Source organism: Pyxidicoccus caerfyrddinensis (genome assembly GCF_010894405.1).
GTDB classification, from domain to species: domain Bacteria; phylum Myxococcota; class Myxococcia; order Myxococcales; family Myxococcaceae; genus Myxococcus; species Myxococcus caerfyrddinensis.
Genome location: NZ_JAAIYA010000008.1, coordinates 115,344 through 230,686, shown reverse-complemented (window position 1 = coordinate 230,686; position 115,343 = coordinate 115,344). Strand labels below are relative to the sequence as shown.

Sequence of the window (115,343 nt, the reverse complement as noted above, 5' to 3'; positions counted from 1 at the left end):
GCTTTCGTCACCGGCCTCCTGCGCCTGGAGAGCGAAGGAGAGGCTCTCGCGCCTGGACGGCTCGGTCTGCGGCATCGTGACGGTCGTCTTCCTCGTCACCCGCAGCATTCGTGATGCGAGGAAGGAGCACTTCCGTTTTCTCGGGTACGAGCTGGGACCACGGGTCTACAAGAAGACCGGCCAGAAGTACCTGGGAGTCCGGCCCTCGAAGAAGGCAGTGGAGCACGCCCGAGAGGAGGTGAGCCGAATCCTCTAATGCGGCAGTCGAGGGGGAGCTTCGGTATGGAGGCCTCGCGTTCGAGCCGTCAGCGCGCTGGCTCCGTCTTCCAGGAGCCGATGATATGGTCCAGGGTGGTGGAGTTTTCGTAGGCGGCCGTGCCCACCAGTGTTGCCGTCCGTCAGCACCTGGAAGGGGCCCTGGCCCGTACCATCGGGGAGGGTGACGCGCATGACGGCGCAGTGCGTGCCTTGCATCCTGGGCTGCTCCTGCCGCTGGTGCGAGGTCTCAGGCCCGGAAGGTGCCCTCGCCACCGACTTCTCCAGAGATGGGCTTCTTCGGACGTCGCGCCATGGCTAGTCCCTCCGGCGGGAACCCGCCCCCCCTTCAATGAGAGGCGAGGGTTCCACATCCGCCATCACGGCGGCTAGGCTCTCGGGCTTCAGCGGCGCGTCCCGCCGCCAGGATTCCAGCAACGCGGCGCGTGCCACCCGCTGGAAGAGATCTGAATACGAATAGGGAACGGGCCGCTCGCTCTGCTTTACCAGCCGGTTGATGTCGGCCACCGTGTGTGGGCACCCCGTGAGGAGTTGCTCGAAGATGGCCCGGCGCTCGGCGGCTCCCGGGCGGGAGAACTCGAGTACGAGCGCGGCGCGGCGTCGGACCGCGGGATCCAGCGCGCCGATCCGGTTGGTGATCATCACGACCCCGATCCGATGTTCCTCCCGCTGCAGCAGGTCGAGCTGCTTGATGAGCACGTTGAGGCCCGCCCGATCCTCGTGGTGCGCCTGGAGCTCCGCGCGACTGAGCGCGAGATCGTCAGCCTCGTCAATGACGAGGAGCCCGTAGTCCTTGCGAACCTTCGCCTTCGCCTGGGAGAAGGCGTCGGTAATACGAGCCGAGAGCTCGCCCACCATGCCGGTCCCACGGATGTCGGAGGGCGTCTCGAGCACCACCACCTTCGACCCCAGCTCTTTCGCCACTGGCGTGCCGACCGACGTGGCGAGCGCGGTCTTCCCACAGCCCACCTCACCGCTCAAGATCACGAGCGGCGTTGACCGCCGGGCCGACTCCGCCAGGGGAAGTCCGTCCGAATGGTGGCGCTTCAACCACTGATCGAGCCGCTCCGGCGCGAGCAGGAGCAATAGCTCGTCCCGCAGCTGCTGCTTTTGCATGTCGATGCCGAGGAGACCATCGAAACGCTCCTGCGCTTGCTTCGAGGGATGCACCGATTCCAACAGGTTCAATGGAGCCATTACCAAGCCCCCACGCGATTACGAATGACGCCATACTCATCGCACGAATAGGCGCGGTCCCGCGTCTTCTCCCCCTTCAGGTAGGCTGCGGGAGAGGTCCAGTTCCGTGCCTTGATCTCCGCCTCAATCTCGTCAGGCAGCGGGCGCTTGAACGACACGACAAGTGAGGCCTTGGTGCCATCCGGGAATGCATGAAGCTGCATCCCGCCCGACCGGCCCGCCTCCTGGAGCGAGCCGTCATCGCTCACATCGTAGTGGAACCCGCGGACGGGCTGGTCCGGCGCCTCAAGCTGGAGCTCGAAGCTGGAGATCACCTCGTTGGACAACATCCAGGTGAGATCTTCCCGCCACTTCGCAGCGCTCTCGTGGGACGTGAACCCGCGCGTCGCGAGCCCCGTGATGTCCGCGAAGACGTGCTTCATCACCTCACGGACCCGGGCCTCGGTGGCCGTAGAGCTCCTCGATGCCGCCTGCGTTTGCGTGTACGTCACGAATTCTCCTCGCAGTAATGCTTGAAGGGATTGCCGAACAATTCGACGAGCGACTCTAGGCTCTCGCTGTCGTCGTCCCGGTGGTCCGCCGCGATGGCGCGGTTGATGGCGTCGAAGCCCTCCTCGAGCCAGTCTCCGAGTTCCTCGACCTGGAACGAGTTCCACTGCGAGACGATGTTGTTGTCGGCGTTGACGGGGTCGAGCACCGTCCAGAGCGCGTCCGGTGACGCCGGGGGCTTGGGGCCGAAGTCGGCGAAGGCCACCAACTCCCTCCGTCGCACCGTGCCGGCGAGCAGATCGAACCAGCGCGCGAGGGTGCCCGCGTAGGTCTCCTCGACCGCGCAGCGGTCGTACGCATGCGCGCACAGCAGGTCGAGCAGGATGGACGGGACGTCCTCGATGACGCGGGCATGAGCCTGACGGAACTCGCGCCACCACTTCAGCAAGCGGACGCACTCGTTGAAGCGGACGCGGCCCGGCAACTCGTTGCTCGTGCGGTTGCGCCGGGTAACGAACTCGATGTGCTTCTGCACGGAGGTTCGGCGCCTCTTTCCGTCGCCACGCAACAGGATCTGCGCCTCGTCGTTCCCCGGGACCGCCAGCATTGGGACCAGGTCGTAGCGGAGCTTGCTGGCCGCGAAGTCCAGTTGGATGGAGCTCTTCGTTGGCATTCGCTTCGTCTGCGGATAACAGGTGGCGGCGTATCGGTCGAAGCGTCCGAGGAGTTCGTCGATCCGCACGCCGTCCGCGTCCTTGGGCGAGATGACGAACGGCAGATCCACGTCCTGCCCCTCGACCGACGAGTCACCCACCAGGTGTCTTCGCAAACCGGTCTTCTTGGCGAACGATCCGGAGTTCGGGGTGGATCGCACGGTCAGTCCGTCCTTCTCGGCCTGGTTGCCAATCCGCTCTCGGATTTCACCTGACTGTTTGATGATGAGTTCATCCTTGTCGCCTCCGCGGATCCAATCAACAAAGCTGCTCATCCGGCGGTGCAAGGGGCTGCGCGTGCTCAACTGTGTCATGTAACACCTCTCATGAGGGATGCGTCGACGGTCGCACCGTGTGCACTCACGCGACCTCCATCTGCTTGTCGGTGGGTTTGAAGGCCTGTGCACCTTGCTCGATACAAGCCACCGATAAATGGGCCGGTCGCTCTTCAGGAAGTCGTAGACGTAGCAGGGCGGCAGCGTGGCAGAGGCAGGATTTGCATCTGGATGTCATCCATCCTTTTCGCCTCCGCGCTATTTGAAGATCTTGATGGAGCGCCGGCCCTCGAATGCCGCCTGTAGACTGAGCCGCCACTTGTAGCGGGGCCGCTCCGAGGGAAGGCCGTAGTTGTAGACGAAGCATTCAGGCAACCAGCTCGCAGTGAGCGCGTCCCCCAGGTAGAAGGCCAGGCTCACGGGGACGGCAGCGAAGAGGTGCACGCTCTCCGGACGGCGAGCCGGGTCCTTGTTGGCTGTGATGTGCTTGCCAAGCGTCTCGCGAATCACCTGCACGTAGTCCCTGAGTTGCTCCTCGTGCCGCACGCTGCCCTGCCCTGCCTCAGCGAGCGCGAAGTTCAGGTCCAACATCACGTCCGAGTCAGGAAGCACGTGCCGACAGTCATCCAAGTCGACGAGCGCGGACACCGAAACGCAAATTCGGGCAGCTTTGCCCGCCCCTCGCGTCTGCACTTTCACGTTCAGCGGCGGAGCTGGGGTGTCCGATCCGGGCTCCCACTGGAACCGGCCCGAGACGCATTCGAAGACGCGCACCTGGCGGGTCTTCGCCAGGTATCCCGCTAGCACCGCCAACGGCACGAACGGGAAGCCGTAATAGCCGATATCGGCACCCCGCTCCGCGAAGGTACGCCGGAGTTCGCCATCTCGTGCCGCCAGCCGTCTCACCTCCGCCTCCAGGTTCCTCCAGTCGCGCTGTTCCAGCCCCACTGTCTGGTCGATGGCCACCATGCGAGGCTCCCGACCCGCGAAGAGCGCGGGCGCATCCGCGGGCCCTGGCTGCTCGGTTGCGTGCTTGTAGGCTTCGTGGCGGATGAGGATGAGCGGCCGTTGCGATGGAACCGGCGCGGGCGGCGGCTCGCTGGAGGAGGTGAGCCTGTCCTGGGCCCGTTCACCTGCCTCTTCCGTCTGAGCCGATGAGTTCGACGGTGCAGGCCGGAGCAGCACTCCCGTCGCCCCGGCGCGCATGTACAGGGCAGGGGTGCACCATTCGAATGAGTCAGGCACCTTCGACCGTATGGCCAGTCGGCCTTCGGTGACCGCGTCATCGATCGAGGCTCCCTCCGCGAGGCGGGCGTAGAACTCCTCTGTAAATGCCGTCGCCGCCTGATCGGAAATTGCGAACTGCATGGCGATGACCGCGGCGACTCCCTGGGAGACCAGCGCTCCAGCGACGCTCCCGTGGCCATCGACCGACAGTGCCCCGCGCGCTGACTGGCACGCGTTGAGGACCACCAACTGCGGAGCGAGGAGGCCACTGAAGAGCTCCGCGACGTCCCGCGAGCGCAGCGGCACGGGGCCACCCTTGTCATCCCGCAGGTATACCCACCCGCTCCCGGTGTGCTCATCCACCTTGCCGTGCCCCATGAAGTGAAGCACGTGAGGGTGGAAGACGCGGAGCTTGCGCCGCAACTCCTGGCGGGTGGGCATGTCCAGGGAATCGCATTGGACACCGGAGATGCTGGAGAGGGCATCGGTGATGCTGTCCTGCTCCGCTTGGTACTGGAGACCGCCATACCCGCGAGCTCCTGCGCGGACCAGCAGCACCCGTAGAGGTGAAACGAACGTTGGTGACCGGGGCGGTTGTGTCACATCCAGCCAGCGGACGATCGAGAGACGATGGTCCAACGCCGCGTGGCGAGCCGGGAAGAATTGGGAGATCCGCAAGACATCCCAGGGAAACTCGGCAAGCCACGCGAGTTCGGCGTCATCGGGGTCGAAATGCAGACAGAGGCGCAGACGCTGCTGGTGCTCTTCGGATGAGAAGAGCGCGCCCAGCGAGGCCGTCAGGACGTCGCGCACCCGGCCCGGCGGGAAGATCGCCTCGTACAATTCCTCGCCAAGCCGCGCGAGCTCACAATCGATCGCCACGTCACGTGAGCCCGAATGCAGCAACGCCGCCGGAATCTGGCGATGCAACTCCCGCAGGCGAGACAGGGGCAGGAGCAGCGGCGTGGTCGCGCTGGCGCTGCCGACCGAGGTGGAGTCCACGGCGACGCGGTACGAATCCGCCTCGCTCTGCGTGAAGCGTAGGTGAAGTTCCTTGTAGCTGTTCATGGAGTACGAGTGAGGGGCCGGTTTCAGGACTCAAGTCCTGGCGCAGCTTCTTGCGGGTTTGTTCCCGAAAAGGCTTGCCACGGATCTTGGGCACGAGCGCGACCACGCGCCACCTGAATGATGTTTACGAGGGAGCGTAAACATCTTTCCGGAGATGACTGACGGAAAAGCCCAGCTTTCGTTGCTAGCTTGGAGCTGTCATGAACGAGCTGCATTTCAAGATCATCGCCGAGACGAACGCGCTCGCCGCGAAGTACAGACAGAAGTTCGACGGGGATCTAGAGGGCGAGTTGGGCGCTTGGCTTGAGATCGCGGCACGCCGGGAGGCGCTCGTGTACCAGGTGTATGGCGAAGCGCAGCGCAAGGTGCGCCTGCCCGACCCCAAGAGCGGTGCGGAGCACGCGGCCTGGGATGCGTTGACAGAGATCTGGCAACAGGAGGCGATACACACGGAGTTGACACGTGCGCGCCTCGCTTCCGGGCTGGTGAGCCTCGGGGGCGGGCCGCTTGCGCCCGCAGTGCTTCAGGCCATCGGCACGCTCGAGGGGCGGCTGCTGTGCAGCCTCACTCCGGCGCGGCCGTCCTTGGGCCAGGCCCTCGCTCGGCTCTTCGTCATGGCCGGAGCAGTGCTCGTCCCGGGGACCGTGCCCGAGTTTACGCGGGAGCTCGGCACGATGAATGCGCGCGAGTTCTTCGGGCTTGCTGCGACGTTGGAGCTGACCGCGAGGCAGACCTACCGGCGAATGAGCGACTTGTTGAGTTCGCTTCGGGCGAAACGGGAGGAACCCTCCGTGCAGCTTCAAGGGCTTCAGCGTGAGTTGCATCGCGCGTACCTCGACGAGGACTTCCACGAGAGGGCCTTTCTCCGGATGACCAGCTGGATGGATGCTGCCGGACGGTTCAAGCGCGGGTTGAGCGAGCAGGAGTGCGTCCAGCAGATATGCGATCTGCTGCCACAGGCGCCGGAGCCCATCCGAGGGACCGAGCCTCGCGGGAATTCGACCTATGTGGTGACGGATGGAGGGGTTGGCGCGCTCGCCAAGCGGCACGGCATCGAACTCGTGGTGGTTCCGGAGGAGTAATCCATGTTCAACGCGAGCAGTGAATGGCTGGACAGGATGCGGAGCGTCGGTGACCCTGGCGTGGACGAGCTGATCGCCGAGCACGTCGCGACCCGGGGCCCGGAGTCGCTGGATCGTTTGCTGCGCGAGTTGTTTCGCACCCAGCGGATGTCTGAGGCCGATCCATTGGTGCGCAGCTACCTGATGGCGCTGCCCCGCATCGACGTCGTAGATCAGGACGTGATCGCCAGAGGGCAGCACCTCTTCGGTCTCTATGGACCGGAGGTGCTCATGATCCTGGGCTCCTATTCCCTGCCACTGGCCTACGCCGCGGGCCACGGCGTCCAGGTGGTGTATCGTTCACGCCGGCTGAAGGACGACCCCATCCGCCGTCTCTGCGACACGGCGCAGATGGTCTTGAATGTCATGCAGCCCGGTGAATTGGAGGAGGGAAGGGTGGGGTGGCTCGCGACGCGCAAGGTCCGGCTGATTCATGCGCTCGTGCGACGGCGTGTCCAGTTGGATGCCGCCAACCCCTGGTGCGCGGAGTGGGGGCTACCGATCAATCAGGAGGATCAGGCTGGAACGTTGCTGACCTTCTCCATCGCCACCCTGCACGGGCTCAGGAGAATGGGGGCAAGGGTGACAGCGGCGGAAGCGGACGCGTACATCACGGCGTGGTCCGCGGTGGGGCGCCTCCTCGGGGTGGACCCCTCGCTCCTGCCCTCGGGCGAGGAGGAGGCAACCCTCCTGGCGCTGCGGATAGGCGCGCGCCAGGTCCGCCCCACGCCGGAAGGACGTCAACTGACGGCGCAGTTGCTGAGTTCGGTGCAGACGCTGTTCCCAGTCCCGGGGTATGCCGCGAGCCTGACCCATTTCTTCCTCCAAGATACGGTCTTTGGAAAGAACGTGGGCGCGGCGCTGGAGCTCCCAAAGGCGAACTGGACGAGGTGGTTTGTGACGGTCAGGGCGGCCCAGAAGCGGACGATCCTGCGCTGGCTGGACTGGGTTCCGGGGGCGCGGCGACGTCGCAGTTGGGTGGCCAGACAGTTCGCCCAGCGCATGATTCTCCACAAGCGCCCGGATGCGGATACCCCCTTCGAGGTGCCGAAGACCTTCAGGGGGCGTTGGGGCCTGCACGCGGACCGGTAGCGCCGTTGCGTCAGTCTGCTTTGGCACGAGCCGCGCCACGGCAGACCTCCAGCAACTCCTTCCGGCTGCGCACGCCCAGCTTCACCTTTGCCCGCCCCAAGAGCACGCGCACCGTCGAGGGAGCGATCCCCAATTCGTAGGCGATCAGCTTGTCGTGGTGCCCGAGCTGGGCGTATCCGACGATCTCCTTCTCACGCTTGCTCAATAGCGCCGGGCCGGGCGCGGTGGGCTCGTTCTGGCGGGCGATGATGTAGCGCTCGCCGTTCTGCTCGATCTGGTCAACCAGCGACCAGCGCCCGGCCACGAGCGCCTTCCTGATCGCCAGGGATTTCTCCGGGTCCTTTGCTCGAAGGGGCCCACGCGACTTCTCGAGCATCAGCACCGCATGCCGCAAAAGGTCGCGGGCGTGCTCGCTTCGCGCTTCCCCGGTCGCGTCGTGGAGCTTGCCGCTGGGGTCGAAAATGGCTTCGGGGTCGGTGCGTGCCCGCCCCGGCGGGAGCCCCTTCAGCGCGTGTCGCAAGCGAACGGCGGTGGAGAGGTGCGCGGCGACACGTCCCCATTGCTGCACCTGCGCCGCCGACGCCCGGGTGAGCCGCGCCCGGCCCGCGTGAAATCCACAGCCCCGTCCGGAGGGCTCTGCGGCGGTGATCCAGAAGGAGTCGTACATCCCGAACTTCTGGGCGTACTGCTTCATGTGCGGCTCATCCAAGAATCCCCGCCGCATTCCCATCATCTGGCTGCCGGTGATGCAGGGCCCCATGCGGAAGGGCCGTTGGCGGATTTCGGGATCCATGGTCTGGAAGATGGTCGGGTAGATCGCCGCGAGCTTTTCCGGAATACCCAGGCGGCATCGTTGCACCACCTCCGGCAGTCCATCTCCCGGCCGGTAGAACTCGAAGGCGGCCACTCCGAAGCCGTCGTCGAGATGAGGAAGCACCGCCTCCGCGAGCCCTGCCAACCACGCAGCGTCTTCAAGATCCACGCGGTAGGCGGCCTCCACGATGCTCAGTAGATCAGCTTTGGCCATGCGACTGTCCCTGGGCAGACCTGAATAATACGACATTCGGGCGTCGGCGTGGCTTGACCCAAGTGTCGACCGGCATCGTCCCACACGGCCCTGGTTGCGGTAGGCTATCCGAGATAAGTCCTGTCAGGGGAAGTATCGCTGCTCGCCCGTAGGGGCAAGAAGGCGCGGCGGAGGGCGTCACAAACGTCGGTGTGTCACGCTGACATGCTCCGAGCGCAAGCACGTCCAGCGGGCCCTCCAGCAGGAGAAGCGGGCAGAGATGGCGCTGCGTGCCACCATCGTCTTGCGGAACGTCCAGGGGCAGAGCGCCACGGTATTGCGCGCACCCTGGGGTTGCCGAGCGTACGGAGTACCGCTGCCGGCAGCGTTGGTGGCAGCGGAGGTTGGAGGGGCTGGCCGACGTGTCAGGAGCAGGCTCGCCGCGCGGAGGCGCAGGCACGGCTACGCACGGAGGAGCAGCGCGCGCTGGAGGCCGTGGACCGCGCGCACCTGACGGTGAAGGAGTTCTTCACGCGTGGCGTGTCGGCGGTGTACCGTGTCGCCATCTTCATCGCGCTGCTGGCGCTGCTGGTGACGTTCTTCCTGCCGGAGCAGCCGATGCGGCGGGACCAGTGGGCCGAACCCTCCGGGGCGGAGTCGCTCACCTCGACTTCAGGGCGGCCAGCCTGAACTCCTTCACGAAGTCCTCCTTGCGCCTCAAGCTCTGCGTCGAGAACAAGTCGCTTTGCGTCCTCAGGGCATGAACGAGCTTCTGCCTTGGGACTTCCGTCTCGCGGACCGATTCTCCATGCAGGTTCTCGAGGGTGGACATGAACGTCTTGAGACGCCGCGGCTTCTTGCCGCTTCCCTTCCGGATGAAGCCGTTCCAGAGCGTCTTGGGCGTCGCGTTCAGACTGCCATGGTGGCCCACCTTGTAGACGTCCACATCCGCGAGAAGCTTCTTTATGCGCTTCTGGCAGAGCGCATAACGCCAGTTCTCGATTTGCGCATCCCCCGGGAACAGGAGCTTCTTGTCGCAGGCCTCGAACAGCAGGATGACGCTCGTGTTGTTCAACACCTTGTCGAGAGACCGCACGAGCTCGAGCAGCTGGTATCCCCGCTCGGCGTTCAGGCGCTTGATGAACCACCTCGTCTCGGGTGGCTGCGCTTCATGCGAGAGGACCCTCGCCCCGGGGAACAGCGTCTTCGCGGCTCCCGCCGGGCGCTCTGTGGCGAGCTGCACGAGATGCCAGAACTCATCCGGGTCTTTTGGGCGCTGCCGCGAAATCTCCTGGTTCTGGACAAGCGTCGGCGGCCCCAGGACGTGCACCTTGACGCCGGGCAGCAGCTTCGTGAGCTGCTGGGCCTTGGAGCCGAACTGGACGAACTCGCACGGTAGGGATAGCAGGTTCTTCACCGCCTCGGCGTTCGCGAGGTTGTCTTCTCCCATGAACTGGAGCTGCTTCCTCAAAGCGGGGCTGAAGAACCTGCCTGTCGCGGGCAGTTCGCTCCTTCGCGGCCCGGTACCGGGCCAGTCACGCTCGGTCCTGGAATCACCTTCCCCCGGCCCGCCCACCGCATCCAGCCCGTCATCGGGAGGCTCCGCGCGGAGCGCCTCGCAGACAGCGCGTGCTACCTCCTGCATCCGGAAGAGCGAGCGGACATGTCTCCGTGAGGAGAGGTCGAACCCCTCATGAGCGTCGTCCGGAGCCTCGCGGGCATTTATGGCCGCGTCCGGGTGCTCGGTCCACGGCAGGACGACGAGCCCTGGGGAGAGGTCACGGATGATCTTCCAGCTACGCCCCGCGAAGCCGGAGATGTGGTCACGGTGCCGGTGGGTGGCGACGATGGCGTCGAGCTTCCCGTTGCAGGTCCTCGCGATGTGCTCCGCGATTTCCTTCATCTGGTTGCCCCCCCGGGCGTCGGCCTTGGTGGTGCCAAAGTCGATGAGGACGTGACGGTTGAACCGGCGATACGCGAACCGGAGGAGGAAGCAATCGCCGAACCCCACGCGGTACGACCAGAGCCGGACAGACACGGGCTTGTCCATGTTCACCATTCCTCCTGGGCGACCGTCATGGCATCCAGCCCGCGTAGTCGGTGGATGGAAGCGAACCGGTGGACATCCCGGGTGTCCCGCTGGAAGTGCCCGCGTTCCCAGAGTGACTTCAGTCGCTCCGACTGTTTCTTCTGGACCTCCTCTCGGGGGGCGTCCAGAACCCTGTCACCGATGACGTATTTGACCTGTCCGTACTCGCCGAAGATGACCGTCGCGCCCCCTATGAGCATGACGGGCTGGTCTACTTGCATGCCCACCGGGGCCTCGATTTCATAGGAGCCCAGCTCTCCCGCGGGGAGGGTGACCTGCTGCAGCACCTCCACCACTGTCTCCCGCAGTGGGAAGCCATCCTCGGGGGCCACCCGGATGCAGGGCCGAACGGAGAGGATGCGGGTATAGCCCTCGTCGGCCAGGCCCAGCGCACGTCGGTTCTCCCAGACGAACCGGAAGACCTCGTCAGGGTCTCGCTGCATCGACTCGAACCGGCTCCGCTCGTAGTTGAAGCGCAGCTTCGGGGGCGCCCACCGGCCCTGCGCTCCCCCACGGGTGGTGGGAAGGATGCCGAACTTCTTAAACGAGTCCAGGAGGTGGTGTCGGAAACGATAGGTGTCCGTGGGTCGGATTTCGTAGTCGGCGGTCAGCATGGCGCTCAGGTACGCGCCGAACACCAGATGGACGGGCGGGCAGTAGTCGAGCGCACGGATGACCATCGTGAGCAGATAGTCCGCCGCCCGCGCCCCTTCCTCGGCGGCCCGGACCCTGTCCACGACCTTGGCGCTCGTGTCGAACACCAGCGCTTCCAGTCGTTCCGCCCAGACCTTGATGAAGGCCCGCATGATGGCGGCGACGAGGACTTCTCCTCGTCGGTGCGGCTCTTGGTAGGCCGGCGTCTGCAGCAGCTTCGCGTCCGGCGCGAGCCCCACCGAGTGTCGGAGGGCACTGCGCCCGATGGCGTCCATCTCCCGTCCGAACTCCTTGCCAAGACCGGTGAGGACGGACTTCTGGAGCTCGTCGAACGTGATGTCGCGAGCCGACAGCGGCCTTGCGGTCCCCCCTTCGCCGCCGTCTCCGAACTTCAGGTCCATCAGGGCCTGGACGACCTCGGGAAGGGAAAACACGGACAGCAGTGCCACCACATCCGCGAAGCCTTCGTGAAAGGCGGCCTGGTCCGGGGACGAGGGCTCCATGTACCGGGTGCGCAACCCATCCAGCAAGGCATGCGTGGTTTCGTGGACGACGATGTCGTGTGAAAGGCAGGTGAAGACCGTCCGGCTGCCATCTCTCGATGGGAAATGACCGAACAAGAGGGCCTCGTCCCGGCGCGAGTAGAAGGCGTTGACGTCCGAGAAGGCGTGCGGCGCGACCTTTATTTGATGGCCGGAACTTCTGAACCCCCAGCTGACCCGCCGGCCCAGCGCGAACTCGAAGCGAGCCAGTGTCCGCATGACGAGCGCATACACATTCTGTGCATGAAAGCCTGGGTCATTCAGGATGATGTCGTCTGGAACTTCTCCTCCGGGCTCGTTCGTCCAGTCCTTGGAAGGGTCCTGGTAGTCCAGGGGCGCATAGAGCGTACGCGAGGAGGCATCGTAGTCAATGACATGCACGCGGTAGCCGCGAGGTCCGGGCCCCAGCTCCTCGGCTGGCACATCCACTTCGGCGGTGAGGATTCTGCCCCTCAGTCGGACAGAGGGGTCCTGTGCAACGATTCTCAGCTTCCGCATCCGGCCGACAGGGCGTCCCCGCATCACCCCTCCTCATCGTGAACGACGCCACAGCTTGCCGTTGCTGCTCAAACACAGTCAAGCTCTGGCCAGACAAGGAGGCCCGAGCAGAACATAGGAGGGGTTGGGGCGCTGTTGAGGGGGGCAGGTACAGAGGGGCGAGGAAGGCCGCAGACGGGTGCCACTCAGGCCTCCCCACGCGGAGTGGCCAGGGGAGCACCCGCCGGCACGGGGAGGCTTCGCAGTCCGCGCAGGGGTGTCGGCAACAGCCCGAGCGCGCACATCCCGGTGCCGAGCGCCGCCAGGAGGATGGACTGCCGCAGCCCCAGGGCTTCTCCCAGCACGCCCCAGCAGCGAGCCCACCGGGAGCAGGGCGTTCACGAGAAATCGCAGCGCGGCTCCCACGCGCCCGCGCAGGTGCTCGGGCGTGAGCGCCTGGTACAGCGCCAGGACGTTGGACTGGAACAGGGGATGGGTCAGCCCGATGATCGCCTGCGCCGCCCCAGCAGCGGGAGGGCCGCGGCCTCGTGGAGTCCCGCGGCGGGAATCAGCAGGTCCGCCAGCGCCCCCAGCGCCAGGGCGCCCACCAGCGCGGGGCCCACGCCCATGCGCGCGGTGAGGCGTCCCACCAGCAGCGCCCCACCAGCGCTCCCAGTCCGAACACCGCTCCCATGCTTCCCACTTGGCGCGGCGCCAGGACGAGCTCCCGCGTCACGTAGAGGAAGTACACCCCGAGAATCATCCCGCCGAACAGGTTGAAGAGCCCCGCGCACGTCGCCAGTGGCCCCAGCAGCGGCTGGCTCCAGAGAAAGCCGAGGCCCTCCGCCGTGTCCCGCCACAGGCCGAGCGAGGGCCGCGCCGCGCGGTAGCAATGCATTGCGCACGCCAGAAGGGAGCCCCCTAGGACTCATCTGTCATTCTCGATGGAAAGCGGCCACGTGGAACGGAATGCGCGGCAGGCATCGTCACAGACATGCAGGGGTTGTGGCCTGCTCGGTCTCAGCATTTCAGCTGTCGTACCGCGAGCGCCATGCAAGCTTGAACCACCAGAATCCAGCCACAATCAATACATTCAATGGGCGCCTATCACGGATTCGTCACACGAGAGCAGCGGCTCATCCAAATGACCCCTCTCATCCAAGGGATATCCGCGATCAACCAGCCGAAGATTCGTCTGACCTCGGACGGCGACACGCCGGGCGGAAGGCACCTCCCGGCCCGGCGTGTCCGTGACCTCGTCGCTACCAGTAGACGAATACGGACGAGACGCGGTCGTTCCACGAGTGCCAGTTGAACGGCCAGATGAACGGGTACCAACCCCATTCGCTCAGCCTGCGGACCGCCCAACCACGGCCAACCCAGAGCCAGTGGCCACCATAGTTGGCGTGCTCGCCGAGCAGCGTCCAGCTTCCGCACTGAGTGCCCCACACGGACGAGATGCGGTCATTCCAGTAGCCGCCGACATAGGAATAGCCCCAGCCCGGATACACGGTGAAGCGGTTGCCACCATAGTTGGCGTGCTCGAAGAACACCGTGGGCGAGTTGCACACGACCTGTTGCAGGCTCGTCGGCTGCTCGGAGGGATACTGGTTGGTGGACCTCAGGTACGCCTGAAGCTCCGCCGAGGTGCGGAAGCCCTGCACCACGTTGAGCTGCGCCGACGTCGCATCGAGGACGTAGTGCACGAGGTGGATGTTCTGCGCGCGGATCTGCGCGGGCGTGTACTGCACTCCATTCACGCGGATTGGCAGGTCGGGCAGGAAACTTGGGTCGGGCTGCGTCTCGTCGTCATAAGGCGGATGGTCCACGAACACGTTCGACAGAGGCATCTGGGCGAGCTGTACGTCCGCGATGGGAGTGGACGGCGTCTGGTGCTGAGGCGTGTGCTCGTACGAGCTGATGGGGACCAGGGGCACGCCGACGGCGGCCCACGCATTGGTCACGGACCGTACCGTGGCCGCGTCATAGCCGAGCTGTTGCGCGGCCTGCTCCATGGCCGTCTTGGCCTGCACGAGGTTGGTGCTCGGCGTGAAGAGGTCCGTGTTGGCCTTGTAGAAGATGCGGCCCGCCTTCTCGGGACCGATGGGGTCCACGTAGATGCTCGTCTTCCAGTGCGGGTGCGTGCCGCCCTTGGAGAGCAGGGAGAAGACGAGGTTGACGATGCCGGAGCTGTAGTGCACGTCCACGCCGGAGGAGTAGTCGCCGTAGTAGTCGAGCGAGTCGCCGTCCAGTGCCGGGTCGTCCATGTACCGCAGCGCGTCCCCGGGGATACCCGGCGTCCACACGTCCTCCCCCACCTTGAAGACATCCGCGTCGATGGCCCAGGAGCGTGACCAGCTCTCGCACACGCCCGCGAAGATGTCGGAGATGCCCTCGTTGAGGGCACCGGACTCACCCGAGTAGATGAGGTCCGACTCCCATTCCGTCACGGCGTGCGTCAGCTCGTGGACCGTGACGTCCCCGTCCTTGGCCAGCGCGCTGGCGTTCACGCCATCACCGTCGCCGTACACCATCTGGGTACCGTCCCAGTAGGCGTTCACATAGTTGACCCGGTAGTGCACCGTGCTGATGAGCGTGGCGCCCGCGTTGTTGATGGAGTCGCGGCCGAAGAGCAGCTTGTAGCAGTTGTAGGTGAACCCGAGCTGGTCGTAGTTCTGGTCCACGTGGTCGTCGCCGGTGGAGGCGCTGCCTTCGCTGCGCCGGAGCGTGCCCGGGAGGGTCGTGCCCTTGTTGGCCGAGTACACCCGGCGGTTGAGCGCCGTGTGGATGCGCGGGTGCACGGCGAGCAGCGCGCCGTCCTTCGCATCCACGTAGATGAGGTCATCCGTCCGCATGCCGTCGCGCTCGCCCTTCACGCGGACCTGCCACGCCAGGTGCAACGCCTGGTCGTGCTCGGGGCGCAGGAACACCCGCTCCGCCGGGCCGTCGACGAGGGCCGGCTCCGCGCGCGAGCCGCTCAGCGCAACCTTCGTGGCGGTCCCGGCTGACACCTTCGCGTCCGTGGAGACCGGCGTGTCGTCACCGCGCGCCGAGCCGTTGGCCGCGTACACCTGGCCTTGCGGGTCCACGTGCACCACCAACTGACCGCCGATGACGGGCAGGCCCTGATGGAGTTGATTGAAGCGCAGGTGCCGGTGGCCCTGCGCGTCCACGGACTGCTTGCGGAACACCAGGTCGTTGCCGTCGAGGCGGAACATCGGTGCGAGGTCGGTCAGCACCGCGCGAACGTCCTCACCGGATTCCCGCGCCCGCGCCAGGGACTCCGCGGGCACGCGCCCGAAGTCGCCGCGGACGAAATAGGGCACGTCATCCTGGACGCCGAGCACCTCGACGTCCTTGACGCGTGCCAGCGCCGACTTCGCGCCGACTGCCTTCGCGGGGCCCGTGTCGCGCGGGGCCTCCTCGGAGGGGGAACTGCACGCAGCCAGACTGGTGCCAAGCCAGGCTACACAGAACGTCTTCACGAGCCATGTGCTCACGGAATGACCTCTCTGTGACGGGGAGAGGCAGGTCACACCATGAACGCCAGGGATTGATCAAGAGTTTTTCTGGTTTTACCGTTTAGTCTCGACTGAGCGTTTGATTGCAGGATTGGCGGAACGGTCGTCTGACAATGTGAGGCATCTGCCCATGTCCAGACCACCGGGCGCGAGAGGTTGATGTGGGCGCACCGTGCTCCGGGAGGCCGCGCAGCCCCTCACGCCCCTGCCGGCATGACGCCTGTCGAGCAAAGGCGTCGCGCACGGTGGAGCGCATCAGGAGCGCATCGGGTTCCGGCGCTCCAGCTTGAGCCAGTGGGTGGTATCGCCCACGTTGGGATTGAAGCCCGGGGAGGGGGAGAGGATGACCTCGCCCCGGGCGTTCATCCACTGCTCGGTGTAGCCGGCGGGCAGGTACATGCCTTGCTGGGTGTAGGGATTGGTGTAGGTCTCCACGCCCGCGAGGTACTCGCGATGGCTCTCGGCGATGCGGTCGAAGGAGTGCATGCGCTCCTCGTGCAGTTGCTGGCCGAGTTGCTGGATGTGGGCATTGTATTGCTGGAGGGCCCGGCCGAAGGCGGCGGTGTCCGCCATCTGCTGGGCGAGGCCCTGGCGGAAGAGCTGGCGGACGATGGAGTAGGTGGCGAGCCACTCTGGCGTGAAGTGTGCGTTCTGGAGCACGGCCTCGAGGAGGGCGGCGTTGCGGTCCAGCTCGCCGCGGGGCGCGCGGCAGGTGGTGGCGGACTGCACGTTCCACATCGCCATGCCTCCCGCCATGGGCGCATACGCGAGCGTGAAGGTGACGTCCTCCTCCCACGGCTGTCCTTGCGGGTCGAAGGTGTAGCGCAGGCGCACCGTCTGGGCCTGCCAACCCGGGTCCTTCGCGGTGGCGAGCTGCGCGAGGCGCGGGAAGTCCTGACGCGCGACGGGCGGGCGGCCTCGCAGGTGTGGCAGTGCCTGGGGTGCCCAGAAGCCCTCGACGAAGCGCGCGGGGTCCGACTCGGGCGGAGCGAAGAGGGCGCCCATCCAGTTCTGACCGGGGTACGCGAGGCCCGGGAGCTGGTTCGTGTACGCGAAGTGCATGGTCGGCAGCCACTCGACTGTGAGGCCGGTGCGAGGGTCCGACAGGCGCAGGCGCAGGTTGGCCAGGACGCTGAGCTCGTGCAGCCACGCGATGTGGCCCTGGGCCTGCCACCCCTCGGGGACGAGGAAGTGCAGGGCGGTGCGGCCACCGGCGGCGGGGTCCTCGAGAGTCCGGGGCAGGAGCCGCAGCGCGCTGGGAGGGGGCGGAGCGGAAGGCTGCATCGGCGCGGGGGGATGGAAGGGCAGGGGGTGGGGCGCGGCTCCAGGCGAGGGTGGCGCATGGGGCGGAGCCGGATGGAACGGGAGGGGCTGCGCGCCGGGCGGTACGCCGAGTGCCGCGCGAGTCACCACGACCTGGCCAGGCTGGGCATTCCCGCGTGCGTAGACCAGCTGGAGTTGTGAGCCCACGGGGCCGCGGATGGCATCCACGAGCTGGGTGCCACTCAAGCTGGCGACGGGGAGGCCATTGACGGCGATGAGCCAGTCACCGGGGCGGAGGCCCGCGAGGTCGGCGGGGCCTCCTGGCGCGAGTGAGTCGATGAGGACGCGTCCGTCAGGCGCCTGTTTCAGTCCGAACCCCGCGCCTCCGATGGTTGGCGGCCCCGATTGCCACACGGAGGCGAAGGCGAGCGCCAGTGAAGCGCAGAGCAGTGTCGCGAGCAGCGGATCCATCAAGCCGTTCCCCCAGGGTCCGCGCAGCGTAGCGTGCAGGTCGCTACACGCTCAATGCGGGACAGGGGGAGGCCTTCTCGTCGCCATACGAGCTGAAGTGGGGGCCGCACCTATATTGCGATATTGATTTGCAAAATCAAGTAGTGCGAGTTCACCCACGGGCTGCTATGTGGGGCCGCGCTGTCGAGCAACCTCTCGCGTCCGTTCCGCGAGCACTGGCTGGATGAAACCGTGAGCACATCAGGCAGGCGTCCGTTCCCCCTCTTCGCGATTCTCGGTGTCGTCGCCGTGGTGGCCGTCATCGGCGTGGCCGTGAAGCTTCAGCAGCCCTCCTCGAAGGAGTCCGCGTCGGTGGCGGAGGCCCTCTCGCCCGAGGCCGCCGCGAAGCAGGCGACCGTCACCATCAAGCACGCGCAGGGGACGTCCGTCGTTCCACTCAATCCCCAGCGCGTCATCGTCTTCGACCTGGCGGCCCTGGACATCCTCCAGGCGCTGGGCGTGGAGGTGGTCGGCGTCGCGGGGGACCAGTTCCCGCTGCACCTGGCGCCGTTCGCCGACGCGAAGTACCCGCGCATGGGCACGCTCTTCGAGCCCGACTACGAGGCCCTCCACGCCGCGCGCCCGGACCTCATCATCACCGGCGGCCGCTCCAGCGCGAAGTACGCGAGCCTCGCGCGCATCGCCCCCACGGTGGACGTGCCCATGGGCGGGGTGCACTACATCGACACCGTGGTTGCCAACACGCAGATGCTGGCGCACATCTTCGGCAAGGAAGAGAAGGCTCGCGAGCTCGTGGACGGGCTGCGCCAGTCCCTCGCGAAGCTGAAGGAGACGACGGCCAGCCGCGGCAAGGGCCTGGTGGTCCTCGTCACGGGCGGCCGCATCAGCGCCTATGGCCCGGGCTCCCGCTTCGGCGTCCTCCACGAGGACTTCGGCGTGCCCGTGGCCGCCGAGGGGCTCAACGCGTCGCTGCACGGCGAGGCCATCGGCTCGGAGTTCATCCGGGAGAAGAACCCGGACTGGCTGTTCGTGATTGACCGCGACGCGAGCATGGGCCAGCAGGGCGGGGCGAAGCAGGTGCTCGACAACGAGCTGGTACGCCAGACGACGGCCTGGACGAAGGGGCAGGTCGTCTACCTGGAACCGCTGAACGCCTACCTCATCGGCGGTGGCATCCAGGCGGTGAGCCGCCTGCGAGACCAGGTGGCGGAAGCCTATTCCGCACGGGTCCCCTGACCGGCCCGGGCATCGATGCGCCTCCTCGTCGCCTTCATCGTCATCGTCCTGCTGGCGCTGGGCAGTCTGCTCATCGGCGTCAGCAACGTGTCGTGGCACTCACTCTTCTCTCCGAGCGCTGACGAGCAGGCCCTCCAGGTCCTGGTCATCAGCCGGATTCCCCGGATGCTGGCCGTCATGCTGGTGGGCACCTCCCTGGGCGTGGCGGGGCTCATCCTGCAGATGCTCGTGCGCAACCGCTTCGTGGACCCGGCGACGGCGGGGGCCGCGGAGTCCGCGAGCCTGGGCCTCCTGGCCGCCACCATCCTGGCCCCTCAGCTTCCCGTGCTCGGGAAGATGCTCGTGGCGGCGGTCTTCGCCCTGGCGGGCACAGCCTTGTTCCTGCTCATCCTGCGCCGCATCCCGCTGCGCTCGGTCCTCATCGTCCCCCTGGTGGGCCTGGTGCTGGGCAGCGTCTTCGACTCCATCACGACCTTCTACGCCTACCGGATGGACCTGCTTCAGTCCGTCAACGCCTGGAAGACGGGCGACTTCTCCAACGTCCTGCGAGGGCGCTACGAACTGCTCTGGGTGACGCTGGGGCTGACGTGCTGCGCCTATATCGCGGCGGACCGCTTCACCGTGGCGGGCATGGGGGAGGCCTTCACCACCAACCTGGGCATGAACTACTCGCGCATCATGGCGCTCGGGCTGGTCATCGTCTCCCTGGTCACCGCCATGGTGGTCGTCACCGTGGGAATGGTGCCCTTCCTCGGGCTGCTGGTCCCCAACCTCGTCAGCCTGTTCACGGGCGACAACGCGCGCCGGGCCATTCCGTGGGTGGCGGTCGGTGGCGCGGGCTTCGTGCTGCTGTGTGACATCCTCGGCCGCGTGGTGCGCTTCCCCTACGAAATCCCGGGGGCGACCATCGCCGGCGTTGTCGGCAGTGTGCTCTTCCTCTATTTCCTCTTGCGGAGGGACGCCCGTGTCGGCTGAGCGCGTCGCGGCGGCGCGGCGACCCGAGCGCACGCTGCTCATCCTCGGCTGCGCGACGATTGCCTGCGCCCTGCTGTTCCTGCTGTTCAACGCGAGCGGCCAGTGGGACTTCGTCCTGCCCTTCCGGGGGCGGAAGCTGGCGACGGCGCTGTTGGTGGGCTACGCCATCGCCGTCTCCACGGTGCTGTTCCAGACGGTGTCGGGCAACCGCGTGCTGACGCCCGCCATCCTGGGGTTCGACAACCTCTACGTCTTCATCCAGACGTGCCTGCTCTACTTCCTGGGCTCCGGCACGGCGGCGAGCCTGGATCCCCGGCTGCTGTTCGGCGTCGAAATCCTCATCATGGTGGCCTTCTCGGCCGTCCTGTACTGGGGGCTCTTCAGTGGGGGAGGGCGCAGCCTGCACCTGGTGCTGCTGACGGGCGTGGTGCTGGGCGTGCTCTTCCGCAGCCTCGCGTCCTTCCTCCAGCGCCTCATCGACCCCAACGAGTTCATCTTCCTCCAGGACCGGTTCTTCGCGAGCTTCAACAACCCGGACCAGGAGCTGTTGCTCGTCTCGTTCCTGCTGACACTGGGCGTGTCCATCGTGGGGTTCCGGATGCTCAGGACCTTCGATGTCCTGGTGCTGGGCCGGGAGATGTCCATCAACCTGGGCGTGGACCACCAGCGCACGGCGGCCATCATCCTGGTGCTGGTGGCCATCCTCGTCTCGGTGTCCAGCGCGCTGGTGGGGCCGGTGACCTTCTTCGGTCTCCTGGTCTCCAACCTGGCGCATGCGCTGGTGCGCACGTACCGTCACGCGCTCGTCCTGCCCGCCGCCGCGCTCGTCGCCGGGGTGTGCCTGGTCGCCGGGCAGTTCATCCTGGAGCAGGTCTTCGCTTTCAACACCAACCCCCGAGTCATCATCGAGTTCGTGGGCGGGCTGGTGTTCATCTCGATGCTCATGAGGAAGGCGCCGGTATGATCGAGACGAGGAACGTCACGAAGCGCTACGGCGATACGCTCGTCGTCGACGACGTCACCCTGCGGCTGCCCGTCGGGGGAATCACCTCCATCATCGGGCCGAACGGCGCGGGCAAGTCGACGCTGCTGTCGATGGTCAGCCGGGTGCTGCCGATGTCGTCGGGCACCGTGCTGGTGGATGGGCTGGATGTCCGCACCACGCCGGGGGACGTGCTCGCCCGCAGGCTGGCCATCCTGCGGCAGGACAACCACCTGACGTCGCGGCTCACCGTGCGGGAGCTGGTGACGTTTGGCCGCTACCCGCACTCCAAGGGACGGCCCACGGTGCAGGACCGCGAGCACGTGGAGCGGGCCATCCACCACATGGGCCTGGACGCGCTCGCCGAGCGCTTCCTGGACGAGCTGTCCGGCGGCCAGCGCCAGCGCGCCTTCGTGGCCATGGTGCTCTGCCAGGACACGGATTACGTCCTGCTGGACGAGCCGCTCAATGGCCTGGACCTGAAGCACTCGGTGGCGATGATGAAGCAGCTGCGCACCGCGGTCGACACGCTCAGGAAAAGCATCGTCATGGTGCTGCACGACCTGAACTTCGCGTCCTGCTACTCGGACCACCTCATCGCGATGCGAGATGGCAAGGTCACCTTCCAGGGACGCCCCGAGGACATCATGCGGCCGGAGGTCCTGCGGGCCGTGTATGACCTGGACATCTCCATCCAGCGCATCGACGGCGACTGGATTGCCACGCACTATCGCTGACGTCGCGCGGACGACGGGAGCTGACTCCCGGGCCGTGATGCTACCTCCCGCCGCCGCAGTCGCGGATCGCGGCGTCTCTGTCGAACGACCGCTGCTTCCATGCCTCACGAAAGCAGCCGAGTGTCTCGGGCGTCGCTTTCCGGCACATCGCCACGGCGGTGTCCAACCAGTCGGACCGGATGGACAACGCGCTCCTCACCCCAAGGAAACACTCGGCGGTGTTGGGGGTAGCACGGCTGCACAGGTTCTCGACGTGCCGGCTCCAGTCCGACATGACGACGAGCGAGGGCTTCACGTCCTTCACGCAGCTGACCGTGCTGGGAGAGGGTCTCTTGCACAGGCGTGCCACGTAGTCCGCCCGACCGGACCACGACGAAGAGAACAGTGGAGTGGCCTCGCTGATGCACGCCGCACGCGCAGCTCGATCCGCCCGACTGTCGGGCTTCTCAGCCCGGGCCAACGAAGACAGCAGCGCCACGGAGACAAGCAGGACTCGGAACGATTTCCAGGAAGAAGGAGTCATATGCAGAGACTAACCCCCGCCAGGCTCAAAGGTTAATGCTCAATCCCGCGGGGTGGCTCGAGCCGCGGAGCTCATCCGCAACAGTGATACGGAAGAAGTCGGGGCACGGCTGGACTCACATACAGAAAAATCGGGACGGCCCTTCCTGTTGAAGGTGCAACTGGAGTACGGAAATGCCCGCCGTACCTCCAGGAGGGTGTCCATGAGCGCAAGGAATCACGCCGTGTCCTCTGTCGTCAGGGCCGTCTGGCTGGTGTGCGTGGTGGTGGCGGGGTTCAGCTGTGGGGGAGGGGAGCCGCTCCCGGGCACGGAGGAGGTACGGACGCAGCAGTGGAGACTGGCGGCGCAGGGCACGCTCGCGGTGGAGTCCCACAACCTGGTGTTGAAGCCGGACGGCACGGTGTGGTCCTGGGGCATCAACTATGGAGGAGACCTCGGGGATGGGACGACCACCCACCGGGGGACGCCCGCGCAGGTGCCGGGCCTCACCGGCGTGACGGCGGTGGCGGTGGGCAGCGGCTACTCGCTCGCGCGGCGAGCGGATGGCACCGCGTGGGTGTGGGGCTACAACACCTACGGGCAGCTGGGGGACGGGACCACCACCGGGCGGCTTTCGCCCAAGCAGGTGCCGGGCCTCACGGGCGTGGCGGCCCTGGCGGGGAGCTTCAGTCACTCGCTGGCGCTGAAGTCGGACGGCACCGTCTGGGCCTGGGGGCGCAATGCCGAGGGGCAGCTCGGGGATGGAACGACCACCCAGCGGCTGACGCCCACGCAGGTGCCGGGCCTGTCCCTGGCGACGGCCGTGTCGGGAGGCTATGCCTTCTCGGTGGCGCTGAGGGCGGACGGCACCGTCTGGGCCTGGGGTGACAACACGTACGGGCAACTGGGGAATGGGACGACCACGAGCCGGCTGACGCCCGCGCCGGTGCCGGGCCTCACCGGCGTGGTGGTCTTGAATGCAGGTCACTCCCACGTCATGGCGGTGAAGTCGGATGGCACCGCCTGGGTCTGGGGTGACAACTTGTACGGCGTGCTCGGGCTCGGGGATGCGACGATGAGCCGGCGGCTGACGCCCACGCAGATTCCCGGCCTCACCGGCGTCGCGTTCATGGACTCGGGCGAACATTATTCGGTGGCGTTGAAGACGGACGGCACCGTCTGGGCCTGGGGCAACAACTCCTATGGGCTGATGGGAGATGGGACCGGCGGCATCAAGCTGACGCCTACGCAGGTGCCGGGTCTCACCAACGTGACGGCCCTGGGGGTGGGCCGCTATCACTCGCTGGTGCTGAAGCAGGACGGCACCGCCTGGGCCTGGGGCCGTCACGACACGTTGGAGTACGGGAACCTGGGCGCCGCCGAGGCCGCGTACCCCTCCGCCACCCAGTTCACCGGCGCCCAGCGGGCCGTGGGAGGCCTGTATCACTCGCTGGTGTTGAAGACGGACGGCACCGTCTGGAGCTCCGGGAACAACAGCTCGGGGCAGCTGGGAGATGGAACCGTCACGCGGCAGGTGACGCCCACCCAGGTCCCCGGGCTCACGGGTGTCGCCGACGTGTCGACGGGGTTCTACCACTCGCTGGCGGTGAAGACGGACGGCACCGTCTGGGCCTGGGGCGACAACGCCCAGGGGCAGCTGGGCGATGGGAGCACCACCGCGAGCTTGGTTCCCATCCAGGTGGCGGGGCTCACCGGCGTGAGGGCCGTGGCGGTGGGAAGCGGCTTCTCGCTGGCGTTGAAGACGGACGGCACCCTCTGGGCCTGGGGGCGCAATGCCGAGGGGCAGGTCGGGGATGGAACGGGTCTTCCCCGGGCGACACCCACCCAGGTGTCCGGCCTCACTGGAGTGACGGCCATGGCGACGTCCCCCGGCGCGTACCACGCGCTGGCGCTGAGGTCGGACGGCAGCGTCTGGGCCTGGGGCTCCAACACCTATGGCCAGCTGGGAAATGGGACGACCACCCAGCGGCTGGCGCCGGTCCGGGTGACGAGCCTCACCGGCGCGGTGGCCCTGGCGGCGGGCTCCGACCACTCGCTGGCGGTGAAGACGGGTGGCACCGTGTGGGCCTGGGGCGACAATGCCTATGGCCAGCTGGGGGACGGAACGGTGACCCGGCGGCTGCTGCCCGTCCAGGTGCCAGGCGTCGCCGGGGCGACGGCCCTGGCGGCGGGCCAGCGTTACTCGTTGGCCCTGATATCGGATGCCACCCTCTCGGCCTGGGGCATCAATACCTATGGCCAGCTGGGGGACGCGACGCGGACCACTCGGGTGACAGCGGTCAAGGTGCCGGGCTTCGCCGGCGTGGTGGCCCTGTCCGCGGGCCACTATCACTCGCTGGCGGTGAGGGTGAATGGCACTGTCCACGCCTGGGGCTTGAACCTCTACGGACAGTTTGGAAACGGCAGGTCGGGATTCTCTCCGACGCCGCTCCAGCTCTGGTGAGGCGCGGCCCCCTCGGCGGCGGTCATCTGCCCCACACGAGGTGGAAGAGGGCCTGGCTGGGAGCCAGCGTGGAGTCGAGTGCGGCTTCCAGGCCCAGGAGCGCCTCGTTGGCCAAGGGGTTGGCCTCGTGGAGGAACTCCAGGTCCAGGTCCTCCAGCTCCAACAGCGTCTCCACGGCCTCGGCGAGAGCACCGGGCGAATCGAACGCGCGGACCTCGTGCTCATCGGCTGGAATCAGCGTGTCGATGAGGAAGCGGCGATAGCTCACCAGCGTGTCCTGGACGCTCTTGTCGAGGGGGACGTGCGCGAGACACTGTTCGAGCCATGGGATGTGACTGCGCAGGGTGTCGATGAACACCTCGTCATGTTCACCTGTCCGTCGGCGCGCCCCCGCCCAGAGAATCCAACGGCCGAAGTCGAGCTGCGCCGAGGAGAGGCGAGGCGCGCGAAGGGGCTCCAGGTTGCGCAGGACACGCCCCGCCGTCGTCAACCTGACGAGAGGGCCGTCCATCGTGACGAGCCCCGCGGAGCGCAGGCGCGCGAGCAGCGCGGGCAGAGAGCCCACCTCGGCGAAGTACTCGCCATGGGACTCCTGGAGCCGGCCGCAATCATGCTGCTCGTGGACCGCCTCGAGCGCGAGCTCCAGCTCCGAGTTCTCCACCCAGGGGCCGCGGCGACCTTCCGCGTGAGGACAGCCGAGCACTTCGACGCCTTCCGGAACAATGAGGGTGTTTCGTTCCGCTGGGAGGTTCTGCTGTCCAAGGGACACACGACGGACCGCGGGATGGGGAAAGGCGTCGAACGGAGGACGTGCCCCCAGCAGGTGAAGCTCCTGGAGATGGGGCGTCGCGGCGATGAGTGCGTCTCGCACCGTGTCGCTGACGCGCACGGCGGGGCCGCCAGGCATGAAGGTGAGCTGAACCAGCCAGGGCCTTGGACGGCTCGCGAGTCGTGCCAGCGCCTGCTCATCACCGCGCACCGTGTAGCGCCGGACGAAGGTCCCCAGCGGACCGTCGAGCAAGCCCGGAGGATGGAAGCGGTCATCGCGAAGCGCGTGGATGAAGCCATGCTGGACGAGGTGTCCCGCGCGGGCCGCGAGCGGCTCGCCCAGCCAGGTGGTGAGCAGTTCGTGCCGTCGGTGCCGCCAGCCCCGGTCCTCGGGAGTGGGGTTCAGGTCCAGGGCCATCAGCTCGCCGCGAGGGTCTCCCCGCTGCTGGAGGCGGTCCGCCTGGACGGCCAGCGCGTCCAGGCGCCAGGACGTCACGAGCGAGTGCTCGAGCTCACTCCATTCACTGTCGGATGGCGGTGCCGGAGAGGTGCCACGACGAGTCATGCCGCCACTCTCGCATGGGGACGTCGATTACGGCTGGGCAGGCACCACCTGCGCGTCGCGAACCAGATTTCGAACCACGCCAGATACGCGCGCCGGGACGGGTCGCGCTGGTCGATCTCGTGGGGTCGTATGGGGTGGTAGGCGTTGGCGCCGGGCTGCCAGCCTTTTCGCAGCGCTGGAGTGACACATGCTCCAGCGCCGCCATTTCCAACCACTCACATCAGGGGCAGGGCGGCGCCTGACCGGGGTTGCGCTTGCACCAGTAATCGACGCCGTCGCAGGTCGCGTAGCACAGGGTGAAAGAGTAACAATTGCTCGTCCCCGAACAGGAAACGATGGTTCCGTTGCTGCACCTTGCCGCCGCGCCACAGGTACCGGAGGCATGAACCTCCGCGCTGGGAACCTCTCCTCGGGAGACCTCTTTGCCCCACACGAACTCACCAGTGTTCTCGTCTGTGCGGGTGGCGGCCCGTCGAGGGCCGTCCCTACCACGACCGTGCAGTCACGCGGGTGTTGGCCCTTGTGCTCTTGCTCGACACCAGCACGTAGGCCGTGGAAGGTGCCAGGTCTGACACCTTCCACGGCTCCCCTTATTGCGAAAAGACCTGCTTGAAATGCCAGCCGTTGCCCGCCCTGACGCCTGTGTTGGAGGCCCACCGCACGCTGCCATCGCCTCGCCCGTCATGCCGGAGCCACAGCAGGTCCTCCGCATCGTTGATGGCGTAAATCACGCCGTCGCCGCCTGAAAACACGTGCTTGTAACGCCATTCGTTGCCCACGTCGCTGCCTGAGTTGGAGGCCCATCTGCTGCTGCCATCGCCTCGCCCGTCATGCCGGTACCACAGCAGATCGTCCGTATCGTTGATGGCGTAAATCACGCCGTCGCCGCCTGAAAAGACCTGCTTGAAATTCCAGCCGTTGCCCACCCTGCTGCCTGAGTTGGAGGCCCATCTGAAGCTGCCGTCGCCTCGCCCGTCATGCCGGTACCACAGCAGGTCGCCCGCATCATTGATGGCGTAAATCACGCCGTCGCCGCCTGAAAAGACCTGCTTGAAATTCCAGCCGTTGCCCACCCTGCTGCCTGAGTTGGGAGCCCATCTGAAGCTGCCGTCGCCTCGCCCGTCATGCCGGTACCACAGCAGGTCACCCGCATCGGTGATGGCGTAAATCACGCCGTCGCCGCCTGGAAACACCTGCTTGAAATTCCAGCCGTTGCCCACCCTTCTGCCTGAGTTGGGAGCCCATCTGAAGCTGCCGTCGTCTCGCCCGTCATGCCGGTACCACAGCAGGGCGCCCGCGTCGTTGATGGCATAAATCGCGCCCGGTGCGGTGGTCTGCAGAGGCTGTGCCGAACTCTGGCCGCCTGTTGCAAAGGCGGGAAGAGACAGCGCGCTAGTGATCAGTGCCCCCAAAACAAACAATTGATGAACCTTCATACATGACTCCATGAGGTAGGGGCTGCACCCGAGTGTTCTCAGGTCGGTAGATGGAGTCTGCGCCAGGGAACTTGTGACGCTTCTGGACGTCGTGGCCGGAGGCCCCCAAAGGCGGGCTGGAGCAGAGAGGGAGGGGAGGGTCGCTGCTGGGAGGCAGCCGGGCTGTGCAAGCGGGCGTGGCGCTCAGGGCGCGTCACATTCGCCGGGAGGGTGTTGATGGTCACCAGGAAGCGCGGATTCCTGGTGATGGGTCGCCATGAGCTCCCTGACTTCGAGCCCACTCCCTGCGACGCGTGCGGCCGAAAAGTTGAGGGTTGGGGAGTACGCCGGTGGAGTCCTCGGCCGCGCGCGTCCTGAAAAGTCTGAAGGCCCACCAGCGACACCTGGAGGGCCTTCCTGGAGGCGCGCCCTGGTGTACGTATTGGCGGAATAGAGGCCATGTTGAGGGGGCGGGCTGGAGCGGAGGGGCCGAGGGGGGCAATTTTGCTGTCGCTCTACACGCGCGATGCTCCCGGCCGGTGGACAGGCCGCTTGAGCCCCCTTGGGGTACACGCCTGCCCAGGCCGCGCTCAAGGTGCCACGGAGTTTTGTTTTCAGCTGAGGCCGTCACTGGCACCCTGCAACGCTGGCGCCAGTGGAGGCTCCCGTAGCGCCTTTCCCGCCCCGGGGCGGAAGTCCCCTTCACGCGGCAACCATCGGGACGCCTGGGGGGGAACTCCCGCGCCTCACTCCGTAGGAGGAGCAGGCCCCCCACTCGCGAGGGGGCTCCTGCTCACGAGGCGCCATGATGAGACTTGCCCCGCCATCCCTCCGGCCACTGCTGTCCGCGTGTGTCCTGTCATTGTCCGTCCTCTCCGGCTGTGACAAGGAGCCCGACCCCGCTCCCGACGCCGGCACCTCCGTGCCCACGGAGGACTCCGGCACCGACGCCGGCTCCCTTCCGGACTGGGACGGCACCTACACGGAGCTGGAGGAGAGGGGCGACTGGTTGGACCGGGGCCGCTTCGCGCCGTGCACCTTCGACTCGCAGAGCGCGCCCGCTTCCCTCTCGTGCGAGGACCTGGCCCGCTTCGACGTGTCCCAGTGCGACCCGGACGCGCTCGCCAGCGTGGGGGCCTCTGGCGTCTACCTGGGTGAGCAGCGCGCGGAGACGCGCTTGTCGGACGGCGGCACGCGCATCAGCGCCCTGCCCGTTGGCTTCAAGCTGGAGGCGGACGGCGGCGGCACCTTCAACGCCTCGCCCTTCCGGGTGCGCAACACCGACGGCGGCGCCTTCTTCCTCTCCACGGAGCGCACCTTCCTCAACGTCACCACCCTCACCGCGCTGATGGGCTGCAAGGTGCCCTCGCCGGGCATCGTCACCGGCTGCTACGCCCGCTGCCGTGATGGCCGCTTCTCCCAGACGGGCACCTTCGAGGCGCACCGGATGACGTGGCCAGCGGGCGAGGCGGAGTCCTCGGGCGGCATGCGGCTCGTCTCCGAGGCGCCCGTGCCCCTGGGCGAGTCCGTCGACGTCTACGTGGCCAAGGAGCACGCCTACGTCGTCTCCCTGCCGAAGTTCGGGCGGCTCGGCGGGCTCACCGTCTTCGACGTGAAGGACCGGGCGCACCCCGTCCTCAAGACGACCATCAGCCTGCCCGGCGACAACTCCTGGAACGGCGTCTGGGCGAAGGGCGATGCCCTCTACGTCGCCAGCTCCGCCACGGGCGTCGTCCTCTTCGACATCACCGACCCCGCGTTTCCCCGGTTCGTGCGCAGCCTGCCGGGCGGCGGCGACTTCGGCGCGCATACCGTGCTCGTCGACGGGGACCGGCTCTACGCCATGTCCGGCGGAGAGATGCTGCTCGTCTTCGACGTCTCGCGGCCCCTGGAGCCCGTGCTGCGCCAGAGCATCTTGCCGCCGTCCGACGGCGGCCTCGGCGGCAGCGGCGCGCATGACGCCTTCGCCTACGGCGGGCGCCTCTACGTCAGCAACTCCTATGGCGGCTACGCGGTGCTGGACGTCACCGACCTGGACAACGTGCGCAACCTGGGCGCCTACGTGCACGGCGGCTATGCGCACCACAGCGCGGTGGGCACCTTCGCCGGCCGCACCATCGCCTTCGAGGGCACCGAGTTCAACTCCTCCCACGTCCGCGTGCTGGACGTCTCCAGCCCCGAGCGCATCGTGAAGATGGGCGAGTTCCGCATGCGCCCCGTCACCTCCGTCCACAACATGCTGCTGGTGGGCAAGCGGCTGTACGTCGCCTGGTACCTGGACGGGGTGCGCGTGCTGGACGTCTCCAACCCCACGCGCCCGCGCCAGGTGGCCCACTTCAACACGTTCCAGGAGAGCCACCCCGAAGCCACGGACAACATCTTCCAGGGCACCTACGGCATCCGCGTGCCCGGAGACGGGTACGTGTACACGGCGAACGTCCCCCGGGGCCTCGTCATCCTCAACGAGCCCTGACGCCGCGGCGCGAACAAGAGCGCCGAGGTAGGGGGAGTGGGCCATGGAGTTCATCGGCATCGACGTGCACAGCTCGGAGTGGGGCAGGGGGCGCTTCACGTCGTCCCCGGCACGTCTCACGAAGCGGCGGCCTCGGCCCTGCGCGCTTCGAGCTGGAGCTGGACGGCCCGGACGGTGTGGATGCCGAGCACCGCGGCCACCACGGAGAGCAGCTCCGCTGCGGCGGTGGTGAGCAGGGCCCGGCGAAGACTCCCCGGGTCCGCCTCGGTCGTCAGCAACATCACCACCTCCGAGACGCGGTTGAGGACGAACTGGAGCAGCCAGCTTGCCCACCACGCCCACGGTGGTCGGCAGGAGCGCTCAGTGCTGCCTGCGATGGCACGCGGAGCAGCTCTCCTCCTGGAGCGGGCAGCCCGCGCAGACGAAGCGGCCGCAGCGCAGGCACGTCCCGGTGGACGGCGCACCCGGGTGTTCGGGACACACCGCGTCGGGGGCGGTGGGTGAAGCGGGCTGGGTCTGCATGGGCGCGGACTCCTCTCCCCTCGTCTCCGAGAAGCTGCTCTGGGACGCGATGCTGGCGGCGAATCAACCCGGGTTGCACGAACAGGCAGGAGCCGGGTGGGCGTGACGGACGCTGGTGGGACGAGGACTGACGGGGCCTCGCCCGTCTATGCCGCGTGGGTTTTCGGCGGTAGGAAGCTCGCTTCGTAGTCGGCGAGCAGCGCTGGAAAGGCAATGCATCGCTGCACGTCCGGGTACACGCCGGTGGAGTAGCGGATGGCGGCGTAGCCGAAGATCTCCGTGAACAGCGCCAGCCGTGCCTCGGGTGGTGCTCTCCGGACGTGGTCGTGAAACGAGAGCACCTCTCCTTCCAGCGAGAAGGGCCGGAGGTACAGGACGTGCGGCAAGAGGTCGTGGACGACGCGGAAGATGAGGTTCTCTTCCGGCGTCCAGAGCGGGTGGTCGCAGTGCTCGGTGTTGATCTCGAGCCGCCCGCGCTCGACGTCCGCGAGGATGTCCTCGGGGCTGAAGTAGACCGTCCTCTGCGTGAACTCGATGGTGAGGAGGGAACCCACGGCGGCGTAGACCTCCCGTGAGTGTGCCATCAAGGCCCTCCACGAGAATGCGAAGGGCGCATCCACCTGCTGCGACTCCGCGGCATAGGCCTCCGTGAACCGCGTCGCGAATGCCAAAAGCGGCGCGGGCTGGAACGCGGTGGGTTCCGGGTCCGCATAGCCTGACATCGGGAAACGCTCATCGAACAGCTCTCGCAGGACTTTCGTGATGGCTGTCATTTCAGGTACCCCCCGAATGGCATCCTACAGGCAGGGGAGGCCTGTCTGCTCTCCGTCATGAAGCGCATCCTGGCCGGATGCTGGAGGGCGGGTGGGAGATGTCAGTCCTGGAGGGTGTTGAGGGGCTGGTTTGCCTACCACGAGGTTCAAGGCCACCTGACTCACGGACACGACCCCCCGGGTGTTCGGGACACACCGCGTCGGGGGCGGTGGGCGAGCAATGAATGTCATATCTGGGAATCCTTGGGACCTGGCCAGGGGGACTTCACGAAGGGTGGCACGGAGGGTTGCTGGACGCGGGGAGCATGTGGGCGTCTGCTGGAGGCATGTCCGAACCCACCGCCCTCGTGTCGGCTCCCGGGGCCGTGGTCCGCCCGGTGGATGTCTCCGAGCGGGTGACACTGCTGGACGCGCTGCGCGGCTTCGCGCTGTGCGGCGTCTTCGTCGCCAACACCCTCACCTGGTTCAGCGGTCGCTCCTTTCTGCCGCGCGAGCAGGCCCGGGCGATGGCGGCACCTCCGCTCGAGGCCGCCGTCACGACCCTCTTCACCTTCTTCGTGAACCAGAAGTTCGTCACCCTGTTCTCCTTCCTGTTCGGGTTGGGCTTCTCCATCCAGCTCGCGCGCGCGGCGGCCCGGGGAAGTCCCATCGTCCCGCTGTACTCGCGGCGGCTGCGGGTGCTGCTGGGCATCGGCCTGATGCACCTCTTCGGGGTGTGGGCCGGCGACATCCTCTCCACCTATGCGGTGGTGGGCTTCGTGCTGCTGCTGTTCCGTCAGCGCTCGGACCGGACGGTGGTGGCCTGGGTGCTGATGATGCTGGTGGCGGTGCCGCTGCTGGTCCCCGTCATCCAGCACTTCGGTCCCATCGTGCTGCACGGCGCGCAGGCCGCGGCCGAGGCGGCGAAGGCCCGGGACGCGGACACCGCCCAGCTTCGGGCACGGTTCCTCGTGGGCCTCTCCAGCGACTCTTTCTGGACGACCCAGAAGGAGAACGCGCGCTACTTCCTCAGGGTCTCACTCCCGTCGGCCCACCGCCTGATCTACACGGCGGGCATCCTGGGTCACTTCCTGTTGGGCCTGCTCGCGGGGCGGCATCTGCTGATGCAGGAGGTGGAGCGCAACCGCCGCTGGCACCGCCGGCTGCTCGGCTGGGGGCTGGTGCTGGGCGTGCTGGGCAATGGCGCGGGGGTGGTGGTGCAGCACCTGCGCCTCGCGGGGTTGGTGGACCCGGCGAAGGACGCCTGGATGGTGGTCCTGCCCGCCATCCAGGAGCTGGGCTATCTGGGGCTGGCCGCGGTGTACGTGGCCGCCTTCGCCTTGCTCTTCCATCGCGAGCGGTGGCGCAGGAGCATGCAGGTGCTGGCCCCGGTGGGGCGCATGGCGCTCACCCACTACCTGCTGGAGTCCGTGGTGAGTACCTGGCTCTACAACGGGTGGGGGCTGGGCCTCGTGGGCCAGCTGCCGCCGTCGCGCTCCCTGGCACTCTCGCTGGCCATCTTCGCGCTCCAGGTGGGCTTCAGCCACGTGTGGCTGTCGCGCTTCCGCTTCGGCCCGGCCGAGTGGCTGTGGCGCTCGCTCACCTACGGCGAAGCGCAGCCCATGCGTCTGGCGCCGGAGAGCGCCGCGGATTCGGCGGTGAGCTGACCACCGCGCGCGTGGGGGAGCACAGGGACTTCGAGCCGGGGCCCCTGGGCGAGCGGGCCCGCATCCAACTCGTCACCTCCTGCGAGTCGCTTCGCACCCGCTTCGAGGAGTGCGGCCGGTCTGGCTCTGCAGGCATCAGGTACCATGCCGAGCAGCGGCCGCATTCAGCGGCCCTGGAGCACTCGATGCCTCGAATCCTCAACGGCGTACTGCTTGCCCTCACCCTGAGCGGCTGCGCAGCGGCGCCTCCTCGCCAAGCCGCCCCCGCCCCATCCACAGGAGCCGCACCCATGCGCCTCGGCAACTTTTCCGTCAGCCTGGCCGTCAAGGACATCGCAGCCTCGCGCGCGTTCTACGAGAAGCTCGGCTTCAGTGCCATCGGCGGCGACCCGGCCCAGAACTGGCTCATCATGCAGAACGAGACCAGCACCATCGGCCTCTTCCAAGGCATGTTCGAAAAGAACCTCCTGACCTTCAACCCCGGCTGGGACCGCAACGCCAAACAGCTCGCCGACTTCGACGACGTCCGCGAGCTCCAGCGGACCCTCCAGGCCCGTGGTCTCACGCTCTCCTCCGCCGCCGACGAGTCCTCCACCGGCCCCGCGAGCCTCATGCTCATCGACCCCGATGGCAATCCCATCCTGCTCGATCAGCACGTCCCGAAGCCGGCACGCTGAAAACGCGCCCACGGCCCATTGCAAGAGAGTGTCCCGGATGTGTGCCGCACCCGGGTCTCCTCGACTCATTGAGTAGCAGCAGGGGCCCGGAGCTGTGGCTCCGGGCCGGAGTCAGAAGGCCTCGGTGTCAGTCCAGCAGGTTCGCCAGGCCCGCGTACGTGTTGGGCCCGGGGATGCCGTCAAGCGGCCCCGTGTAGCCGCCCCGGCTCGCCAGGGACTGGAGCACCTTGTATGTGTTCGTCCCAGGGACTCCGTCGACGGGGCCCGTGTACCCGGCGCCGCTCAGGAAGGTCTGCAGGCCCCGCCACGAGTTCACGCCCAGGGCGCCATCTGCGGGGCCCATGTACCCGCCCAGGCGCGCCACCCGCTGGAGCGCCGCGTACGACTGGCTGCCCATGACGCCATCAATGGGGCCCGTATATCCAAACCCTCGCAGCACGGTCTGGACGCCCTTCCAGGAGTTCGTGCCCATCACCCCGTCGATGGGGCCCGTGTAACCACCCTTCGCGGCGAAGCGCTGGAGCGCCGCGTACGAGTTCGTGCCCATGACGCCATCCACGGGCCCCGAGTAGCCATATCCGCCGAGGACCTGCTGGACACCCTTCCACGTGTTCGTGCCGGGGACGCCGTCCACCGCGCCGGTGTACCCGCCCGCGCGGGCAATTCGTTGCAGCGTCACCCCCTGAGCATTCGTGACGGGCGGCACGGGGCCGGAGGACCCGTCCAGATACGCCTGGATGCCGTTGTATGTGTTGGGCCCGGGGATGCCGTCGATGGGGCCCGTGTAGCCACCGTCCTGCGCCAGCAGCTGCAATCCCTTGTAGGTGTTGATGCCCGGCACGCCGTCGGCGGGCCCGTCGTAGTAGCCCAGCGTGCGCAGGACCTTTTGGACTCCAATCCACGTATTGGTCCCCGGGACGCCGTCGATGGGGCCGGTATAGCCGCCGCGGCGCGCCAGGTTCTGCAGGATGGTTCCCTGCTGGACGGTGATGACGGGGTCTCCTCCGCCAGAACTCCCACCGGGAATGGCTGCCGGCGGAGGGGGCGTCGCGCCCGCCGGGGGCTGAGCCAGTCCGGCGAACGCGGACAGCTTCGCGACGTTCAGGTCGAGGGGAATCCCGTTCTGGTTTCCGGACGACGTGTACTGGTGGATCTCCCACGTCGGATAGGCCGTCCCGATGCTCGGGTTGCCCGGCGTGCCCGTGTAATGGGCAATCCAGAGCTTCGAGCCCACCGCCTGCGTTTGCGGCCAGGTGTTGGCCTTGAGCAGACTCGAGTAGGTGTACAGGAACGGCGCCTTCCCCAGGCGCGTCTTGACCGCCTGCATGAAGCTCGCGGTCATGGAGTCGTTCCAGAAGATGCCGTCGTCGATGGCCTCGTTGTCGAGCACCAGCAGGTCGCCCGGTCGATGGTCATACAGGTGGTCCATGAAGTACTGGGCGTCACCGGCAGGGTTGTACGAGCCCGCCATCCAGTAGTGCCCCACGAGGAGCCCGGCCGCGCGAGCCCGGGCGACCTGCTGGGCGTAGTACGGCGCGACGTAGAGGGGAGAGACATTGGAGCCGCCGGCTTTGACAATCGCGAACTGGTAGCCGGCGCTTCGGATGGCATTGAAGTCCAGGTCCCGCTGCGTCGTACCGACGTCAATCCCATACACACCGGTCATCCCCGAAGGGGGAGGCGTCCCGGGGTCCTGGGCCAGCCAGGTGTTGAGGCCCGCGTACGTGTACTGCCCCGGGTAGCCATCCACGGGGCCCGTGTACCCGCCGAGCTGGGCGAGCCGCTGGACTCCCTTCCAGGTGTTCTCCCCCGGAATGCCGTCGATGGGGCCGGAGTAGAAGCCCTTGCCCGCGATGACCGTCTGGACGCCCTTCCACGTGTTGACTCCGGGCACGCCGTCCACCGGGCCCGTGTAGCCCCCGCGCTGGGCCACGCGCTGGAGCGTCTTCCCCTCCTCGATGCTGACCTGGATTCCCCCGGTGCCCCCGCCGGTGCCGGTGCCTCCGCCGGTGCTGGTGCCGAGCACGTTCCGGATGAGCGGCGCGGGGTCGCTGACATTCTCGCCAAACACGCACAGACTCGTGGAGCCTCGGGTCGTGTGGAGGTGGGGCCCGCTCCACGCCGAGCCATGGTCATCTCCATAGCCCGCCACGTAGGCGATGATGTCGCCCTGGTTGACGTAGTCGCCCACCGAGAAGCGCGTCCGGATGACGTGGTCGTACCCGGAGAAGTCACCGGGCGCGGACTCCACCGCGATGGTGTGTCCCACGATGGAGGAGTACTGGACGCGGCGGACGATGCCCGAGCGCAGCGCGGGAATCGCCTGGCCGGCGCTCGCGGGGATGTCGAGCCCCCGGTGGCCCAAGGGGCCGTAGTAGGGGCCCGTGACTCCGAAGCGAGTCCCCCACCGTGACTCCGCGTAGAAGGCCTGCACGTTGGCCGGCGCCAGTGCCTGCGCTTCCTGGGTGACAGGGGCAGGGCTCTCGGAGCCCTCCGTGTCCATGCCTCCGCAGGCGCTCAGCACCACGAGCCCCAACAGCAGCGTCACGGTGTTCGAAGCAAGGCTCTGGACGACGCTCCTTGGACGGAATCTGCTGCTCATGCGGCTCCCCTGGGCTGGAAACATGTTTTCAAGCGCGCCTGGAGAAGACGCCGTGGGCGCTCGTGATGGCTCTCGTCGAGAGTTGGCGAGTCGCCTTATAATCACGAAATCCCGTTTTGTGCCCGGTCCTCCGCCCCAGTGCTTCCTGAAGCACCGGAGCGGGCGCGGCAGGGCCCGAGGAATCCTTTGCCACCCGCGCTGGCCCCTCTGGCGAGGCCGTCGCTTCGCATGTCTGGCGAAGCGACGGCCCCGGCACTGCTTCCACGTCAGTACAGCTCGGCGCTCGCGAGCCCGAGGGGCTCACTTCTCCAGGTCGCCCAGGATGCGGCCCAGCGGCGTGGGCTCGCCGCGCAGCTTCTGGAAGAAGTTGCGGTTGTCCGAGCCCGCGTCGTAGTTGCCCAGGTTGACGTCGTTCTGGTTCCCGGTGGGGCGCATGCCCGAGTAGTCCTGGCGCTGCGGCAGCCCATGCTCCGCGCGAAGCTTGTTCTCGCTGGGCGCCCAGCCCGCGGGCGTGTGCGGCGTGGGGCGCAGCCCCACCGTCTCGAACTCCTCCGTCAGCCGCAGGCGCGTCTCGAGCGTGTTCTTCATGTCCGCCGAGTGCGACGGGAAGCGCTGGAACACGTCCGCGTTGTCGTGCTTGCTGACCGCCAGGGGGCTCACCTGGAGGCCGTTGGAAGCACGCCAGGCGTGGACGGACTCATGGCCCAGGCTGTTGAAGCGCGGCCCCGCATCCAGCTCGTTGTACTTGATGTTGCTGGGCCGGCCCGCGCCGGGCTGGCCGTCTTGGCGGTACGCCGGGCGCAGCGAGGCATAGGTGCCATCGTGGCGGGGCGCGTGGGACATCGGCATGAGCGCGTCGTTGCGGCCCGAGGAGATGTCGGCCACCGTCACCGGCTTGTACGGCGTGCCCGACACGCCCGGGTTCACCGCCTGCGTGCGGCCGTTGAGCTCCGTCATCAGCCGGTGGCCCTCGGGCTTGCTCATCAGCTTGTGCGTGGAGTTGCGCACGTCCGACGTGAAGTCCGCGAAGTCCGCGCCCGACTGGCCGCTGTCACGGCGCGTCCGGATGCCCGGCAGGTCCGGGTGCACCACGCCATGGTCCGCCGGCTTGAGCTGGTTCTTGCCCGCCTGGAGCTCGCCGGGCGACGGCCGCGGGGCCTTGGGCTTCGGGGCGCTGGCCGTGTCCGGCTTCGCGGCCGAGACAGGGCTCTGGGGCCGTGAGGCGGACGGCGTGGAGGGGGAGGACCGGGGAGGGGAGATGGACGGCTTCGAGCGGAGCTTCATGGGGAGCCTCGGGGGTTGGAGGTAGCCGACGCTCCGACACCAGAGCATCTCCCGTGCCGGCCGAACCGCGTCGGGCCTCTCCCGTGACTTCAGGGGGTTCCACGGGCCCTTGGGAGGACTCCCAGCCGGGCGCCTGGTAACTCCACCTACCGGCTGGTAACTGGTGTTACCAGCCCGGCCAGGTCCAGCCGGATGCGCTCTCAGTCCGGATTCACGTTGGACGGACGAAACACCGGGTGTCTCGTGCGAAGCCTTGCCCTGTCGGAGGGGCCGCCCGGCGCCTCGCGCTCCAGCCGCAGCGTGCCCAGGTCCACGTCGACGCCAGCCTGCACCGTCAGCCGGTGCACCTGGGTCTGGAAGCCCTCCGCGGACAGCTCGAGAGCCTGGACGCCCGACTCCGGGAACGAACGCGAGAAGGCTCCGTCCGGGGCCTTCACCGTGTCGTCATCCACCTGGAAGCGGGGAATCGGGGCGCCGTCCGGGTCCACGAGGCGTCCCGAGATGCGCCCCTGCCGCTCCAGCCTCAGCCTGACGTCCGCCGCGTCCGTGCCTACGCGCACGTCATACCCGTCCGGGCGTCCTCCCTGGGAGCGCCTGGGATGGAAGGTGTAGCCCTCCTTCCTCGCGGAGAGGCCGTACTCCGCGGCCACGAGATGGCGGAGGGTGAAGCGTCCCTCCGCGTCCGTGTGCACGCCCTCGGGACCGCCCACTCCACAGGTGACGACGTCGCTGCGCCACGGAGGCTCGCTGGGGAGGCGGGTATGGACGATGGCGTCGGCCACGGGCTGGCCCGCGCCGTCCACGACGAGGCCGGAGAGGGTCCGCCCGTCCTCGAAGCGCAGCGTCACCTCCGCCTGCTCGCCGTCCCTCGGCTCCAGGGTATGGGAAGCCGTGCGCTCCAGGCCCTCCGCGCGGAGCACGGCCTCCACCACGTAGCGGCCCGGAGGCACGCCCCGGAGCGCGAAGCGGCCCTGCTCATCCACGCCCTGGCCACGCGGGCTCTCGCCGGAAGCGCCCGCTTTCCACAGCGTCACCCACGTGCCGGAGACCGGGCTGCCCCGGGCATCCACGACGGTGCCAGACACCGAGGTGCCTCGGTGCAGCACGACCTGGACCTCTCGCGAGGGGAGCCGCACGGGATGTTTCTCCGGCACGAACGAGTCGTCGTCGATGTCGATGCGAGCCTTGCCAGGCGTGGGCGCGTCCAGCACGAAGCGGCCCTCCACGTCCGACGTGGTGCGCTCGAACAGGGGGTCGAAGTCTTCCTCGTCCCCTTCGCCGGGCCCCCTCAGCGCGAGTTCGATGCCCGGGACGGGCTTCCCGGTGTCGTCCACGAGGCGGCCCTCCACGGAGGTGGCGCGCTCGAGCGTGAAGTCCACCTCGCCCGCGCCCACGGGGCGCTCCTCTCCGTCCAGGTCGACATGCCGCGGGGCCGTGAGCGTGAAGGAGTAGTCCCCGGGCGCGAGAGGGCCCAACTCATAGCGGCCATCCATGCCGGTGACGCCATGCCAGTAGCGCTCGTACCGTCCCTCGGGATGGAGCGAGACGCGCGCGCCCGCGATGGGGCGCTGGGTGTCGTCGCGCACCGTGCCTCGTGCGAACAGGGCCTCGCCCAGCCTGAGCTCCAGCGCGGGTGTCGGAGGGGCGGCCAGCTTCAGTGGCACCAGGGCATGCCGTCCGTCGCGAGAGGCCCCCACGGTGTGCGAGCCCGGAGGCAGCGACGTGAAGGCGAAGCGTCCCTCCGCGTCCGTCGTGGCCACCTGAGTCCAGCCGCCGAGCCCTTCCTCCATGGGCGTGACGCGCACCTCGGCCCCGGGCGCGGGCGTGCCCTCCGGCGTGAGGACCCGGCCGGTGAGGTGCCTCGGCCGCGAGAGCCACAGCCTTCCTTCGAGGGCCGGCAGCAGCTCGTTCGAGAAGAAGCCCGGCAGCCAGCCCTCCGCGGTGACGAGGGCGGCGTAGCCTCTCTCCAGCGGCGGGAGCGGGCCGATGCGGAAGCGGCCATCCGGGCCCGTGCGCGCGTCGAAGAAGCGCGTGTGCCGCGTGTGCAGCACCGTCACCCGCGCGTCGGGCACGGGCGTCTTCCCGTCCTCGCCGGTGATGGTGCCCTCCAGGATGGTGCCCCTGGCGAGCCACAGCTCGACGCCCTCCGCTTCGGCGGAGATGCCGGTGCGCAGCAGCGCGCCGTGCTCGGACGCGGCCCAGAGGGCGAAGGCGCCCGGAGGCAGGCCGTCGAGGACGAAGGTGCCGTCCGTGGCGGTGGTGGCCTCCGCGTAGAGCGGGGCCTCGCCCTCGCGTGCCTGGACGAGGTCCACCACCAGCTCGGCGGCCTGCTCAATGCAGTCGGGCAGGCCCGGGGCCGCGCGGTCGGGGTCCTGTCCTCGCGCGACGGCCTCGGGGGGACACGGCAGCGAGGAGAGGGTCTGTCCCGGCTCGGGGCGCGTAGCGGAGACGCGCGCGCCGGCCACGGGACCCCGGTCATCGCGCACGATGCCGCGGATGCGCAGGGTGCCACCGGGGCGGGGCGTGGCGACCGGAACGGGAACGGGCGTCGCGCGCCCGGAGGCGGTGCTGGCCGTCCGCGCGCCCGGCGTGGCGCCCTCGCGCGCGCCTCCGTGCACGACGATTCCCACCGCGAGGACGAGTACCGCGAACGCCGCCATCCCCCACAGTGCCTTGCGCATCGGTGTCCTTCTCCCGTCCGGAGGCTCATCTGGCGCGCGTTGCCACCGCCAGGGCCGCCGGGATCTTCTCCTTCATCAGCTCCACGAACCTGCGCAGCCTCGCCGGATGGAACCGAGCATACGGATAGAGCAGATACATTGGCAGGGGCGCGGCCCGCCAGCGTGGCACCAGGTGCAGGAGCCGGCCATGCATGAGGTCCTCATGGAGCACCCAGGCCGAGGCCACGCAGACGCCGAGGCCCTTCACCGCGGCGCTGCGAATGGCGTAGAGGCTGTCCGTGCTCACGCGCGGATGGAAGACGATGGGCCGGACCTCGCCGGTGGCCACGTGGGTCAGCGATAGCTCGTTGCGATAGAACGTGCGCAGTGACAGCCAGGGCAGCCTTGCGAGCTCGTCGGGATGGGTCGGCACGGGGACGCCCGCCAGCACCGACGGCGCGGCCACGACGATGCGCGGCACCTCGGCCACGCGGATCGCCACCACGCTGGGGTCATGCACCTCGCCGACGTGGATCGCGCAATCGATACCGTCCGCGATGAAGTCCACCGCCCGGTCGTGCAGCAGCCATTCGACGGATACCCGCGCGTGGCGAGTCAGGTATTCCGTCAGCGGCTCCACCAGCAACTGTTGGCCGAAGGCATGGGGCACCACGACGCGCAGCGTGCCCTCGGGTTCGTCGCTCGCGCCACGCAGCTCGGCTTCGAGCATCTCCCAGTTGGACAGCAGCTCCTTCGCCCGCTCGTAGCAGCGCTCGCCGTCTTCGGTGAGCTTCATCGCATGGGTGGAGCGCTGAAGCAGCCGCAGCCCCAGTGAGCGCTCCAGCGCCTGGAGCCGACGGCTCACCGTCGGCTGCGTGGTGCCCAGCTGCGCGGCGGCGGAGGACAGGCTCCCGGCGTCGACGATGCGGATGAAGGTCTGCATCAGCTCGAGCCGGTCCGCCGTGGCTGGCGCGGTGGGTGGGGGACTCCGCTTCTGGGAAGCGCGCGGCCGAGCCGGCTTTGAAGGGCGGGGCATGAGGGCTTGCTTCAAGCTGCTTCATACGTGGGGCGTATAACCGCTGTGCGGAGCACGCTACTACCGTCCCCTTCCTCTCTGACACACGCTTGCCTCGACTCGCAACACCAGGGGTGAGCAACATGTCCTTCATTCGTCCCGTACATGGAACCGCCGGAAACAGTGAGCCCATGTCGAGCGGCCTGCGCCTGCTGCTGGCCTCGGGCGCCGGGCTGTCGGTGGCATCGATCTATTACAGCCAGCCGATGCTAGGGGTGATGGGGTCCTCCATCGGCGCCTCCGACACCGCGGTGGGCCTGGTGCCCACGCTCACCCAGTTGGGCTACGCGCTGGGCATCCTGCTGCTGACGCCCCTCGGCGACCGCTTCGACCGGCGCCGCATCATCCTCATCAAGGCCGCACTGCTGAGCGTGGCGCTGCTGCTGGGTGGCATCGCGCCGGACATCGGCCTGCTTCAGGTGGTGAGCTTCGCCGTCGGCCTGACGGCGACCCTGGCGCAGGACATCGTGCCGGCCGCCGCGACCCTGGCCCCCGAGCGCGAGCGCGGCAAGGTGGTCGGCACGGTGATGACCGGCCTGCTGCTCGGCATCCTCCTGTCCCGCGTCATCAGCGGTGTGGTGGCCGAGCACTTCGGCTGGCGCGCCATGTACATGGTCGCCGCCGCCAGCGTGGCCCTGATTGGCGTGGCGGCCTGGCGCGGGCTGCCCACCTTCCGTCCCACCAACACGCTCTCTTACGGCGCCCTGCTGGGCTCACTCGCCAGCCTGTGGAACAGGCACGGCGCCCTGCGCCGGGCGGCGCTGGCGCAGGGGCTGATCTCGGTCGGCTTCAGCGCCTTCTGGTCCACCCTCGCGGTGATGCTGCATGGCGCACCGTTTCACCTGGGGAGCGCGGCCGCGGGTGCCTTCGGCCTGGCCGGCGCGGCTGGGGCCCTGGGCGCGCCGGTGGCGGGCCGGATCGCGGATCGCTTCGGCCCCGAAGTGGTCACGCGCCTGGGCGCCGGACTGACCGCCCTCTCGTTCGCCACGATGCTCGCGTCGCCGTGGCTCGAGCCGAGCCACCGGCTGTGGCTGATTGCCGCCGGCGCGATTGGCTTCGACCTCGGTGCCCAGATGACGCTCGTGGCCCATCAGACCCTCGTCTTCGGCATCGACCCCGCGGCACGCAGCCGGCTCAACGCGGTGCTGTTCGTCTGCATGTTCATCGGCATGTCCATCGGCGCGGCGAGTGGCAGTCTCGTGTTGGCCCGGTGGGGATGGGTGGCGGTGACGCTGCTGGCGACCACCTCGGCCCTGGCGGCCTTTCTGGTCCGCCTGGTTCCGGGTGCACGCGCCCCACAGTCTCGGCCTGCTCAGGCGTCATCCGCTCTCTGAGGCGCGACGATGCTGAGGGCAGGGACCTCAAGGGAACGGAGCCATGGCATGCGCTCCAGATGGATTGAACTCCTCGGTGTCGGGATCGCGCTGGGAGCTTCTCTGCTCGCCGCGCCCGGCGGTGCGGCGGAGCCCACACCGCGGCGCTCACTGCGGATCGTCTCGAAGACCCGCCACACACTGGCCATCGTGGACCCGGCGACCCTGAGGGTCATCGCCCGTGCGCCCGTGGGAGAGGACCCGCATGAGGTGGTTGCGTCTTCGGATATTGGCCTTCGTAGGCGGCAAGCTGGGGTTCACGGCCCAGGGAGCGAAGGTGGGTGGACCTACGGCGGCGACGCGTCTACGACCCGCTCCTCCGAGGACTCGAGTCCTCTTCGTGAATCAGGGATGCTCCAGGAGCTGCTGGTGGATGACCTCTGTCATCGCCACCCGCGCGCTCTTGCCGTGATGGGTGGCGAGATAGACCTGGTGACAGATGGGGAGCTCCACGCCGGTCCGCAGTGAGAGCTCCTGGGCGCTCCGGGCCGTCTTCACGCCTTCGATGGTGGGCTTCTTGATGGAACGGAGGATCTCCTCCAGGGCGCGGTCCCTGGCCAGCTCGAAGCCCACCTGCCAGCTCCGGGACAACTCGCCCGTACAGGTGAGCACCAGGTCTCCCATGCCGGAGAGTCCGTTCAGGGTGCGTGGGTCCGCGCCCAGGTGCACGGCCAGCCGGGCGATCTCCGCCAACCCGCGGGTGATGATGGCCGCGCGTGTGTTGAACCCGAAGCCCAGCCCCTCGAGCATTCCCACCGCGATGGCGATGACGTTCTTCAAGGCGCCCCCGAGCTGCACGCCCATGACATCCGTGGTCGTGTAGGTGCGGAGTGTCCCGGTCTGCAGCAGCTTCTGGCAGGCGAGCGCCACCGACGTGTCCCGAGCGGCGAGGGTCACCGTGGTGGGCAGCCCTCGGGCCAGCTCCTGCGCGAAGGAGGGCCCGGAGAGGATGGCGATGGACGGGTGGAAGGAACGGGGGAGGCAGTCCTCCAGGAGCTGCGTCATCGTGAACAGCGTCCCATTCTCGAGCGCCTTGGAGACGGTGAGGAGGGGAACGCCGTGGGGCAGGTGAGGCAGCGCCGCGCGAATCACCTCCCGCGTGGCGTGGGAGGGGACCGCCGAAACCACGAGTCCCGCCCCCTCCAACGCCTCCCCGAGCGAGAGCGTGGCGCGGATTCTCGGCGACAGCGGGATGCCCGCCAGGTGGATGCTGTTCTCATGGCGCTGGTTGACGCTGGCCGCCACCGGCTCGCTCCGCCCCCAGAGCGCGACCTGCTCGCAATGCACCGCGAGCACGTTGGCCAGGGCGGTACCGAAAGGGCCGGAGCCGAGAACACATACACGCATGGGCTGTCGTCCTCGGACCGTGAGCCTCTACCGGGGCGGAGTGTGCCGCGGGAGGAGGAGGGGGACCAGCTCGGCGGCCTCGTCGAGCGTCTTCGCGAAGCGCGTCACATGCGCCTTGAGCCAGCGGCGGCCCTGGATGGAGGAGCTTCCCACGACGGCGATCACCGGGATTCCCACCTCGGTGGCGTAGACGATCTCCATCAGTGAGCCCACGTACTGCCAGCCGGGCCGCGAGAGGTCCACCACGAGCAGATCCGAGGCCTCGATGAACTTCCTCTCGGTCTCGACGAGGTAGGCGTTGAGCTGGTCTTCCGAGACATCGATTTCCTTGAGCGACTTCTCCAGCAATTCATACATGGAGAGCAGCGTGGTTCGCGGAGAGTGCCGCAACAGCGTGGCGCGTGCCGCCTGGATGCTCTCCTTCACTTCGGTGGCGGACAGCTCCTCGATGGCGTGCGCGTAATAGATGGCGCGGGGAGTGATGCCCGCGTCACGGAACATCCGGATGGTCTTGAGCGAGTCAGCCTCCATCGGGTGATGCTGCCAGTTCCAGAGGTCGCCCTTGCCGGCCCGCTCGGCGAGCACCTGGCGAACGAACTGGGAAGAGTAGGCCGGCGGCGTGAGGACGTAGTGCTTTCCGTCCGGGTTGCGAACGTAGATGTAGTTGTCGGCGCCGGACTCCCGGACCTGGCGGAGCTCCTGCAGCGCTTCGATGTGCCGGGCCTCGCACGAGAGCCGGGTGGCGAGGTCCGCCGCGAGATCCATGTCCACCGGCAACAGGTGCAGGTGCAGGTGGTCGACACAGCAGGCCTTGAGGCCGCAGTCGAGCGTGGTGCCATGCTCGAAAACCACCCAGCGGCTCGAGCCCGATTGTTTCTCCAGCGCCGACAACACGGAGTCGAGCTCCCGCTGGACCTGGGTGGCCTGCTGCGCCTTCAGCGTGGCGACCGAGCTGCGATGGTTCTTGGATACGAGCATCACGTATCCCTCGATGATGGAACCCAACGCGGGGACGACGACGTGCTCCTCGGTGGAATGGACGACCATGTTCGCCGGATGCCGTTGTCCCGCTTCCGAGACAGCCCAACAGAGTCGACATCCATCGAACTGGTTTTGGATTTCGCCCCGGGCAACTTCGCTCAGCACTCCGAACTGGTTGTGACGACCTCGGATGCGCTCCGAAGAATCAGACATTTCAAGCTCCTGTGTCGGCTGTGTATTTCTTGCTGTGGATGGAGGTGTTGTCGGGGCCGCGAGCGCGTCATGCCCCCCGCCAGAAGTAATAGCCAGTCATGGCCCAGGCCGTGACGCCGACGAAGGCGCGGACCCGACCCGGCTCGATCTGCTGGGCCACCACGGCTCCCAGGAAGCTGCCGGACGTGGTTCCGACCATGACGAGCACGCCGTGTTCCCAGGCGATGGCGTCGGCTCCCACGAAGATGAGTGTCACCAGGCCGTTCAGGAGCACCCCGAGGACGGCCTTCAAGGCGTTCGCCTGATGGATGTTCTTCAGCCCCATCACGGAGAAGAGGGCGAGCATCAGGATGCCGAGCCCGGCCCCGAAATAGCCGCCGTAGATGGAGACCCCGAACTGCATGAGGATGAAGAGGCTCCGAGAGGGCGGTCGGGCCTCGCTCGCTCCGCGCAGCCGCGCGAGCAGGGGATTGCCAAAGGTGAAGAGCAGGGTGGCCATGAGGAGCATGACCGGGACCAGCGTGCTGAACGTGGTGCGCGAGCTGTGGAGCAGCAGGACCGCGCCAATCGCTCCTCCGAGCAGGCTCGCGGCTCCCAGCTCCACGGTGAGGCGCCCCTGTCCAGCCAGCTCCCGCCGATAGGCGAGCGCGCTCGCGACATCCCCTGGCCAGAGCGCGACGGTGCTCGTGGCGTTGGCGCGGATGGGGTCCACGCCGCTGAACATCAACGCCGGGAAGATCATGAACGTTCCCCCGCCCGCCACGGCCTTCAGCACTCCCGCGCCAAAGGCAGCCAGCAGCAGTATGAAACTCTGGGAGAATGTCATTGTGGCGCAGGGGTCTAGCACCGGGGTCTGACGGGTCGAGGTGACAGCCCGGTTCTGTCGATGTCAGACCCGGCGGACAACCTGCGTGCGTGAAGCCACCCATCTACATGGACAACCACGCCACCACGCCCATGGACCCCCGCGTGCTGGAGGCGATGCAGCCGTTCCTGACTGAAACATTTGGAAATGCCGCGTCGCGCAATCACTCATACGGTTGGAAGGCGGAAGCCGCGGTCGAGAAGGCGCGCGCGCAGGTGGCGGAGCTGATCGGCGCCTCGAGGAATGAGATTGTCTTCACCTCCGGCGCGACCGAGTCCGACAACCTGGCCATCAAGGGCGTGGCGGAGTTCTACAAGAAGCAGCGAGACCACATCATCACGCTGAAGACCGAGCACAAGGCGGTGCTCGACAGTTGCAAGCGACTGGAGCGGATCCGCGCCGAGCATCTCGAAGGCTTGAGACTGCTCAGGTTCTCCGAGCTCAGCGAACGAGAGCCCACGCCGGAGCACCATCGTTCCTGGGCGGCGAGCCACGACTTCGACCGCGACGAGGTCTTCCAGCGCTGGCTGAAGCTGCCGATGCCGGGCGCCCGGGTGACCTGCCTGGACGTGGAGGGCACGGGCCGGGTGGACCTCCGGCGACTCGCCGAGGCCATGACCGACCAGACCCTGCTGGTCAGCATCATGCTGGCCAACAACGAGATTGGAACAGTCCAGCCCGTCGAGGAGATCGGGGAGCTCTGCCGTCGCAACGGCACCTTCTTCCACTGTGATGCGGTGCAGGGGGTCGGGCGGGTGCCCTTCAATGTGGAAGAGGCCCGGGCGGACCTGGTCTCCCTCTCCTCACACAAGCTGTACGGACCCAAGGGGGTGGGCGCCCTGTACGTGAGGAACACCCCTCGGGTGCGGCTCTCTCCGCTGATAGACGGCGGTGGTCAGGAACGGGGGATGCGGTCTGGAACGCTCAACGTCGCCGCCATCGTTGGCTTCGGAATGGCGGCGGAACTCGCCCGGCAGGAGCGTGCCGAGGAGTCGAGCCGCATGCTCCACCTCCGGGAACGGCTGCGGAGAAACCTGTTCACGCAACTGGACCTGCTCACCCTGAACGGAGACTCCGAGCATCGGCTACCGGGGAATCTCAACGTCTCCTTCGCCTTCGTGGAAGGAGAGGCGCTGATGCGGGCCCTCGCGGAGGTGGCCATCTCCTCGGGCTCGGCCTGTTCCACGGCGTCGCTGGAGCCTTCCCACGTGCTTCGCGCCTGCGGCGTGGCGGACGACCTGGCCCACTCCTCCATTCGCTTCGGGCTGGGTCGCTTCAATACCGAGGAGGAGGTCGACCACGTGAGCAGCCTCGTCGTGAAGTGCGTCACGAGGCTTCGGGCGATGAGTCCTCGGTACGAGGCCGCCAGACGCGGGGTGGGGAGCCCGGCATGAGGTGGCCGGCCCTGGCCGCCCATGCTCGAGGAGAGCGGCAGGGCGTGAGGGGTCGTGGCTGCTCCAGGCGCAACACCCTGCCTGCTGGGGTGCCACGGGGTTTTGTTTTTCGGCCGAGCCCGCGAGGGGCCGCCGGACGCGCTGGCCGCGCTCGTGGCACTGCACCCGGACCTCGCGCGGCCTGTCCATCCCTCCCCGGGTCATCCTCTGGGATGGCGTGGTGTCGTCGCTGTGGACCGATGCTCCGTCGGACCTTGAAAGGCTGACAACGGATGGAGGAGCTGAAGCGGCCGGCCAGCCACGGTCAGCGCTTCTCCAGAATCGACCGGGGGTCAAAGGTGACGCGGATGCGGGAGATGCGCCCGTTCTCGACGTGACTCCAGTTCGCCACCGGCACCGGGGCGCGGTCGGAGGGATGGATTTCGAACCAGGTCAGCACCTCGGCGCCGTCCACGAAGCGGTGCAGCACCGACACCCGGGGCGACAGCTTCCACATGCCGTTGACGAGCCCCTTCACACAGGCGTCGGCGCCTTCCGCCGTGCCCAGCGCGCCAACGAAGCTCACGTCGGGCGCGAGCGTGCCGCGCAGCTTCACCTCGTCCTGCGTGCTCCATGCGTCGAAGTACGCCTCCACCACCTCCACGGGGCTCTTCATGTTCGACCTCCTCGGTGCGCGACGGTCCACGGCCCGTCGGGGGGAATCTGACCATCCCCCTGGGCGCTGACAGCCCCATGTCAGGTTTCTCGCGCCCCGCCCCGCGACGTTGGCGCCAGACCGTGCTGGACTCCGGCCCCGGCTCGCGGGCGGAGTCCAGTCACGGACGTGCACGCTCAGGGGGCGACCAGGAGGTCCACGCGGGGCGAGGGCTTCGCGAAGCCTCCCGAGTCACTGGCCCACCGCTGCCACTGGATGGGATAGGTGCCACCCGTGGTGGGCGCGGTGTAGGTAGATGCCCGCGCTCGTACGCCACACCTTGCCCCCCAGGTTCTTCATCGTCACGGCGACGTCGAACGTCTCGCCCGGCCGAACGGAGAGGGGGACCTCCTGGCTGATGAAGGCCGCATCCAGCGGGCGTGGATTGACGGTGATGCGCACCGTCTGCGTGGGCTGGCCGAAAGCGCCCTGTCCCAGCTTCAGCATCTGCCACTGGAAGTCATGGGTGCCGGGTTGGTCTGGCGCGCTGCCGGAGAGGAGGAAGGTCTTCTCCTGGCCCGTGGCGATGCTCTCTCCTGGCGCCAGGACCACCCTGTTGGTTCCCCAGTGGGAGTTGTCCACGGGGCTCTGGGAGCCCAGCTCGAAGCCATGAGTGGAGCTCCACGTCGAGCTGCCGGTGTTCTTCAAGGTGATGGATGCGGTGAAGGCGGCACTGACGGTGAGCGGCGACAGGGCCATGTCCTGGATGATGGCGCTGGAGGCGTCGACGAGCCCCGCGCCGCAGAGGGTGGGATGTGGGCAGTTCACCGGGCCCGCGGTGCCCAGGATGCGCGCGGTGACCTGGTCCGGCGTCCATTGGGGCCGCTGGGTCAGGATGAGCGCCGCCAATCCCGCGACGTGGTGCGCCGCCATGGAGGAGGCGTCACGGGCGGCGGCGCGTCCCCACGGCCCGTCAGGGCGCACATCCAAGCCCATATTGCCAGACATCCCGAAAGCCGAAATCGCGTCACATGACGCCCCGAAGAGGCCACAGGAACTCGAGCGACCCGGGCAGTGTTCATCATCGCGTTCGACGCGGCAAAGAACCGTTTCGAAACACGCGCATCGCAAAAGACCTCGGGCCTCCGTCCGTACAAGGCCCCACCGGGGCGCCTCCGTCTCTCGGCGGCGTGTCGACCCCGTGCCTGCAATAGGCAGGTGGTGCGAGTGGAGGCTCCATTGCCCGAGGACTTCGAGCGCGAGCTGGCAGCTCCACGGCACCGAGGAGGAGGGTGCTCAACCCGTCAGATTCTCTAGACGACCGGTCTAATCAACGGCAGGATGCGCTGCATGAGCACCACCAGTGCCGATCTCCGGCAGCACATTCTCGACGTCGCCAGGTCGCTGATGCTCGGGAAGGGCTTCACCGCGGTGGGCCTGACGGAGCTGTTGGCCGCCGCGCGGATTCCGAAGGGCTCGTTCTATCATTACTTCGAGTCCAAGGAGGCGTTCGGCGACGCGCTGCTGAGCTCGTACTTCTCCGGCCACCTGGCGCACCTGGATGCATTGCTGGGGCGTCCTGGCACCGCGGCGGAGCGACTGATGGGCTACTGGCAGTATTGGTTGGACACCCAGACCGGTAACGACCCGGATGCCAGGTGCCTGGCCGTGAAGTTGAGTGCGGAAGTCTGTGACCTGTCCGAAAGCATGCGCAAGACCCTGGAGCGAGGCACTCAAGGCATCATCCAGCGTCTGGCGCATTGCCTCGAGGCCGGCAAGGCCGACGGGTCGTTGCCGGTTGCCCAGGACGCGAAGGTCCTGGCCACGACGCTGTATCAGACGTGGTTGGGGGCCAGTCTGCTGGCCAAGGTCACCCGTGATCGCGGACCGCTGGACATCGCGATGACCAGCACGCGGCAGGTGCTGAACCTTCCTGGCGTCCGGCGCATGGTCTCGAGGCCGGCAAGGCCGACGGGCCGCCGCCGGTTGCCCAGGACGCGAAAGTCCTAGCCACGACGCTGTCTCAGACGTGGCTGGGGCCCTTTCATCTACCCGGACTCTAGACGACCGGTCTAATAGAAATCCCGATGTCTGACTTCGACTTCCACAACCCCCGCAAGGAGAACGACATGCCACAGCGTCCCCACGTCAACCGCCGCATCGTCCTGGCCGCCCGCCCGCACGGCGCGCCGACCCCGCGAGATTTCCGCCTCGAAGAGGCCGCCGTGCCCACGCCGGTAGAAGGACAGGTGCTGCTGCGCACCTTGAACCTCTCGCTGGACCCGTACATGCGCGGCCGCATGAGCGAGGGCCCGTCCTACGCACCGCCGGTGGCGCTGGGCGCGGTGATGGTCGGCGGCACGGTCAACCGCGTGGTCGCTTCCAAGCATCCGAAGTTCCGCGAAGGCGACCTGGTGCTCGGCAACGCCGGCTGGCAGGACTACGCGGTGTCGGACGGCCAGGACCTGATGCCGCTCGGCGACGTCGCGCATCCCTCGTACGCGTTGAGCGTGCTCGGCATGCCGGGCTTCACCGCGTACCACGGGCTGCTGAACATCGGCGAACCCAGGCCCGGTGAGACCGTGGTCGTGGCCTCGGCCAGCGGTGCGGTCGGCGCGGTCGTCGGTCAGATCGCCAGGCTCAAGGGTGCGCGCGTGGTGGGCATCGCCGGTGGCGCCGACAAGTGCCGTTACGTGGTCGGGGAACTCGGCTTCGACGTCTGCCTCGACCGCCATGACCCGCGATTCGCCCAGCAGCTCGCCGCCGCGTGCCCGAATGGCATCGACGTCTACTTCGAAAACGTCGGGGGCGCGGTGTTCGACGCCGTGCTTCCGTTGCTGAACAACGGCGCACGCGTGCCGGTGTGCGGGTTCATCGCGCACTACAACGACAAGGAGCTGCCGCCCGGTCCGGATCGCCTGCCGCTGCTGATGCGCATGCTGCTGAACAAGCGCATCCGCGCGCAGGGTTTCATCATCCTGGACCACTACGCGGACGGCTTCGCGCCGTTCTTCCGCGACATGAGCGCATGGGTCGCCACCGGCAAGGTGAAGCTGCGCGAAGACATCGTCGATGGTCTGGAGAACGCACCGGCGGCCCTCATGGGACTGCTCGAAGGCAAGAACTTCGGCAAGGTCGTTGTCCACGTCGCGGATTGACGCTTGCCTCGCCGGCCCGTGGAACAATCCGCATGAGGTCGTTGCGTCTTCGGATGGAAGAACGGCCTACGTCTCCAACACGGGTTTCGGCAGCTTCCATGCTGACGCCATTGGGTGTCGGCAGGGGAGCCTGTCGGGCCAGGTCACTCGCATGTCATGGAGGTCTCGTTTTCCCGTTTTACTGTTGAGTCGGGAGGTCTGCTTTCGGCACGCTGGCCGTCATGCCCTCTCCACTCCGTCCCCCCCAGCTCCCGCTACTGCTGACCCTCCTCGCGGTGTCGCTCTCCGCGTGCGCGCCAGAGGCCCCTTCTCCCGAGGCTGAAGTGCCCCTGGCCCAGAGCGAGGCGGAGCTTCCGACGGGAGGCTGGCGGGTCCTGATGGCGAGCGGTGGCGCCCCGGTCCGGCACATCACCCGCCGCTCCGACGGCCTGCTGATTGGCGGCGTGAGCGCGGGGACGCGCATCGACGTCTGGACGAGTGCCAATGGGGGCGCGAGCTGGCAGCTCCACGGCTCCGTCGCCAACAACCCGGCCGTGCAGTTCGGTGACGTGATGATGCGCGCCATCCCTGGCACGCGCACCGTCTTCTGCGCCTTCCGCGAGCTGTCCAACGGCCAGTGGCGCATCACCGTCACCCGCAGCGACAACGACGGCGACCATTGGGTCTACGACAGCACCGTCATCGGTCCCGTCACCCGCTTCGTGGGCGCGCCGTACCTCTTCCAGCGCGCGAACGGCGACCTGCAGGTCTACTACGACTCCGAGCCGCTCGCCGCGTCGCGCGGCTACCCCGGCCATCAGTGGATTGCCATGCAGGGCCGCCTCGGAACCACCGGCGCCTGGACGGCCTACGGCGTGGTCGCCGTCGCGTGGGACAAGCGGGCCGGCGCGCTGAACCGCGAGGGCATGCCCACCGTCGTGCAGCTCGGAGGAGACCGCCTCATGGTCGTCGTCGAGGGCGTCGAGCCCTTCGCCACCGGCGGAGCCAACGCCAACGTCATCAACGCCGTCCAGTCGTGGGACGGCGGAAGGACGTGGGACGAGTCGCTGCGCCGCACCGTGTACCGCTCCCGCGTCGACCCGGGCTCGGGGCGTCGCTACAACGCCTACGTGCCCTCCGCCATCCGGGTGGGCAACGGCCCCGTGGGCGTCGCGTTCTGCACCGACGAGGACAAGGTGGGCGCGCCCGACGCGTCGAGCACGGCTCCCCACCTGCGCAACTGCCATGTCGGGTACGTCAACACCACGGTCAACTTCGAGACCTGGTCCGCCCCGAGCGCCGTCTGGACGGCCACCTCGCGCAACTACACGCCCGGCCTCTTCGAGCGGGCCTTCAACGACGTCATCGTGTTGATCGACGCGCTCGGCGACAACCGCGTCCTCCAGCGGTAGCACCTCCCAGCCGCGCGGGGACAGGGCCGGCGAGGGCACACGGCCCGAGTCCCTTTGCTTCACGCCAGGAGTGGTGGCACCAACGGAACTGAAAAAAGTGTAATGATTCCGGGCCCCTGGCGCTTCAGGCCCGCCTCGCCCTCGCTGATCGAGAAAAGGGGCAGGGCTGACGCAACTCCCGCTCGCGGGTTGCGATAATCCAGGCAGGTTCCATCCAATTTTCGTGAGGCCCCCCATGGGTTTCCCCGACATCAAGAAGACCTTCAACACCGTCCGCACCAACGTCCAGAAGACCGTCCAGGACGTCCAGAAGACCGTCCAGAAGACGGTTCAGGACAACAAGAGCCTCATCTCGGGCGGCATCGCGGTCGCCACCAAGACCTCGAAGGCCATCGGCTTCAGCAAGGACGCCTTCCAGCAGATCAAGAACATCAAGCAGGGCGCGGAGGGTCTGCTCGGAAAGACGAACCTGGACTTCATCCGCAGCCCCACCTACTCGCAGGGGTTCAAGGGCCTGTCCAAGCTCGGCGCGAACATGGGCGCCGCCATGCGCTACGCCGGCATCCCCGGTGCGGTGGCGGCGGGCGCCACGGCCGTCAAGGACATCCGCCAGGCCATCCGCACGGGCAGCAAGGACGACATCATCTCGGCCACGCGGTCCACCCTGGACGCGACCAAGGCCGGCATCACCGCCGCGACGGGCGGCATCGTCGGCGGCAAGGTGATGGGCGGCGTGCTCGGCGGCAACATCTTCAAGGGCAAGCTGGACGCCGCGAAGACGGCCGTTGACGCCTTCAAGAAGGCGCTCCCGAACGCCAGCGACGACGTGCTCAAGGCCGTCAAGGGCGCCGCCACCAAGGGCATCTTCGAGGGTGGCGCCAAGAAGGCCGTGAGCCGCGCCATCACCACCGCTGCGGGCGACGCCGCGAAGGTGGGCGGCGGGTTGGCCAAAAACATCATTGGCAGCAGCGGGCGCGCGGCCGCCAAGGCCGCGCTGGCCACGGTGGGCAAGGAGGCCGGTGAGGCCGCCCTCAAGGCGGGCGCGAAGGCCGCCGCGGGCACCGCCGCCAAGACGCTGGGCCGGTTCGCTCCGGGCGTCAACGTGGCCATCGCGGCCGTCGACGTGGCCAACGCGGGCGCGACGCTGATGGACAAGAACGCGAGCACGGGCAAGAAGGTGACGTCGGTCATCACCGCGGTGGGCTCCATCGCCGCGGCCACCAACATCCCCATCGTCAGCCAGGTGGGCGCCGCGGTCTCCACGGTGTCCAGCATCGTGGGCGCCTTCTTCTAAGAAGCGGCCATCCTTTCGCGGTTTGTCAGAGCGGCTCGGCTGGACTATGCCTAGGTCCATGCCGAGCCGTCGCTTTTCTCCCCATTGGCGCGGACGCTGGCAGGCCTACCTTCCGGGAGCATTCGTGAGCAGCAATCAAGGGACTCAAGGACCAGGTCGCGGTGTCGAGCGCCTTCTGAAGATGAGCCCGGTGGTGAGCACCGCCTCCGCCGAGGCGCTCAAGCTCCCCAGCGTGAAGGCCCCCTCCCTGGAGGGAATCGCCGTGCGCGTTCCCACCCCGGACGACCTGACCGAGGAGGACCTGCTGCGCGCCTTCCACGAGAAGCGCCGGGAGCTGGCCACCTCGCGCGAGCGTCAGCCGGGCGAGTCGCTGGAGCTGGGGGACGACGTCCAGCTCAACATCGTGGGCTACTGCGATGGGAAGCTCATTCCCTTCTCCGCGCGCTTCGGCATGACGACGGAGCTGGCGCCCATCGAGGCGCTGCCCGGGTTCTGCGAGGCCGTGGCGGAGGGGGGCAAGGTGGGCGAGTCCATGCAGATTGCCCTCGAGCTGCCGGAGGCCTACCCGGTCGAGCACCTCCAGGGGAAGCCGGCGCGCTTCCTGGTGGACATCGTGGCCGCCCGCCAGGTGACGCTGCTGCCGGAGAGCTCGCCCGAGTTCCTGGAGAAGCTCGGGATGGGCAGCACCCTGGAAGAGGTCATGGACAACCTCCGCGAGGAGCTGGAGGACGAGCTCGCGGGGCAGCTCTGGGTGCAGGCCCAGGACATGGTGCTGGACGAGGTGGCCCGGCGCGCTCCGGTGGAGCTGCCGCGGGCGCTGGTGGACGAGGAGCTGCGCCGCCGCTGGGTCCAGGCCGAGGGCAAGGCCATGGTCGAGTACCAGTTCGACGTCGAGGAGCAGCAGGAGGCGCTCCAGGGCTGGCTCACGGACCCCGCCACGCGCGCGGACGCCGAGCGCCGGCTGCACATCGGCATCGTGCTGAAGGCCGTCACCGAGGCCGAGAAGCTGCAGCTCACGCCGGAGAAGCTCGAGGAGCTGATTCGCGACCACATGGAGCCCTTCGGGTTCAGCGCGGAGGACGTCCACGCCGCCCTGCGCGAGTCGCCGGAGACGACGAAGCGCCTGACCGAGCTGGGCTGGTACCTGCTCGTCGTGGAGCACGTCGTGAACAAGGCGAAGGTCACCTTCGAGGGTGCGGAGCAGGGCTGAGGCTCCTCGCGCGAGCGCGCCCCATCCAGGGCGCGCTCACCGCGGAGCGCGTCCCGCCGCTTCGCCATCAGCTCTCGCTGAACCACAGCCCCAGGCCGCCCAGCAGGCCCATGCCCACGAACAGCGCGGCAAGCGTCCACGTCTGACGGCGCGACCACTTGAGCAGCTCGCCGTACCGGTAGCCGCACACCAGCACGAGGGCGGCGAACCCCAGACAGATGGACACGGGCCCCAGGGCGACCAGCGCCTTGCGTGCCGTCCCGCTCACGTCCAGGACCGCCAGCAGCAACAACGGCCCGAAGCCGATGACGAGCAGGACGAGCACGAGTCCGAGGCCCTTCAACGACTCGGGACTGGACAGGTCCATGTAGTCCAGGAACCGCTGCCACCAGGAGCGGGGCGGCTCCGGTGGCTCACGCGGAGCGAGGGGTCGGTGCGCCATGGCATCGCTTCTAGTGCAGCCCGGCGCCTATTTGAAGAAGTCGCCGACTGGGGGAGCCCCGGCCGTCTTCTGGACAGCGGCCGTCTACCGGGGCAGATGTGTGCGCACCGATGGCCTCCCGTCCGCCCTCCGCGCGAGCCTCTTCCGTCCGGACGCAGAAGACGAAACAGCTCCCCTCCAGCGCCCGGCGCGTCGTGGGAAAGCACTCCGGCCCGGGCTGGGGTCGCTGGGCGCTCGCCGGGTGGCTGCTGCTCGTCCTCTGGCTCAGCGTGGAGTACGCGCGACTGCCCGATGTGAGCCTCCTGCGGACGCAGAACCTGCGCACCACCGCGCTCATGGCGCAGCGGGCCGAGGAGGCGCGCGAGGCAGGCAGGAAGCCCCGCGTGCGCCAGTCCTGGGTGTCCCTGGACGCGGTGGCCCCGCACGTGGTGGACGCCGTGCTGGTCTCCGAGGATGCGCGCTTCTACCAGCACGAGGGTGTGGACTGGACCGAGGTGGAGAACGCCCTCGAGCAGTCGGTGCGCGAGGCGCGCCTGGGCCGCGGCGCCTCCACGCTCACCCAGCAGCTGGCGAAGAACCTCTACCTCTCCACGGACCGCAGCCTGCTGCGCAAGGGCAAGGAGCTGCTGCTCGCGCGCCGGCTGGAAACCCAACTGTCCAAGCAGCGCATCCTCGCGCTGTACCTGAACGTCGTGGAGTGGGGCGAGGGCGTGTACGGCATCGAGGCGGCGGCGCGCGAGCACTTCGGCACCTCGGCGCGGGCACTCAGCGTGGCGCAGGGAGCGATGCTCGCGGGCATGTTGCCTGCCCCGCGCCGCTGGCTGCCCGCCCAGCGGCCCGAGGCCCTGCGCACCCGCGCCGGCGTCATCGTCGGGAGGCTGGAGCGCGAGGGGCGCATCAGCGGGGCGCAAGCCCGCGAGGCCCAGGCCGAGCTCTCGCGCTTCTTCGGCGTACCGCCCGCGCCCGCCTCCGTGGGGAGCTGAGCCGCACGCAGAAACGCGTCCACACGTGACTTCCGGCACATGTGCACCCGCGCATGGCCCTTCATATTGCCTCGCATCCACCCGCCGCACCCCGAGGCATTCCGTGAAGCTCCTGCTCGCCGCCGTCCTGCTGCTGGCCGCCAACGCTCACGCCGCGACGCTCACCCTGGACATCCAGGGCCTGAGCAAGAAGTCCGGCCACGTCCTCATCGCCGTGCACACCAACGCGGCGTCGTTCAACGACAAGGGCAAACCCGTGGCCGTGCGCAGCGTGGAGGTGACGGACTCGAAGCTGACCGTCACCATCCCTGACCTCGCGCCGGGGGACTACGCCGTGAGCCTGTTCCACGATGCCAATGACAACAACAAGCTCGACACCAACATCATCGGCATCCCCAAGGAGGGCTACGGCTTCAGCAACAACGTGGGCGCGCGCGGAAAGCCCCGGTTCGACGAGGCGAAGTTCACGCTGGGCGCCGACGGCACGACGCTCACCCTCGTCGTGTTCTGAGGATGCGCGCCATGGACCGCCGCACACTGTTGCAGGGGGTGGGCGCCGCGCTGCTCGCCGGCTGCGCCTCGGGCCCGCGTCCCGCAGCCGCGCCGTCCGCGGCCCCTGACTGGGCCCTGGGCTGGCGCTCCGTGACGACGGACGTGCTGGCGCCCGTGGAGGCGCGCGTGGACGGCCGCTTCCCGGACGCGCTGCACGGCACGTTGTACCGCAATGGCCCCGGCCGCCTGGAGCGCGCGGGCCAGCGCGTGCGTCACTGGTTCGACGGCGACGGCATGGTGCAGGCGTTCCGCGTCTCGCCGAGCGGCGTCACGCACCATGGGCGCTTCGTGTCGACCTTCAAGTTCCAGAACGAGGAGCGACTGGGCCGCTACGCGCTGGGCACCGCCGAGCTGCCCGCGCGCGGCAACGATGCGTACAACACGGCCAACACGTCGGTGCTGATGGTGGGCGGCGAGCTGCTCGCACTCTGGGAAGCGGGCTCCGCGTACCGGATGGACCCGGAGACGCTCGAGACGCGCGGCACGAAGGACTGGTCCCCGGAGCTCACGGGCGTGCCCTTCTCCGCGCACCCGCTGCCCGAGCGCGACGGCAGCTACTGGAACTTCGGCCTCGCGCCGTACGCGGGCGAGCACGGCCTGATGCTGCTGTACCGCTTCAGCGCCGACGGACGGATGCTTCAGTCCGCACACCTGCCCATGCCCTTCTCCGGCTACGCGCACGCCTTCGCGCAGACGGAGCGCCACCTCGTCGTGGTGCTCGCGCCGCTGGTGTGGGACCGCGAGCGCGACGTGACGTGGTTCGACGCGGAGGCCTGGCAGCCGGCGCTGGGCACGACGGTGCTCGTGGTGGACAAGGCGGACCTGACGCGCGTGGTGCGGCGGGAGCTGCCCGCGGGCTTCGTCTTCCACTTCGGCCACGCGTGGGAGGACGGAGACCGGCTGCGCGCGTACGCCTGCTGGTACGAGGACTCGCACTTCATGCACCTGTCGGTGGACCAGGACATCCGGGGACGGGGGAAGGGGCTCCCACCGGCGCGGCTGGCCCAGCTGGAGATTCCACTGGGCGCGGGAGAGGGCCGCATCACCCGCAGCCCCCACGGCGCGGAGTTCCCGGTCGTGGACCCGCGCGTCCCGGGCCGGCGCGGGAGCGCGCACTTCGTCACGCTCGAGAGCGAGGACACGGCGCGCCCGCACAGCGGCGTCATCGCGCGCATCGACGTCGAGCGCGGCGGGGTGCGGCGCTTCGACTACGGCCCGGGCGTCATCGCCGAGGAGCACCTCTTCGTGCCCTCGGGGCCGCGCGAGGGCCAGGGCTGGCTGCTGGGCACGTCGCTGGACTGCGTGCGCGGCCACACGCGCCTGGCGGCCTTCGACGCGGAGCACCTCGAAGATGGGCCCGTGGCGCTCGCCACGCTGCCGCGCGCGCTGCCGCTGGGCTTTCACGGCACGTTCCTGAAGGGGTGAGCGGAGGGGCAGGGGAGGGGACGCGTCCGAGGCGCTGGGCGCGCCTCAGCCTTCCTCCTCTAGCGCGCGCAGCTCGAGCCCGAAGGCCGCCTCGGCCAGCCGCGCCACGATGCGTGCTGTCTCCACGCCCTCTCCCTTGCGGTTGACCACCACGATGACCGCGTCGCCGCGGCCGGGCAGCCAGGTGAAGAGGCTGGAGAATCCGTCCGCCGCGCCGTTCTTGCTGACGACGAGCGCGCCGTTGCGCCCACCCACCCGGCTCGTACTCCAGCCGAGCACCATGCCGCCGCCGCGCTTCTTCTCCGCCGGGTAGGGCTTGAGCATCGCCTCTCGCGTGGCCGCGTCGAGCACGACGTTGCGCTCGAGGGCGGCATGCAGCCGCACCAGGTCGTCCAGCGTCGTGGAGAGGAACCCGGAGGGCACGCCGTAGAGGCCCTGGGGTTCGGGGAGCATCTCCCGCCAGGCGCCCTTCTTCCGCTCGTGGCCGGTGGCGAGGTTGCGCGCGGTGGCCGGGTAGCCCGTGTCCACCATGCCCAGGGGGCGCCAGACGTCCTCGCGCATGAAAGTGACGAAGGGCCGGCCACTGGCCGATTCCATCAGCCTGCCGACCACCGCGTAGTTGAAGTTGGTGTAGTCGGTGCGCGTGCCCGCGGCGAAGGTAAGCGGCGCCCCTGCGTAGCCGGCGAGCGCCTCCTGCCAGGTGGCCGGTTGGCCGACCTTGTCTCCGATACCGCTCGAGTGCGCCAGGAACTGGCGCACGGTGATGGCGCGCCAGGCTTTGGGAAGCTCGGGCAGGTAGCGCGCGGCCGGCTCATCCAGGCCGAGCTGGCCGCGCTGCACGAGCGTCAACGCGCCCACCGCGGCCAGCGCCTTGGAGAGCGAGCCGATGTGGAAGACGGTGGCGGAGTCCGGCCGCTCGCCGCCGCCCCGGCGCTTCTCGCCGTACCCCTTCTTCACGACGACCGTCCCGCCACGCACGACCGCGACGATGGCGCCAGGCAGTTCCTGCCGCCGCATCTCCTCGGCGAGGATGGCGTCCACGCGCCGCTCGAGCGCCCGGTCGAGCGCCACGGTGGGCTCGGCCCGCTGCGCTGCGCGCCCGGGAGCGGTGGCGGCCCGCCGGGTCGGCGCCGGTTCGGCGCGCGGGTGCAGCGGGACGAGGACCAGTAAAGCCAACAGCGGGGGAGGGATGCGCACGGGACAGAGCTCCGGTGAGAGGTGTGCGGTGAGCCTGGTGTCGCCCGGCCCATCTGAGCGCGGAAAAGCCAGGCATCTCATTCGCGGCCCTTCCATGCGTAGGAATGCCGCGTTGTAACATTCGCTGGCGCGTCGCGTCCGCAGGGGCGAAGCCGGAGGCGGCACCGGCCGGGAGCACACGTCGGGCTCTGGAGCAGCTGGCTATGGACTGTCGTCTCGAACCGCGGGGCCCGAGGTGGCAGGGCGTGGCTTGGTCATGACGGGGCTGTAGCACGCGCCCTTGTATTCAAAGCTGTCCTCATCATCACAGTCCTTCAGGTCCACGGGCACCTTCCACCAACAACCGCCGTTGATGGCGACCTGCACCTTGCCGGGACAGCGCCCCTTGCCATCCGGACGCCGCTGCCATGGGAAGGGCTTCGGTGGCAGGTCGACCGCGATGGGTGACCACACGGAGAGGGCGCGCTCGGGCGCCACTGGCGCCGTCAGTGCGGTGTCCCCGACGGCCACGGTGCCGGCATCCCTTGCCTCTTCCTGCTCCGCGAGGTGGGGCGTCGCGGGCTCCTCAAAGCGACTCACGCTCAGCAGCCCCCCGGCGCTCAGCGCCAGTGCACCTCCGAGACCGGCGGCCGCGAACCAGGGCCACCTCCGCATGCGAGGAGGGCGCCGCACCGTGACGCGCTGAGGGATGGGAAAGAGGCCCGCGGGCCGCGGCTCTTCTCCTGTGAAGAGCGGCACATCCGCCTTACGTCCCGCGCGGCGCGCGGCCTTCTCGAGCGCTTGCGCCACCTCCCGCGCGCTCCCTCGCGCCTCGGGGCGGGGCGAGAGCATCCGCGACACCAGTGCGCTCAGTTCCGGAATGCAGCGGGGGTTGCAGACTCGCGCCGTCCAGGACTCCAGCTCCTCGGGGTCCCAGAGCCAGACATCCTCCTCCCACGGGTGCGCTGACGGTGGGTACTTCCCGGTGACGAGTCGATAGGCCGTGACACCCAGGGCGAAGACGTCATCCGAGGGCCCCGGCGGATACGTGACAGCCGGGGGCTTGCGGGCCGGGAGCCTGCTGGAGCCGAGGACGAAGCGCCATGCCTCGGGTGCGCGGTAGGCCGGAGTGCCGGGAGGAAACAAGTCCCAGGTCAGCGTGGAGGCCCCCAGGTGGTGTCCGGAGCCGAAGTCCATGAGGAAGGCCAGGCCGTCAGCCCGCCGGACGAGGATGTTGTCACCCTTCACATCGCGGTGGAGGCCTCCGGCCGAATGGGTGGCGTCCAGGGCGCGAGCCAGCCGGGCAAGAAGCTGGAGCACCTGCCGCGAAGACGGGTGCTGGGCCTGGGCCCACTCATAGAGCGGCAGGCCCTCCACCCAGTCCATGACGAGCCAGGCGTAGGACACGCCCTCGCGGCGCTGCCAGTGGCCATGGTCCAGCAAGCGAGGCACGGCGGGGTGGCGGATGCGCGAGAGCAGCTCGGCCTCACGCGCGAAGCGCGCATCCCCCGGGCTCACGGCCAGCTTGAGGGCTACGGCGTCCGCGGTCTGCTCGTCGGCGGGCACGGCGCGGTAGACGACGCCGTAGGAGCCCCGGCCGCGCTGCTCCAGCAGACGCCACGGGCCGAGTCGAGTCCCGGGGGGCAGGCGTGTCGGATTGAGGTCGTCAGACTCCATGAGGTCCCTCGTGAGGCGGTCCGCACCGCGCACGAGCAGACTACTCGCGAGGTAGGTGAACTCCAACACCATCCGGCAGGTGGACACAGCCTTCCACGTCGACCCTCCAGGTGCGCGGCTACCCCCTGGAGACGAGCGCGCGCGGAGTGCCCGCGCATCCGTGAGGCTGGGCGGCTGGCAAGCGGACGGGCCGGCTCCCGGGAGCGCGCGACTCACAGTCCAGACCTCGCCTTCCCAATGGCGAGGCCGGGAGCCCTGGCGCTTTGTCATGGCTCTCCCCGGCGCGAGGAAACGCCTGATGGCCCATGAGACCCTGGCCGCCGCGTACGAAAAGACCCGCGGCCTTGACTGGCTGAAGCACTGGCTCTGGAACAAGGACATCCGGCTGAGGAGAGCCGGACCGCAAGCCCTCCTGCTCGCCGTCCTCTCCGCCATTGCCCTCTTCGTGGAGCTGGCCTGGCACCACGGAGCCCTGAGCATCCCGGATGCCCTGACGGCCCGGAGCGTCGTTGTCTTCTACAACGTCAAGTCCCTGCTGCTCGCCGATGTGGAGGCGCCGATTGCGTCCCTGCTCATCACGGCCAGCATCGCGCGGATTGTCTTCGGCATCGTCATCGCCCTCGCCGACGTCATCTTCTACAAGAGAATCACGGGCCGCCCCTTCGACTGGGAGGCCATGATCAACTTCTCCGTGGTCAACGTCGTGTTCCTGCTCACCGCCACGTTCACCTTCATGAACCCGGCATTGGAGCGCGTGCTGCTGCGGTACGAGGCCCTGGTGCAGCAGGTCCCGACGCTCATCCAGCTCAATGGCACACTCGCGCTGGTGCTCGCCTGCTTCGTGGGTGACTTCTGCTTCTACTGGTCCCATCGCTGGTGCCACAAAATCAGGCTCTTCTGGAACCTGGGGCACGTCAATCATCACCGCTCGCGCAACCTGTCACAGTTGACGCAGTCGGTGGACCCTCATGCCCTCATCCTGGACACGGCGGGGGGGAAGGTGTTCGTCCTGCTCCTGCTTCCCCTGATGACCCGGCTCTTCGCGCTCGACATCCGGGGCAGTGGCTGGGCCCTCATCGGGGTGATGGCCCTGGATGCGTGGACCGACTCCTCTCATTCCGTCACCCTCTACCATGCTGAGCTCCGCTTCCGCGCGCTGAGGATGGTCCGCTGGTTGCTCGTCACCGCGGGGGTCCACTACACACACCACTCGAGGGAGGAGCAGCACAACATCAGCGATGGGTGCAACTTCGGCGCACGCTTGACGCTCTGGGACAGGCTCTTTGGAACGTATGTCGAGCCGCCCCAGTACATCCCCGACGCGGGGCTGTTCAGCGACAAGTCGGACTACTGCCGCACCCCGCTGCGCTTCCTGTTCCATCCCTATGTCAGGATGTATCAGGAGCTTCGACAGAACAGCCCCAGGCACTGGCCGGCAATCATTTTCGGCTCGACGTCGTATAAGCCGCCGGTGCCAGTGCATTCGGAATATTGAGCTCGAGCTCCTTCATGAGCAGACCTGGCCTCAATTCGGACGCGCACCGGCGGGCCCGTGCCGCGCGGCTCGCCGTCGCTGTCATCTTCTTCGTCAACGGTTTCGTCTTCTCCAGCTGGGTGCCACACATCCCGACCGTGCAGGGCCGGCTGGGCATCAGCCCGGGCCTGCTCGGGCTCGCCCTGCTCGGGTGCGCCGCCGGGGCGATGGTCTCCATGCCGCTCGCAGGCACCCTCGTCGCGAGGTGGGGCAGCCGCAAGCTCATCCTCGGCAGCTCACCGGTCTTCTGCCTGCTGGCGGCGCTCCCCGTGCAGTCCAGCCGGCTCTCCCTGTTCGCCCTGGCGCTGTTCGTGTTCGGTGCCGCCAACGGCGCCATGAACGTGGCGATGAACTCCCACGGCGTCACCGTCGCGGAGCGGCTGGACCGCCCCATCCTGTCCTCGCTGCATGCGCTGGCCAGCGTCGGCGGCCTGCTGGGAGCCGCCGGCTCCATCGTCTCCCTGTCGTTCGGGCTGACGCCCATGGCCCATATGCGGGGCGCCATCGTGCTCGGGCTGCTGCTCGTGGGCGGCGCGGGAGGCTTGCTGCTGCCCACCTCGGCGGACCGCGCGCGCAACAGGTCCACCTTCGCGGTGCCACGGGGCCCCCTGCTGCTGCTCGGCCTGATGGGGTTCTTCACCCTGATGGTCGAAGGGGCCATGGCGGACTGGAGCGCCGTCTACCTGCACCGCCTGCTGAAGGTCCGGACGCACCTGTCCGGAGCCGGCTACGCCGTGTTCTCGATGGCGATGGCCGCCGGGAGGTTGCCGGGGGACAGGCTGGTGGTCGCCGTCGGTTCCGTCGCGGTGCTGCGTGCCGGCGGCCTCCTGGCCGCCTGTGGGCTGGGCATCCTGGGCGCGGCCCTGACGCTGAGCCATCCAGCCTTCGCCATCATCGGGTTCGGCTGCGTCGGGCTGGGGCTGTCCAACATCATCCCCATGCTCTTCGAGGCAGCGGGCCGCACTCCGGGAAGCGCGCCGGGGATGGCCATCTCCGCCGTCATCACCGCGGGCTACGGAGGCGTGGTGGCGGGGCCCCCGCTCATCGGCTTCGTGGCCAGCAGCATGGGCCTGCCCGTGGCCCTGGGGCTGCTCGCCGTCTTCCTGGGCGTCACCGCGGCGGGGGCCTCGTTCGTGCGGTCGCCGGCGAGGCAGCCGGTCCCGTTCCCCCCACCCTGACGTAGGCCCGGGACTCCAGTCGCACCACGGTCCAGGCCGCCCATCACATCGAGGGTGTCCACGGACGCGGGGGACTCTCAGTACCCCGTGCTTCCAGTTGGAAGTGCGCCACGTTTACGCCAGGGTGGGAGGCGGGCAACTGCAGACCGAGAGGAGAGGTGATGTCCCGACAGCCTCCGAAGGACCCTGAAGCGTTGCAGCAGCGCCTGGAGCGGCTGAGCGCGGCGCTCGGCCCGCCGCCACGTCCGGTACCCCCGCCGGCCCCTCCGGGTGTCCCGAAGGGCGCGTCCACCGGGGGATTGGCGCTCGGGCTCGGGCTGATTGCGGTCGGCATCGGCACCGGCCATCCAGGGGTGACTGTCATTGGCGTGTTGCTCGTCGTGCTCGGAGCGGCGCTGAGGCTCGGCGCCGTGAGCGGGTTGTTGAGTGCGAGCCTGCCCGCGGGGCTCGCGCCGAAGGACCCGACGCGCGCGCATATCGGCATGGGTGCGGACGTGGCGGAAGGCGCCATCATCGAGCCGGGCGCCACGGTGGAGATGGGTGCCACGGTCGGTGCGGGCGCGGTGGTGAAGCCGGGCGCCACGGTGGAGATGGGCGCCACGGTCGGTGCGGGCGCGGTGGTGAAGCCGGGCGCGGTGGTGCGGATGGGCGCCACGGTGCATGAGCGAGCCGTCATCGAGGATGGCGCCGTCATCGGCTGGGGAGTGGACGTCATGGCCGGCGCGATGGTGGGCCAGGGGGCCGTGGTGGGCGCTGGTGCCACCGTGCGAGCGGGGGCGCAGGTGCCGCCGGGGACGCGCCTTGCTCCGGGGAGCACCTGGTCGTCAGGCATCGGCACCCAGGCGGAGCCGAAGCGCGTCCCGCCGGCCGCGGTGCAGGACCCGCGCGAGTCACGCATCCTCGCGGCCTGCGAGCGCATCGAGGCCGAGCTGCGCCAGTCACCCGAGCAGGTGCGCGAACTGCTGGGGGCCTCGGGTGAGACCGCGCGCGGGTTGCGCGAGACGTGCCTGGGACTGCTGCGGCGCGAGCGCACGCTGCGCGGCGAGTGCTCGCCCGAGAGCCTCGCATTCCTCGCGAAGGAAAAAGCGGAGCTCGAGCGCCGCGGTGCGGAGGCTACGGACCCGGCGGTGCGCCGCTCCCTCACCCAGGCGGTGGGGGCTATCGACGACCAGCTCCGCCAGCGCGGGCTGATGCGCCAGAGCGCGGAGCGACTGGACGCCGAGCTGACCCGGCTGATGTGGACGCTCGACGGGATGGGCGCGCAGTTGGTGCGGCTGCGTACGGCCGGGGCGGAGGTCGCGGGCACGCCGGACCTGGAGATGCTCCACTCGATGCAGCAGCTTCATGACGAGATCGACGCCATTGCCGACGCGCTCGAGCATGTGGCGCGAGAGGACATGCAGCCTGTCGCCCCCATCGATGATGCGGGCTCCGCGCCTTCGAGAGTCCGCTCGCGCGAGTGAACCGGGTTCCTCGGCCCGGCGGCGGCGCTGCTCGGTTCGGAGGGCGAGGCGCCTATGCCGCGGCCCTGCCCACGGCAGCAGCGCAGGGCGTGTACCCAAAGGGGGCTGCACGGCCTCTGCGCCGGCCGGGAGCGCACGTCGGGCTCTGGAGCAGCTGGCTATGGACTGTCGTCTCGAACCGCGGGGCCCGAGGTGGAAGGGCGTGTCGGAGTCATGGCGGGGAGGTAGCACGCGCCCTTGTATTCAAAGCCGTCCCACTCATCACAGTCCTTCACATCCACGGGCAGCTTCCTCCAACAACCGCCGTTGATGGCGACCTGCACCTTGCCGGGACAGCGCCCCTTGCCATCCGGGCGCCGCTGCCCTGGGAAGGGCTTCGGTGGCAGGTCGACCGCGATGGGTGACCACACGGAGAGGGCGCGCTCGGGCGCCACCGGCGCCGTCAGTGCGGTGTCCCCGACGGCCACGGTGCCCGCATCCCTTTCCTCTTCCTGCTCCGCAAGCTGGGACGTAGCGGGCTCCTCGGAGCGACTCATGCTCAGCAGCCCCCCGGCGCTCAGCGCCAGTGCGCCTCCGAGGCCGGCGGCCGCGAACCAGGGCCACCTCGGCATGCGAGGAGGGCGCCGCACCGTGACGCGCTGGGGGATGGGAAAGAGGCCCGCGGGCCGCGGCTCTTCTCCGGTGAAGAGCGGCACATCCGCTCCGCGTCCTGCGCGGCGCGCGGCCTTCTCGAGCGCTTCCGCCACCTCCCGCGCGCTCCCTCGCGCCTCGGGGCGGGGCGAGAGCATCCGCGACACCAGTGCGCTCAGTTCCGGTATGCAACGGGGGTTGTTGACTCGCGCCGTCCAGGACTCCAGCTCCTCGGGTTGCCAGAGCCAGTCATCCTCCTCCCACGGGTGCGCCGACGGTGGGTATTTCCCGGTGACGAGTCGATAGGCCGTGACACCCAGGGCGAAGACGTCATCCGCGGGCCCCGGCGGATACGGGACAGCCGGGGGCTTGCGGGCCGGGGGCTTGCTGGAGCCGAGGACGAAGCGCCACGCCTCGGGTGCGCGGTAGGCCGGAGTACCGGGAGGAAACAAGTCCCAGGTCAGCGTGGAGGCCCCCAGGTGGTGTCCGGAGCCGAAGTCCATGAGGAAGGCCAGGCCGTCAGCCCGCCGGACGCGGATGTTGTCACCCTTCACATCGCGGTGGAGGCCTCCGGCCGAATGGGTGGCGTCCAGGGCTCGGGCCAGCCGGGCAAGGAGCTGAAGCACCTGCCGTGAAGACGGGCGCTGGGCCTGGGCCCAGTCATAGAGGGAGAGGCCCTCGATCCAGTCCATGACGAGCCAGGCGTAGGACACGCCCTCGCGGGGCTGCCAGTGGCCATGGTCTATCAGGCGGGGGACGGCGGGGTGGCGGATGCGGGAGAGCAACTCGGCCTCACGCGCGAAGCGCGCATCTCCTCGGTTCAGGGCCAGCTTGAGGGCCACGGCCTCTGCGGCCAGCTGCTCGGCGGGCACGGCGCGGTAGACGACGCCGTAGGTGCCCCGCCCGTGCTGCTCCAGCAGACGCCACGGGCCCAGTCGCGTCCCAGGGGGCAGGCGTGTCGGAGTGAGGTCGTCAGACTCCATGAGGTCCCTCGTGAGGCGGTCCGCACCGCGCACGAGCAGACTACTCGCGAGGTAGGTGAACTCCAACGCCATCCGGCAGGTGGATACGGCCTTCCACGTCGACCCAGCAAAGCGCCGCTCCACGTCCGGCACCCGCCGCTCGAAGAGTCCGCGGGCCTCGGTGAGCATGGGATGCCATCATCGGCGCACTGGGGACGAGGTGAGGCAGGTGAACGTGCGCCTCACCGGGGTGGACGCGGTGAGGCGGCCCGGGCGGGCCCGCTGCTTCAGAGTACGCCGTTCTCCACCAGCGTGGCGAAGACGCCCAGGCCCAGGAAGGCCACGCCCAGCACGAGGTAGAGCACGGCCATCCCGAGGGCCCGTCCTCCGGTCGCCTCCATGTGGGGCGAAGGATGGAGGTCCAGCGGGTTCTTCTGAAGCTGCGAGTGCATCGCCTTGCCGAGCAGGCCCGGCCAGGCCCCGGAATGGGCGGGGTTCACGACCGTCATCCGCTTGCGCACCAGGGCGCGCACACCGGACACGAGAAAGAACAGGCTGAAGCCCCCGGTGATGATGAGCTCGGCTGGATTGAATTCCATGGGGCGGCAGCTTCCTCGGGCCCGGGGTTGGCGCGCAAGCCACGGCCCGCACGCCGCGCGTCAGTGGCGCGGCGCCGGCCGAGTTCGAAAGGGCAGCGCTGCAGTGGCTCAGTTGCCGGCGTAGGCGGACATATTGCTGCCCGGGTAGCCGCCGGTGCCGGACCAGGTGGAGGGCAGCGTCGCGAGTCCCGGCTGCACCTTGTAGGAACCGGTGCCGCTGGTGTGTCGCCAGTAGATGTCGCCCCCGCCGGTGGGGCTGAGGACGGCCAGCCAGTACGTCGTGCCCGACGTCACCGCCTGTGAGGTAATGGTGCAGACGTTCCATGCGCCGGGAGTGACTGTCGCGACGGTGCAGTTGCGCAGCAGCGCGCCGGGCGTCCCGCTCCCATTCGCATACAGGCCGAGCTGGAGCGTGGTGGCCGCCGTCTGTCCATCCACGTAGATGCGCAGACCCGTGACGTTGCCGGTGGCGCTCGCCACGTAGCTGAACGCGGCCGCGACGCCCGCGTGCTCGAAGTCGGACGCCGTCAACACTGTGCTGTTCCCGACGAGGGCCGTGGGCGCGGCGGGGGTCGTCGCGCTGACGTTGGCCGTGAAGGCCGAGCTTCCCACGGCATTCGTCGCCCGGACCCGGTACCAGTAGCGCGTGCTCGCGGCCCGGCCCGTGTCACTGAACGTCGTCACGTTGGCGCCCGGCGTCCCGACCTGGGCGAAGGTGCCCGGGGCCCCGGAGACGTCCGGCGCCCGTTCCACCTGGAAGCCGCTCTCGTTGGTCGAGGCATCGGTCCACGCCAGGTTGATCTGCCCCGACGACACCGCCGTGGCCGTCAGCCCGGTGGGCGCCGCGGGCGCGGTGGCGGCGCTGCTCACGGTGATGGAGACGGTGGCGGAGTTGGTGCTGGCGGCGGGGTTGCCGGTGTCAACGGCCACGGCGCGCACCGTGTGGCTTCCCTGGGAGGGATTGCTCCAGATGCAGCCGTAGGGACTGGTGTTGCTGGAGCAGATGAGCGACGTGCCGTCCGCGTAGAAGTCCACCCGCGCGATGCTCCGGCCATGACCCGCGGTGGCGGTCGTGGCGAGCGGCACGGAGGCTGGCGTCGTGTACGTGGCATTGGCGACGGGCGAGGTGAGGCTCACCGAGGGCGGGTTGGACAGCGTCAGGGGCACCGCGGCGGAGGTGGTGGCCTGGAGCGTGTCGTCGGTGGCCTTCGCCGTCACGCTGTGCGCGCCGTCCTGGAGCGAGCTGACCCCGCAGCTCACGGACGTGGTGGCGGGCGCGGTCACCGTGCAGAGCAGCGCCGTGCCGTTGTCGAAGAACTCGACCTTCGTGAGCGTGCGGCCCGGGCCCGCCGTGGCTGTGGCCTGGAGGTTCAGGTTGGCGGGCGCGGTGAAGTTGGCGTTGGCGGCCGGCTGGGTGATGGCCACCGTCGGCGCGGTGGAACTGCCCGCGGAGAGGCCATACATCGAAGCGCTGGACGCGCCCGCGTACACGGTGGAGGTGCCGAACGTGGGGCCCGGCAGCGCGGAGAGGCCCGTGGGGGAGAAGCGCATCGAGCCGGTGGGCAGGTCCATGTAGCGGAACACGCCGCCCCCGTTCGCGCCCAGCAGGGCCAGCCAGTAGACGGTGCCCGACGTGAGCGTCACCTGCGGCGAGGCGGTACAGCCGTACCACTGGCCCGTCACCAACGGCAGCGCATCCACCACGGGTGCGGTGCAGGAGGAGAGCAGGGTGCCCGGAGCGCCCGAGGCATCGCTGTAGACGCCAATGGACAGCGAGGCATTGGCATTGCCCGGCGCCGCGAAGACCTTGAGCGTCCCCAGCGTCCCCGTCGCGACGGCGGTGTACTGGAAGGCGTTCACCGAGCCGCCGTTGTCGAAGTCGTTCTGCGTCCCCACGGTGTCGACGCCTACGAGCCGCACGCCGCCCACGGAGGGGCTCACCGTGAAGCTCACCGGCGCGGAGCTCGTGACGAGCGCCGGGCTGCCATTGTCCGTCGCTCGGGCGAAGACGTTGGAATACGTGCCGGCCGTCGCGTTCCAGGTGCAGCCCGTGCCGGTGGTCGTGAAGCAGAGCGACGTGGTGCCCTGGAAGAACTCCACGCGCGTGAGGGTCCGCCCCGCGCCCGCGCTGGCCGAGGCGCTGAGCGTCGTGCTCCCCGTGGGCAATGTGGCGCCGGAGGTGGGGCTGAGGATGCTGACCGTGGGCGGGCCGGCGACTGTGATTGCCACCGACGCGGAGCCGCTCTCTCCCAGGGTGTCCACCGCCTCCGCGCTCACCGTGTGGCTGCCATTGCCCAGGCTGCTCGTGGCCGTGCAGGTGACGGGGTTGGAGACCGGGGCGTTCACGGTGCAGAGCACGGTGGCGCCCGCGCGGAACGTGACGCTGGCAATCGTGCGGCCCGTACTGGCCGTGGCCGTGGCGCCCAGGCCGAGCGTCGCGGGCGCGGTGAAGTTCTGCCCCGCGGAAGGCGTGGTGATGGCGACGGTGGGGGCGGTGGGAGGCGCCCCGGAGATGAGGATGACCCCGCTGGTCGAGTGGCGGATGCGGAGCGCGTTGTTGCCGGTGTCGAAGGTCCACCCGTCCGCGGCCAGGTCCGTGCGCTGGGAGAGGGCGGTGCCGCCCGCCGTCACCGTCGAGGGGACGAAGGCGAGGCGCAGCACCTCCGTCGCGCTGGCGTCGTAGGTGGTGTAGCGGACCTCGCTGCCGGGCCCGTAGGTGACGCTCTTCACGACGGAGGTGGAGCGAAGCAGGTGGTTCTGTCCGGCGGGCGCCCAGTCCGGCTGCGCGCCCATGCCGATGACGAAGTGACGGATGAAGTCACCCCAGCCATCCGTGAACCAGACGTTGTTGGGGTAGGGCCCGTCGATGGTCAGCCCGCTGTTTCGCACCATGTACGTGGCCCAGTTGAACGCGCGGAAGGCCTTGTCCTTCGCCGCCGCATCCCCGGTGAGCTCCGCGTAGCGCGCATTCACCGCGGCGTAGCGCGCGGTGTGGCTGCCCATCTTGTAGTGGAAGGCGTACTGCTCCTTGATGGGACGCGCGCCGAACTCGAGCGTGTCCCCGAAGTTCGTCTCGATGAAGGCGATGATGTTCTGCACATGCACCTGCCAGCTCGGGTCCAGGGCGGGGTTGTCCATGAGGAACTTGGCCGTCTCCCCGGGGACGAGCTGGTTCAGGTTGTTGGTGGCGTCCGAGCCCACGTCCTCGAAGTACTGGGTCCAGTTCTGCGTCGCGATGGGGCCGTTGGCGCCGAGCAGCCACGCGAGGACCGTGGCCTGGGTGCTCTGCCACTGGGACAGCCGCGTGGAGGTGTAGCCGGGTGCGCCGTCCAGGGCGCCCGCCTGGCCCAGCCGGGTGAGCTCCTGGAAGAGCTTGAGGGGCTCCACGACGTTGGACGCGAAGTTGTCGACGATGTTCGCGCCGGTGCGCACGGCGTTGTCGGAGGCCCGCACGCGGTAGGGCCACGGCGACACGGTGGCGCTCGGGGTGCGCAGGTGGCTGGTGAGCTGGTTTGCCGCGTTGATGGCCATGTCGCGGTAGGCAGTGTTTCCATTGAACTTGAAGGCCTGGACGGCGGCCCACGCGAGCGCGCCCACCTTCTCCGGCTGGAGGTAGCCCATGCCGTCCCCCACGCCCACCGACGAGCCCGCCTGCGTGCCGGCGTACGTCAGCGTGCCGCTGGCGCCGCTCGCGTAGGGCACCTGAGACCAGTGGTCCCCTACGGCCGTCATTCCGTGCGCCAGGTGCCAGTCCAGCAGCGCCAGCGCGGCGTTCCGCAGGCGCGGGTCGTTCTTGTAGGGCGAGTACGCGAGGCCGGACTCGATGAGCATCGCATTCAGCCCGGCGGGGTTGTGAGGCCAGCCCACCGGCTCGCCGGCTGGAGAACAACCGGGCGCCGTGCCGCTGCACAGGTACGAGTGCGCGTAGTAGGCGGGCTTGGGCACCGACGGGTTCGTGAGGTTGGACAGGTCGGGCAGCGCGAGCAGGTAGTTCTGGTTCAGGTCCAGCACGTAGTCATACGCGGCGGAGGACCCCGGGTTCGTGGGGGGCGCCCAGGACACGAGCTTCCCCGTGCCGTCGCACTGCGCGGCATGCTGGTCGATGCTGCCTCCTCCGCTGCAAGCGAGCGCCTGGCGCACGGTGGTGGCCCCAGACGCTTCGGTGGGTTCGGGAGTGCCGGAGGGGGCGACGCAGCTGGTGAGCAGAACGCAGGTGAGCGCGCCGATGAGGCCCGGGCGCGAAGCGAGGAGGGAGCGGACGGTCCGCTCCGGAGGGGGGAAATGCATGGGGTGGGTCCTTCAGGGGGTGACGTGCGACAGGTCGTGCGCGCACGAAAGGCAACGGCCCCGGAGATTGCTCTCTCCAGGGCCGGCCCAGGGCGGACTTTCGCACCTTCCCGCGGGCCTGAGGGACGCAGCTGCGTCCCGCGGCGACGCAGTGGAGACCCAAGCGACTCGCGGGCACAGAGCGCGCGCGAGCGCATCACCGCTGAGCACGGAGCTTGCTAGGGCGTTGGACATCCCGCTCGCGGGAAGTCGCGAGCAGGGCTTGTTTCATCAACCCCCAGCCATCGAGGGCCCGGGCTCGCGAGGCGTCCGCCCACCGGACGATGCGGAATCGGGTGAAGTGGTATCGCCCCCATGCGGGCACCTCCGGGGGCGATTTAGCTGGCGCCCACTTCTGGTGGCGCCCAGAGTGGTCATCGCCAATGGCTACATTGCGTCGCATGTACGAAGAGCTCGCGTCCACGCTCCAGTTCACGATGGGCGACATCTCGAATGACTTCGGAGTCAAGTTCGCGCCGAAGTCGCGGATCCCCGCGGCGTACAAATGGGGAATCATCCCGGAGAAGGTGACGAGGACCGACCCGGCCTTCGACAATCTCGAGCGAGCCAGACGCGATCTCGTACGAGAGTCCTCCTCGATGGGCAGCGACTCGCAGATGGGCGAGGACATGGGCGCCAGGCAATTCGCCAGTGAGGAGGACGCACGGCGGCACGGGGCAGTCCAGTCGCTACCCTCGATACACGGGTCGCTCGTCAGCAAGACGCAGCTGCAATACCAGCAGTTGTTGGCGGAGTACGAGCGCGTCGACTGCGAACGCGTGGAGATCGCGGGCAAGATTCGAGACACGGCAATCGCGGTGACCGCCGTCGCGTGGAAAGCCGCGGAACGCATCGAGATGGTCGTGCGCTTCGATAACTTCCCCGATACCACTGAGGAATTCCTCTATCAGCTGACGGGCTTTTCTGCGTGCGACTCCTTGAAGGCTGTCGTGCTTTCGAAGCACGCTGTCATCTTCGCGTCGACAAATACCAAGTATACAGTGGACCGTACGGAGCTCGTGTTGAAGCCCGGCGTCAACGTGGTCGCCACTCTCGGGTTTCATGCGAACTTCGCGCGGCTGGTCACCACGGACGCACCCGGCAAGAAGCTGCTTCTCCATGGCTACGTACCGGACCCGGAAGACGACGATCCGCTGACTCTCGTCACCGCGCCACTCGTGACCGTGAAGACGGGCACGTTGACGCTCGAGAACGCGTACGTGCGCGTCACGACGTTGACGACCGAAATGGCCGAGGAGGACGATTCCGGGCCGCTCTCCGAGACGCACGTGGAGCTCGTCGGCACGAAGGACCTCGGAAAGACGAAGAGAACGGTGTCGGCGAAGATGCCGCTCGATCACCAGCTCCTGCAGCTCTCGCTGTTCCAGGGTGAGAAGGAGTCGGTCATCTCACCTGCCGATGCCGACGCCTGGATGGGCGGCGATGCCTGGCGCAAGGTCGTCGACCGGCGGATGCCGCTGCCCAAATTCATGACGGTGATGGGCTATCATCACGAGACGCTGCTTCCCACCGGCGCCGTGACCAGCATCGCGCTGGCCGTCGATCCCGGTGTGTGGCGTCTGCAGTTCCGGGAAGGCGTGAAGCTCGCGCTCAAGGAGTGCCAGCTCCGCTTCATCGTCGGTTTGCCCGGCACGCCGGCCACGACCAACGTCTACGCTCTCGTCGAATGCAAGCTCCAGGTGACCAACAACGACGGTGGCCTCATCGTCAAAGCCGCTTTTGATGCGCAGGTATCGTTCCAGCCGGAATTCAAGGTCGTCGGTTCGGGCGTCGCCGATCAGCTGGCCATCACCACCCTCTGCCAGGTCCTCGGGCTACAAGGCCCCCCGCAGGGAAATCTCGATGACCTGGTAAGGCCCTACGTCTGTCAGTTCACCGTGACCCTCCACGGCAACACGGTCACCTGCATCGGCGCCACCGGCACCCGGTGCATCTGGCTTCGCTGAGCGTCCATGCCCGACATTCGCGTCATCTCCTGGAACATCAAGGATTTCAAATCGCAGCTTCCGAGCAAGAAGCCGAAGAAGCCTGCCGGCACCTGGGAGAACCACGGCAATAAAATATTGGATGTTCTCTACGACGCACTCAACGTGCGGCAGTTCGACATGTTCGTCATCGTCGAGCCGTATTTCCGATCCAATCTGTTCGGATTCGGCGACATCGTCACCAATGCTCCCGGCCTCGAAGGCGTATTGAGGCTCTACTACGCATTGCGGGCGAAGGAGGCCGGGTGGCGCGTCGCTCCGCTGCGTGCCTCAGCGGACTTTCCCGATTCGGACATGGTGGCGGTCTTCTACTTCGGCGACGTCGTACAGTTTTCCGGCCCGGATCACACCGACGGCGTGGGCGCGCTCACCACCGTCACCACGGCCCCGGCCAATCAGGCCCAGCCCTGGAGCGCGGCGACCACGAAGGTGGGGCAGGTGGCCTTCACGCTGGCGAACGGCACTGCCATCGACTTCTACGGACGTAGCCCGTACTTGACCACCTTCAACGCGCCCGATCGGACCACGCGCGACTTCACGCTGCAAGTCGACGCGGCCGGTGGAGCGCTTGCGGTCAAGACGGCCACCCTGCCCACGGGTGCCATCGACCAGCCGTACCTGTTCACGCTCCAGGCAGAAGGCGGCACACCGCCGTATGTCTGGGCCTCGGCCGGCACCAGCGACCTACCGCCAGGCGTCGCGCTGGTCGGCAATCGATTGCAGGGAACCCCGCTCACGAGCGGCAACTTCCACCTCGATGTGACCCTCACCGACGCGGTCCCGGCCGTTGTCGCCAAGGTCATCAACTTCACGATTGCCGCCGCGGCGCCCGGCCTCGCATTCGAGTCCGCCGCGAATCTGCCCGTTGCGGTCGCCGGCGCACCCTATTCACTCGTGATTGGCACCCAGGGCGGCCGCGGCTTCGCGCGAGAGGTGTTCCACGCTCCGGAGTCCGTGGCGCATCTGCTCCCCGCGGGGATGACCTTGTCCGCGGATGGCACGCTCGACTGGCCACTTCCCACCCCCGGCAATCACACCATTCGCGCGGAGGTCGTGGACCAGACCTCCGCACGACTGCCCATCGCGCTGCAAGTCAGGGCGGCTGCCGTCGGCCCGCTGGCGGTGGTCGCGCCACTGCCGAACGGGGTCATCAACCAACCTTACGTCTACCGGCTCCAGGCCGAAGGCGGCACGCCGCCCTATGCGTTCGCGGAGGCCGTCGGAAGCAATCTGCCAGCGGGCCTCGCCTTCGCGGCGGGCCAGCTCACGGGCACGCCGGGCGCCAGCGGCAACTTTTCATTGAACATCACCTTGACGGACGGCGTCGCGGCAACCGTCAATGCCGTCTTCAATTTCACGATTGCCGCGGCGGGCGCGCGGCTCGCGCTTGCCAACGGCGGCGCCCTCCCGGTCGCCGTCGCCGGACAACCCTATGCTTCGATGCTGACCACCATCGGTGCGCGCGGCACCGGCGGCGCCGTACAGCACGCGAAGACGCTCGCAACCGACGCGCTCCCCGCGGGGATGGAGCTCGGACCCGATGGCAAGGTCGAATGGCCGCTACCGACCGTCGGCAATCACGCGTTCAACGTCGAGGTGACCGACGTGGGGCGCGGCTTCAAGATCCTCGGCGCGCACGCACCGCCGCAGGACAAGTACCCAACGAATTATCAGATGGTGCAGGCCCTCGCGACCGTGCGAGAAATCACGACCGGACGCGCCGGTATGTCCGTCGCGGTCTGCGGCGACTTCAACGTGTGTCCGCTCACGGCCGGCGGCGGCCCGAAAGCCACGGCGTGCAACTCCGTGACCCCCGGCCTCAAACACGATGTGTCCGAGCGCAATGCGCTCGTTGCTCTCGTCAACGCTGGCTATACGAGGCGGAACGTGGCCGCCCTGGGAGGCCTCGCCAATCGCTCCAGCTTGCAGAGCTCTTCGAACGCGCAGGCGGGTGCGTATCAAGGCGCCAAGAACAACAACGCCGTCACACTGGACGACATTGGAAATCACGCCTTCGATCATGTGATGACCATCGGCTTCAGTGCGGTGCTCAATTGCGGCACCATCAATCTCATCGCCGAAGATCCTGGGTATGCAGCCGCGGTCGTGCAGGCGCGCCTCTCGCCTTGCAAGCCGGCGCCACTCAAAGCCATCGTCAAGAAATACGCATGGGATGACGGTGTGAGCGATCACCTCCCCGTGCGCTTCACCCTGCAACTGGCGTGAGCGGGTGAAGCGCGGGTCAGCTCAGTCGCTCGCTGCGTGCCGCGTAGTAGAGGGGGGCGCCTGGCGGCCGTGGGCCATCTTCGGCGGCAGGCTCAGCGGTGCGCGGGACGACCCTGGCGCGATACACGGGGCGCTCGCCGGTGAGGTCCTCCGTGATCTCGAGCGAAAGCCTGGACGCATCGACCTCGACGTTGGGGAAGTGCGCTCTCCCATTCGCGTCCGTCGTGCCCTGCTTGCCGCTGCCCTCGGGGAACGCGAGCTCGCACGGCACGCCGGGCAGAGGCGCGCCCGAAGCGTCCTGCAAGATGACCTCGAAATACGGCAGCGGACAGTTGGTGACGAGACCCAGGGGTTTATTGCGGCCGTCGCGGCGCGCCTCCGCGTCGAGCGCCGCGAACGACTCGGTCGCCGAGGGCGTATCGGGAGTCGCATTGGGTGTATTCTCCCAGTCGCTCTTTTCGAGTCCCATTGCGAGGCTCCTCAAACGTTTCTGCGGCGCAGCTCGCGTCGCGCCAGCGCATTCAATGCATCGAGCTTTTGCCGTGGCGAATGGCCATTCTGGCGAATGGCCAGCGCCGCGGAATCTTCGAGCCCCCCCAGCGCGAGTGAAACATTGAGCAACTGGAGCAGGGAGCTCTCGTCGTCCAGACCCATCGAAATGCCTTCTCGCAGGGTTTGCTCGACGCTTGCTCGGAGCGAAGCGCGGGGCATCGTCTCCGCGACTTGCGGCCAGAAGCGATCGACTTGTGCGACGGCATCCGCGACGAAAGCGTCGAAGCGCGCGGCCGCGAGGAGTGAAAATTGTTTCTCGCGGATTTTGAACATTTCACCAATATTCTAACTTTCCTGACACTCACCGTCAATCGCACTGCACTCGTTGCGTCTGCTGGCGTGCGTCCTCACAGGCCCGCTTTCGCGGCGACCTCCTCCACGACATCCCGAGGCAGGTTGAAAGCGTCCACGAGCGCCTGTCGGACAGGGGCGGGAACCGGGGGCTCGCGCGCCTCGAGGACCCCGAGAAGGCGGTCCGACAGGGCGAGCAGCTCGCGGCCCTGGCGTGCCAGCGATTGGGCGAAGGGACGGAGTTCCACCTCGACACGCGGCGTGAGGACCCTCCCGCCCGCGCTCCGGTCCTCCATGGCCAGGACCTCCCCACGACGCCAGAGCTGGAGGCGGGACTCCTCCCAGGGCCCGGCCTCGGCCGCCTCCGCGCCATCGAGCAGCTTTCGCAGCGCGAAGAACCAGCTCCACGTCATCCAGAACTCGTCGACCGAGGCCTCGTCACTGAAGGTCACACCGTCGACTTCAATGAAGAAGCCGCCCTGGAAGCTGCAACAACCCACCTGGGTATGTCGGAGGAAATCGTCGACGACCTCCTGCTCGAGCCCCTCGAGGTCCGCGAGCGCAAGCCACTTCGACTCAACGAGCATGCGGAAGACGGCGCGGAACGTCGAGGGTGCCATGCGGGATGATTGTACCGCTCGCCCGCCTGGTGGCGGACGCCGCTGTCGCTCCCACCCTCCGAGGGCCACAGGCTCGGTCTCCCGAGGCCCGGCCCGGCCGGTGGCCGGTGCGGCTGTTCAGGGCCTCAGCCCAGGACTGAGCTCATGCCCAGCGGTTACAGTGCCGCCATGCACGCCTCCTGGAAGCGCAACACGGCCCTGTTCCTGGGCAGCCAGGCCCTCTCACTGCTCGGCTCCTCCCTGGTGCAGTACGCGCTCCTGTGGCAGGTGACGCTGCAGACGCACTCGGGCGTCATGATGACGCTCTACATCGTGGCCGGCTTCCTGCCCACGTTCCTCCTCTCTCCCTTCGCGGGTGTCTGGGCCGACCGGTACGATCGCCGCAAGCTCATCGTCTTCGCCGATGCACTGATTGCGCTGGTGACGCTGACGCTGGCCGTGGTGTTCACCCTGCGCGGCACGGAGCTGTGGCTCTTCTTCCTGGCCGCGGCGGTGCGTTCCGTGGGCACCGCCATCCAGCAGCCGTCGGTGGGCGCGCTGCTGCCGCAGCTGGTGCCCGAGGACCAGCTGATGCGGGTGAACGGCATCCAGGGCACGCTCAACTCCGTCAACATGCTCGGGGCCCCGGCGCTCGCCGGCTTCCTCATGTCCGTGGCCCCCCTGCAGGTGCTCTTCTACGTGGACGTGGTGACGGCGGCCCTGGCCATCGTGCTCGTGGCCTTCTTCGTCCGGGTGGAGGCGCGTCCGCGTGCGCCGGTGCAGGAGGGGGCCTCGCAGCTGAGGGAGATCCGCGACGGCTTCGGGTACATCCGCGGCCACGCGCACCTGGTGCCGTTCTTCAGCTACCTGGGGGTCATCGTGGTGCTCATCACGCCCGCCGCGTTCCTCACGCCACTGCAGACGGCGCGCAGCTTCGGGGGCGAGGTATGGCGGCTGACGGCCATCGAGATGGTCTTCTCGGTGGGCATGATGGCGGGGGGCGCCGCGCTCGCCGTGTGGAAGGGCTTCGGCAACCGCATGCGGACCATGGTCGCCTCCAACCTCATCATGGGTGCGTGCACCCTGGCCCTCGGCGTGGTGCCCCACTTCGGGGTGTACCTGGCGTTCATGGCGCTCTTCGGCGTGGCGCTGCCGCTCTACAACACCCCCGCCGCGGTGATGCTCCAGGAGAAGGTGGAGCCGGCCTACCTGGGTCGGGTCTTCAGCGTGATGACCATGCTCTCCACCGCGCTGATGCCGCTGTCCATGCTGCTCTTCGGCCCCCTGGCGGAGGCGGTCTCCATCGATCGGCTCCTGCAGGTCACCGGTGTGCTCGTGCTCCTCCTCGGCCTGCTCGCGCCGCTGCACCGCCGGCTGATGTCCTTCGGCGAGCCCAGGCATGCCCTGCCCGAGGCCCAGCCGGCACGGGCCCCCAGGGGTCCTGTGGAGGAGGAGGGAGGGTAGGGCGGCAGCCCCACCAGAAGGCCACCGCCGGCGCTACGCTCCCCGCCCATGCGCACGCTCGCGCTTCCCACCGACGCCGTCATCATCGCGTATGACCCGAAGGACGGGCTCGGCACCCTGCGGACCTCGGAAGGAGAAGAGCGCTTCGGCTGTCTACGAGCCCGGCGCCTGCTCACCGAGCACGTCTCTTGACGCTGGCGGAGGAAGTTTCAACCTGATTCCCGCTGATGCGTCTGCCAGATTGCCCGCAGGAGACATCATTGCCTTCCACCCCCCCGCCCTCCCTGGTCACAGGAACAGAATACGAGCGTCTGCTCACCAGCCTCCGGCTGAAGAGTCCCTGGGCGCTCGAATCCCACACCCCGATCGCCGCTGAAGCAGGCCCGAACGAAAGGCAAACGGAGGCATCCGTGCGCGAGGGCAGGGGAGCCCCGGGTCCCTGGCGGTCGGCGGTGGACTGGATTGACGAGCAGTCGCGACTGCATGGCGAGCGCATCGCGCTCTCGGACGCCTCCGTCGATGTGACCTACGCGCGGCTGCGGTCGCGCACGCAGGCCCTGGCTGAAAGGCTCCGGGCACATGGGCTGGGGCGTGGAGATGTGGTCGCGCTCGTCCTGGATCGAGGCCCCTCCTTCATCGAGCTCGTGCTTGCCGTCTGGCGGGTCGGCGCGGCCTACCTTCCGCTGGCCCCCGCGCATCCGCCCTCCTGGCGGCAGGACATCATCCAGCGCGCCGGGGCCAGGCTCGTGGCCGGCCTGTCACGTGACAGCGCCGTTGCAGGCCTGCCCTTCTTCGACCTCGGAGAGGCGTCCCCTGCTGTAGCGCCAGAGCCCGAGGAGGTCGTGCTCGCACCGGAAGACCTCGCGTACATCATCTGCACCTCCGGCTCGACCGGTGAGCCCAAGCTCGTCATGACCGAGCATCGTGGCGTCGCGAATCTCATCCACGCCCAGCGCGACTTCCTCGGCACGCTGGGGCCGGACGCTCGCGTGCTTCAGTTCTTTCATCCCTCTTTCGATGCCTCCTTGTTCGACCTCTTGATGGCGCTCCCCAATGGAGGGCGCCTGGAGACCATCGACGAGTCGCGCATCTCCGGTGAGCCCCTGGCGGAGGTCCTGCTGAATCGCCGCATCACCCATGCGGTGCTTCCCGCGACCGTCCTTCGCACCCTGCAACCCGGCCGATTCACCGACCTTCGGACGGTCATGAGCACCGGCGACGTCTGCCTCCCGGAGACCGCTCGGCAGTGGGGCGCATTCCACCACTTCGTCAACGGCTACGGCCCGACCGAGGTGACGGTGGCCAGCACGCTCCACTCCGCGGGCCCCCAGGACTCCGAGCGCGTCTCCATCGGCCGGCCCATCTCCAACTCCCATGCCGTCATCCTCGACGAGCACCTGCGGCCCGTCCCCGATGGGACTCCCGGAGAGCTGTGCCTGGGTGGCGAGGGCGTCGGACGCGGCTATCTCGGACGCCCCGCGCTCACCGCCGAGCGCTTCATCCCGGATCCCTTCTCCGCTCTTCCAGGACGTCGCCTGTATCGCAGCGGCGACATGGGCAGGGTGCTACCGGACGGCAGCCTCGAGTTCCTCGGCCGGCGCGATGACCAGGTGAAGGTCCGCGGGGCGCGCATTGAGCTGGGGCAGATTGAAGCAGCGCTCATCACCCTCCCAGGCGTGCGTGACGCGGTCGCCCTCATCGACCGCACGGGAGAGCGTCTCCTGGGCTACGTGCTCCCGGTCGACGGGGCGGTGCTCCTGGTGGACACACTGCTCGCGGAGCTCCGGCGTCGGCTCCCTGGCTACCTGGTGCCAGATGTATTGGTTCAAGTCGATGCCTGGCCCCTGACCACGAGTGGCAAGGTCGACCGTGCCCGGCTGCCACGACCGCGGCGCTCGGAGCGCACCGACTACCAGCCGCCCCAGTCGCCCGTGGAAGTCGCACTGGCGGCAATCGCGGCGGCGCTGCTCGGGATGGAGCGGGTGGGGCGCCACGACAACCTGTTCGAGCTGGGAGGACACTCCCTCTTCGCCACCCAGCTCGTCGCCCGGGTGCGGCGCGAGCTGCGGGCGCACATCGAGTTGAGCGCCGTCCTCCAGGCGCCCACGGTCGCGGAAATCGCCGCGCGGCTGGGTGAACGGCAGGACGTGGGGGACCCGGGCCCTCGGGTGGCGGAGGCGGGGGCCGCGCTCGTTCCCTCCTTCGGGCAGCAGCGGGTGTGGCTGATGCACAAGCTCAACCCAGACGCCCGGGCCTATCACTCCCAAGCGGTCCTCCGTCTCGCGGGCGACCTGGACCTCCCTGCGCTTCACGCCAGCCTCACCGACATCGTCCGCCGCCACGACGTGCTCCGCTCCCGCTTCCCGGAGGTCGACGGAGAGCTGCGCTGCGAGCTGGAGCCGCCCTGGGAAGTACAGGTCCCTCTCCAAGACCTCAGCGCAGTGAGCGCGGAGCAGGTGGCCTCACGGGTGGGTGAGGCCATTCGCGACGGGGTCCAGGCCCATTTCACCCTTGCCGAGGGCAGACCGTTCCGCTGGCTCCTCCTCAAGCTCGGCCCCCAGGAGCACATCTTCGTCCATGTCGAGCACCACGTCGTCCACGACGGCTGGTCCTTCAACCTCTTCGTCCGCGAGCTGCTCAACGGCTACACGGACCACGTTCGCCACGGACAGGTGCGGCGCCCCGACCTCGTCGTCCAGTACTACGACTATGCCCGCTGGCAGCGGGAGTGGTGCGCCACCGAGGCCGCCGACGCCCAACGCCGCTTCTGGCGTCAGGCACTGGAGGGCGCCGAGACGATGCTCCAGCTCCCACGGCGCTCGGCTCCGGAGGGGAGGCGGTTCCGGGGCGTGGGGCCTCGAATGGAGCTCGACGGCGAGCTCTCGCGGAGCATCCAGGCGCTGGCGGACCGGAATCACACCTCGCTCTTCACCACCCTGCTCGCCGCCTTCTTCGTCCTGCTTCACCGCTACACCGGCTCGCGCGACCTGCTCGTCGGCTCCGCCGTCGCCAACCGCCGCTGGCAGGACACCGAGAGCCTGCTCGGCATGTTCGTCAACACGGTCGTCATGCGCGGCCAACTGCACGCAGACCCTTCCTTCGAGGAGTTCCTGGCGCGGGTGAAGCGCAATGCCCTGGATGTCTATGACCACCAGGAGCTGCCCTACGAGATGATCTTCGCGGAGTCACCCGCGCGTCACCAGGGTGGGCTCAATCCGTTGATCCAGGCCATGTTCAACTTCCACGACACGTCGGTGGGCGCTCTCGATGCGGCCCCGCTCGATGTCACCATCGTCGAGGGACTCAGCAACGGCTCGGCCAAGTTCGAGCTGTCCGTCGTCGTGGTGCCCCGCTACGCGGAGCCAGGGCACATCAGCAAGCTGGCCGGGGACATCGTCCACATCCCCCGTTCCGACACGCCGCTGCGCTCCAGCCCCCGCTCGTCCCTGAGCGGCCTCCTGCTCGCCTGGGAGTTCGACTCCGACCTCTTCGACGACTTCTTCATCACCGGCATGCTCTCCGCCTACCAGGAGCTGCTGCACTCCATCGTCGCCGCCCCGGAGACCCGCGTGTCCAGGCTGGCGCTGCTGGACGCGGCGGCCTGGCGAGCCCTCATCGTCGCGGGGCCCCGGCGGGATGCGCCCCCGCGATGGGTTCCAGACCTCGTCGACCTCCAGGCCCGGCGCACGCCCGATGCGCCCGCGGTGACCTCGTGTCAGCCGCCCATGACCTACCGCACGCTCACGCGCGAGGCGGAGCGACTGGCGCGCCACCTTCGAAGGATGGGCATCGACCGCGAGGACCTGGTCGCGGTGTGCGTGCCCCGCTCCGAGCAGCTCGTCGTGGCACAACTCGGCGTGCTCAAGGCCGGAGCGGCCTTCCTCCCGCTGGACCCCCACCATCCCCTCCCTCACCTGGAGCGGCTCATCCGGGAGGCCGGAGCCCGCGCCCTGGTCACCACGGAGAACCTGTCCGGAAGGCTCACGGAGCTCCCGGTCATCGTGCTGGAGGAAGTCACCGACGCGCCCGAGATGCCCCTTCCCGCGGGAAGCCCTTCTGACCTCGCGTACGTCATCTACACCTCCGGTTCGACGGGCCGGCCCAAGGGCGTCCAGGTCGAGCACCAGTCGGTCGTGGCCCTGCTGCACGAATCGGACACGCTCGAGCTGGGGCCGGGCAAGACGGTGTTGGCCCTGACGTCGCCTTCCTTCGACCCCTCCGTGCTGGAGATCTTCGGGGCGCTGATGAACGGCGCGGCGCTCCACTTCCTGCCACATGGATGGGACGTGCGCGGCCTGGCGCGCGCCCTCACCGGCACGTCCATCACCCACGTGGTGATTCCCCCCTCGGTGCTTCCCCAGTTGGTAGCCGAAGCGCCCGAAGCCTTCGATGCCCTGGAGCGGGTAGTCATCGGCGGGGATGTCTTCTCCCCGGACGTGTTCCGCGCGCTGAAGCACAGGGGCTTCACGAAGGCGACCAACGTCTACGGCCTCACCGAGACGACCATCATGGCCAGCGGCCACCGGCTCGAGGACTGGCGCGACACGGGCGCCGCCAGCGTGCCCATCGGCCGCGCGCTGTCCGACGTCCACCTCGTGGTGCTCGATGAGCACTCGCAGGTGGTGCCGCCGGGCGTGGTCGGGGAGCTCCACATCGGTGGGCCCGGCATCGCGCGAGGCTATCGCGGCCTGCCGGAGCTCACCGCCGAGCGGTTCGTGGCGGACCCGTTCGGGCCGGTGCCCGGCGGACGGCTGTACCGCAGCGGGGACCTGGGCCGGTGGCTTCCCGGAGGCGTCCTCGAGTTCGTGGGGCGCGCCGACGAGCAGGTGAAGATTCGCGGCTTCCGCGTGGAGTTGGCCGAGGTGCGGGCTGGACTCGCCGCGCATCCCGGGGTGACCGACGCCCTCGTGGTCGTCGACCGGACGGGACTGGAGCCCCGGCTCGTCGGCTACGTGGTGGCCACACCGGAAGCAGCGGTGACAGGGCAGGCCGTGCGAGCGGACGCGGCGCACCGATTGCCAGGACACCTCGTGCCCTCGGAAGTCGTGGTCCTCGACGCGTGGCCTCTGAACGCCCATGGGAAGATCGACCGGCGCCTCCTGCCAGCGCCCGGCAGAATCCCCGACGCGGTCTTCACCGCACCGAGAACCGAGACCGAGACCCGGATCGCGGAGCTGGTCGCGGAGTTGTTGACCGTGGCCCGGGTGGGCGTCCACGACAGCCTGCTCGCGCTGGGCATGCATTCGTTGCAGGCCATGAGGCTCGCCTCGCGGCTGAGCAGGATGGTGGGTCGGGAGGTCGGTCTCGCCACGATTCTCGTGGGGCCGACTGTCGCGCAGCTGGCCGAAGCGCTCACCGCGCTTCCGTCCGCGCCCACCCCCATCAAGCGGCTGCCCCGCGCATGACGAACGCGTTTCCCATGTCGTTCGCGCAGCAGCGCCTGTGCTTCCTGCACCGGGTCGACCCGACGGGAGCCGCGCACAGCGCGGCCCGCTGCTTCCGCGTGACGGGGCCGCTGGACACCGAGGCCCTGCGTACGGCCCTGGAGGCGCTGGTGGCCCGGCACGAGCCCTTGCGGACCGTCTTCCCACTCGGGACGCACCAGCACGTGCTGAAGGAGGCCCGGGGGGACATGCGGGTGGTGGACGTGGCGACCGAAGCCGAGGCGCTGCGTCACGCCGAAGCCCTGGTGTCCCAGCCGTTCGACCTCGAGCATGGGCCGCTGCTGCGGCTCGCCGTGCACAGGGTGGATTCGGAGACGCACCTCCTCGTGTTCTTCGTTCACCTGTTGGTGGCGGATGGCTGGTCGCAGCAGGTCTTCTTCGAGGAACTGGCCATCGCCTATCAGGCGGCCGTCACCGGAGAGCCCACGACGCTTCCCGAGCTTCCCGTGCAGTACGTGGACTGGGCGGCCTGGCAGCGTGAGCAGCTCACCGAAGCGCGGCGCGCGGAGTTGTCGCGTTGGTGGCGGCAGCGACTGTCTGGGATTCCCCTCGTGCTCGACCTGGTCCCGCCCCGCCCCGCGCTGGGACGAGGACAGCGCATGCACCGGGTCCTCTCCGCCGAGCTCACCTCGGCGGTACATGCCTTCGCGAGCGCCGAGCGGCAGACGGTGTTCACCGTGCTGTCCGCCGCCTGCGGCGTCGTCCTCGGGCGCCACGCGGGCCGGCAGCAGGTCTTGCTGGGCCTGGCCGTGGCCAACCGGGACCTGCCCGAGGTCGAGCGGGTGCTCGGCTTCTTCGTCAATACCGTCGTGTTCCAGGTCGACCTGCGCGGCAACCCGACCTTCCGCGAGCTGCTCGCGCGGGTCTCCGAGGCCACGGCCGCCGCGTACGCCCACAAGGACCTGCCCTTCGAGCAGCTCGTCGCCGACCTCGCACCCCCGAGGAATCCGACGCGGTCGCCCGTCGTCCAGGTCAACTTCGCCTACCATCCGACCGGTACGGCCGGCGTGCTGGGATTGCATGGCTGCACAATCACCGAGCCACGGTGGGATCTCCCCACGGCGAAGTTCGAGCTCACCCTTCGCGTCGAGGACCGCGGCGACGGCACGTGCACCGTCTGGGCCGAGTTCGACGAGAGCCTGTTCGACGCTCCCTTCATCGACGACCTGCTGACCTTGTATGAGGAGGTCCTGCGCGCCGCGGCTCCGGAGGTGCCTCTGTCGAGCCTGCGCCCGGCTCACACCCCGACCGAACAGCGCCTCACCCGCATCTTCGCCGACGTGCTGGGGGTCGCGGCGGTGGACCCCCACGACGACTTCTTCCGCCTCGGCGGCCATTCCCTCCAGCTCATCGACGTCGCGGCCCGAGTCCGTACCGAGCTGGGTCGCGACCTCGGGCTGCGAGAGCTGTACCAGAACCCCACCGCGGCGGGAGCCGCCGCTCGGCTCGAGCGAACTGGAGCATCACGATGACCGATTCCTATCCATTGCCCAAGGACTGGCAGCATCCCCTGGATCCTCCCCCCGAGTACAAGCGACTCAGGAAGGAGGCTCCGGTGTGCCCCGTTCGCACGTGGGATGGCAACACGCCGTGGCTCCTCACCCGCTACGAGGACGTCCTCGCGGCGCTGGGTGACCCGAGGCTGAGCCTGGACTCCTCGCTGCCCGGATTTCCTCACACGTCGCCCGCCTCCGCGGCCCGCCAGGGTCGGCCCCTCCCATTCCCGTTCCTTCCCGACGCGGAGTACCGGGCGCAGCGGGCCATGCTCGTACCGGAGTTCGCGCCACGACGGATGGAGGCCCTGCGCCCGCGAATCCAGCAGACCGTCGACGAGGTCCTCGACGCGATGCTGGCCGGGCCCCGGCCGGCCGATCTGATCTCCGCCTTCGCGCTTCCCGTGGCCATGCGTGTCATCTGCGATTTTCTCGGCGTATCCCGAGAGGACGCCGACCACCTGCACGTCATCAGCCGCACGATTGGCTCCCGCTCCTCGTCGCGCGAGGTGGCCGAGAAGGCCCTGGACGAGCTGGATACCTACTTTCAACGGCTGGTGGAGGCGAACCTGCGCGAGCCCACCGACACGCTCGTGGGTCGCGTCGTGGCCGAGCACGTGCTGCCGGGAAGGCTGAGCGTGCCGGACGCCACCGCCATGTTCCACGCGCTGTTCTACGCCGGGCACGGACCGTCCGGGTACATGGTGGGAATGGGCGTGCTGGCCCTGCTGCTCCACCCGGACCAGCTCGACAGGTTCCGAGCCCTGGAGACGCCCGACGCCCTCTCCGCCGCCGTCCAGGAGCTCCTGCGCTACGTCACCGTGTCCCATATGGGTCGGCAACGCGCCGCCACGGAAGATGTCACCATCGGTGGCCAGCTCATCCGCGCCGGAGAAGGCGTCCTCGCCCAACCGGATTCGGCCAACCGCGATGAGACGGTCTTCCCGGAGCCGGACCGCCTGGACCTCCACCGCGAGCCCTATCGCAATTTCGCCTTCGGCCACGGCATCCACCTGTGCACGGGTCGCACGCTCGCCATCGTCGAGCTCGAGGTGACATTCCACACCCTGTTCCGGCGCATCCCGAACCTGAGACTGGCCGTGCCCCTGGAGCAGATTCCCTTCAAGAAGGACGAGAACCTGATCGGCGCCCACGAATTGCGGGTCACCTGGTAGTCCTCAGGGCGCCGCGGGGTTGTCCCAGACGCTGGTGAAGGCGGCGCCGAAGTAGATGCGCGCCGCGCCGCGGTCATCGAAGGGCACCGGCACCATCGCCGCGAGGCAGGAGGTGTCCGGCGGCGCATGAGGGTTCTGAATGAAGCTCGCCGTGACCAGGTGCCCGCAGCTGGGGTTGCCCGGCAGTGTGGTGGGCGAGTTGAAGCCGACGCTGTGCCCCACATGGGGGAAGGTGACGAAGGTCTGGTTCGGCGCCCGGTAGCGCCGCGCCGCGACGAGTGCCGACTCGTGGCTCGTCATCGGGTCCAGGGTGCCGTTCATCATCAGCAGTGGCACCTTCACCCGGGGCCACCGCGTCGCGGAGTGGCTGGAGTACTTCGGCCACTGCACCGAGATGTCGGCCCGGTCCACGCCCCAGTCCAGGCTGAAGGTGGCGGACCCGGCGCGCTGGCGCAGGGTGGCGGGGCTCGGGGCGGGTGACTCCCAGAGCTCGGAGAAGTCGATGTTGGCCTCCAGCACCTGGGAGAAGCCATAGAGCTCGAAGGGCTCGAAGTAGAGGCTGAGGAAGTATCGCAGCGCCTGGACGTCGGCGGGCGCGCAGCGCTCCAGCCGGTAGGGGATGGCCAGCGACAGGACACGCAGCCGCCAGGTCATGAACATCCCCGCGAGCGACTTGCGCAGCAGCGGGCGCGTGAAGCCTGACTCGGCGCAATGGCCCTGTGCCATCCTGTCCGAGATGGCCTGGATGCGCGCCCACGGGTCCGCTCCCAGCCGTGCACGGCAGCTCGCGTCCTGGGCGCACAGCGCCGCATAGCCCCGGGCGGCGGGGTCGAACTCGAGGTCCGTCCGTGACACGAAAGTCTCTCCCGGAGACACCACCGAGTCCTGGATGACGCCGTCCGCCTGACGGGGAAAGAACTCCAGGTAGCGCCACGCCCAATAGGTTCCGTAGGAAAGGCCGTAGAGGAAGACGCGCTGGTTGCGCCCCCGGACGCGCTCGATGAGCGTGCCGAGGTCCATTGCCGCCTGGCTCACATTGAAGTGGGCGAGCTTGTGGCCCCAGCGCGCCCGTACCTCGGCGAGGCAGTCCGGCCATTCCTCCTGCGACAGCTCGCTGCCATTCGGGCTCTCCAGCTCCTCGCCCGCGCAGGTGAGCCCGGCCGAGTTCCCGGTGCCGCGGTGGGCGGGGAAGTAGAGGTCCACTCCGGGGAGGACCGCCGCGAGCCGCTCCGCCTGTCCGAGGTACAGCCCCTCGCCGGAGCCGCCCGGGCCTCCGTCGAGAATCCACAGCTGGGGCGCGTTGGGAACGCCGGACAGCTTGCGCGCGACGAAGATGGGGAGGCTCTCTCCGCGGGGGCGCTGGTGGTCCAGCGGCATCGCCACCGTCGCGCACTCCGCGCCCTCGTAGGACTCCGGGCACGGGCCCCAGACGACGGGCTCGTTCCTGCGTCGCTCCGTGATGTCCTCCTGGGCCAGCGAAGGGGCGCCCAGCCCCATTGCCAGACAGACTCCCGCTGTCCTCGATACCGCTCTCGCGCTCCAGACCATGGCCGCCTCGCGTGGAAGACCGGCCGCTCTCACGGCCGGTGGGTGAAGGCGGGCATCATCGGAGGGCGGGAGACGTCGGTCCAAAGACGCTTTCCGGCCAGGAGTCGGGACTGTATCCCGATTGCATCAGCAGTGCCGATTGCGCGAGATTGGGCCCTTTTGCGCAGAAGGCTCAGGGGGCGCGCGAGCCTGTTGCTTCTGAGGGTTCAACCCTCCGAGCGCAGCACCGACATCGGGTCCACACGCGAGGCACGTCGGGCCGGCAGCCAGCTGGCGAGCAGGGCCACGCAGAGCAGGAGGAGCGCCACCGCCGCCAGGACGAGCGGGTCCGTGGTGCTCACGCCGTACACGAGCCCCGCGAGCACACGGCTCAGCCCCACCGCCCCCACCACGCCGAGCACCACCCCGAGTCCCGCGAGCAGCACCGCCTGGCGGAGCACCAGCCCCAGCACGTCCCCCGCTGTCGCCCCCAGGGCGAAGCGGATGCCGAACTCCCGCGTGCGCTGCGCCACCGCGTAGGACACCACGGCCGCGAGCCCCGCCACGGAGAGCAGCAGCGCCACCGCGCCGAAGGCCCCCAGCAGCAGGAGGCTGAAGCGTCTCGAGGCCAGTGAGCCCGTGAGCAGGCTCTCCATCGTGCTCAGACGCATCGGCAACTCGGGAGCAAGCTCGCGCAGCACCGGCCGCGCCGCGGCAACCAGGGCCGTGGAGCCCACCGGGCCGTACACGGCGAGGTGGAAGCGGGAGAAGGCCCGCGTCCGCTGCCGGGAGCAGCCATAGAACATGGGCCTGGGCTCCTCATCCAGGCCGCGCTCGCGCACGTCCGCCACCACGCCGACGATGGTGAAGGGACGCAGGTCGCCGTCCATGTTGCCGAACTGGATGAGCTTGCCCAGCGGGTCCTCGTGAGGCCAGCGGGCCTTCGCGAGCGACTCGCTGATGACCGCCACGTGCGGCGCATCGAAGGTGTCGCGCTCATCGAACAGGCGCCCACGCACCCGCGGGATGTCGAGCGCGTGGAAGTAGCCCTCGCTCGCCACGCGGTACTCGGCGGAGCCCGTGCGCTCGGGCTCCCGCGCCAACCGCCCGAAGTCATCGAAGCTTCCCACCTCGTCGGGGCGGTTGAGCACGAGGAAGGTGCCATCGCCCCCCTCGCTTCCCTCGAGCGGGAAGACGCTCACGGCCCCCACCGCGCGCACGCCGGGCAGCGCGCCCAGCCTCGTGAGCAGCTGCTCCTGCAGTTGGACGTTGCGCAGCCCCTGCGCCGTGTCCTCGGCCGGAGGAAGCACGAGGCCGACCACCGCGACGTCCTCGGTGCGATAGCCCGGGTTCAGCGAGAGCAGGCTCATCATGCTGCGTCCGAGCAACGCCGCCCCCACCAGCAGGACCAGCGCGAGCGCGAGCTGCCCCACGACCAGGGCACGGCGCATGCGGTCGGCGCCCCCGCCCCCCGTCTGCGTGCGCCCCGCCTGCACCAACGCGGCCCACGGGCTCTGGCGCGCCGCGCGCAGCGCCGTCACCAGTCCCAGTCCCATCGCGAGCAGCAGCGACAGCCCCAGCGCGAAGAGGAGCGCCGTGGCGTTCACCTCCACCTCCCCCACGCGCGGCAGGTGGCCCGGCTCGAGCGCGAGCAACGCGCTCACACTCCAGGTAGCGAACACGGCTCCGAGCGCTCCCCCCGCCAACGACAACAGCAGCGACTCCGTGAGGAACCGCCGCACCAGTGCGCCGGGTCCCGCCCCCAGCGCCACGTGGACGGCGAGCTCGCGCCCGCGGGAGGCCGCGCGGGCGAGAAGCAGGTTGGTGACGTTGGCGCCCGCCACCAGCAGCAGGAAGGCCGCGGCCCCCAACAGCATGTAGAGCGTGGGCCGGACCTGTCCCACCAGGCTCTCCCGGAGGGGCACCACGGCGATGTCTCGCATGCGGGTGTCCTGGCCGTGGAGCTCCGCGAGCGCCCGGGCGATTCCGGTGAGCTCCGCTCGCGCGGCCGCCACGTCGACACCCTCCGCCAGCCGGCCCACCACCCGCCAGTTGTGCGCGGTCCGGCTGGGCAGGCGCGCCTCCAGCTCGCGTGGAATCCACAACTGAGTGCCCACCGGGTAGTCGAAGGACTCGGGCATCACCCCCACCACCGTGTAGGCGCGCCCCTCGAAGGTGAGGGTTCGAGCCAGGGGAAGCGGCCGCGAGCCCAGGTACCGCTTCCAGAAGGCCTGGCTCACCACCACCACGGGAGCGCCTCCCGCCTGCTGCTCGTCCCCGGCGAACAGACGCCCCTGGACCGGCTGCACGTCGAAGGCGGGGAAGAAGTCGCGAGAGGCGAGCGCCATCATGGCGAAGGCAGGCTCGTCCGCGCCCGTGACGGCGACACTCGCCGTGCCCGAGACCTGGGCCAGCGCCGCGACGGTGCGGCTCTGGGCCTGCACGTCCTCGAAGTTGGGGTCCGAGAACTGCATCGAGTGGCCGTCGGCCGCCACCTGGGAGAGCTGCACGAGGCGCTCGGGTCGTGGATAGGGCAGGGGACGCAGCAGCACCCCTTCCACCACGCTGAAGAGCGCGGTGCTCGCCCCGATGCCCGATGCGAGCAACAGGATGCAACCCAGCGTGAACCCCGGGCTGCGTCGCAGTGCGCGCAGCGTCTGACGCAATCCACCCCAGTGGATGTCCACGCAGGAAGCCTCCTGGCGCCGGAGTTGGCGCCCGGGGCGGCTACGCGCGCGGCGTCGGATGATTGCATCGCCCTTCGATTCCCGCCGCCTCCTCGGCGGAGCCGGAATGCTGCGAGATACTGTGCGCGTGCGACCCGCTGTGCCGCACCACACCCCACGAACCGTTGAGGTCAGCGCACGTATGTCCAAGACCCAGGCCCCTTCAGGACTCGGTGCCGAGTACCACCCGCTCGACTCTCCGCACCTCGAGAATCCCCACCCGTTCCTGGCGCGTGCACGGCGGGAGGAGCCGGTGTTCTTCAGCCCGGCGCTGGGGTCGTGGGTGGTGACGCGCCATGCGGACATCAGCGCGGTGGTCGCCGATACCGCACGCTTCTCGTCCGCCGAGTCCATCACGGTGGGCGCCGCGACGACGCCGCCGGAGGTGGTCTCCGCGCTGATGGACGGCTATCCCCTGGTGCCCAGCCTCGTCGACAATGACCCTCCAGCGCATGCGCGCTTCCGGAGCCTCGTCAGCAAGGCCTTCACCGGGCGGCGCCTCGCGGAGAAGGAGCCCTTCATCCGCACCCTCGTGGACGAGCTCATCCACTCCTTCCGGCATGAGGGGCAGGGGGACCTGTTCCTCCGGTTCGCTCATCCGCTGTCGTCCAGCATCATCGCGGAGATTCTCGGAATCCCCCGCTCGGACATTCACAGGTTCCGGCGCTGGTCCGACGAGCTGACCACGGTCCTCGCGGCCCATGGACCCGTGGAGCACCAGGTCGTGTGCGCGCGAGGCGTGGTCGAGTTCCAGCGCTATCTCGCCGCGGCGCTCGAGGAGCGGAAGACGTCTCCCCGGGAGGACCTGATGAGCGACATCGTCACCGGGGCGCAGGAGATGACGCCGCCCATGAGCATGGCGGAGCTGGTGAGCCTGCTGATGCAGGTGCACTTCGCGGGACACGAGACGACCGCGGGCCTCATCGTGGGCGCGGTGGAGCTCCTGCTCGAGAATCCGGAGCAGCTGCAGACACTCCGGGACGACCCGGGCCTCATCGCGGGTGCGGTCGAGGAGGCGGTGCGGATGATCTCCCCCGTGCATGCCATGTTCCGTACCGCGCTGGAGGCGGTGGAGATTGGGGGAGTCCCCATTCCCAGGGGAGCCCACATCCGAATCGTCTACGCGTCGGCCAACCGCGACGAGGCCCGCTTCCACGAGCCGGAGCGCTTCGACATCCGGCGGCCTGACGTCAAGAAGCACCTCGCCTTCGGGCAGGGCCTCCATTTCTGCATCGGCGCGCCGCTGGCTCGGCTCGAGGCACGTCTGGCATTGGAGGCGCTGCTCCGGAGTCTGCCGGGGCTCCGGCTCGTACCAGGGCAGAAGCCGGGCTTCCTGAAGAGCGTCACCGTCCGGAGGCACGAGAGCCTCGACGTCGCGTGGGACGTCCAGGCGCTCCAGGGCCTCTGACCAGGCTCCTCACGGAACCTGGGGTCTCTTCATTTCGCCCGTGTGTTGCTCACGGCGAGGGCTGCGGGCCGAACGGCCCCTCGAGGAAGCCCGGCAGCGGCTGCCCACCGGCGGCGCCCACCGCCGGAATCTCCAGCAGGGAGTCATCCGCGAAGCCGTCGCCGTCCGCGTCGACGAGCGATGTGTCGTCTCCAGGGTGGCCGTTCGGCACGAAGAGCTGCGGGTGGTCGAACGGCGCGCGGCGATAGAGCACCCGTTCGTCGGTGAGCGACTCCAGCCACGCGACGATGGCGTCGACCTCCTCCGTCGCCAGTGACGGGACGCCGAGCGGTTCGATGAGCGTCCCGTCCGTCTGCTTGACGGGCGCCACGTTGCCGCCGCGGCTGTAGAGCTCCACGGCCTCGCGCAGCGTGCGCGCGTCGCCGTTGTGGAAGTACGGCGCGGTGAGGGCCACGTTGCGCAGCGAGGGAATCTTGAACGCGCCCTCCACGCCCAGGCCCTTGGACACGGCCGCGCCGTCGAAGGTGGCGGGCAGCTCGCCGGGGAACAGGCGCTTCGTGTGTGACAGCGGGCCGAACGCGTCACTGGCGCCCACGCCCAGGTCATCCGCGGTTGGACGCACACCGACGTTGTTGAAGCCCTTGTCGATGATGTTGCCGTCACGGTTGCGCACCGGCCCGTTCGCCGCGGCGGTGATGCGGCGCACGGAGGCGTCGGTCAGCTCGGCGGACTCGTGGCAGTTCGAGCAGCGGATGTTCGTGGGCCCGCGCGTGCGGTCATTGAAGAGGTGCGCGCCGAAGAGCGCTTGCCGGCTGATGTGCGTCGGGGCGGTGTTCGTCCACGGGTTCAGGGCCGCGTCCGTCGGGACGGGGTGCTCGCGGCGGAAGCGGTCCCACGGCGTGTCGTCCGATACGAGCGTCGCCTCGTACATCTGGATGGCGATGCCGAAGAAGAGGGCGAAGTTGTACTGCATCAGCGTGTACTCCTCGGTCGCCGGGTCGTCGTCCGCGTGCCGGACGACGCTCTTCGTCCCATCCGGCGCCACCTGGATGAGCCGCCCCGAGCGCCACCACACGTCGTGGAAGGCCGCCTTCACCAGGGCGTTGTAGGTCGGCACGTCGAGCCCCGGTCGCGGCCAGCGGCTCATGGAGCCCAGCACGCTGTCCGTCGGGTCCACCTGCTGGAGCGCGAGCGGGCGGACCTTCTCCATCCGCCGGGCCACCTTCCGCGAGCCCTTCGCGAGCGCGCGCGCCACGTCCAGCGGGGTGCGCCCGGGCGTCGCCATCTCCAAATCACTCACGATGGGGCCCACGGCCTGGGACGCGAGGCTTGAGTTCACCAGCTCGACGCGCACCTCCACCGGGTTGCGAGGGTCGTCCGCGCGGAACACCTTCGCGTCCGGGTCCCTCCTGCCCAGGGTGTTCACCCCGTTGAAGACGTTCTCCGCGCGGCCATCCCAGAACTGGCGGTGGTTGAAGACGGCGTTGATGACCGTCGGGGTGTTGCGAGGCTCCACCCGGCGCGCCTTCACGAAGCCCAGGCTGAAGCCCTGTGGGTCCAGTCCCTCGGCCAGCCAGTGCACGCCCTGCGACGAGACGACGTCGTTGCTGTCCGTCGCCGCGTCCAGCGCCCCGCGCACGCCCGGGACGAGCAGCCGCGTCAGCGGGAAGTCGGAGTCCTGGAGCTGGTGGTTCGGCCCACCCGTCGTGAAGGTGAGGTCCGCGCCCGGCGTGTGCTTGAGGCCCGGGCTGAGCTGGTTCTTCGAGCGCGGGTCCGCGCCGGCCCGGAAGTGGCAGCTCGCGCACGCCGTCTTCCCGTCGCTGCCAACCTGCATGTCCCAGAAGAGCGCCTTGCCCAGCGCAATCGCGGCCTGCTCGTCCTTCACGAAGTCACCGAGGTTCGGCGGCTTCGGCACGGCGATGGCGCGCAGGTCTCCCGGCAGGTTGCTCAAATCGCTCGCGGGAGGAGGGTTCTGTACGCGAGGGATGCCTTCCTCCATCGCGCGGGCGGCCGTTCCCAGCCGCCCCTCTGGAGGCGGACCTCCCGCCTCGCCACAGCCCGTGACTCCCACCACGAGGCTTCCCAGCACTGCTCCAACGTACGGCCTGAATGTCATGGACTCCCCCACCCGGCTCTATTCAGTAGCCGGCAGCAGTATAGGGAAGACACTGACAATCAGATTACAGCTGTCACGGAGCGGGGCTCTCCGGGGGCCGCGGGGACCCAAGCCACCGGAGCGCGTTCCTCAACCCGCTGCCCGTTGGCGCCGTCGCTCCGCCGGGGTGGTGAGGCCGTCGCCAGCGCGCGCCCGCGAGCATGGAGCCATCACCGTGCTCGCGGCGCCGGAGCGTCACACGTCCGGCTCGGTGGGCCAGGTGAAGCCACTCGGGGTGGTGCCGTTGGCCTTCATCTTCCGGATGAGGTGATGGTTCATCTTGAAGAGCTGCGCCTTGCTGTCCGGAGTGATGTTCTTCGGATTGGCGAGGTTCGTCTTCTCGTCCGGGTCCCGGGTGAGGTCGTAGAGCTCGTACTCGAACGCACTGCCGTTCGCCGTGAAGTAGGCGGCGTACAGCCATTCCTTCGTCCGCAGGGCTCGGATGTGGCTCGGCATCGTGGCGGGCATTCCGCCGGCCAGCGCCTGGTCATCGAAGGTGAAGTGGATGGAGTCCTGGAGCGGCGCGTCTGGAGCGATGAACAGCGGGGACAGGTCGATGCCCTTGAACTGCCCCGTGTAGTTTCCAAGCACTCCCGCCACCGAGGCGAGGGTGGGCAGCAGGTCGATGTGCCCCGCCAGCTCCCGTGTCACCACGGGGGAAGGGAAGAGCGCCGGATTGGAGATGATGAGGGGGACGTTCAGGGTCTCGTCGTACGCGTTGAAGGTCTTCTCCACGAGCCCGTGGGACATCGCCATCTCGCCGTGGTCGGCCAGCCGGAAGATGAGGGTGTTGTCCTGGAAGCCCTGGGCCTTCAGCGCATCGAGCAGGGTGTTGATGTCCCTGTCGACGACTTGCTGGAGGTACGCGTAGAACTGCGCGTAGCTCGTCCGCTCCGCATCGGTCCACGCGGGGACGTTCCAGTTCTTCCCGCTCGCCTGGAACCAGGCCTGGACGGAGGGCTTCGTCGACAGGTCCTCGTTCCAGGAGTCAGGAGGCTGGAGGGGCAGGTCCTCCCAGTCCGAAGGCGAGTAGCCGGCCGCCTCGTATTGGAATGGCGCCACGTAGACATCGTGCGGGTTGACGAACGAGGCGACGAGGCAGAACGGAGCGCTCCGGTCCACGGTGCGCAGGAAGTCGAGCATGCTGGCGCCCGAGCCAGCGGGCTTCTCCCCGGAGCCGGTGACAGTCCCCAGGTAGCGGGCGTCGTTGTTGTATCCGCCCGCCCCCAGGGTGTTTCCCGGTGCCAGCGACGTGCCCGCGTCCGGTGGGTCCCACGGGCCGAAGCCGTGAGCGCTGGGCGTGAACCCGGACGCATCGCCCAGGTGCCACTTGCCCCGGTAGCCCACCTGATAGCCCGCGCCCGTCATCACCTGCGCCAGCGTGGTGAAGTCCGGGCCCAGCGGCTGTGAGCCCGTGCTCTGCACACCGGTCTGCGCGGGGAAGAGGCTCGTCCAGAGCGTGGCCCGGCTCGGCGAGCACATGCAGGTATTGGTGAAGGCCCGCTCGAAGGTCAGCCCGCTCCGCGCGAGGCGGCCGAAGGAGGTCAGGTGCTTCTCTGCCCAGCCCTTGGGCCAGTGACGGAACTGGCGCTGCTGGTCCGTGAGGATGATGAGGATGTTCGGAGGCGTGGAGGCGCTGCCGATTCGCATGGGGCACTCCGGGACGGCGGGGACCCGCCAGTGTACCGCCGGACCCGCCTACGCATAGAGGGCCCCTTCATCGCCGCTCGGGGCGTTCCAGGCCCGTGACAGAGGTGTTGAACAGCTTGCGTCCTCGCGCATAGTGGCGACCGCCTCGTGCCATCGGCTGAGGTCCTGGAGGTTCCGATACGTGATGGGGATGCGCTGGATGATGAGCTGGTCTATTCCGCTGGTGGCCCTCGGCTTCTCCGCGGCTGCTTCCACTCCCACGGAGGCCCCGCCGGTCGCGAGCACGCAGGCCGCCCCGGGCCAGCGTGCTCCGGCTCCGAGCACCCCGGAGGCGCCGCAGCCCGTGGCCCTCGCCTACCAGCCGAAGGACTGTGACCCGGAAAAGGCGCTGCGGTGCACGTGCGTGGGGAGCGTGGGCTCGGCGGAGGCGGCGCTGAAGGAGATTGGCCTGGACGCGCAGACCCTCCGCACGAGCGGCGCGCCCTGCATCCAGGGTGACTTCGACCGCGACGGCAATCCGGACTACGCGTTCCCGGGTGCCAGCTACGGGGCGTGCAACGGGGCCGCCCCCGTGCGCGTCATCTTCACGAAGAAGGGCCTCGTGCGCGAGGTCCAGTCGCTCCCCCGCGAGATGAGCTGCTTCCAGCTCTACCGTCCGAACAAGAAGCCCGGTCGTGACGGCGTGCCGGCCACGAAGCGGGACGCGTTGGTGGATTGGGGCGAGGGCAACGCCACCTGGTTCTATCGCCATGACGGCAAGCGCTGGCTCGCCACGAGCCATGCGTCCGAGGCGAACTAGCACCGCCGGCTGGGCTCCGCTGGCTACATCGTCCGGGACGTGAAGGTCGCCGCCAGCGACACGGCGCTCCCGCGGATCCGGGGCAACGAAAGCGGCTGCCTACTGGCAGTTCGCCGGCTCCTTGCACGAGTAGGTCCGGATGATGCTCATCCGGAAGCCGTCCAGGCGGCTGGGGCCGAGCGGCACGCACGTGCCCAGGCTATCGACGACGTTGCAGCCGCCAGCGGGGCACTTCGCGGCCACCATTTCGGTGAGGAAGCCGCGCGCCTGCACGGCCGCGGCGCCGCAGGTGGCACCCTCGCCATACCGGTTGGCGGTGTAGCGCGTGGCACCGCAGGTACAGGCCGGCGGGCAGTAGGTGCGGACACCGTCACACTCCACCCAACCGCCGCCGTCCGCACCCGAGTTGCACACGCCCGACGCGGAGCCGCAGGTGACGGAGATACCGCTCGCGCAGGTCTGCGACACATCACAGACCAGCGAAGACTCGGCGGACTCGAGCGAGGTGCCCTCCTCGCTCACCCCACCCGCGTTGCAGGCGGCCAGTCCCACCGCCACCACGACGACTCCACAGCGCCAGAGCCAGCTCATTCGAAGGTCCATCCAGTTACAGTAGTACCAGGAGTGAACCCTCATCAACTCCCGGCCTCCGGGTCTGGCCTCCGAACCCCACAAGTGCGTCAGGGGGCCGACTGCAGCGGTTTGCGCTCCTTCACGCAGACCTGGATCAGCTCGAGCATGCTCATGTTGGTGCCGCCGACGTCGAACTTCTGCTCCTTGAAGTCGGGATACCGGTTCTCCAGGATCCGCCCCTCCGCGATGCACTCGTTGAACTGCGCGAGCGCCTCGCTCTTGCGACCCTTGGAGAGGAGCGCCTTCGCCGAGTCATAGGCCTTCCTCGGGCCTTCGTTGAACCGAAGCTGCACGTCGGCCCTCTTCTGGGGCTCCTGCAGCGCCTCTGCCTTCTGGGCGCACTGAGCCATCACCTCCTGGGGCCGGGTGGGGACACCGCCAACGAGCACGTCCACCGTGGCGAGGCTGGCGTTCTCCTTCACCATCCTGGCACCGTCGTCCTGGCAGGCCTTGAGCTTCTCGAGCGCGCTCGCGTACAGCGCGTTCCTCTTGCGCAGGTCCGCGGAGGCCGCGGCCGCCTCCGACGCGGTGTTGGCGGCAGCCAGGGACTCACCGGTCACCCGGCGCAACGCCCGCGCTTGCTTCGCGAACTCGAGCGCCTCGACCAGCTTCAGCCACTCGGCGCGCGCCCGCTCCGCGTACGCCGCGTAGCCCGCGTCCTGCCGCTCCAGCTCCGCGCGCGCCTCGAACATCTTCATGACCTCGTCCACGCTCTTCGAGGCCGTCTCTACGTCGCCGTCGGTCGCCGAGACGCGCTTCGCGGCTTCGAGCTTCTCCTTCGTCGTGGCCAGCCGCTCCGCGAGCTGAGCGCGGGCGTCCGCCGCGGCCAGCACGATCTTCTTCCGATTGACGCGCTCGCTCAGCTCCGCCATGCGCTCCTTCGTCTCCTTGGCGTACAGCGCGTAGTCGCGGTCCTTCTTGACGAAGTGGGCGCCAGCCTCCAGCACCACGCCGATCTGCTTGATGGCGTTCTCTGCCTCCTGGAGCTGCGCCTCCGAGGGCGTCTCCTTCTGGACCTGGCTGACCAGGGCCGCCGCGTTCTTCCGCGCCTCGTCGACCTTCACGCGCTGCTGCTGCAGGTCGACCTCGTACCGGCGCCGCTCCATCGTCGCCCGCCCGTCCTTGAGCAGCTGACGCGCCTCGGCGGCGGCCGGGCTGATGGCGGGGTTCTTCGCGTGAACCGTCTCGAGCGTCTTCTCCAGGACGACCAGCGCCGTCTTCGCCTCCTCGAACTGCTCAGCGGTCACAGTCCGCTTCTCGAGATTGCGCAAGGCCTGCAAGACGTCGGCGCGAGCTGCATCGAGGCTGCGGACCTGGAGTGCCACCTCCACCTCGACGAGCGTGTTCTTCACCTCGGCGAGGTACTGGCCGATGGCCTGGCTCCGCGCGGCCTGCGGCTCGTATTTCTCCACCAGCTTCCGGACGACGAACGCCGCGGTCTTCGCCTCGGCGAGCTGCTCGGGCGTGGGCCTCCTCGCGCGGAGCGCCTTGGCGGCCGCGACGAGCTCCTCATGGGCAGGCCCCAGCTCCACCTTGACCCGGGAGACACCCGCCTGCACCACGAGTTCATCCATCCGGCGCTTCGCCTGGGTGATCTCGGCTCGTGCCTTCTCCGCCTCCGCGCGATACGCCCTGTCGCGCTCCTCGAGCGGCTTGCCCTCCTCGAGCTGCTTCTGCAGCGCCGCAGCCGCCGTGTCGGCGGCTGCGAACTTCTCGTCCGACCAGGCCTTGCCCAGCTCGGCGAGCGCGGTGGACAGCGCCTTGCGGCGCTCGTCCAGGAGCCCTCGCTGCTTCTGTGCCGACTGCTGCAGCCACCGTTCGTCAATCGTCTTCTCGTGACGGGCGATGGTCGCGTCGACCTCGGTGAGGTACGCGGCGAACTTCGGATCCTGGTTCGTCAGGGGCCGGCCCTCGTCCGCCAGCTTCTTGAGCGCCTCCACGGCGGCCCGGGCCTCGTCCATCGCTTTGGGGCCGGGGTCCCCCTGCCCGAGCTTCGCCATGCGCTCGTTCACGGTCGCGAGTGCGCCATCGATGCGCCGGCGGAACTCGTGGATGTGGACCTTGGCTCGGCGCTCTTCGACGTACTGGCGGTGCGTCCGGAGCTCCTTCCGTGCAGCCAGGACCGTCTTGGCGTACTCGAGGTCCTCCGTCTCGAAGCTCGCCCCTGCATTGAGCGCATCTTTCAGCGCTTCCACCGCCGCGAGGGCGGCGTCGAGGTCGGCGTTGCTCGGCGGCTCCTTCTCGATCCGCTGAACCGCCGTCGCAAGGGCCGTGCGGGCACTCTGCACTCGCTTCGATGCCTCCTCGACGGACCTCGCGGTGCCAGCGTCTGGAGACGCGGCAGCTGCATCGGCGGAGGCCAGGAGGAGGAACCCGATAAACATCAACACTGGAGTTCGTACCATTCACGCCAACCTACTACAGCGAGGCTGTGGGAGCCCCGGCATTGTGTCTGCTCAGGCGCTGCGGGCCGCGCCGCCCTGCAGTGGAAGCTCGACGATGAACGTGGCGCCCTGGCCGAGCGTGCTCTCGACCTTCACCGTGCCGCCCAGGGCCTCGACAATCTGCCGGGAGATGTAGAGCCCCAGGCCCAGTCCTCCGTAATGGCGCTCGGACACCGCGCGCTCGAACTTGCCCCAGATGCGCTGGAGGTTCTCCGGCGCGATGCCGATGCCCCGGTCGCTGACCGTCAGCCTCGCGCGCCCGTCCACGGTCTCCACGCTCAGCATCACCGGGTGGCCGGGGCCGTACTTGACGGCGTTCGCCAGCAGGTTCGTCACCACCTGCTCCAGCCGCGAGCTGTCCCAGGTGCCCTCCACCGGCGCGGGAGCGTGGAGGCGGACCTCGCAGCCCGCGCGCTTCACCTCGGTGTCGAAGCGCCCGGCCACGTCGCGCACCAGCGCCGCGAGGTCGCACTGCTGGGGGTCGAGCGTGAGGGCCAGTCGTCCGGCGCCAATGTTCGACACATCCAGGAGGTCGTTCACCAGGCAGGCGAGCCGCTTTACCTGCCGCCGCATGACTTCCACGTGGGGCGCGAGACGCCGGGCCAGGGAGGACTCCGGCTCGGCTCCGGCCGCGCGCGCGAGCGCCTCGAGCTTGAGGGCCAGGGGCGTCAGCGGCGTCTTGAGCTCATGGCTGGCGATGCCCAGAAACTCGTCGCGGGCGCTGACCGCCAGCTTCAGCTCCTCGAGGAGTCGCTCCCGCTCCCGCTCCGCCTCCTTGCGCGCGGTGACGTCCACTCCCACCACCACGCCGTGGGTGATGTGGCCCTGCGCGTCGCGCACGGGCGTCGCGCTGTACTCGATGATGCCCCAGCTGCCGTCGCCCCGGATGACGTGGACGGCCTCGGCCATGACCGGCACTCCGGAGGCCATGGCACGGGGCAGGGGCCACTCGTGGGGTTCGTACGGCCGCCCATCGGCATGGAAGCCCGGGTAGCCGCGGTACTCCTCCGTGTTCCTGGCGGGTGTGGTGGGGCCGCGAATCTGTGCCTCCGCCTGCGCGTTGGCGAGGAAGAGTTTTCCGGTGGGCGCTTCGGCAATGTAGACGGAGTGCGGGAGTTGCTGCAGGACGGCCTGGAGGATGCTCCGCTCGTGCATCAACTGGCGGATGAGCTCCTCCCGCTCGGCCTCTACCCGGACGCGCTCCGTCACGTCCAATGACGCGATGCTGAGGGTGGAGACGCGGCCGGCCTCGTCCAGGACGGGCTGGTAGAACACCTCGAAGGTGAGACCGGCGGTCTGGACGATGGTGGAGAAGGTCTCTCCCCGGAGTCCCCGGAGGAGGAACTCCTGCACGTGGGGCTCGTTCGCGTACATCTCGAGGGCGGACTGTCCCACCACCTGGCCCGGAGACAGTCCCAGGCTCTGGAGCCCCTTGCCCTCGGACACGACGAAGCGGCCATCGGCGTCGAGCACGGCGAGGACAATTGGCCCGCTGTTGATGACGGTCCGCAGCCGCTGCTCCGCCAGCACGAGCTGCTCCTCGGCCTTCCGTTGCCGGGTGACGTCGCGCGCGGAGGCGTAGATGAGGCCCGTCTCCGGCACGGGCACGGAGGTCCAGTTGAGCCACCTCCACCCGCCATCCCTGCACTCGACGCGGACGGTGAGCCCGGGGTCAGCAGTTCCCCGCTTGAGGGCGGCCAGGGTCTCCTCCCCCCTGCCGCGGTCCTCCGGGTGGATGAAGTCCAGAAGGGGCCGGGCGCGGAGCTCCTCCTCGCTCCAGCCCAGGATGCGCGTGAAGGCCGGGTTCACCCGCTTGTAGAAGCCGTCCATGTCGGCGATGCAGAACATGTCCGGCGCCAGGCGGAAGAAGCGCTCGCGTTCCGCTTCGGCCTCCTTGCGCTCGGTCAGGTCCAGCACGAAGGTGGCATTCTGATTCGAGGCGGGCAGGCGGACGCTGCCCAGCATGACGGGCACGCGACGACCGTCCTTGCGCACGTATTCCTTCTCGAAGGTGCTCGCCATGCCGCGGGCTTCGATTTCCTCCAGCGCCCGCAGCGTCACCGCGTGGAACTCCGGTGGGGTGATGTCCATGAAGTTGATGCGGCCCGCCTCCAGGTCCTCGCGGCTGTAGCCCACGATGCGCAGGAAGGCGTCGTTGGCATGGAGGACGCGGCCGTGGTTGTCGGTGAGCACGAGCCCGATGAGGTGGGATTCGAAGATGCTGCGGAAGCGCGACTCGCCGGCCGCGAGCTGTCTGGCCAGCGCCTCCGCGCGCTCCCGGGCTTCGTGCTCCTTGCGGAGGAGCGCATCCCGCTCCCGCTCGGTGCGCTGGAGGGAGCGCGAATGCTCGCATTCCCGGCTGGCGCGGGTGTTCCGCCCGAGGCGCACCATCAAGCACCGCAGCTCGGGCGCATGGCCCTCGCCGTGTTCGAGCGTGAGCACCTTGGTGAGAAAGGGGAGCGCCTGCCCGTTCGCATCCAGGAACCGGAGCACGCCGCTGCGCTCGGTCCGGTGTCGTGTGCTGTCCAGGAAGAGCTCCAGCGCGTCGTCGAGGTCCTCGGGGTGGAGGTGCCTGGCGAGGAAGTCCGCCTCGGTCCACCACTGCTCCAGTGGATAGCCGAGAATCCCGGCGGCATTCGGACTCACGTGCATGAGTTGAAGCGTCACCGCGTCGGCGGCCCAGACGATGACATCGAACTGCCGGGTCCAGTCGGAGAGGCCGCGCTCTTCGGTCCTGGCCTCCGCTGTCATCATTCCTGCTCCCCCTTTGAGCCGCCGAGGTCAGGGCTCTCCGTTGATTCTAAGAATGGTCGACAGGGTTGGATGGAGGGGGCAGGGAGGGGGCCCCTGCGTGGGTGGGTTGCCGGGTGCGTCCGTCGCTCTGGACTCGGCGCCACAGGCTCGGCCGACTCGCGAACAGCTCCGTCGTCCAGTCGATGAAGACCCGCAGGCCGGCGCCCAGCTGTCGCGAGGGTGGGTAGACCAGGAACAGGGGACGGGGTTCGGGCTGCCATCCTTCCAGCACCGGCACCAGCTCACCCGCGGCCAGGTACGGCTCCAACACGAAGTGGGGGGCAATCATGACGCCCAGGCCCGCGAGCCCGGCGGCCAGGTACGCGTTGGTTTCGTTGAGCGTGAGCTGGCTGCGGCCCTGGACCTCGAGCCGCTGGCCATCGCGGATGAAGACGAAGGGGAGCTCCTTGCCGCTCAGTGACGAGAAGTAGCTGACCACCGCGTGCGACGCGCCCGCCAGCTCCTGCGGGTGGAGTGGCGCGCCGTGACGCTCCAGATACCGCAGTGACGCGCATGCCAGATAGCAGAGGTCGCCGAGGTGCCGTGCCACCAGGGAGTCGTCTTTCACGCCACCTCCGCGAATGGCGCAGTCGACGTTGTCCGCGAGGAGGTCCACGGGGCGGTCGCTCACCCCCAGCTCGATGTGCAGCTGCGGGTAGCGCGCGTAGAACGACGGCAGCGCGGGAACGATGAGCAGCCGGGAAATCGTCCCACTCGACTCCACCCGCAGGCGCCCCCGGGGGCCGCGCCGTGTCTGGGCCAGCGTGGCCTCGAGTTCTCGCACCTCTCCCAACAGGCGCAAGGCCTGCTGGTAGTAGGTCATGCCCTCCGGGGTGACCGTCACACGGCGCGTGGTGCGGTGCAGCAGCTTCACGCGCAGGGTCGCCTCCAGCTGTTGAATCAGCCGGGTCACCGCCGTCTTCGGGCGGCCCAGCGCGTCGGCCGCCTTGGTGAAGTTTCCGCTCTCCACCACGCGGACGAAGGCTTCCATCGCCGCGAACCTGTCCATCTTCCACCTCATTGTTTCAGGGGTGAAACGGAGTGTGTGACGAGCGCCTGTTTATCCCAGGGAAGGCCCGGCGCTATCTCATCGCCCATGAAAAGACCTCTGCCCCGCGGTGCCTTCCTCGCTGTCTCGCGCGCCCTCACCCTGCTGGTGCTGGCCGTCGCTCCACTGCTTCCGTCCGCCGTCCAGGCGGCCGCGCCCCAGGTGAGAACCCAGGCACCTGGCTTCTATCGGATGCTGCTCGGCGACTTCGAAATCACCGCGCTGTCCGACGGCACCGTTCCCCAGACCGTGCGCGAGGTGGCGACGCACACGACGCCGGAGCGCGTAGCGGAACTGCTCGCGCGCGACCACCTCGAGGACCCGGTCGAGCTGTCCATCAACGCGTTCCTCATCAACACCGGCACGGCGCTGGTGCTCGTTGACACGGGCGTGGGAGGCTTCTTCGGTCCCGACGTGGGAGGCCGGCTCCAGCAGAGCCTCCGGGGCGCGGGCTATCAGCCCGAGCAGATTGACGTGGTGCTGCTCACGCACATCCATTCCGACCACTCCGGTGGGCTCATGTCCGGCGCGCGCCGGGCGTTCCCCAACGCCGTCCTCCAGGTGCACTCGCGCGAGGCGGACTTCTGGCTCGGTCGCGAGAACAAGGCGAAGGGACCGGTGGACCCGAAGTACTTCGAGGAGGCGCGGGCCATGGTGGAGCCGTACCAGGGTGCGGGGAAGCTGAAGACGTTCGGAAGCGGGGACGCCATCGTCCAGGGCATCCGGGCCGTGGCGACTCCGGGGCATACGCCGGGGCACAGCGCCTACGTCGTCGAGAGCCGGGGGCAGCGGCTCATCTTGTGGGGCGACCTCATGCACTTCGGCTCGGTGCAGCTGCGCGAGCCCTCGGTGACGGTCGCCTACGACGTCGATGCCCGTGCGGCGGCGGCCCAGCGCGCCCGGGTGTTCGCGGAGGCAGCGGGGCGGGGCGACCTGATTGGCCTCGCGCACATGCCCTTTCCCGGACTGGGCCGGCTTGGCACGGAGGGGCGGAACTACCGGTGGATCCCGGCCAACTACAGCTCGGGCCAGCGTTGGCAGGACGTGAAGGGCAGGGCGGAGTAACGCGCTCCTGCCCTCCGACAGGTCACCAACAGACCTGTCGGAGCGGCAGGGGAGGGGTCAGCGCACCTCGAATTCGTAGATGCGCGTCGCCGGGTCGCCGTTCTGGGTCGGGGTGGTCACGTTGAGCTTGATGTAGCGCGCCGACGTGGCGCTGATGGAGTGGGTCGAGGTGCTGGCGGTGTTGTTGGTCACCGTCACCGGGGTGCTCCAGCTGGAGCCGTTGCTGGAGGTCTGGATGGTGAAGGCCCGGGTGTTCCAGGTGCTCGATTCACCGCCCGCGCCGGCATGCTTGACCACGAAGCTGCTGACCGTCTGCGCCGAGCCGAGATCGACCTGCAGCCAGGACGCGGTGGTCAACGAGCAGAACTTGTCGGTGTTGCCGCCGGAGACGCTGCCGTTGACCGCCTTGGCCGGCGTCTCGCTGCTGTTGCAGGCGCTGGAGCCGGTCGCCGGTTTGTTGAGCGCCAGGTTGACGTTGCCGGCGCCGACCGAGACTGTCTGGGTCTTGGTGTGGCTGGCGCCGCCGTTGTCGGTCACCGTCAGGCTGACGTTGTAGTTGCCGGCGCTGGCGTAGACATGGCTGGGGTTGGTCGCCGTCGAGCTGCTGCCGTCGCCGAAAGTCCAGCTGCGCGAGGTGATGCTGCCGTCGCTGTCGCTGGAGGAGTCGCTGAAGGTCGCGACCAGTCCGCTCACGGTGACGCCGAAGTTGGCCACCGGCGGGGTGTTGCCGCTGACCGCGGTGTTGATGGCCGCCGCGTACTGCGCGGTCGTGCCCTGCGCCACGCACTTCTGGATGTCGTCGTACAGCCACATGAAGCCGCCGCCGATACCGGCGGTGCTCTTCCAGGTGCTCATCTTGCTCTGCACCGTGGCCGGACTGTCGCCGCTGCTGCAGCCGGTGCCGTGGCGAGACCACAGGCCCGGGTCGACGGTCATTCCCATCGCGGTGTTCCAGCTCGCCGGATTGTTGCCGGCGCCGCCGTCGTAGACTTGGAGGTAGATGCCGTCGACCGCGCTGCCGAGGCTGTCCCTGAGGCTCCGCCAGAAGCTCTGATTGGTGTAGGGCGCGAAGGTGATTTTGTAGCCCTGGCCAATCAGCATCTGCCCGAACTGGGTGGTCGGGGCGAGGTCGTAGGCGCTCTCGTCGTCGAAGTTGACCGCGTTGGCGCCGGTGGCGGTCTTCAGCGCCTGGAAGTTGCGGTACAGGATGCTGTTGCTGCCGGTGCCGCAGACGAGGGTGCTGCCGCAGCCGGTGGCGGTGCCGTTGACCAGCCTGGCCATGCGCTCGAAGTCGGGGACGCTCCAGGCGCCGATTGACACTTCGATGCGATTGACCGACGTCGGCGCGGTCTTGAGCGTGGCCAGCCGCGTCGGCCAGGCCGGGTCGCCCATGTAGGCCCCGTTCTTGACTACCGGGATGTCGTTGTAGACCAGGTCACCGTTGTCCTCGATGTGGAAGCTCCACAGGATGATGGTGGTGAAGCCCGAGCTGCGCAGGTCATCCATCACCGCGGTGCCGCCGGAATAGAACGGGCCGCCGCCGTAGATCGCCGAATCGGCATGGGCCGCCGGTGCGAGCGCGGTCAGGGCGAGGGCGGCGAGCGCCGGCCAGACCTGGCGGGCGGGACGGAGGCGGGACGAGAGTTGCTTCGACTTCGGCATGGTGCGCTCCTCTGCAATGCGACGGGCCGACATTGCGAGCGCCGAATTCGGAGTGTCAATATTTAAATCGAGTAAAATAGGTAAAATTTGTATAAGCCGTGCGTCGGTCGGATTCTTGCCCGGCCGTTCGGGCACGTCCGCCTCAATGGCAGACAGCTGACTGAGGCGACGGCGGCGACGTCTCCACTGCGCGCGCGTACCATGCGAGGCTGAAGTGCTGCTCGCCAAGGAGGATGCATGGTTGCCCGCCTTCATATCCAAGGTCTCGTGCTGTCGCTGGCACTGGTGTCCACGGCATCCGCCCACGCGGCGGCACCCGGGCCCGAGGTCGGGGCGGTCACCCGCGCCTTCAAGGAACTCGAACGCACGTGCCGCGCTGACGCGGGTGCCCTCTGGGGCGACTCCCTCTGTGCGCCTGTGATGGTGGTGGACGCGCAGAGCCGGCGCTTCATCGCGAGCGAGGCGCCGAAACAGGGAAAGTACCCGGGCCCTCCCTTCACCGGCGACCTGCCGTCGGATGTGACGGTCGCCAACACCGCCACGGAATGGGCGGGCACGCTCTGGGTGCAGCTGCTCTGGCCCCTGCCGGAGGACCCGACGGCCCTGCGCGTGATGCTCGCGCACGAGGCCTTCCACCACCTGCAGCGCCGCCGGGGGCTCACCACGGGAGACAAGGCCAATGCGCACCTCGAAACGGCCCGGGGCCGGACACTCCTGCAGCTCGAATGGCGGGCGCTCGCGCGGGCGCTGGAGTCGCGCGGCGCCACCCGTCGCGCCGCCGTGCAGGACGCGCTCGGCTTCCGCTCGGCCCGTCGCGCCCTCTTCCCGAAGGCCACGGAGGAGGAGCGCGCGCTGGAGCAAAACGAGGGCCTCGCCGAGTACACCGGTGTGCGGCTGGGAGCCTCGAAGGCCGCCGCGCGCCTGGCGCTCGTGAAGACCGCGCTCGCGGAAACCCCCGGGCAGCCCACCCTGGTGCGTACCTTCGTGCACGCCTCAGGCCCCGCGTACGGGCTGCTCCTCGACGACGCGGCCGGCGCACGCTGGCGACGCGAGGCCCTGGAGCGGGCGGACCTGGGCGAGCTCCTGGCCCGCGCGCTGTCCCTGGACACGAAGCCTCCGTCGGAGGAGCTGCTCGCGAGCCGCGGCAAGGCGTACGGTGCGCCGGAGCTGGAGCAGCGCGAGGCCGAGCGCGAGCGCGCGGCCCAGGCCCGGCTCGTGAAGCTGCGTCAGCGCTTCGTGGAAGGGCCGGTGTTGCGGCTGCCGCTCGAGCGCATGCGCATCGAGTTCAAGCCCGGGGAGCTGGTGCCCATCGACGGCGTGGGCACGGTGTACCCGAGTGGGCGCATCGTGGACGCGTGGGGAAGCCTGACGGTGAACTCGGGCGTGCTGGTGGATGAGCGGTGGAAGAGCGCCACGGTGCCCCTCCCTCTGGAGACCCACGGCAACACGCTCTCCGGGGACGGCTGGGAGCTGGAGCTGGCCACGGGCTGGGAGCAGGTGCCGGGAGTGCGCACGGGTGATGTCACCGTGCGTAAACCTCCGGGCTGAAGCGGCCTCCCCATGGCGAAATGGGACTTGGACTTCAGGTCGTTGTCCCTATACGTGAAACATCCATGACCTCCACGACCTCCACCGTGGCCGCCCCGCCTGTTGCAACCAGCGCGCTCCGTATCCCTGGCTATCGGACGTTCCTCATCACGTTCATGTTGGCGATGATGGCCGACAACATCGAGCACGTGATCAGCTACTGGGTGGCGTTCCAGAAGTTCCACTCACCGGCGCTGGGTGGGTTCGCGGTGGTGTCCCACTGGCTCCCGTTCCTGATGTTCTCGGTGCCGGTGGGTGCGCTCAATGACCGGTTCGACTCCAGGCGCCTCATCCAGGCCGGCATGGTGCTCTTCATCACCGCCTCCTTGGGGTGGGGATACTTCTTCGTCACGGACTCCTTGCAGATGTGGCACGCGATGGTGCTCCTCACGCTCCATGGCTGCGCGGGGGTCCTCTGGAGCACCTCCAGTCAGATGTTGCTCTACGACATCGTGGGTCCGAGCTCCCTGACCAGCGCGGTGCGCCTGAATGCGACGGCCCGCTACCTCGGCGTCCTGGTGGGCCCCGGTGTCGGCAGCATCATCATGCGGACGCTCGGGCCGACTCGGGCCATCTTCGTCAACACGCTGTTCTATCTGCCCCTCCTGCTCTGGTTGGTGAGCGCACCCTACGGCCGGCACTTTCGCGCGGCGACGACGGTCCCCAAGCGTGCCGTCCGGGGCTTCGCCGACATCGTGCATACGCTCCGCGACGTGCGCGGGATGCCCGTGGTCGCGCCCATGGTGTTGCTGGCGGGGGCCGCCTCCTTCTTCATTGGCAACAGCTACCAGGCGCAGATGCCGGGCTTCGCCACGGAGCTGGGCCATGGAGACCCCGGCCTGGCCTATACGCTCCTGCTGGGAGCGGATGCGGCCGGTGCGCTGCTCGCGGGCGTCCTGCTCGAGACGCGGGGGACGTGGCTGCCGACGACGGCTGCTTCCGCGTTGAAGATGGCGTTCCTGTGGGGCTGCTCGCTCTTCGCGTTCTCGTTCATGAGCTGGTATCCGGCGGCCATCTGCGTGCTGTTCCTGGCCGGATTCCTCGAGCTCTCCTTCAGCAGCATGACCCAGGCGATTGTTCAGCTGAATGCCCCGGACACCATCAGGGGCCGCGTCCTGGGGCTCTTCAGCATGTCGGCCCTGGGCCTGCGGGCGTTCAGCGGAGTGACGGTGGGGCTCTTGGGAAGCGTGACCAACATCCACGTCTCGCTGTCCCTGTCCGCCCTGGCCTTCGTGATGGTGGCCGGCCTGCTGCTGCTCCGCCAACCCCGGCAGGCGGCATAGTCGCGCGGGGCTCAGCTCCGAGGCGCCTCGTCCGTGGGCGTCTCACCGAAGCGTCCCGCCTCGAAGTCGTGAATGGCCTGGAGGATTTCGCGCTCGGTGTTCATGACGAAGGGCCCCACATGGACGATGGGCTCCCGGATGGGCTCCCCCGCGAGGACGATGAGGCGCGCGTCCTCCTCTGCGCGCAGCGCGAGCTGCTCGCCCTCGTTGGCGAAGACGGCGAGAGACCCCGCGGCGAGCGAGTCACCGTCGGTGGAGACGCGGCCACCGGCGACGAGCACGAAGGCATTGTGATGTGAGGGCACGGGCACCTCGAGCGCCGTGCCCGCCGTGAGCTTCACGTCGAGCAGCGTGATGGGCGTGAAGGTCCGCGCGGGCCCCCGGGCGTCTCCGTATGCCCCGGCGATGACTCGGACCGTGCTGGTGTTGTCTTCACCTCCGACCCGGACGATGGGAATCTGGTCCGCGGTGATGGGCTGGTAGTCCGGCGGGTCCATCTTGCTCGCGCGAGGAAGGTTGACCCAGAGCTGCAGCATGTGGAACGCGCCTCCGCGACGGGAGAATCCGTGCTCGTGGTACTCCTCGTGGAGGATGCCGGACGCGGCCGTCATCCACTGCACGTCGCCCGGCCCGATGACGCCCGCATGGCCCGCGGTGTCCCGGTGCGCGACGGACCCCTCGAAAGCCAGGGTGACTGTCTCGAAGCCCCGGTGAGGGTGCCAGCCGACGCCGCGCTGACCTGCGGCCAGCGCCGGGTAGTCGTGGCGAGGATGGTAGTCGAGCAACAGGAAGGGACTGGTCCGCTCCTGCGAAAGGCCCCTGCTCGGGACGAGGGTATTCACCCGGAAGCCGTCACCGACCCAGTGAAGCGGACCTCCGCCATGGACGCTCTCCAGGGGACGGGCGCGGGGAAGGGGAAGGGGAGAAGTGGAAGGGGCAATGGCATGCGTCGCGGTCTTCATGACAAGTACAGTAAGAGCGCGTGTCCCGACGTAAATCCGCCGGGCGCATGATGGTTATCATCACCTCGTGTGATGGGGTGGGGCGCCCAGCGCTTCCTGGCAGAGGCTCGTCAGGCGGTTGGAGGCCCACGTCGCCACGGGCCCCAGCGGCGCGCCCTTGCGGCGGACGAGGGCGAGCGAGCGCTGGGGCGGAGGCCCGCCCTCCCAGGCCGCGAGCCGCAGCTCCACGAGCCGCCCCGCCGCGAGGTCCTCACGCACGAGGTGCTCGGGCTCGTGGCCCCAGCCAAGCCCGTCCGCGATGAGCGCATGCTTCGTCATCAGGTCGGCGACCCGCCACGTCCGGGTCGAGAAGACACCCCGGTCCGAGGAGCCGGGCTGGCCCGCCGGAGTGCGCTCGGTGAGGACGATCTGCACGGCGGAGGCAAGTCGTTCCTCCGTGAGGACATCCTTCCCCGCCGCCAGGGGATGTGACGGCGCGGCGACCGGAATCATCCGCAGGTTGGCGATGGGGCGCTGCTCCAGCCCCGCGAGGTCCACGTCTGTCCCCGCGATGCCGAGCGTGGCCCGCCGCTCCCGCACGAGCGCGGTCACCGCCGCGAGGAACTCGATTTCGAGCGCCAGCTCCACGCCGGGGTGTGCCTTGGCGAATTCGTGGATGAAGGCCAGCAGCGCGCCCGTCGGGAACATGGCGTCGACCGCGAGCGAGAGCTTCGTCTCCGCTCCGCTCTTGATGCGCCCAATCAACGTCTGGAAGACGGCCAGGTCATCGTGAAGCCGCTCCGCCGCGGCGACGACGGCTTCGCCCTTCGCCGTCAGTCGGGGAACCCGGCCGCTCCTGTCGAAGAGGCGCAGCCCCAGCTGCTTCTCGAGCCGCTTCATCGCCTGACTGACCGCGGGCTGACCCTGTCCGAGCCGACGGGCCGCCGCGGTGAAGCTTCCCTCCTCCGCGACCGCACGGAGTGTCCGGAGCTGGTCGATGGTGACGCTTTCGAGCACCCCGGAAGTGCACCACATCGGGGACGCCGGCGCACGCGCGCTCCATGCGCTCGCGGCCCGAGCGGCCTGTCTCTCAATGTCTCAATGCCTGACTCAATCAAGCGAATCGAGTAAAAATAGAATAGCCAAAAAAAGCGGCAAAACGTAAGGAAGTTGGCGATTGGCGCGATGCCAATCCTTTGCGAACAGAAAGAATTTTATGTCCAAGCTTCACAAGGCCCTGCTGACGGCTTCCGTTGCGCTCCTGGGATTGAACGGGTGTGGCGGCGCCGACCTCCCGGAAGCGGAGACGGCCAGCACCCGCCAGGGCGTGGAAGTGGCAACGGCCATTCCCCTCCCAATCCCCGCATGCTCGCTTCTCCCCGATACGGACGGCGACGCCGTCTGCGACGCCGTGGAGACGTTGCTGGGCACCAACCCCAACAACCCCGACACGGACGGAGACCGGCTCAACGACTACGCGGAGTCGTTCGGCTTCGGCGGCGGCCTGGACCTGACGGCCCTCGGCGCGAACGCGCGCAGGAAGGACATCTTCATCGAGGCGGACTACTACCCCAACCAACAGCCCACCCAGGCCATGCTGAACCGGGTCATCAACGCCTTCGCCAACGCGCCGGTGACGAACCCGGATGGCTCCACGGGCATCACCCTGCACATCGTGGTGGATCAGCAGATCGCCGCGGCGGACGCGGACCAGGACCTGAACCCCGTCTGGACGGACTTCGACGTCATCAAGGGGAAGTACTTCGCCGCGCTCCGCGCGCCCTACTTCCACTACATGCTGTTCGCGAACCGGTACGCCGGCGGAAACTCCAGCGGCATCTCGCGCGGAATTCCCGCGCATGACTTCGTGGTGACGCTGGGCTTCATCGCGGCCACGGAGCTGCAGCTGGCCGGCACCGTCATGCACGAGCTGGGGCACAACATCGGCCTGCGCCACGGTGGGAACGATGACAGCAACTACAAGCCCAATTACCTGAGCATCATGAACTACGAGTACCAGTTCTATGGCTTCGGCATTGGCGGCTTGAACAACGTGCTCGACTATTCGCGCGTGCGGGTGGCCGCCTTCAACGAAGCGAGCGTCAACGAGGCCTCCGCGTTCGCGCCCGTCGCCCCGACCACGGAAGCGGACCTCGCGAAGATCAGCGGGCTTCGCTTCAACAACGCCCAGGTCGTTGGCAACGCGAGCGTCAACCTGGACTTCAATGCCAATGGGAGCATCCAGGCCGCGTCCTACGCCCTGGACTTCAATCGCTCCGGCGCCGCCAACAACGTGTTCCCCGCGTCGCAGCACGACTGGCTGGCCCTCGCGTATGACGGCGGTGGTCAGATTGGCTTCGCCACGCCGGGCATCACCCAGGACCTGGGCCGCGAGGAGCTGTTCCTCGTCGCTCCCGAGAAGATGGAGCCCTGCCTCACCGTGGACGCCCGGTAGTCCCCGCCGTCCCTGCTGAAGCGTCGCATCCCGCCGCCGGGCCCTCCTTCACGGGGGCCCGGCGGTCGTGTCTCCAGGCCCCGAGGCCCCGGGGCCGGACGCGACGCCGGGGCTCAATCAGCGCGTCGGCGTGCTGCCTGCGTTCGAGGGCGGCGGTATGCTTCGCCTGTCGTTCACGCGGATGCCCTCCGGGCACAAGGCAGGTTCGCATGTCCCAGTCAGAATTCCGCCGTGCCGCCGAGGTACTCCGCTCCGCCGACGCGCTCATCATCGGGGCGGGTGCGGGCATGGGCGTGGATTCGGGCCTGCCCGACTTTCGCGGGACCGAGGGCTTCTGGAAGGCCTACCCCGCCTACGCGAAGCTCGGCCTGGAGTTCGCCTCGATGGCCAACCCGGCCTGGTTCGAGCGCGACCCTGAGTTTGCCTGGGGCTTCTACGGCCACCGGCTCGGGCTGTACCGGGCCACGGTGCCCCACCCGGGATTCGAGCTGCTGCGCACCTGGGCCTCACGCATGCGCCACGGGGCCTTCGTCTTCACCTCCAACGTGGACGGCCAGTTCCAGAAGGCCGGCTTCCCCGACGCGCGCATCCTCGAAGTGCATGGCTCCATCCACTTCGTTCAGTGTCTGGGCGGCTCGTGCTCGGGCATCACCGCCGCCGGGCCCTACTCCGTGGAGGTAGACGCGGAGACCTTCCGTGCTCGGCCGCCCCTGCCCAGGTGCCCGACTTGCGGCTCGCTCCTGCGGCCCAACATCCTCATGTTCGGGGACTGGGGATGGGATGGCTCACGCTCGCGCGCCCAGAGGCAGCGGCTCAACGAGTGGCTGGCGGCCGTGCGGCCCGGCAGGCTGGCCATCGTCGAGTGCGGCGCCGGGACGGCCATCCCCTCCGTTCGCGAGTTCTGCGAGGACGCCGCGGCGGACCACGGCGGAACGCTCATCCGCATCAACGTCCGCGAGCCTCAGGTGCCCGCGGGAGGCATCAGCCTTCCCCTCAAGGCACTGGAGGCCCTGAAGGGGATTGGGGAGGAAATGGAGCGGACCTGAGGCGCGCGGCAACCGCCGCCGTGGGCATGGTTCAGCCGGGTGCGCAGGTTGCCCGTCCCATCTGGCAGGAGGTGGGGGCATATTGCGCGAATGGAGATTCCCTTCGACAGCTTCAATCGGGAGGAGCGCGCGGCCTGCTCGCACCTCTTTCGACTCCTCCATGAGGGGCTTGCCACCGCGCCCCAGGAGAGCGCGATGGCGCGGGTGCTGGCCGTCCTCCGTGCGCGTGACATGGACGTTCCCGGCGAGGCCGCTGGCGCCGTGGTCCTGACCGAAGTCGCCCTCATCCGGGATGCGTACGAGATGTGGAAGGGCAGCGACGTCTCCAGCCGCATGGATGAACTGGTCGGGCTCGTTGCCGAGGAACGTCCGCACACCCGGTGGTCGCAGCTCGCGCCAGTCCTCCGCGACCCGAAGCAGACCCATCCGGCCCAGGTGCGGACGAAGGCAGACCGTCTGTCCATCGGGGTTGGGCCGGAGGGCACCCTCCCGGGGAGCGCGCTGGACGTGCAGAACCGCGTCGTCTACGGCGTGCTCGAGGGCGTGTTCAGCGCGAAGCCGGACCTCGCGCTCGTGCTTCCCTCGAAGCTCATCGTCTTCGAGGCAAAGCTGACCGAGGCCTTCGATACCGAGCAGCTCGAGCGCACCAGGTTGCTCGCACGGCTATGGGCTTCGCCTCTTCTCCACGGCTACCTCGGGTACACGTCCCCGCCTCCTGTGTCCGTGGCGAAACTCGGTGATGAGGGCACGGGGGCCGCGCTCACCTGGCAGGACCTCCATCGCATCGCGACGGAGCGCTACCCGCCGGAAGACCGTACGTGCATCGCCCTGCGCGCGGTCGTGGACCTCCTGGGCGCACGCCGCCGTCCCACCAGGCCCCCCAAGGGAGTCGCGATGGCGCCCGCTGTCGAGCCGCCCAGGGGTTCTCACGCGATGAGCATCACCCGTGCGGCGCTGCAGGACGTGAAGGCCCGCGTCGCGGAGCGGCTTCAGTCGGACACGGCCTTCGAGGATGGCAAGGTCGAGGCGCTGGACAGGTGGATGGAGCCACTCCCGCCCACCGCCGAGGAGTGGGCTCGCGAGCTGCGCGAGCGCAACGTGGAGCCCTGGGGCTTCTACGCCGCCGCGTGGCTGCTGCGCGAAGCGGCTCCAGCCCCACGTCCCACGGAGGTCGTTGTAGGCGACCTGGAGGTGGGGCCCGGCGAGGTCCGTGTCGTCCCCGGCGAC

At 68.6% G+C, this 115,343-nt stretch carries 84 protein-coding genes (1 of these 84 only partly in view); 41 read left to right on the top strand and 43 right to left on the bottom strand.

What is annotated here, in order from left to right; translation table 11 throughout:
* Positions 1–76 precede the first annotated feature (76 nt).
* Entirely contained in the window at positions 77–256 is a 180-nt protein-coding gene (locus G4D86_RS20650; RefSeq protein WP_163995705.1) for a hypothetical protein, read from the top strand.
* Between the two features lie 317 nt (positions 257–573).
* Here the strand turns inward: G4D86_RS20650 and G4D86_RS20645 are convergent, their stop codons facing one another.
* The 4 genes from G4D86_RS20645 to G4D86_RS20630 form a co-directional block, all read right to left on the bottom strand.
* Positions 574–1,473, bottom strand: coding sequence for an ATP-binding protein (locus G4D86_RS20645; protein WP_163995704.1), 900 nt, complete (start codon positions 1,471–1,473; stop codon positions 574–576).
* The gene (locus tag G4D86_RS20640) at positions 1,473–1,964 is read right to left on the bottom strand and encodes an HORMA-1 domain-containing protein (protein ID WP_163995703.1); all 492 of its coding nucleotides are present in this window, start codon (positions 1,962–1,964) and stop codon (positions 1,473–1,475) included. The genes G4D86_RS20645 and G4D86_RS20640 overlap by 1 nt, the downstream gene beginning before the upstream one ends.
* Positions 1,961–2,989 carry a CBASS oligonucleotide cyclase gene (locus G4D86_RS20635; RefSeq protein WP_163995702.1) on the bottom strand — a complete coding sequence of 343 codons (1,029 nt, stop codon included), beginning with the start codon at positions 2,987–2,989 and terminating at the stop codon, positions 1,961–1,963. The genes G4D86_RS20640 and G4D86_RS20635 overlap by 4 nt, the downstream gene beginning before the upstream one ends.
* A 219-nt stretch (positions 2,990–3,208) precedes the next feature.
* The gene (locus G4D86_RS20630; protein WP_163995701.1) at positions 3,209–5,245 is read right to left on the bottom strand and encodes a CHAT domain-containing protein; all 2,037 of its coding nucleotides are present in this window, start codon (positions 5,243–5,245) and stop codon (positions 3,209–3,211) included.
* 200 nt (positions 5,246–5,445) lie between these two features.
* Here G4D86_RS20630 and G4D86_RS20625 point away from each other — a divergent pair, with 200 nt between their 5' ends.
* Positions 5,446–6,327: a hypothetical protein gene (locus G4D86_RS20625; protein ID WP_163995700.1), complete on the top strand. Its 882-nt coding sequence runs from the start codon at positions 5,446–5,448 to the stop codon at positions 6,325–6,327.
* Between the two features lie 3 nt (positions 6,328–6,330).
* On the top strand, positions 6,331–7,458 hold the full coding sequence (locus G4D86_RS20620; RefSeq protein ID WP_163995699.1) for an oxygenase MpaB family protein: 1,128 nt from the start codon (positions 6,331–6,333) through the stop codon (positions 7,456–7,458).
* 10 nt (positions 7,459–7,468) lie between these two features.
* Here G4D86_RS20620 and G4D86_RS20615 read toward each other — a convergent pair whose 3' ends face one another.
* Complete coding sequence (locus G4D86_RS20615; protein WP_163995698.1) at positions 7,469–8,485, bottom strand: helix-turn-helix transcriptional regulator; 1,017 nt, start codon at positions 8,483–8,485, stop codon at positions 7,469–7,471.
* A gap of 474 nt (positions 8,486–8,959) precedes the next feature.
* Here G4D86_RS20615 and G4D86_RS20610 point away from each other — a divergent pair, with 474 nt between their 5' ends.
* Entirely contained in the window at positions 8,960–9,154 is a 195-nt protein-coding gene (locus tag G4D86_RS20610; protein ID WP_163995697.1) for a hypothetical protein, read from the top strand.
* Here the strand turns inward: G4D86_RS20610 and G4D86_RS20605 are convergent.
* The 5 genes from G4D86_RS20605 to G4D86_RS20585 form a co-directional block, all read right to left on the bottom strand.
* Complete coding sequence (locus tag G4D86_RS20605) at positions 9,126–10,514, bottom strand: ComEC/Rec2 family competence protein (RefSeq protein ID WP_163995696.1); 1,389 nt, start codon at positions 10,512–10,514, stop codon at positions 9,126–9,128. The genes G4D86_RS20610 and G4D86_RS20605 overlap by 29 nt on opposite strands.
* Before the next feature lie 2 nt (positions 10,515–10,516).
* Positions 10,517–11,968 carry a gluzincin family metallopeptidase gene (locus tag G4D86_RS20600; RefSeq protein WP_163995695.1) on the bottom strand — a complete coding sequence of 484 codons (1,452 nt, stop codon included), beginning with the start codon at positions 11,966–11,968 and terminating at the stop codon, positions 10,517–10,519.
* An 826-nt stretch (positions 11,969–12,794) separates the two neighbouring features.
* Entirely contained in the window at positions 12,795–13,124 is a 330-nt protein-coding gene (locus tag G4D86_RS20595) for an MFS transporter (RefSeq protein ID WP_163995694.1), read from the bottom strand.
* A gap of 364 nt (positions 13,125–13,488) precedes the next feature.
* Positions 13,489–15,726, bottom strand: a complete 2,238-nt coding sequence (locus G4D86_RS20590; protein WP_240360374.1) for a M4 family metallopeptidase — start codon at positions 15,724–15,726, stop codon at positions 13,489–13,491.
* 276 nt (positions 15,727–16,002) lie between these two features.
* Positions 16,003–17,481, bottom strand: coding sequence for a PDZ domain-containing protein (locus G4D86_RS20585; RefSeq protein ID WP_163995693.1), 1,479 nt, complete (start codon positions 17,479–17,481; stop codon positions 16,003–16,005).
* 231 nt (positions 17,482–17,712) lie between these two features.
* Here G4D86_RS20585 and G4D86_RS20580 point away from each other — a divergent pair, with 231 nt between their 5' ends.
* The 5 genes from G4D86_RS20580 to G4D86_RS20560 all read left to right on the top strand — a co-directional run bounded on the left by G4D86_RS20580 (position 17,713) and on the right by G4D86_RS20560 (position 24,377).
* On the top strand, positions 17,713–18,717 hold the full coding sequence (locus tag G4D86_RS20580; RefSeq protein WP_163995692.1) for a siderophore ABC transporter substrate-binding protein: 1,005 nt from the start codon (positions 17,713–17,715) through the stop codon (positions 18,715–18,717).
* Between the two features lie 15 nt (positions 18,718–18,732).
* Positions 18,733–19,692, top strand: a complete 960-nt coding sequence (locus G4D86_RS20575; protein WP_163995691.1) for an ABC transporter permease — start codon at positions 18,733–18,735, stop codon at positions 19,690–19,692.
* Positions 19,682–20,656, top strand: a complete 975-nt coding sequence (locus G4D86_RS20570; protein ID WP_163995690.1) for an iron chelate uptake ABC transporter family permease subunit — start codon at positions 19,682–19,684, stop codon at positions 20,654–20,656. Before G4D86_RS20575 ends, G4D86_RS20570 begins: the two co-directional genes overlap by 11 nt.
* Positions 20,653–21,411: an iron ABC transporter ATP-binding protein gene (locus G4D86_RS20565; protein WP_163995689.1), complete on the top strand. Its 759-nt coding sequence runs from the start codon at positions 20,653–20,655 to the stop codon at positions 21,409–21,411. The genes G4D86_RS20570 and G4D86_RS20565 overlap by 4 nt, the downstream gene beginning before the upstream one ends.
* Positions 21,412–22,136: 725 nt before the next feature.
* Entirely contained in the window at positions 22,137–24,377 is a 2,241-nt protein-coding gene (locus tag G4D86_RS20560) for an RCC1 domain-containing protein (protein ID WP_163995688.1), read from the top strand.
* Between the two features lie 22 nt (positions 24,378–24,399).
* Here the strand turns inward: G4D86_RS20560 and G4D86_RS20555 are convergent, their stop codons facing one another.
* Together G4D86_RS20555 and G4D86_RS20550 are read right to left on the bottom strand one after the other, a co-directional pair.
* Positions 24,400–25,641: a hypothetical protein gene (locus G4D86_RS20555; RefSeq protein WP_163995687.1), complete on the bottom strand. Its 1,242-nt coding sequence runs from the start codon at positions 25,639–25,641 to the stop codon at positions 24,400–24,402.
* 659 nt (positions 25,642–26,300) lie between these two features.
* Positions 26,301–27,146: a tachylectin-related carbohydrate-binding protein gene (locus G4D86_RS20550; protein ID WP_163995686.1), complete on the bottom strand. Its 846-nt coding sequence runs from the start codon at positions 27,144–27,146 to the stop codon at positions 26,301–26,303.
* A gap of 787 nt (positions 27,147–27,933) precedes the next feature.
* Between G4D86_RS20550 and G4D86_RS20545 the strand changes: the two genes are divergently transcribed.
* The gene (locus G4D86_RS20545) at positions 27,934–29,598 is read left to right on the top strand and encodes an LVIVD repeat-containing protein (protein WP_163995983.1); all 1,665 of its coding nucleotides are present in this window, start codon (positions 27,934–27,936) and stop codon (positions 29,596–29,598) included.
* 116 nt (positions 29,599–29,714) lie between these two features.
* On the opposite strand, the gene G4D86_RS53005 is transcribed toward G4D86_RS20545, so the two are convergent.
* Positions 29,715–29,975, bottom strand: coding sequence for a DUF4328 domain-containing protein (locus G4D86_RS53005; RefSeq protein WP_240360400.1), 261 nt, complete (start codon positions 29,973–29,975; stop codon positions 29,715–29,717).
* Between G4D86_RS53005 and G4D86_RS53000 the strand changes: the two genes are divergently transcribed.
* Complete coding sequence (locus tag G4D86_RS53000) at positions 29,924–30,226, top strand: hypothetical protein (RefSeq protein ID WP_240360406.1); 303 nt, start codon at positions 29,924–29,926, stop codon at positions 30,224–30,226. The genes G4D86_RS53005 and G4D86_RS53000 overlap by 52 nt on opposite strands.
* 40 nt (positions 30,227–30,266) lie before the next feature.
* Here the strand turns inward: G4D86_RS53000 and G4D86_RS20535 are convergent, their stop codons facing one another.
* On the bottom strand, positions 30,267–30,704 hold the full coding sequence (locus tag G4D86_RS20535) for a hypothetical protein (RefSeq protein WP_240360373.1): 438 nt from the start codon (positions 30,702–30,704) through the stop codon (positions 30,267–30,269).
* 515 nt (positions 30,705–31,219) lie between these two features.
* Here G4D86_RS20535 and G4D86_RS20530 point away from each other — a divergent pair.
* On the top strand, positions 31,220–32,539 hold the full coding sequence (locus G4D86_RS20530) for a DUF418 domain-containing protein (RefSeq protein ID WP_163995684.1): 1,320 nt from the start codon (positions 31,220–31,222) through the stop codon (positions 32,537–32,539).
* 290 nt (positions 32,540–32,829) lie between these two features.
* Positions 32,830–33,216, top strand: a complete 387-nt coding sequence (locus G4D86_RS20525; RefSeq protein ID WP_163995683.1) for a VOC family protein — start codon at positions 32,830–32,832, stop codon at positions 33,214–33,216.
* 127 nt (positions 33,217–33,343) lie between these two features.
* Here the strand turns inward: G4D86_RS20525 and G4D86_RS20520 are convergent, their stop codons facing one another.
* The 4 genes from G4D86_RS20520 to G4D86_RS20505 all read right to left on the bottom strand — a co-directional run bounded on the left by G4D86_RS20520 (position 33,344) and on the right by G4D86_RS20505 (position 40,798).
* Positions 33,344–35,818, bottom strand: coding sequence for a GH25 family lysozyme (locus G4D86_RS20520; protein ID WP_163995682.1), 2,475 nt, complete (start codon positions 35,816–35,818; stop codon positions 33,344–33,346).
* A 300-nt stretch (positions 35,819–36,118) separates the two neighbouring features.
* Positions 36,119–37,102 (bottom strand): M91 family zinc metallopeptidase, encoded by a 984-nt coding sequence (locus tag G4D86_RS20515; protein WP_163995681.1) that lies wholly within the window; start codon positions 37,100–37,102, stop codon positions 36,119–36,121.
* Positions 37,103–37,302: 200 nt separating this feature from the next.
* A complete protein-coding gene (locus tag G4D86_RS20510; RefSeq protein WP_163995680.1) occupies positions 37,303–39,783 on the bottom strand; it encodes a carboxypeptidase-like regulatory domain-containing protein in 2,481 nt (826 codons plus the stop codon).
* Between the two features lie 25 nt (positions 39,784–39,808).
* A complete protein-coding gene (locus G4D86_RS20505; protein WP_240360372.1) occupies positions 39,809–40,798 on the bottom strand; it encodes a LysR family transcriptional regulator in 990 nt (329 codons plus the stop codon).
* 122 nt (positions 40,799–40,920) lie between these two features.
* Between G4D86_RS20505 and G4D86_RS20500 the strand changes: the two genes are divergently transcribed.
* A complete protein-coding gene (locus G4D86_RS20500) occupies positions 40,921–42,171 on the top strand; it encodes an MFS transporter (protein WP_163995679.1) in 1,251 nt (416 codons plus the stop codon).
* A gap of 384 nt (positions 42,172–42,555) precedes the next feature.
* On the opposite strand, the gene G4D86_RS20495 is transcribed toward G4D86_RS20500, so the two are convergent.
* From G4D86_RS20495 to G4D86_RS20485, 3 genes are all read right to left on the bottom strand, one after another.
* A complete protein-coding gene (locus G4D86_RS20495; protein WP_163995678.1) occupies positions 42,556–43,557 on the bottom strand; it encodes an NAD(P)H-dependent glycerol-3-phosphate dehydrogenase in 1,002 nt (333 codons plus the stop codon).
* Positions 43,558–43,584: 27 nt separating this feature from the next.
* On the bottom strand, positions 43,585–44,604 hold the full coding sequence (locus G4D86_RS20490; protein WP_163995677.1) for a hypothetical protein: 1,020 nt from the start codon (positions 44,602–44,604) through the stop codon (positions 43,585–43,587).
* A 214-nt stretch (positions 44,605–44,818) separates the two neighbouring features.
* Positions 44,819–45,577 carry a sulfite exporter TauE/SafE family protein gene (locus G4D86_RS20485; protein WP_163995676.1) on the bottom strand — a complete coding sequence of 253 codons (759 nt, stop codon included), beginning with the start codon at positions 45,575–45,577 and terminating at the stop codon, positions 44,819–44,821.
* A gap of 89 nt (positions 45,578–45,666) precedes the next feature.
* Here G4D86_RS20485 and G4D86_RS20480 point away from each other — a divergent pair, with 89 nt between their 5' ends.
* Positions 45,667–47,010, top strand: a complete 1,344-nt coding sequence (locus G4D86_RS20480; protein ID WP_205519659.1) for an IscS subfamily cysteine desulfurase — start codon at positions 45,667–45,669, stop codon at positions 47,008–47,010.
* A 304-nt stretch (positions 47,011–47,314) separates the two neighbouring features.
* Here G4D86_RS20480 and G4D86_RS20475 read toward each other — a convergent pair whose 3' ends face one another.
* A complete protein-coding gene (locus tag G4D86_RS20475) occupies positions 47,315–47,665 on the bottom strand; it encodes a nuclear transport factor 2 family protein (protein WP_163995675.1) in 351 nt (116 codons plus the stop codon).
* Between the two features lie 231 nt (positions 47,666–47,896).
* Positions 47,897–48,640 carry a S8 family serine peptidase gene (locus G4D86_RS20470; RefSeq protein ID WP_275899136.1) on the bottom strand — a complete coding sequence of 248 codons (744 nt, stop codon included), beginning with the start codon at positions 48,638–48,640 and terminating at the stop codon, positions 47,897–47,899.
* 354 nt (positions 48,641–48,994) lie between these two features.
* Here G4D86_RS20470 and G4D86_RS20465 point away from each other — a divergent pair, with 354 nt between their 5' ends.
* The 5 genes from G4D86_RS20465 to G4D86_RS20445 all read left to right on the top strand — a co-directional run bounded on the left by G4D86_RS20465 (position 48,995) and on the right by G4D86_RS20445 (position 54,697).
* Complete coding sequence (locus G4D86_RS20465; RefSeq protein WP_205519658.1) at positions 48,995–49,654, top strand: TetR/AcrR family transcriptional regulator; 660 nt, start codon at positions 48,995–48,997, stop codon at positions 49,652–49,654.
* 119 nt (positions 49,655–49,773) lie between these two features.
* Positions 49,774–50,802, top strand: coding sequence for an NADP-dependent oxidoreductase (locus G4D86_RS20460; protein ID WP_163995980.1), 1,029 nt, complete (start codon positions 49,774–49,776; stop codon positions 50,800–50,802).
* Between the two features lie 221 nt (positions 50,803–51,023).
* The gene (locus tag G4D86_RS20455; protein WP_163995672.1) at positions 51,024–52,193 is read left to right on the top strand and encodes a sialidase family protein; all 1,170 of its coding nucleotides are present in this window, start codon (positions 51,024–51,026) and stop codon (positions 52,191–52,193) included.
* A 235-nt stretch (positions 52,194–52,428) separates the two neighbouring features.
* Positions 52,429–53,487: a hypothetical protein gene (locus tag G4D86_RS20450; RefSeq protein WP_163995671.1), complete on the top strand. Its 1,059-nt coding sequence runs from the start codon at positions 52,429–52,431 to the stop codon at positions 53,485–53,487.
* Between the two features lie 193 nt (positions 53,488–53,680).
* A complete protein-coding gene (locus tag G4D86_RS20445) occupies positions 53,681–54,697 on the top strand; it encodes a trigger factor (RefSeq protein ID WP_240360370.1) in 1,017 nt (338 codons plus the stop codon).
* Between the two features lie 67 nt (positions 54,698–54,764).
* Here G4D86_RS20445 and G4D86_RS20440 read toward each other — a convergent pair whose 3' ends face one another.
* Positions 54,765–55,139: a hypothetical protein gene (locus G4D86_RS20440; RefSeq protein ID WP_163995669.1), complete on the bottom strand. Its 375-nt coding sequence runs from the start codon at positions 55,137–55,139 to the stop codon at positions 54,765–54,767.
* 110 nt (positions 55,140–55,249) lie between these two features.
* Between G4D86_RS20440 and mtgA the strand changes: the two genes are divergently transcribed.
* From mtgA to G4D86_RS20425, 3 genes are all read left to right on the top strand, one after another.
* A complete protein-coding gene (gene mtgA / locus G4D86_RS20435) occupies positions 55,250–56,122 on the top strand; it encodes a monofunctional biosynthetic peptidoglycan transglycosylase (protein WP_163995668.1) in 873 nt (290 codons plus the stop codon).
* Positions 56,123–56,225: 103 nt separating this feature from the next.
* Entirely contained in the window at positions 56,226–56,633 is a 408-nt protein-coding gene (locus G4D86_RS20430; protein ID WP_163995667.1) for a DUF2141 domain-containing protein, read from the top strand.
* Positions 56,634–56,644: 11 nt separating this feature from the next.
* Positions 56,645–58,099, top strand: a complete 1,455-nt coding sequence (locus G4D86_RS20425; RefSeq protein WP_163995666.1) for a carotenoid oxygenase family protein — start codon at positions 56,645–56,647, stop codon at positions 58,097–58,099.
* A gap of 45 nt (positions 58,100–58,144) precedes the next feature.
* On the opposite strand, the gene G4D86_RS20420 is transcribed toward G4D86_RS20425, so the two are convergent.
* Positions 58,145–59,296 (bottom strand): serine hydrolase domain-containing protein, encoded by a 1,152-nt coding sequence (locus tag G4D86_RS20420; protein WP_163995665.1) that lies wholly within the window; start codon positions 59,294–59,296, stop codon positions 58,145–58,147.
* Positions 59,297–59,497: 201 nt separating this feature from the next.
* On the bottom strand, positions 59,498–60,952 hold the full coding sequence (locus G4D86_RS20415) for a serine/threonine-protein kinase (RefSeq protein WP_163995664.1): 1,455 nt from the start codon (positions 60,950–60,952) through the stop codon (positions 59,498–59,500).
* Positions 60,953–61,250: 298 nt separating this feature from the next.
* Here G4D86_RS20415 and G4D86_RS20410 point away from each other — a divergent pair, with 298 nt between their 5' ends.
* The 3 genes from G4D86_RS20410 to G4D86_RS53840 all read left to right on the top strand — a co-directional run bounded on the left by G4D86_RS20410 (position 61,251) and on the right by G4D86_RS53840 (position 65,127).
* Positions 61,251–62,447: a sterol desaturase family protein gene (locus tag G4D86_RS20410; protein WP_163995663.1), complete on the top strand. Its 1,197-nt coding sequence runs from the start codon at positions 61,251–61,253 to the stop codon at positions 62,445–62,447.
* Positions 62,448–62,461: 14 nt separating this feature from the next.
* Positions 62,462–63,664 (top strand): MFS transporter, encoded by a 1,203-nt coding sequence (locus G4D86_RS20405; RefSeq protein WP_163995662.1) that lies wholly within the window; start codon positions 62,462–62,464, stop codon positions 63,662–63,664.
* Between the two features lie 161 nt (positions 63,665–63,825).
* Entirely contained in the window at positions 63,826–65,127 is a 1,302-nt protein-coding gene (locus tag G4D86_RS53840) for an LbetaH domain-containing protein (RefSeq protein ID WP_163995661.1), read from the top strand.
* A 158-nt stretch (positions 65,128–65,285) separates the two neighbouring features.
* On the opposite strand, the gene G4D86_RS20395 is transcribed toward G4D86_RS53840, so the two are convergent.
* The 3 genes from G4D86_RS20395 to G4D86_RS20385 form a co-directional block, all read right to left on the bottom strand.
* Complete coding sequence (locus tag G4D86_RS20395) at positions 65,286–66,908, bottom strand: serine/threonine-protein kinase (protein WP_240360369.1); 1,623 nt, start codon at positions 66,906–66,908, stop codon at positions 65,286–65,288.
* A gap of 98 nt (positions 66,909–67,006) precedes the next feature.
* Positions 67,007–67,318, bottom strand: coding sequence for a hypothetical protein (locus G4D86_RS20390; RefSeq protein ID WP_163995660.1), 312 nt, complete (start codon positions 67,316–67,318; stop codon positions 67,007–67,009).
* A gap of 108 nt (positions 67,319–67,426) precedes the next feature.
* Positions 67,427–71,605, bottom strand: a complete 4,179-nt coding sequence (locus G4D86_RS20385; protein WP_163995659.1) for an Ig-like domain-containing protein — start codon at positions 71,603–71,605, stop codon at positions 67,427–67,429.
* Positions 71,606–72,045: 440 nt separating this feature from the next.
* Between G4D86_RS20385 and G4D86_RS20380 the strand changes: the two genes are divergently transcribed.
* Both G4D86_RS20380 and G4D86_RS20375 read left to right on the top strand, forming a co-directional pair.
* Positions 72,046–73,611 carry a hypothetical protein gene (locus G4D86_RS20380; protein ID WP_163995658.1) on the top strand — a complete coding sequence of 522 codons (1,566 nt, stop codon included), beginning with the start codon at positions 72,046–72,048 and terminating at the stop codon, positions 73,609–73,611.
* Positions 73,612–73,617: 6 nt separating this feature from the next.
* Positions 73,618–75,876, top strand: a complete 2,259-nt coding sequence (locus tag G4D86_RS20375; RefSeq protein ID WP_163995657.1) for an Ig domain-containing protein — start codon at positions 73,618–73,620, stop codon at positions 75,874–75,876.
* 16 nt (positions 75,877–75,892) lie between these two features.
* On the opposite strand, the gene G4D86_RS20370 is transcribed toward G4D86_RS20375, so the two are convergent.
* The 3 genes from G4D86_RS20370 to G4D86_RS20360 form a co-directional block, all read right to left on the bottom strand.
* On the bottom strand, positions 75,893–76,345 hold the full coding sequence (locus tag G4D86_RS20370; RefSeq protein ID WP_163995656.1) for a hydroxyisourate hydrolase: 453 nt from the start codon (positions 76,343–76,345) through the stop codon (positions 75,893–75,895).
* Between the two features lie 11 nt (positions 76,346–76,356).
* A complete protein-coding gene (locus G4D86_RS20365; RefSeq protein WP_163995655.1) occupies positions 76,357–76,701 on the bottom strand; it encodes a hypothetical protein in 345 nt (114 codons plus the stop codon).
* Positions 76,702–76,775: 74 nt separating this feature from the next.
* Complete coding sequence (locus G4D86_RS20360; RefSeq protein ID WP_163995654.1) at positions 76,776–77,339, bottom strand: hypothetical protein; 564 nt, start codon at positions 77,337–77,339, stop codon at positions 76,776–76,778.
* Positions 77,340–77,483: 144 nt separating this feature from the next.
* Between G4D86_RS20360 and G4D86_RS20355 the strand changes: the two genes are divergently transcribed.
* The 5 genes from G4D86_RS20355 to G4D86_RS20335 all read left to right on the top strand — a co-directional run bounded on the left by G4D86_RS20355 (position 77,484) and on the right by G4D86_RS20335 (position 86,894).
* Positions 77,484–78,782 carry an MFS transporter gene (locus tag G4D86_RS20355; protein WP_240360368.1) on the top strand — a complete coding sequence of 433 codons (1,299 nt, stop codon included), beginning with the start codon at positions 77,484–77,486 and terminating at the stop codon, positions 78,780–78,782.
* A gap of 48 nt (positions 78,783–78,830) precedes the next feature.
* The gene (locus G4D86_RS20350) at positions 78,831–78,974 is read left to right on the top strand and encodes a hypothetical protein (protein WP_163995653.1); all 144 of its coding nucleotides are present in this window, start codon (positions 78,831–78,833) and stop codon (positions 78,972–78,974) included.
* A 218-nt stretch (positions 78,975–79,192) separates the two neighbouring features.
* On the top strand, positions 79,193–84,187 hold the full coding sequence (locus G4D86_RS20345) for a non-ribosomal peptide synthetase (RefSeq protein ID WP_240360367.1): 4,995 nt from the start codon (positions 79,193–79,195) through the stop codon (positions 84,185–84,187).
* Entirely contained in the window at positions 84,184–85,698 is a 1,515-nt protein-coding gene (locus tag G4D86_RS20340; protein ID WP_163995651.1) for a condensation domain-containing protein, read from the top strand. The genes G4D86_RS20345 and G4D86_RS20340 overlap by 4 nt, the downstream gene beginning before the upstream one ends.
* A complete protein-coding gene (locus G4D86_RS20335; protein ID WP_163995650.1) occupies positions 85,695–86,894 on the top strand; it encodes a cytochrome P450 in 1,200 nt (399 codons plus the stop codon). Before G4D86_RS20340 ends, G4D86_RS20335 begins: the two co-directional genes overlap by 4 nt.
* Positions 86,895–86,897: 3 nt before the next feature.
* On the opposite strand, the gene G4D86_RS20330 is transcribed toward G4D86_RS20335, so the two are convergent.
* Together G4D86_RS20330 and G4D86_RS20325 are read right to left on the bottom strand one after the other, a co-directional pair.
* Complete coding sequence (locus tag G4D86_RS20330; protein WP_205519657.1) at positions 86,898–88,391, bottom strand: alpha/beta hydrolase family protein; 1,494 nt, start codon at positions 88,389–88,391, stop codon at positions 86,898–86,900.
* A gap of 257 nt (positions 88,392–88,648) precedes the next feature.
* Positions 88,649–91,108 (bottom strand): ABC transporter permease, encoded by a 2,460-nt coding sequence (locus G4D86_RS20325; RefSeq protein ID WP_163995649.1) that lies wholly within the window; start codon positions 91,106–91,108, stop codon positions 88,649–88,651.
* A gap of 181 nt (positions 91,109–91,289) precedes the next feature.
* Here G4D86_RS20325 and G4D86_RS20320 point away from each other — a divergent pair, with 181 nt between their 5' ends.
* Entirely contained in the window at positions 91,290–92,555 is a 1,266-nt protein-coding gene (locus tag G4D86_RS20320) for a cytochrome P450 (RefSeq protein ID WP_163995648.1), read from the top strand.
* Between the two features lie 49 nt (positions 92,556–92,604).
* On the opposite strand, the gene G4D86_RS53835 is transcribed toward G4D86_RS20320, so the two are convergent.
* Together G4D86_RS53835 and G4D86_RS20310 are read right to left on the bottom strand one after the other, a co-directional pair.
* The gene (locus G4D86_RS53835) at positions 92,605–94,671 is read right to left on the bottom strand and encodes a cytochrome-c peroxidase (protein ID WP_205519656.1); all 2,067 of its coding nucleotides are present in this window, start codon (positions 94,669–94,671) and stop codon (positions 92,605–92,607) included.
* Between the two features lie 234 nt (positions 94,672–94,905).
* Complete coding sequence (locus tag G4D86_RS20310) at positions 94,906–96,360, bottom strand: sulfatase family protein (RefSeq protein ID WP_163995647.1); 1,455 nt, start codon at positions 96,358–96,360, stop codon at positions 94,906–94,908.
* A 199-nt stretch (positions 96,361–96,559) separates the two neighbouring features.
* On the opposite strand from G4D86_RS20310, the gene G4D86_RS20305 reads away from it, so the two are divergent.
* Positions 96,560–97,159: a hypothetical protein gene (locus G4D86_RS20305; RefSeq protein WP_163995646.1), complete on the top strand. Its 600-nt coding sequence runs from the start codon at positions 96,560–96,562 to the stop codon at positions 97,157–97,159.
* 99 nt (positions 97,160–97,258) lie between these two features.
* Here the strand turns inward: G4D86_RS20305 and G4D86_RS20300 are convergent, their stop codons facing one another.
* From G4D86_RS20300 to G4D86_RS20285, 4 genes are all read right to left on the bottom strand, one after another.
* On the bottom strand, positions 97,259–97,750 hold the full coding sequence (locus G4D86_RS20300) for a hypothetical protein (RefSeq protein WP_163995645.1): 492 nt from the start codon (positions 97,748–97,750) through the stop codon (positions 97,259–97,261).
* 89 nt (positions 97,751–97,839) lie between these two features.
* The gene (locus G4D86_RS20295) at positions 97,840–100,197 is read right to left on the bottom strand and encodes a hypothetical protein (protein ID WP_163995644.1); all 2,358 of its coding nucleotides are present in this window, start codon (positions 100,195–100,197) and stop codon (positions 97,840–97,842) included.
* Positions 100,198–100,248: 51 nt separating this feature from the next.
* Positions 100,249–102,990 (bottom strand): PAS domain-containing sensor histidine kinase, encoded by a 2,742-nt coding sequence (locus tag G4D86_RS20290; protein WP_163995643.1) that lies wholly within the window; start codon positions 102,988–102,990, stop codon positions 100,249–100,251.
* A 46-nt stretch (positions 102,991–103,036) separates the two neighbouring features.
* On the bottom strand, positions 103,037–104,038 hold the full coding sequence (locus tag G4D86_RS20285) for a LysR family transcriptional regulator (RefSeq protein ID WP_163995642.1): 1,002 nt from the start codon (positions 104,036–104,038) through the stop codon (positions 103,037–103,039).
* An 87-nt stretch (positions 104,039–104,125) separates the two neighbouring features.
* On the opposite strand from G4D86_RS20285, the gene G4D86_RS20280 reads away from it, so the two are divergent.
* A complete protein-coding gene (locus tag G4D86_RS20280) occupies positions 104,126–105,142 on the top strand; it encodes an MBL fold metallo-hydrolase (RefSeq protein WP_240360366.1) in 1,017 nt (338 codons plus the stop codon).
* A 57-nt stretch (positions 105,143–105,199) separates the two neighbouring features.
* Here the strand turns inward: G4D86_RS20280 and G4D86_RS20275 are convergent, their stop codons facing one another.
* Positions 105,200–106,804: a PKD domain-containing protein gene (locus G4D86_RS20275; RefSeq protein ID WP_163995641.1), complete on the bottom strand. Its 1,605-nt coding sequence runs from the start codon at positions 106,802–106,804 to the stop codon at positions 105,200–105,202.
* A 237-nt stretch (positions 106,805–107,041) separates the two neighbouring features.
* Here G4D86_RS20275 and G4D86_RS20270 point away from each other — a divergent pair, with 237 nt between their 5' ends.
* Positions 107,042–108,352 (top strand): hypothetical protein, encoded by a 1,311-nt coding sequence (locus G4D86_RS20270; protein WP_163995640.1) that lies wholly within the window; start codon positions 107,042–107,044, stop codon positions 108,350–108,352.
* A 65-nt stretch (positions 108,353–108,417) separates the two neighbouring features.
* Positions 108,418–109,674 (top strand): MFS transporter, encoded by a 1,257-nt coding sequence (locus G4D86_RS20265; protein ID WP_163995639.1) that lies wholly within the window; start codon positions 108,418–108,420, stop codon positions 109,672–109,674.
* An 11-nt stretch (positions 109,675–109,685) separates the two neighbouring features.
* Here the strand turns inward: G4D86_RS20265 and G4D86_RS20260 are convergent, their stop codons facing one another.
* Complete coding sequence (locus G4D86_RS20260; RefSeq protein ID WP_163995638.1) at positions 109,686–110,636, bottom strand: pirin family protein; 951 nt, start codon at positions 110,634–110,636, stop codon at positions 109,686–109,688.
* Positions 110,637–110,696: 60 nt separating this feature from the next.
* Entirely contained in the window at positions 110,697–111,632 is a 936-nt protein-coding gene (locus G4D86_RS20255; RefSeq protein WP_163995637.1) for a LysR family transcriptional regulator, read from the bottom strand.
* A 199-nt stretch (positions 111,633–111,831) separates the two neighbouring features.
* On the opposite strand from G4D86_RS20255, the gene G4D86_RS20250 reads away from it, so the two are divergent.
* From G4D86_RS20250 to G4D86_RS20240, 3 genes are all read left to right on the top strand, one after another.
* On the top strand, positions 111,832–113,070 hold the full coding sequence (locus G4D86_RS20250; protein ID WP_163995636.1) for a zinc metalloprotease: 1,239 nt from the start codon (positions 111,832–111,834) through the stop codon (positions 113,068–113,070).
* 209 nt (positions 113,071–113,279) lie between these two features.
* Positions 113,280–114,116 (top strand): SIR2 family NAD-dependent protein deacylase, encoded by an 837-nt coding sequence (locus G4D86_RS20245; RefSeq protein ID WP_163995635.1) that lies wholly within the window; start codon positions 113,280–113,282, stop codon positions 114,114–114,116.
* Positions 114,117–114,206: 90 nt separating this feature from the next.
* Positions 114,207–115,343, top strand: the 5' portion of a protein-coding gene (locus G4D86_RS20240; protein ID WP_163995634.1) for a hypothetical protein. It continues 450 nt past the right edge of the window; 1,137 of the gene's 1,587 nt are visible here — the first part of the coding sequence; it begins with the start codon at positions 114,207–114,209; its stop codon lies off the right edge, out of view.

Bases quoted from the DNA above. Each gene is read 5' to 3' on its own strand.
- G4D86_RS20360 (WP_163995654.1), bottom strand. From the start codon at position 77,339: ATGGCACCCTCGACGTTCCGCGCCGTCTTCCGCATGCTCGTTGAGTCG.
- G4D86_RS20290 (WP_163995643.1), bottom strand. From the start codon at position 102,990: ATGATGACAGCGGAGGCCAGGACCGAAGAGCGCGGCCTCTCCGACTGG.
- G4D86_RS53835 (WP_205519656.1), bottom strand. From the start codon at position 94,671: ATGACATTCAGGCCGTACGTTGGAGCAGTGCTGGGAAGCCTCGTGGTG.
- G4D86_RS20320 (WP_163995648.1), top strand. From the start codon at position 91,290: ATGTCCAAGACCCAGGCCCCTTCAGGACTCGGTGCCGAGTACCACCCG.
- G4D86_RS20525 (WP_163995683.1), top strand. From the start codon at position 32,830: ATGCGCCTCGGCAACTTTTCCGTCAGCCTGGCCGTCAAGGACATCGCA.
- G4D86_RS20355 (WP_240360368.1), top strand. From the start codon at position 77,484: ATGCCCAGCGGTTACAGTGCCGCCATGCACGCCTCCTGGAAGCGCAAC.
- G4D86_RS20535 (WP_240360373.1), bottom strand. From the start codon at position 30,704: ATGGCACACTCACGGGAGGTCTACGCCGCCGTGGGTTCCCTCCTCACC.
- G4D86_RS20625 (WP_163995700.1), top strand. From the start codon at position 5,446: ATGAACGAGCTGCATTTCAAGATCATCGCCGAGACGAACGCGCTCGCC.
- G4D86_RS20310 (WP_163995647.1), bottom strand. From the start codon at position 96,360: ATGCGAATCGGCAGCGCCTCCACGCCTCCGAACATCCTCATCATCCTC.
- G4D86_RS20475 (WP_163995675.1), bottom strand. From the start codon at position 47,665: ATGAAGAGCCCCGTGGAGGTGGTGGAGGCGTACTTCGACGCATGGAGC.
- G4D86_RS20495 (WP_163995678.1), bottom strand. From the start codon at position 43,557: ATGCGTGTATGTGTTCTCGGCTCCGGCCCTTTCGGTACCGCCCTGGCC.
- G4D86_RS20335 (WP_163995650.1), top strand. From the start codon at position 85,695: ATGACCGATTCCTATCCATTGCCCAAGGACTGGCAGCATCCCCTGGAT.
- G4D86_RS20265 (WP_163995639.1), top strand. From the start codon at position 108,418: ATGACCTCCACGACCTCCACCGTGGCCGCCCCGCCTGTTGCAACCAGC.
- G4D86_RS20305 (WP_163995646.1), top strand. From the start codon at position 96,560: ATGATGAGCTGGTCTATTCCGCTGGTGGCCCTCGGCTTCTCCGCGGCT.
- G4D86_RS20470 (WP_275899136.1), bottom strand. From the start codon at position 48,640: ATGGGCTTGGATGTGCGCCCTGACGGGCCGTGGGGACGCGCCGCCGCC.
- G4D86_RS20380 (WP_163995658.1), top strand. From the start codon at position 72,046: ATGTACGAAGAGCTCGCGTCCACGCTCCAGTTCACGATGGGCGACATC.
- G4D86_RS20300 (WP_163995645.1), bottom strand. From the start codon at position 97,750: ATGAGCTGGCTCTGGCGCTGTGGAGTCGTCGTGGTGGCGGTGGGACTG.
- G4D86_RS20245 (WP_163995635.1), top strand. From the start codon at position 113,280: ATGTCCCAGTCAGAATTCCGCCGTGCCGCCGAGGTACTCCGCTCCGCC.
- G4D86_RS20515 (WP_163995681.1), bottom strand. From the start codon at position 37,102: ATGAAGCTCCGCTCGAAGCCGTCCATCTCCCCTCCCCGGTCCTCCCCC.
- G4D86_RS20530 (WP_163995684.1), top strand. From the start codon at position 31,220: ATGTCCGAACCCACCGCCCTCGTGTCGGCTCCCGGGGCCGTGGTCCGC.
- G4D86_RS20550 (WP_163995686.1), bottom strand. From the start codon at position 27,146: ATGAAGGTTCATCAATTGTTTGTTTTGGGGGCACTGATCACTAGCGCG.
- G4D86_RS20365 (WP_163995655.1), bottom strand. From the start codon at position 76,701: ATGTTCAAAATCCGCGAGAAACAATTTTCACTCCTCGCGGCCGCGCGC.
- G4D86_RS20575 (WP_163995691.1), top strand. From the start codon at position 18,733: ATGCGCCTCCTCGTCGCCTTCATCGTCATCGTCCTGCTGGCGCTGGGC.
- G4D86_RS20485 (WP_163995676.1), bottom strand. From the start codon at position 45,577: ATGACATTCTCCCAGAGTTTCATACTGCTGCTGGCTGCCTTTGGCGCG.
- G4D86_RS20280 (WP_240360366.1), top strand. From the start codon at position 104,126: ATGAAAAGACCTCTGCCCCGCGGTGCCTTCCTCGCTGTCTCGCGCGCC.
- G4D86_RS20505 (WP_240360372.1), bottom strand. From the start codon at position 40,798: ATGCCCCGCCCTTCAAAGCCGGCTCGGCCGCGCGCTTCCCAGAAGCGG.
- G4D86_RS20635 (WP_163995702.1), bottom strand. From the start codon at position 2,989: ATGACACAGTTGAGCACGCGCAGCCCCTTGCACCGCCGGATGAGCAGC.
- G4D86_RS20645 (WP_163995704.1), bottom strand. From the start codon at position 1,473: ATGGCTCCATTGAACCTGTTGGAATCGGTGCATCCCTCGAAGCAAGCG.
- G4D86_RS20615 (WP_163995698.1), bottom strand. From the start codon at position 8,485: ATGGCCAAAGCTGATCTACTGAGCATCGTGGAGGCCGCCTACCGCGTG.
- G4D86_RS20605 (WP_163995696.1), bottom strand. From the start codon at position 10,514: ATGGACAAGCCCGTGTCTGTCCGGCTCTGGTCGTACCGCGTGGGGTTC.
- G4D86_RS20545 (WP_163995983.1), top strand. From the start codon at position 27,934: ATGAGACTTGCCCCGCCATCCCTCCGGCCACTGCTGTCCGCGTGTGTC.
- G4D86_RS20440 (WP_163995669.1), bottom strand. From the start codon at position 55,139: ATGGCGCACCGACCCCTCGCTCCGCGTGAGCCACCGGAGCCGCCCCGC.
- G4D86_RS20500 (WP_163995679.1), top strand. From the start codon at position 40,921: ATGTCCTTCATTCGTCCCGTACATGGAACCGCCGGAAACAGTGAGCCC.
- G4D86_RS20390 (WP_163995660.1), bottom strand. From the start codon at position 67,318: ATGGAATTCAATCCAGCCGAGCTCATCATCACCGGGGGCTTCAGCCTG.
- G4D86_RS20375 (WP_163995657.1), top strand. From the start codon at position 73,618: ATGCCCGACATTCGCGTCATCTCCTGGAACATCAAGGATTTCAAATCG.
- G4D86_RS20295 (WP_163995644.1), bottom strand. From the start codon at position 100,197: ATGGTACGAACTCCAGTGTTGATGTTTATCGGGTTCCTCCTCCTGGCC.
- G4D86_RS20415 (WP_163995664.1), bottom strand. From the start codon at position 60,952: ATGGAGTCTGACGACCTCAATCCGACACGCCTGCCCCCCGGGACTCGA.
- G4D86_RS20370 (WP_163995656.1), bottom strand. From the start codon at position 76,345: ATGGGACTCGAAAAGAGCGACTGGGAGAATACACCCAATGCGACTCCC.
- G4D86_RS53840 (WP_163995661.1), top strand. From the start codon at position 63,826: ATGTCCCGACAGCCTCCGAAGGACCCTGAAGCGTTGCAGCAGCGCCTG.
- G4D86_RS20285 (WP_163995642.1), bottom strand. From the start codon at position 104,038: ATGGACAGGTTCGCGGCGATGGAAGCCTTCGTCCGCGTGGTGGAGAGC.
- G4D86_RS20585 (WP_163995693.1), bottom strand. From the start codon at position 17,481: ATGGATCCGCTGCTCGCGACACTGCTCTGCGCTTCACTGGCGCTCGCC.
- G4D86_RS20520 (WP_163995682.1), bottom strand. From the start codon at position 35,818: ATGAGCAGCAGATTCCGTCCAAGGAGCGTCGTCCAGAGCCTTGCTTCG.
- G4D86_RS20630 (WP_163995701.1), bottom strand. From the start codon at position 5,245: ATGAACAGCTACAAGGAACTTCACCTACGCTTCACGCAGAGCGAGGCG.
- G4D86_RS20565 (WP_163995689.1), top strand. From the start codon at position 20,653: ATGATCGAGACGAGGAACGTCACGAAGCGCTACGGCGATACGCTCGTC.
- G4D86_RS20270 (WP_163995640.1), top strand. From the start codon at position 107,042: ATGGTTGCCCGCCTTCATATCCAAGGTCTCGTGCTGTCGCTGGCACTG.
- G4D86_RS20250 (WP_163995636.1), top strand. From the start codon at position 111,832: ATGTCCAAGCTTCACAAGGCCCTGCTGACGGCTTCCGTTGCGCTCCTG.
- G4D86_RS20425 (WP_163995666.1), top strand. From the start codon at position 56,645: ATGGACCGCCGCACACTGTTGCAGGGGGTGGGCGCCGCGCTGCTCGCC.
- G4D86_RS20455 (WP_163995672.1), top strand. From the start codon at position 51,024: ATGCCCTCTCCACTCCGTCCCCCCCAGCTCCCGCTACTGCTGACCCTC.
- G4D86_RS20275 (WP_163995641.1), bottom strand. From the start codon at position 106,804: ATGCCGAAGTCGAAGCAACTCTCGTCCCGCCTCCGTCCCGCCCGCCAG.
- G4D86_RS20465 (WP_205519658.1), top strand. From the start codon at position 48,995: ATGAGCACCACCAGTGCCGATCTCCGGCAGCACATTCTCGACGTCGCC.
- G4D86_RS20595 (WP_163995694.1), bottom strand. From the start codon at position 13,124: ATGCATTGCTACCGCGCGGCGCGGCCCTCGCTCGGCCTGTGGCGGGAC.
- G4D86_RS20350 (WP_163995653.1), top strand. From the start codon at position 78,831: ATGCGCACGCTCGCGCTTCCCACCGACGCCGTCATCATCGCGTATGAC.
- G4D86_RS20340 (WP_163995651.1), top strand. From the start codon at position 84,184: ATGACGAACGCGTTTCCCATGTCGTTCGCGCAGCAGCGCCTGTGCTTC.
- G4D86_RS20385 (WP_163995659.1), bottom strand. From the start codon at position 71,605: ATGCATTTCCCCCCTCCGGAGCGGACCGTCCGCTCCCTCCTCGCTTCG.
- G4D86_RS20330 (WP_205519657.1), bottom strand. From the start codon at position 88,391: ATGGGGCTGGGCGCCCCTTCGCTGGCCCAGGAGGACATCACGGAGCGA.
- G4D86_RS20450 (WP_163995671.1), top strand. From the start codon at position 52,429: ATGGGTTTCCCCGACATCAAGAAGACCTTCAACACCGTCCGCACCAAC.
- G4D86_RS20395 (WP_240360369.1), bottom strand. From the start codon at position 66,908: ATGCTCACCGAGGCCCGCGGACTCTTCGAGCGGCGGGTGCCGGACGTG.
- G4D86_RS20510 (WP_163995680.1), bottom strand. From the start codon at position 39,783: ATGCGCAAGGCACTGTGGGGGATGGCGGCGTTCGCGGTACTCGTCCTC.
- mtgA (WP_163995668.1), top strand. From the start codon at position 55,250: ATGGCCTCCCGTCCGCCCTCCGCGCGAGCCTCTTCCGTCCGGACGCAG.
- G4D86_RS20600 (WP_163995695.1), bottom strand. From the start codon at position 11,968: ATGCGGACACTGGCTCGCTTCGAGTTCGCGCTGGGCCGGCGGGTCAGC.
- G4D86_RS20260 (WP_163995638.1), bottom strand. From the start codon at position 110,636: ATGAAGACCGCGACGCATGCCATTGCCCCTTCCACTTCTCCCCTTCCC.
- G4D86_RS20620 (WP_163995699.1), top strand. From the start codon at position 6,331: ATGTTCAACGCGAGCAGTGAATGGCTGGACAGGATGCGGAGCGTCGGT.
- G4D86_RS20490 (WP_163995677.1), bottom strand. From the start codon at position 44,604: ATGGTCGTCCATTCCACCGAGGAGCACGTCGTCGTCCCCGCGTTGGGT.
- G4D86_RS20460 (WP_163995980.1), top strand. From the start codon at position 49,774: ATGCCACAGCGTCCCCACGTCAACCGCCGCATCGTCCTGGCCGCCCGC.
- G4D86_RS20405 (WP_163995662.1), top strand. From the start codon at position 62,462: ATGAGCAGACCTGGCCTCAATTCGGACGCGCACCGGCGGGCCCGTGCC.
- G4D86_RS20410 (WP_163995663.1), top strand. From the start codon at position 61,251: ATGGCCCATGAGACCCTGGCCGCCGCGTACGAAAAGACCCGCGGCCTT.
- G4D86_RS20560 (WP_163995688.1), top strand. From the start codon at position 22,137: ATGAGCGCAAGGAATCACGCCGTGTCCTCTGTCGTCAGGGCCGTCTGG.